The 111562-nt window shown below is 66.5% G+C and carries 103 protein-coding genes, 1 tRNA gene and 2 pseudogenes (1 of these 106 only partly in view); 54 read left to right on the forward strand and 52 right to left on the reverse strand.

The window, feature by feature from the left end:
* Positions 1-18 precede the first annotated feature (18 nt).
* The 4 genes from pflA to E5K04_RS07495 all read right to left on the reverse strand — a co-directional run bounded on the left by pflA (position 19) and on the right by E5K04_RS07495 (position 5994).
* Complete coding sequence (gene pflA, locus E5K04_RS07480; RefSeq protein ID WP_136552574.1) at positions 19-777, reverse strand: pyruvate formate-lyase-activating protein; 759 nt, start codon at positions 775-777, stop codon at positions 19-21.
* Positions 778-829: 52 nt separating this feature from the next.
* Positions 830-3064: a formate C-acetyltransferase gene (pflB, locus tag E5K04_RS07485; RefSeq protein ID WP_168929187.1), complete on the reverse strand. Its 2235-nt coding sequence runs from the start codon at positions 3062-3064 to the stop codon at positions 830-832.
* Between the two features lie 278 nt (positions 3065-3342).
* Positions 3343-4167 (reverse strand): MIP/aquaporin family protein, encoded by an 825-nt coding sequence (locus tag E5K04_RS07490; RefSeq protein ID WP_136552578.1) that lies wholly within the window; start codon positions 4165-4167, stop codon positions 3343-3345.
* A gap of 75 nt (positions 4168-4242) precedes the next feature.
* On the reverse strand, positions 4243-5994 hold the full coding sequence (locus E5K04_RS07495) for a solute:sodium symporter family transporter (RefSeq protein WP_136552580.1): 1752 nt from the start codon (positions 5992-5994) through the stop codon (positions 4243-4245).
* A 465-nt stretch (positions 5995-6459) separates the two neighbouring features.
* Between E5K04_RS07495 and E5K04_RS07505 the strand changes: the two genes are divergently transcribed.
* Both E5K04_RS07505 and E5K04_RS07510 read left to right on the forward strand, forming a co-directional pair.
* Positions 6460-7881: a glycoside-pentoside-hexuronide (GPH):cation symporter gene (locus E5K04_RS07505; RefSeq protein WP_205700318.1), complete on the forward strand. Its 1422-nt coding sequence runs from the start codon at positions 6460-6462 to the stop codon at positions 7879-7881.
* 100 nt (positions 7882-7981) lie between these two features.
* Positions 7982-8530 (forward strand): GNAT family N-acetyltransferase, encoded by a 549-nt coding sequence (locus E5K04_RS07510; RefSeq protein WP_168929181.1) that lies wholly within the window; start codon positions 7982-7984, stop codon positions 8528-8530.
* 253 nt (positions 8531-8783) lie between these two features.
* Here the strand turns inward: E5K04_RS07510 and E5K04_RS07515 are convergent, their stop codons facing one another.
* From E5K04_RS07515 to E5K04_RS07555, 9 genes are all read right to left on the reverse strand, one after another.
* Positions 8784-9857, reverse strand: coding sequence for a LacI family DNA-binding transcriptional regulator (locus tag E5K04_RS07515; RefSeq protein WP_136552586.1), 1074 nt, complete (start codon positions 9855-9857; stop codon positions 8784-8786).
* A 158-nt stretch (positions 9858-10015) separates the two neighbouring features.
* Positions 10016-10801, reverse strand: coding sequence for an SDR family NAD(P)-dependent oxidoreductase (locus E5K04_RS07520; RefSeq protein WP_136552588.1), 786 nt, complete (start codon positions 10799-10801; stop codon positions 10016-10018).
* 207 nt (positions 10802-11008) lie between these two features.
* Positions 11009-13021, reverse strand: coding sequence for an alpha-glucosidase (locus E5K04_RS07525; protein ID WP_136552590.1), 2013 nt, complete (start codon positions 13019-13021; stop codon positions 11009-11011).
* Positions 13022-13069: 48 nt separating this feature from the next.
* Entirely contained in the window at positions 13070-13933 is an 864-nt protein-coding gene (locus E5K04_RS07530; protein ID WP_136552593.1) for an NAD(P)-dependent oxidoreductase, read from the reverse strand.
* Positions 13934-13989: 56 nt separating this feature from the next.
* The gene (locus tag E5K04_RS07535; protein ID WP_136552595.1) at positions 13990-14868 is read right to left on the reverse strand and encodes an SMP-30/gluconolactonase/LRE family protein; all 879 of its coding nucleotides are present in this window, start codon (positions 14866-14868) and stop codon (positions 13990-13992) included.
* Complete coding sequence (locus E5K04_RS07540; RefSeq protein ID WP_136552597.1) at positions 14865-15758, reverse strand: aldose 1-epimerase; 894 nt, start codon at positions 15756-15758, stop codon at positions 14865-14867. Before E5K04_RS07540 ends, E5K04_RS07535 begins: the two co-directional genes overlap by 4 nt.
* 4 nt (positions 15759-15762) lie before the next feature.
* Complete coding sequence (locus E5K04_RS07545; protein WP_136552599.1) at positions 15763-16584, reverse strand: HpcH/HpaI aldolase family protein; 822 nt, start codon at positions 16582-16584, stop codon at positions 15763-15765.
* A 14-nt stretch (positions 16585-16598) separates the two neighbouring features.
* Positions 16599-18335 carry an L-arabinonate dehydratase gene (araD, locus tag E5K04_RS07550; RefSeq protein WP_136552602.1) on the reverse strand — a complete coding sequence of 579 codons (1737 nt, stop codon included), beginning with the start codon at positions 18333-18335 and terminating at the stop codon, positions 16599-16601.
* 194 nt (positions 18336-18529) lie between these two features.
* Positions 18530-19228 carry an oligogalacturonate-specific porin KdgM family protein gene (locus E5K04_RS07555; RefSeq protein WP_136552604.1) on the reverse strand — a complete coding sequence of 233 codons (699 nt, stop codon included), beginning with the start codon at positions 19226-19228 and terminating at the stop codon, positions 18530-18532.
* A gap of 176 nt (positions 19229-19404) precedes the next feature.
* On the opposite strand from E5K04_RS07555, the gene E5K04_RS07560 reads away from it, so the two are divergent.
* Complete coding sequence (locus E5K04_RS07560) at positions 19405-20151, forward strand: sulfite exporter TauE/SafE family protein (RefSeq protein ID WP_168929182.1); 747 nt, start codon at positions 19405-19407, stop codon at positions 20149-20151.
* Between the two features lie 4 nt (positions 20152-20155).
* Here the strand turns inward: E5K04_RS07560 and E5K04_RS07565 are convergent, their stop codons facing one another.
* Entirely contained in the window at positions 20156-20554 is a 399-nt protein-coding gene (locus E5K04_RS07565) for a DUF2721 domain-containing protein (protein WP_136552608.1), read from the reverse strand.
* 255 nt (positions 20555-20809) lie between these two features.
* Between E5K04_RS07565 and E5K04_RS07570 the strand changes: the two genes are divergently transcribed.
* The 9 genes from E5K04_RS07570 (at position 20810) to E5K04_RS07610 (ending at position 29518) form a co-directional block, all read left to right on the forward strand.
* On the forward strand, positions 20810-23458 hold the full coding sequence (locus E5K04_RS07570; RefSeq protein WP_136552610.1) for a PAS domain-containing hybrid sensor histidine kinase/response regulator: 2649 nt from the start codon (positions 20810-20812) through the stop codon (positions 23456-23458).
* Entirely contained in the window at positions 23455-24516 is a 1062-nt protein-coding gene (locus E5K04_RS07575) for an HD-GYP domain-containing protein (protein ID WP_136552612.1), read from the forward strand. Before E5K04_RS07570 ends, E5K04_RS07575 begins: the two co-directional genes overlap by 4 nt.
* A 132-nt stretch (positions 24517-24648) precedes the next feature.
* Positions 24649-25077 carry a PPC domain-containing DNA-binding protein gene (locus E5K04_RS07580; RefSeq protein WP_136552614.1) on the forward strand — a complete coding sequence of 143 codons (429 nt, stop codon included), beginning with the start codon at positions 24649-24651 and terminating at the stop codon, positions 25075-25077.
* Entirely contained in the window at positions 25074-25649 is a 576-nt protein-coding gene (locus tag E5K04_RS07585; RefSeq protein ID WP_136552616.1) for an ECF transporter S component, read from the forward strand. The genes E5K04_RS07580 and E5K04_RS07585 overlap by 4 nt, the downstream gene beginning before the upstream one ends.
* Positions 25649-26359: an energy-coupling factor transporter transmembrane component T gene (locus E5K04_RS07590; protein ID WP_136552618.1), complete on the forward strand. Its 711-nt coding sequence runs from the start codon at positions 25649-25651 to the stop codon at positions 26357-26359. The genes E5K04_RS07585 and E5K04_RS07590 overlap by 1 nt, the downstream gene beginning before the upstream one ends.
* Complete coding sequence (locus tag E5K04_RS07595) at positions 26350-27186, forward strand: energy-coupling factor ABC transporter ATP-binding protein (RefSeq protein WP_136552620.1); 837 nt, start codon at positions 26350-26352, stop codon at positions 27184-27186. The genes E5K04_RS07590 and E5K04_RS07595 overlap by 10 nt, the downstream gene beginning before the upstream one ends.
* Positions 27179-28009: an energy-coupling factor ABC transporter ATP-binding protein gene (locus tag E5K04_RS07600; RefSeq protein ID WP_136552622.1), complete on the forward strand. Its 831-nt coding sequence runs from the start codon at positions 27179-27181 to the stop codon at positions 28007-28009. Before E5K04_RS07595 ends, E5K04_RS07600 begins: the two co-directional genes overlap by 8 nt.
* Positions 28009-28362 (forward strand): DsrE/DsrF/TusD sulfur relay family protein, encoded by a 354-nt coding sequence (locus E5K04_RS07605; protein ID WP_136552624.1) that lies wholly within the window; start codon positions 28009-28011, stop codon positions 28360-28362. The genes E5K04_RS07600 and E5K04_RS07605 overlap by 1 nt, the downstream gene beginning before the upstream one ends.
* Before the next feature lie 121 nt (positions 28363-28483).
* Positions 28484-29518, forward strand: coding sequence for a L,D-transpeptidase family protein (locus E5K04_RS07610; protein WP_136552626.1), 1035 nt, complete (start codon positions 28484-28486; stop codon positions 29516-29518).
* A gap of 65 nt (positions 29519-29583) precedes the next feature.
* On the opposite strand, the gene E5K04_RS07615 is transcribed toward E5K04_RS07610, so the two are convergent.
* From E5K04_RS07615 to hemF, 6 genes are all read right to left on the reverse strand, one after another.
* A complete protein-coding gene (locus tag E5K04_RS07615) occupies positions 29584-29832 on the reverse strand; it encodes an alanine-zipper protein (RefSeq protein ID WP_136552628.1) in 249 nt (82 codons plus the stop codon).
* Between the two features lie 185 nt (positions 29833-30017).
* Positions 30018-30473: a CopM family metallochaperone gene (gene copM / locus E5K04_RS07620; RefSeq protein WP_235844305.1), complete on the reverse strand. Its 456-nt coding sequence runs from the start codon at positions 30471-30473 to the stop codon at positions 30018-30020.
* Positions 30474-30487: 14 nt separating this feature from the next.
* Positions 30488-30919, reverse strand: a complete 432-nt coding sequence (locus tag E5K04_RS07625; RefSeq protein ID WP_136552630.1) for a DUF411 domain-containing protein — start codon at positions 30917-30919, stop codon at positions 30488-30490.
* 58 nt (positions 30920-30977) lie between these two features.
* Positions 30978-31298: a hypothetical protein gene (locus E5K04_RS07630; protein WP_136552632.1), complete on the reverse strand. Its 321-nt coding sequence runs from the start codon at positions 31296-31298 to the stop codon at positions 30978-30980.
* A gap of 58 nt (positions 31299-31356) precedes the next feature.
* The gene (locus E5K04_RS07635; protein WP_136552634.1) at positions 31357-32142 is read right to left on the reverse strand and encodes an MOSC domain-containing protein; all 786 of its coding nucleotides are present in this window, start codon (positions 32140-32142) and stop codon (positions 31357-31359) included.
* A gap of 29 nt (positions 32143-32171) precedes the next feature.
* Complete coding sequence (gene hemF, locus E5K04_RS07640) at positions 32172-33080, reverse strand: oxygen-dependent coproporphyrinogen oxidase (protein ID WP_136552636.1); 909 nt, start codon at positions 33078-33080, stop codon at positions 32172-32174.
* A gap of 122 nt (positions 33081-33202) precedes the next feature.
* On the opposite strand from hemF, the gene E5K04_RS07645 reads away from it, so the two are divergent.
* The gene (locus E5K04_RS07645) at positions 33203-35461 is read left to right on the forward strand and encodes a putative bifunctional diguanylate cyclase/phosphodiesterase (protein ID WP_136552638.1); all 2259 of its coding nucleotides are present in this window, start codon (positions 33203-33205) and stop codon (positions 35459-35461) included.
* Between the two features lie 5 nt (positions 35462-35466).
* On the opposite strand, the gene E5K04_RS07650 is transcribed toward E5K04_RS07645, so the two are convergent.
* Both E5K04_RS07650 and E5K04_RS07655 read right to left on the reverse strand, forming a co-directional pair.
* Positions 35467-36507 carry a YeiH family putative sulfate export transporter gene (locus E5K04_RS07650; RefSeq protein ID WP_136552640.1) on the reverse strand — a complete coding sequence of 347 codons (1041 nt, stop codon included), beginning with the start codon at positions 36505-36507 and terminating at the stop codon, positions 35467-35469.
* A gap of 67 nt (positions 36508-36574) precedes the next feature.
* The gene (locus E5K04_RS07655) at positions 36575-37510 is read right to left on the reverse strand and encodes a YeiH family protein (protein WP_136552642.1); all 936 of its coding nucleotides are present in this window, start codon (positions 37508-37510) and stop codon (positions 36575-36577) included.
* A gap of 130 nt (positions 37511-37640) precedes the next feature.
* Here E5K04_RS07655 and E5K04_RS07660 point away from each other — a divergent pair, with 130 nt between their 5' ends.
* Positions 37641-38501 carry a LysR family transcriptional regulator gene (locus E5K04_RS07660; RefSeq protein WP_136552644.1) on the forward strand — a complete coding sequence of 287 codons (861 nt, stop codon included), beginning with the start codon at positions 37641-37643 and terminating at the stop codon, positions 38499-38501.
* A gap of 54 nt (positions 38502-38555) precedes the next feature.
* The gene (locus tag E5K04_RS07665; protein ID WP_136552646.1) at positions 38556-40094 is read left to right on the forward strand and encodes a sensor domain-containing diguanylate cyclase; all 1539 of its coding nucleotides are present in this window, start codon (positions 38556-38558) and stop codon (positions 40092-40094) included.
* A 7-nt stretch (positions 40095-40101) separates the two neighbouring features.
* On the opposite strand, the gene thrB is transcribed toward E5K04_RS07665, so the two are convergent.
* From thrB to E5K04_RS07680, 3 genes are read right to left on the reverse strand one after another with little or no spacing between them, the layout of a single operon-like run.
* Positions 40102-41040 (reverse strand): homoserine kinase, encoded by a 939-nt coding sequence (gene thrB / locus E5K04_RS07670; RefSeq protein WP_136552648.1) that lies wholly within the window; start codon positions 41038-41040, stop codon positions 40102-40104.
* Between the two features lie 8 nt (positions 41041-41048).
* Positions 41049-41375 carry a DUF2782 domain-containing protein gene (locus tag E5K04_RS07675; protein ID WP_136552651.1) on the reverse strand — a complete coding sequence of 109 codons (327 nt, stop codon included), beginning with the start codon at positions 41373-41375 and terminating at the stop codon, positions 41049-41051.
* A 14-nt stretch (positions 41376-41389) separates the two neighbouring features.
* On the reverse strand, positions 41390-42118 hold the full coding sequence (locus E5K04_RS07680) for an LOG family protein (RefSeq protein ID WP_136552653.1): 729 nt from the start codon (positions 42116-42118) through the stop codon (positions 41390-41392).
* Between the two features lie 13 nt (positions 42119-42131).
* On the opposite strand from E5K04_RS07680, the gene polA reads away from it, so the two are divergent.
* The 17 genes from polA (at position 42132) to E5K04_RS07765 (ending at position 61097) form a co-directional block, all read left to right on the forward strand.
* Positions 42132-44891, forward strand: a complete 2760-nt coding sequence (gene polA / locus E5K04_RS07685; protein ID WP_136552655.1) for a DNA polymerase I — start codon at positions 42132-42134, stop codon at positions 44889-44891.
* Between the two features lie 91 nt (positions 44892-44982).
* A complete protein-coding gene (locus tag E5K04_RS07690; RefSeq protein WP_136552657.1) occupies positions 44983-46293 on the forward strand; it encodes an anaerobic C4-dicarboxylate transporter family protein in 1311 nt (436 codons plus the stop codon).
* Positions 46294-46402: 109 nt separating this feature from the next.
* Positions 46403-47797, forward strand: a complete 1395-nt coding sequence (gene cysG, locus E5K04_RS07695; RefSeq protein ID WP_136552660.1) for a siroheme synthase CysG — start codon at positions 46403-46405, stop codon at positions 47795-47797.
* 51 nt (positions 47798-47848) lie between these two features.
* A complete protein-coding gene (locus E5K04_RS07700; protein WP_136552662.1) occupies positions 47849-48253 on the forward strand; it encodes a PTS sugar transporter subunit IIA in 405 nt (134 codons plus the stop codon).
* A complete protein-coding gene (locus E5K04_RS07705) occupies positions 48250-48519 on the forward strand; it encodes an HPr family phosphocarrier protein (RefSeq protein ID WP_136552664.1) in 270 nt (89 codons plus the stop codon). Before E5K04_RS07700 ends, E5K04_RS07705 begins: the two co-directional genes overlap by 4 nt.
* A 20-nt stretch (positions 48520-48539) precedes the next feature.
* Complete coding sequence (gene ptsP, locus E5K04_RS07710) at positions 48540-50279, forward strand: phosphoenolpyruvate--protein phosphotransferase (RefSeq protein WP_136552667.1); 1740 nt, start codon at positions 48540-48542, stop codon at positions 50277-50279.
* A gap of 16 nt (positions 50280-50295) precedes the next feature.
* Positions 50296-51429 carry a putative lipopolysaccharide heptosyltransferase III gene (gene rfaQ / locus E5K04_RS07715; protein ID WP_136552670.1) on the forward strand — a complete coding sequence of 378 codons (1134 nt, stop codon included), beginning with the start codon at positions 50296-50298 and terminating at the stop codon, positions 51427-51429.
* 13 nt (positions 51430-51442) lie between these two features.
* Positions 51443-53200, forward strand: a complete 1758-nt coding sequence (gene msbA / locus E5K04_RS07720) for a lipid A export permease/ATP-binding protein MsbA (RefSeq protein WP_136552672.1) — start codon at positions 51443-51445, stop codon at positions 53198-53200.
* 9 nt (positions 53201-53209) lie between these two features.
* Positions 53210-53995, forward strand: coding sequence for a glycosyltransferase family 2 protein (locus tag E5K04_RS07725; RefSeq protein WP_136552674.1), 786 nt, complete (start codon positions 53210-53212; stop codon positions 53993-53995).
* A complete protein-coding gene (locus E5K04_RS07730) occupies positions 53992-54840 on the forward strand; it encodes a glycosyltransferase family 2 protein (protein WP_136552676.1) in 849 nt (282 codons plus the stop codon). The genes E5K04_RS07725 and E5K04_RS07730 overlap by 4 nt, the downstream gene beginning before the upstream one ends.
* The gene (locus E5K04_RS07735; protein WP_136552678.1) at positions 54837-55886 is read left to right on the forward strand and encodes a glycosyltransferase family 4 protein; all 1050 of its coding nucleotides are present in this window, start codon (positions 54837-54839) and stop codon (positions 55884-55886) included. Before E5K04_RS07730 ends, E5K04_RS07735 begins: the two co-directional genes overlap by 4 nt.
* A complete protein-coding gene (locus E5K04_RS07740) occupies positions 55879-56856 on the forward strand; it encodes a glycosyltransferase family 2 protein (protein ID WP_136552680.1) in 978 nt (325 codons plus the stop codon). The genes E5K04_RS07735 and E5K04_RS07740 overlap by 8 nt, the downstream gene beginning before the upstream one ends.
* Positions 56853-58103: an O-antigen ligase family protein gene (locus E5K04_RS07745; RefSeq protein WP_136552682.1), complete on the forward strand. Its 1251-nt coding sequence runs from the start codon at positions 56853-56855 to the stop codon at positions 58101-58103. The genes E5K04_RS07740 and E5K04_RS07745 overlap by 4 nt, the downstream gene beginning before the upstream one ends.
* 520 nt (positions 58104-58623) lie before the next feature.
* The gene (locus tag E5K04_RS07750; protein ID WP_136552818.1) at positions 58624-59124 is read left to right on the forward strand and encodes a GspH/FimT family pseudopilin; all 501 of its coding nucleotides are present in this window, start codon (positions 58624-58626) and stop codon (positions 59122-59124) included.
* A gap of 1 nt (position 59125) precedes the next feature.
* A complete protein-coding gene (locus E5K04_RS07755) occupies positions 59126-59776 on the forward strand; it encodes a prepilin-type N-terminal cleavage/methylation domain-containing protein (RefSeq protein ID WP_136552684.1) in 651 nt (216 codons plus the stop codon).
* Positions 59777-59779: 3 nt separating this feature from the next.
* Complete coding sequence (locus E5K04_RS07760) at positions 59780-60694, forward strand: hypothetical protein (RefSeq protein WP_136552686.1); 915 nt, start codon at positions 59780-59782, stop codon at positions 60692-60694.
* A gap of 1 nt (position 60695) precedes the next feature.
* The gene (locus tag E5K04_RS07765) at positions 60696-61097 is read left to right on the forward strand and encodes a prepilin-type N-terminal cleavage/methylation domain-containing protein (RefSeq protein WP_168929183.1); all 402 of its coding nucleotides are present in this window, start codon (positions 60696-60698) and stop codon (positions 61095-61097) included.
* A 9-nt stretch (positions 61098-61106) separates the two neighbouring features.
* On the opposite strand, the gene E5K04_RS07770 is transcribed toward E5K04_RS07765, so the two are convergent.
* The 8 genes from E5K04_RS07770 to E5K04_RS07805 all read right to left on the reverse strand — a co-directional run bounded on the left by E5K04_RS07770 (position 61107) and on the right by E5K04_RS07805 (position 68175).
* The gene (locus E5K04_RS07770; RefSeq protein WP_136552691.1) at positions 61107-61472 is read right to left on the reverse strand and encodes a type IV pilus assembly protein FimV; all 366 of its coding nucleotides are present in this window, start codon (positions 61470-61472) and stop codon (positions 61107-61109) included.
* Between the two features lie 67 nt (positions 61473-61539).
* Positions 61540-62637 carry a 3-dehydroquinate synthase gene (gene aroB / locus E5K04_RS07775; protein ID WP_136552693.1) on the reverse strand — a complete coding sequence of 366 codons (1098 nt, stop codon included), beginning with the start codon at positions 62635-62637 and terminating at the stop codon, positions 61540-61542.
* Positions 62634-63191, reverse strand: a complete 558-nt coding sequence (gene aroK, locus E5K04_RS07780; RefSeq protein ID WP_136552821.1) for a shikimate kinase AroK — start codon at positions 63189-63191, stop codon at positions 62634-62636. Before aroK ends, aroB begins: the two co-directional genes overlap by 4 nt.
* A gap of 29 nt (positions 63192-63220) precedes the next feature.
* Positions 63221-65329 (reverse strand): type IV pilus secretin family protein, encoded by a 2109-nt coding sequence (pilQ, locus tag E5K04_RS07785; protein WP_136552695.1) that lies wholly within the window; start codon positions 65327-65329, stop codon positions 63221-63223.
* Complete coding sequence (locus tag E5K04_RS07790; protein ID WP_136552697.1) at positions 65326-65853, reverse strand: pilus assembly protein PilP; 528 nt, start codon at positions 65851-65853, stop codon at positions 65326-65328. The genes pilQ and E5K04_RS07790 overlap by 4 nt, the downstream gene beginning before the upstream one ends.
* Entirely contained in the window at positions 65850-66476 is a 627-nt protein-coding gene (locus E5K04_RS07795) for a type IV pilus inner membrane component PilO (RefSeq protein ID WP_136552699.1), read from the reverse strand. Before E5K04_RS07795 ends, E5K04_RS07790 begins: the two co-directional genes overlap by 4 nt.
* Positions 66473-67060, reverse strand: a complete 588-nt coding sequence (locus E5K04_RS07800; protein WP_136552701.1) for a PilN domain-containing protein — start codon at positions 67058-67060, stop codon at positions 66473-66475. Before E5K04_RS07800 ends, E5K04_RS07795 begins: the two co-directional genes overlap by 4 nt.
* Complete coding sequence (locus E5K04_RS07805) at positions 67060-68175, reverse strand: pilus assembly protein PilM (protein ID WP_136552703.1); 1116 nt, start codon at positions 68173-68175, stop codon at positions 67060-67062. The genes E5K04_RS07800 and E5K04_RS07805 overlap by 1 nt, the downstream gene beginning before the upstream one ends.
* A 139-nt stretch (positions 68176-68314) precedes the next feature.
* Here E5K04_RS07805 and E5K04_RS07810 point away from each other — a divergent pair.
* A pseudogene (locus E5K04_RS07810) lies at positions 68315-70704 on the forward strand (penicillin-binding protein 1A); the annotation flags it as partial.
* A gap of 46 nt (positions 70705-70750) precedes the next feature.
* Here the strand turns inward: E5K04_RS07810 and arsC are convergent.
* From arsC to E5K04_RS07830, 4 genes are all read right to left on the reverse strand, one after another.
* On the reverse strand, positions 70751-71101 hold the full coding sequence (gene arsC / locus E5K04_RS07815; protein ID WP_136552707.1) for an arsenate reductase (glutaredoxin): 351 nt from the start codon (positions 71099-71101) through the stop codon (positions 70751-70753).
* Between the two features lie 93 nt (positions 71102-71194).
* Complete coding sequence (gene ybaK, locus E5K04_RS07820) at positions 71195-71677, reverse strand: Cys-tRNA(Pro) deacylase (RefSeq protein WP_136552709.1); 483 nt, start codon at positions 71675-71677, stop codon at positions 71195-71197.
* Between the two features lie 73 nt (positions 71678-71750).
* On the reverse strand, positions 71751-72671 hold the full coding sequence (locus tag E5K04_RS07825) for a TIGR01212 family radical SAM protein (RefSeq protein ID WP_136552711.1): 921 nt from the start codon (positions 72669-72671) through the stop codon (positions 71751-71753).
* Positions 72672-72744: 73 nt separating this feature from the next.
* Positions 72745-72927 (reverse strand): protein MIGRI, encoded by a 183-nt coding sequence (locus E5K04_RS07830; RefSeq protein ID WP_136552713.1) that lies wholly within the window; start codon positions 72925-72927, stop codon positions 72745-72747.
* Positions 72928-73077: 150 nt separating this feature from the next.
* Between E5K04_RS07830 and metX the strand changes: the two genes are divergently transcribed.
* The 5 genes from metX (at position 73078) to E5K04_RS07855 (ending at position 77948) form a co-directional block, all read left to right on the forward strand.
* A complete protein-coding gene (gene metX / locus E5K04_RS07835) occupies positions 73078-74220 on the forward strand; it encodes a homoserine O-succinyltransferase MetX (RefSeq protein WP_136552716.1) in 1143 nt (380 codons plus the stop codon).
* Positions 74217-74834 carry a methionine biosynthesis protein MetW gene (metW, locus tag E5K04_RS07840; RefSeq protein WP_136552718.1) on the forward strand — a complete coding sequence of 206 codons (618 nt, stop codon included), beginning with the start codon at positions 74217-74219 and terminating at the stop codon, positions 74832-74834. The genes metX and metW overlap by 4 nt, the downstream gene beginning before the upstream one ends.
* Before the next feature lie 44 nt (positions 74835-74878).
* Complete coding sequence (locus tag E5K04_RS07845; RefSeq protein ID WP_136552720.1) at positions 74879-76144, forward strand: AmpG family muropeptide MFS transporter; 1266 nt, start codon at positions 74879-74881, stop codon at positions 76142-76144.
* Positions 76141-76569, forward strand: coding sequence for an MliC family protein (locus E5K04_RS07850; protein ID WP_136552722.1), 429 nt, complete (start codon positions 76141-76143; stop codon positions 76567-76569). The genes E5K04_RS07845 and E5K04_RS07850 overlap by 4 nt, the downstream gene beginning before the upstream one ends.
* 107 nt (positions 76570-76676) lie before the next feature.
* A complete protein-coding gene (locus tag E5K04_RS07855; RefSeq protein ID WP_168929184.1) occupies positions 76677-77948 on the forward strand; it encodes a sigma-54 interaction domain-containing protein in 1272 nt (423 codons plus the stop codon).
* A gap of 16 nt (positions 77949-77964) precedes the next feature.
* Here E5K04_RS07855 and E5K04_RS07860 read toward each other — a convergent pair whose 3' ends face one another.
* The 5 genes from E5K04_RS07860 to hpdB form a co-directional block, all read right to left on the reverse strand.
* Positions 77965-79203, reverse strand: a complete 1239-nt coding sequence (locus E5K04_RS07860; protein WP_136552726.1) for an MFS transporter — start codon at positions 79201-79203, stop codon at positions 77965-77967.
* A 47-nt stretch (positions 79204-79250) separates the two neighbouring features.
* Positions 79251-80186 carry a glycyl-radical enzyme activating protein gene (locus E5K04_RS07865; protein ID WP_136552729.1) on the reverse strand — a complete coding sequence of 312 codons (936 nt, stop codon included), beginning with the start codon at positions 80184-80186 and terminating at the stop codon, positions 79251-79253.
* Between the two features lie 67 nt (positions 80187-80253).
* Positions 80254-81558, reverse strand: coding sequence for an MFS transporter (locus E5K04_RS07870; RefSeq protein WP_205700319.1), 1305 nt, complete (start codon positions 81556-81558; stop codon positions 80254-80256).
* A gap of 50 nt (positions 81559-81608) precedes the next feature.
* Positions 81609-81869, reverse strand: a complete 261-nt coding sequence (gene hpdC / locus E5K04_RS07875; RefSeq protein WP_136552731.1) for a 4-hydroxyphenylacetate decarboxylase small subunit — start codon at positions 81867-81869, stop codon at positions 81609-81611.
* Position 81870: 1 nt separating this feature from the next.
* Positions 81871-84585, reverse strand: a complete 2715-nt coding sequence (gene hpdB / locus E5K04_RS07880) for a 4-hydroxyphenylacetate decarboxylase large subunit (RefSeq protein ID WP_136552733.1) — start codon at positions 84583-84585, stop codon at positions 81871-81873.
* Positions 84586-85090: 505 nt separating this feature from the next.
* Here hpdB and E5K04_RS07885 point away from each other — a divergent pair.
* The 3 genes from E5K04_RS07885 to E5K04_RS07895 all read left to right on the forward strand — a co-directional run bounded on the left by E5K04_RS07885 (position 85091) and on the right by E5K04_RS07895 (position 89142).
* Complete coding sequence (locus E5K04_RS07885; protein WP_168929185.1) at positions 85091-86038, forward strand: sigma-70 family RNA polymerase sigma factor; 948 nt, start codon at positions 85091-85093, stop codon at positions 86036-86038.
* A gap of 113 nt (positions 86039-86151) precedes the next feature.
* Positions 86152-87645, forward strand: coding sequence for a winged helix-turn-helix domain-containing protein (locus E5K04_RS07890; protein ID WP_136552737.1), 1494 nt, complete (start codon positions 86152-86154; stop codon positions 87643-87645).
* 81 nt (positions 87646-87726) lie between these two features.
* Positions 87727-89142, forward strand: a complete 1416-nt coding sequence (locus tag E5K04_RS07895; protein ID WP_136552739.1) for a winged helix-turn-helix domain-containing protein — start codon at positions 87727-87729, stop codon at positions 89140-89142.
* Positions 89143-89150: 8 nt separating this feature from the next.
* Here E5K04_RS07895 and aguB read toward each other — a convergent pair whose 3' ends face one another.
* Positions 89151-90020, reverse strand: coding sequence for an N-carbamoylputrescine amidase (gene aguB / locus E5K04_RS07900; protein WP_136552741.1), 870 nt, complete (start codon positions 90018-90020; stop codon positions 89151-89153).
* 63 nt (positions 90021-90083) lie between these two features.
* On the reverse strand, positions 90084-90677 hold the full coding sequence (gene wrbA / locus E5K04_RS07905; protein WP_136552743.1) for an NAD(P)H:quinone oxidoreductase: 594 nt from the start codon (positions 90675-90677) through the stop codon (positions 90084-90086).
* Between the two features lie 52 nt (positions 90678-90729).
* On the opposite strand from wrbA, the pseudogene E5K04_RS16870 reads away from it, so the two are divergent.
* Positions 90730-91527, forward strand: a pseudogene (locus E5K04_RS16870) (YihY family inner membrane protein); the annotation flags it as partial.
* Positions 91528-91811: 284 nt separating this feature from the next.
* On the opposite strand, the gene E5K04_RS07915 reads toward E5K04_RS16870, so the two are convergent.
* The 5 genes from E5K04_RS07915 to ispB form a co-directional block, all read right to left on the reverse strand.
* A complete protein-coding gene (locus E5K04_RS07915) occupies positions 91812-92717 on the reverse strand; it encodes a DUF3025 domain-containing protein (protein ID WP_235844307.1) in 906 nt (301 codons plus the stop codon).
* 41 nt (positions 92718-92758) lie between these two features.
* Complete coding sequence (locus E5K04_RS07920) at positions 92759-93610, reverse strand: DUF4396 domain-containing protein (RefSeq protein ID WP_205700321.1); 852 nt, start codon at positions 93608-93610, stop codon at positions 92759-92761.
* 64 nt (positions 93611-93674) lie between these two features.
* Positions 93675-94979 (reverse strand): branched-chain amino acid transport system II carrier protein, encoded by a 1305-nt coding sequence (gene brnQ / locus E5K04_RS07925; protein ID WP_136552747.1) that lies wholly within the window; start codon positions 94977-94979, stop codon positions 93675-93677.
* Between the two features lie 547 nt (positions 94980-95526).
* A tRNA-Arg gene (locus E5K04_RS07930) sits at positions 95527-95601 on the reverse strand.
* Positions 95602-95612: 11 nt separating this feature from the next.
* The gene (gene ispB / locus E5K04_RS07935) at positions 95613-96581 is read right to left on the reverse strand and encodes an octaprenyl diphosphate synthase (protein ID WP_168929186.1); all 969 of its coding nucleotides are present in this window, start codon (positions 96579-96581) and stop codon (positions 95613-95615) included.
* 194 nt (positions 96582-96775) lie between these two features.
* Here ispB and rplU point away from each other — a divergent pair, with 194 nt between their 5' ends.
* The 3 genes from rplU (at position 96776) to obgE (ending at position 98657) form a co-directional block, all read left to right on the forward strand.
* A complete protein-coding gene (gene rplU, locus E5K04_RS07940) occupies positions 96776-97087 on the forward strand; it encodes a 50S ribosomal protein L21 (protein ID WP_136552752.1) in 312 nt (103 codons plus the stop codon).
* Between the two features lie 12 nt (positions 97088-97099).
* On the forward strand, positions 97100-97375 hold the full coding sequence (rpmA, locus tag E5K04_RS07945; RefSeq protein WP_136552754.1) for a 50S ribosomal protein L27: 276 nt from the start codon (positions 97100-97102) through the stop codon (positions 97373-97375).
* Positions 97376-97499: 124 nt separating this feature from the next.
* The gene (obgE, locus tag E5K04_RS07950) at positions 97500-98657 is read left to right on the forward strand and encodes a GTPase ObgE (protein WP_136552756.1); all 1158 of its coding nucleotides are present in this window, start codon (positions 97500-97502) and stop codon (positions 98655-98657) included.
* A 70-nt stretch (positions 98658-98727) separates the two neighbouring features.
* Here obgE and E5K04_RS07955 read toward each other — a convergent pair whose 3' ends face one another.
* The gene (locus E5K04_RS07955) at positions 98728-99051 is read right to left on the reverse strand and encodes a hypothetical protein (protein ID WP_136552758.1); all 324 of its coding nucleotides are present in this window, start codon (positions 99049-99051) and stop codon (positions 98728-98730) included.
* A 178-nt stretch (positions 99052-99229) separates the two neighbouring features.
* Between E5K04_RS07955 and E5K04_RS07960 the strand changes: the two genes are divergently transcribed.
* Genes E5K04_RS07960 through E5K04_RS07970 form a run of 3 tightly spaced genes read left to right on the forward strand, consistent with a single transcriptional unit; the run spans position 99230 to position 101981 of the window.
* On the forward strand, positions 99230-99469 hold the full coding sequence (locus E5K04_RS07960) for a FeoA family protein (RefSeq protein ID WP_136552761.1): 240 nt from the start codon (positions 99230-99232) through the stop codon (positions 99467-99469).
* Positions 99466-101739 carry a Fe(2+) transporter permease subunit FeoB gene (feoB, locus tag E5K04_RS07965; RefSeq protein WP_136552764.1) on the forward strand — a complete coding sequence of 758 codons (2274 nt, stop codon included), beginning with the start codon at positions 99466-99468 and terminating at the stop codon, positions 101737-101739. Before E5K04_RS07960 ends, feoB begins: the two co-directional genes overlap by 4 nt.
* Complete coding sequence (locus E5K04_RS07970; RefSeq protein ID WP_136552766.1) at positions 101712-101981, forward strand: FeoC-like transcriptional regulator; 270 nt, start codon at positions 101712-101714, stop codon at positions 101979-101981. Before feoB ends, E5K04_RS07970 begins: the two co-directional genes overlap by 28 nt.
* Before the next feature lie 6 nt (positions 101982-101987).
* Here E5K04_RS07970 and E5K04_RS07975 read toward each other — a convergent pair whose 3' ends face one another.
* Together E5K04_RS07975 and E5K04_RS07980 are read right to left on the reverse strand one after the other, a co-directional pair.
* Positions 101988-102323, reverse strand: a complete 336-nt coding sequence (locus tag E5K04_RS07975; protein WP_136552768.1) for a hypothetical protein — start codon at positions 102321-102323, stop codon at positions 101988-101990.
* Positions 102324-102349: 26 nt separating this feature from the next.
* Positions 102350-103600, reverse strand: coding sequence for a response regulator (locus tag E5K04_RS07980; protein ID WP_136552770.1), 1251 nt, complete (start codon positions 103598-103600; stop codon positions 102350-102352).
* Between the two features lie 168 nt (positions 103601-103768).
* Between E5K04_RS07980 and E5K04_RS07985 the strand changes: the two genes are divergently transcribed.
* The 6 genes from E5K04_RS07985 to E5K04_RS08010 form a co-directional block, all read left to right on the forward strand.
* Positions 103769-105040, forward strand: a complete 1272-nt coding sequence (locus E5K04_RS07985; protein WP_235844309.1) for a hypothetical protein — start codon at positions 103769-103771, stop codon at positions 105038-105040.
* Complete coding sequence (locus E5K04_RS07990; RefSeq protein WP_136552775.1) at positions 105030-105725, forward strand: hypothetical protein; 696 nt, start codon at positions 105030-105032, stop codon at positions 105723-105725. Before E5K04_RS07985 ends, E5K04_RS07990 begins: the two co-directional genes overlap by 11 nt.
* Complete coding sequence (locus E5K04_RS07995) at positions 105725-108523, forward strand: AAA family ATPase (RefSeq protein ID WP_136552777.1); 2799 nt, start codon at positions 105725-105727, stop codon at positions 108521-108523. The genes E5K04_RS07990 and E5K04_RS07995 overlap by 1 nt, the downstream gene beginning before the upstream one ends.
* A 10-nt stretch (positions 108524-108533) precedes the next feature.
* Positions 108534-109739, forward strand: coding sequence for a hypothetical protein (locus tag E5K04_RS08000; RefSeq protein ID WP_136552779.1), 1206 nt, complete (start codon positions 108534-108536; stop codon positions 109737-109739).
* A 77-nt stretch (positions 109740-109816) separates the two neighbouring features.
* A complete protein-coding gene (locus tag E5K04_RS08005; protein WP_136552781.1) occupies positions 109817-110656 on the forward strand; it encodes an MBL fold metallo-hydrolase in 840 nt (279 codons plus the stop codon).
* A gap of 239 nt (positions 110657-110895) precedes the next feature.
* A protein-coding gene (locus E5K04_RS08010) for a sodium:solute symporter family protein (RefSeq protein ID WP_136552783.1) crosses the window boundary here: on the forward strand, positions 110896-111562 show its 5' portion. 770 nt of this gene lie beyond the right edge of the window; the window shows 667 of its 1437 coding nt (coding positions 1-667); its start codon is at positions 110896-110898; its stop codon lies beyond the right edge, outside the window.

Raw genomic sequence — 111562 nt, forward strand, 5'->3', positions numbered from 1 at the left:
CAGTCAACAATGGGGTATTCAGTGGACGGTCAGCCCGCGGCTGCGGAACTGCCCGCGGGCGCGTTCGGTGAGTTCCGGCGGCGGTGCCGGGGTGTCGGCGAGGGTGTAGGGCATGCCAAGCTCGGCCCATTTGTGTTCGCCCAGTTTGTGGAAGGGCAGTACCTCGACACGTTCGACGGCGTCGCCGAGCGAGACGGCAAAGTCGGCCAGCCGCTCGATGTCGTCGAAGCCGTCGGTCAGCCCGGGCACCAGCACGTAGCGGATCCATAGCTTCTTGCCCAGCCGTACCAGGCGGCGGGCGAAGTCGAGCGTAGGCTGCAGGGGCTGTGCGGTGAGTGCCTGGTATTGCGCGGGGTCGCTGTGCTTGATGTCGAGCAGCACCAGGTCGACCTCGTCGAACCAGGCGTCGTCGACCTTGTCGTGCAGGAAGCCGTGGGTATCGAGCGCGGTATTCAGGCCCATCGCCTTGGCGCCGGCAAACAGGCCGTGCACGAAGTTGGGCTGCATCAAGGGTTCGCCGCCGGAGACGGTGACGCCGCCTGCGAAGCGCAGGAAGCCCGCGTAGGGCTTGAGCTCGGAGAGCGCCTGCTCGACGGTCAGCTCACGGCCGTGGTGCAGCTTCCAGGTGTCCGGATTGTGGCAGTACAGGCAGCGGAACTGGCAGCCGGATACGAAATAGACGAAGCGCACGCCGGGGCCGTCGACCGCGGCGCCGGTCTCGACCGAGTGCAGGTAGCCGATGGTGTCGGCAGCGGGGGCTTGGGCGGGCGTGTTCATTCGGGGGCTCCTGAAGCAGGCGGTGCCCCGCGAGGGGCGCCGCCCAGCCACATTACATGCGGCCGTGGAAGGTGCGGTTGATCACGTCAAGCTGCTGCTCGCGGGTGAGCTTGACGAAGTTCACCGCGTAACCGGACACGCGGATGGTCAACTGCGGGTACAGTTCCGGGTGCTCCATCGCGTCGATCAGTGTGTCGCGGTTGAACACGTTGACGTTGACGTGGAAGCCGCCGGCCGCCGCGAAGCCGTCCAGACAGTTGGCGAGGTTGCGGATGCGCTCTTCCTGCGAGTGGCCCAGCGCGTCCGGCGTCGCCGACGAAGTCCAGCTGATGCCGTCCAGCGCCGCGTCGTACGGCAGCTTGGCGACCGAAGCGCCCGAGGCGACGAAGCCCTTCACATCGCGGCCGTTCATCGGGTTGGCGCCCGGTGCGAACGGTTCGCCCGCGCGGCGGCCGCACGGCGTGTTGCCGGTCTTCTTGCCGTACACCACGTTGGAGGTGATGGTCAGCACCGACTGGGTCGGCGTCGCGTTACGGTAGAAGTAAGGCTGCGCCTTGATCTTCTCCATGAAGGTTTCGGTCAGCCACACCGCGATGCTGTCGGCGCGGTCGTCGTTGTTGCCGTAGGCCGGGTAGTCGCCTTCGATCTTGTAGTCGACGGCGAGGCCTTCTTCGTTACGGATCACGTGTACCTTGGCGTACTTGATCGCGGACAGCGAGTCGGCGGCCACCGACAGGCCGGCGATGCCGCAGGCCATGGTGCGCAGGATGTCGCGGTCGTGCAGCGCCATCTCGATGCGCTCGTACGAGTACTTGTCGTGCATGTAGTGGATGACGTTCAGCGCGTCGACGTAGGTCTTGGCGACCCAGTCCATCATCGGCAGGAACTTGGCCATCACTTCTTCGTAGTCGAGCACGTCGCCCTTGATCGGCTCGAAGCCGCGGGCCACCACGGCGCCGCTCTTCTCGTCCACGCCACCGTTGATCGCGTAGAGCAGGCCCTTGGCTAGGTTGGCGCGCGCGCCGAAGAACTGCATCTGTTTGCCGATCGCCATCGCCGACACGCAGCAGGCGATACCGTAGTCGTCGCCCCACTTCGGGCGCATCAGGTCGTCGTTCTCGTACTGGATCGCCGAGGTGTCGATCGACACTTTCGCGCAGAAGTCCTTGAAGCCACGCGGAAGCCCCGTCGACCACAGCACGGTCAGGTTCGGTTCCGGCGCCGGGCCCAGGTTGTAGAGGGTGTTCAGGAAGCGGAAGCTCGACTTGGTCACCAGTGTGCGGCCGTCGAGGCCCATGCCGCCGATCGACTCGGTCACCCAGGTCGGGTCGCCGGAGAACAGCGCGTCGTAGTCCGGGGTGCGCAGGAAGCGCACGATACGCAGCTTGATCACCAGGTCGTCGATCATCTCCTGCGCAGCTTCTTCAGTCAGCACGCCGGCCTTGAGGTCGCGTTCGACGTAGATGTCGATAAAGCTCGACACGCGGCCGAAGCTCATCGCCGCGCCGTTCTGTTCCTTCACGGCAGCCAGGTAGGCGAAGTAGGTCCACTGCACCGCTTCGCGGGCGTTGGTGGCCGGACGCGCGATGTCGAAGCCGTAGCTCGCCGCCATCGCCTTCAGTTCGCCCAGCGCGCGGTACTGCTCGGAGCACTCTTCGCGCAGGCGGATCACGTCGTCGGTCATCGGGCTCTTCAGCGCCATCCACTCGCGCTTGCGCTCGGCCATCAGGAAGTCGACGCCGTACAGCGCGACGCGGCGGTAGTCGCCGATGATGCGGCCGCGGCCGTAAGCGTCAGGCAGGCCAGTGATCACGCCTGACTTGCGCGCGGCGAGGATCTCGGGGGTGTAAGCGTCGAACACGCCCTGGTTGTGGCTCTTGCGGTACTTCTCCCAGATTTCCTTGACCATCGGGTCGATCTTGAAGCCGAAGGCTTCCAGACCGTTCTCGACCATGCGCAGGCCGCCGTTCGGCATGATGGCGCGCTTGAGCGGCGCGTCGGTCTGCAGGCCGACGATCACTTCGTTCTGCTCGTCGATGTAGCCCGGCGCGTGCGCGGTGATGCTGGAGCCGCGGTCGGCGGACACGTCGAGCACGCCACGGGCACGTTCTTCTTTCAGGAGGATGGAGAGCGTGTCCCAGATGCCGCGGGTGCGCGCGGTGGCGTCGGCGAGGAAGCTATCGTCGCCTTGGTATGGGGTGACGTTGCGCTGGATGAAGTCGCGCACGTCGACACGGCTTTGCCATTCGCCGACGGCAAAGTCGCGCCACGGGTCTGCCGACAGCATGTTCTGGGTGATCGCTTCCACGTTTGGCTCCTTGGGGATATGTAAATGTCTGCTTGGGTATTCGATCTGGTCGTTATGCAACATATCGAAGCGCTACGATTTTATATAAAGCACTGCCCAAGATCAATAAAAAACAAACGCGCGCCGTTTTGGCGAGCGTAAGTATTTGATAAAAAAGATGAGTTGTGCTGGGTGTGTGGCGTGCGGGCTTGTTCGCAAATGTTCGTAAGTGCAATAAACCGAACGGAAATGATCCTGGGCGCGCCATTTGGCGGCCATCAGGCCTCTTGCAGCGGCCTGGGCAGGTGGCGGGCAATCAGCTTGAGGTAGAGCAGGGCGCCCAGTTGTGCGCCGAGCAGGGGGCCGGCGACAGGCACCCACCAGTAGGCACTGTCTCGCCCGCCGGTGAGGGCGACGTCGCCCCAGCCCGCCAGCGTGAGGAAGACGCGCGGGGCGAGGTCGCGTGCCGGGTTCATGGCGAAGCCGGTCAGCGGCCCGAACGAGGCGCCGATCACGGCGACCAAGAGGCCAATCAGCAGGGCGCCGGCAAAGCCGCGCGCCGGGCCGTTGCGGTGGTCGGTCAGCGCCAGAATGCCGGTCATCAGCACGGCGGTGATCACGGTTTCCACCAGCAGCGCCTGCAGGTTGCTCAGTTGCGGGTGGGGGAAGGTCGTGAAGATGGCGGCGCTGCGCAGGCTCTCGGCGCTACCGCGCACCAGGTGCTGCGTGTACTCCCAGTTGGCGAGCAGCGGTTCGTACAGCGCGAACACCAGTGCTGCCGCGCAGAAGGCGCCGGCCATCTGGGCAGCGACATAGGGGAGGGCGCGGCGGCGGTCGAAGCCGGCCCAGACGGTCAGCGCCAGCGTGACGGCCGGGTTCAGATGCGCGCCCGACACGCCGGCCACGACGTAGACGGCCAGCGCGACGCCGAGGCCCCAGGTCAGCGAGATTTCCCACTGGCCGAAGCTCGCTCCGGACAGTTGCATGCCGGCGACGGCGCCGACACCGAACAGGATCAGCAAGGCGGTGCCGACAAACTCGGCGAAGCAGGCGCCGGGCAGGCTGGGAGTGGACAGGCGGGGTTGGGGTTTGACGTCAGGCATCGTGGTTTCCTGTGCAAAAAGAAAACCGCCGGCGTGTCCGTGACTTGCACGGGGCCGGCGGTTGGCAGGTTGGGGTCAGGCGCCGTTCAGGCAGGAGACGCCGGCGCGGACTTGCCTGCGCCGCTCGAAGCAGGCGTACAGCACGAAGGCGATCCAGATGGCGCTCATCAGCACGCCGTACAGCGGGGTCGGGCCACCCACCACCGCGAAGCCGATCGGCGAGAAGGTCAGGTACATCGAAACCAGCAGGCAGACCAGCATCACGCTGGTGAGGCGGGCGTAGCGCCACGGACGCAGGTGGGCGGGCTGCTCTTCACCGCTATTCATGCTGAAGTCGATGGTGCCTGCGCGGCTCTTGCGCGGCCAGCGCCAGCCGCAGAAGGCGAGGATGGCTGCGTGCAGCGCGAACATCATGCCCATGATGTGCACGAAGTTGATGCCGGTTTTCTTGTCGATACCGAAACCGATCACCAGCACGCCGTATAGCACCACGTGCAGGACCAGCACCAGGCGGGCGCTCCAGCCCGGTACGCGCGGCAGGAAGAAGCCGGCCAGCACGATGGCGATGATCGGGATGTTGTAAAAGCCGGTCACGCGGCGGATTAGCAGGTAGATGCCGTCCGGTGCGTACAGCATCAGCGGGGCGATGATCATCGAGATCACGGCAAAGCCGGTACCGACCCACTTGCCGACACGCACCAGTTCGGCGTCGGTGGCTTTGGGGCGGAAGGCGCGGTGCCAGTCCATCGCGAACAGGGTGGCCGTGCTGTTGACGATGGAGTTGAAGTGGCTGATCACGGTGCCGAAGAAGGCCGCGACGAAGAAGCCCAGCAGCCACCAAGGCATTACCAGCTTGATCAGCGCGGGGTAGGCGAGGTCAGGCTTCGGCAGCTTGTCGCCGATCAGGTGGAAGGCGATCACGCCCGGCACCAGCATCACCAGCGGCACCAGGATCTTGACGAAACCGGTCAGCAGCACACCCTTCTGGCCTTCGGCCAGGTCTTTGGCGGCCAGCGTGCGCTGGATGGTGGCCTGGTTGGTACACCAGTAGAACAGGTTGGCGAACACCATGCCGGTAAACAGCGTGCCGAACGGGATGCGGCTGGTCTCGTCGCCGACCGCGTTGAGCTTCTCGGGCTGGTTGATCACCAGATGGTCGATACCGGCGGAGAGCGAGCCGTCACCCAGCGCGATCAGGCCGAGGATGGGCACCGACAGGCTGGCGATCAGCAGCACCACGCCGTTGATAGTGTCGGAAATGGCGACGGCGCGCAGGCCGCCCAGTACCGCGTACGCGGCGCCCACGCCACCCATCACCCAGACCAGGATCCAGATCATGGCATCGTGGCCGACGCCAAGCGCTGCGTGGATGCCGAAAACTTCGTCCAGCGAGAGCGCACCCAGGTACAGCGCAACCGGGTTGGCGACCAGCGTGTAGCCGATGATGAACATCGCGCTGACGATGCGCCGCGTGGTGGCGTCGTAGCGGCTTTCCAGGTACTCGGGGAGGGTGGTGAAGCCGCCCTTCAGGTAACGCGGCAGGAAGAACATGGCCAGCATGATGGTCGCCAGCGCCGCGGTGCTCTCCCAGGCCATCGAGCTGAGGTTGTCCGCGTAGGACTGCCCGTTCAGCCCGACCAGCTGCTCGGCGGAGAGGTTGGTCAGCAGCATCGAGCCGCAGATGAACCAGCCGGTCAGGCCACGCCCGGCCATGAAGTAGCCGGCCGCGCCGCTGTCGTGCGCTTTCGAGGTGAGGCGCGAGGATACCCACGCTACACCTAGCGTGAAGAGCAGGAAGGTCGCTAGCGCAAACATGGATTCAGTCATGTGGTCTCCCGGTAGTCAGTCGGTGTGCCTTGAAATCGTAGCGCAATGATATGTGCGCACCCCCGTGCTGTCGATCAAATATTAAAGAAAACTGATTTTAATTGCGCCAAGTCAAATAACTTAGCCGATGGATAACGCCAACCGGCTCTCGTGTCTGATCTGCAAGGGTATTTGTCATTTGCAAGCGTGCAGGTGGTTGATGCGTATAGGTAATTACATATGTGTACAGAGTGTGGGGCAGTGACTTTTGCTTCTCATGCAGCATGATTTGCGCGAGTTTTCATGATCTTGATCAATAAATGCGCGGCCGTCTCTTGTTCGTCCTATCTCACAGCGCTACGATGCTCGCCACAGTGACGGCAGGACCGAGGCGATGTCGCCGATGACCCGGCTGTTCCAACCTTTTCTACAATCCCGACCGGGCTGTCGCGGTGCTGGCGCGCCGCAAAGCCTCTGGAGACCCGCATGAGTGCCCATGCAGCAACGATGGACGACAAGATGACCGCGCCCGCGGCCGAGAAGGCAGGCAACGGCCGCCTGCCTTTCAAGGAGAAGTTTGCCTACGGGGTGGGTGACTTCGGCTACAACTTCATTCTCGACATCACCACGCTCTACCTGCTCAAGTTCCTGACCGACGTCGCAGGCATCCACGCGGCTTGGGCTGGTGTGATCTTCCTGGTGGCCAAGGTGTTTACCGGTTTCACCGACCTGGGTACCGGCATGCTGCTCGACGCGCGCCACAAGTTCGGCCCGCGTGGCAAGTTCCGTCCCTTCCTGCTGTGGACGACCATTCCGCTCTTTATCCTGAACTGCCTGCTGTTCTGGAACTTCGAAGCGCTGGGCGCGACGGCGAAGACCATCCTCTTCATCGTCTGCTTCATGGGTTTCGGCCTGTTCTTCAGTCTGGGCAACGCGACCTACGGCGCGATGGTGCCGGCGATGACCACCAATGTGCAGGACCGTGCCGAGCTGGCCGCCTGGCGTCAGGGTGGTGCCAACACCGGTCTCTTGCTGTGCACGGTCGGCTTCATGCCGCTGGTGCTGATGTTCGATAGCCAGGCCACCGGCTACATCGTCGCCGCCATCGTGTACACCGGTATCGGTTGCCTGGCCGCGATCTACTGCTACAAGAACGTCAAGGAGCGCCACCTGGTCGCGCCGCCGGCACCGGTCGAGGGCAAGAGCCAGACCAAGGAAGGCATCCGCGCGGTCATGCAGAACAAGCCGTTGCTGGTGCTGGCGATCGCCAACCTGCTGACGCTGTCCGCATTCAACGTCAAGCTGTCGGTGCAGGTGTTCTACGCACAGTACGTGCTGGGCGACGTGTCGATGGTGTCCTACATGTCCTTCGTGTCGATGGGCTGTATCTACGTCGGCGTGCTGATGGTGCCGTCGATGGTGCGTCGCTTCGGCAAGAAGGCGGTTTACCTGACCGGCCTCGCGCTGTGGGCGGCGGGCGACATCTTCAACCTGTTCTTCGGCGGTAGCGTGATGAGCTACGTCGTGTTCACCTCGCTGGCCTTCTTCGGCTCCGCCTTCGTCAACAGCCTGAACTGGGCGTTCGTGTCCGACTGCGTCGAATACGGCGAGTGGAAGACCAACGTGCGTACCGAAGGCCTGGTCTACTGCGGCATGACCTTCTTCCGCAAGTGCTCGCAGGCGATCGCCGGCTTTATCCCGGGCTTCGCGCTGGCCATGGTCGGTTACATGCCCAACGTCGAGCAGACCGCCGAAGCTAAGGCAGGTATCACCGGCCTGATCTTCATCTACCCGGCTTCGCTCGCCATCGTGACTGCGCTGGTGATCGGCTTCTTCTTCACGCTGAACGACACCTTCTACAAGAAGATCGTCGCGGACCTGGAAGCGCGCCGCGCCGCCAAGGCCTGAAATAGCTGACAGGGGTACGGGCAGGCTGACCGGCTTGCCCGGATCCGGACACGACCCTGCCGGCCTCTGCCGGCAGGGTCTTTTACATGGAATGCACAAGATGGCGAAAATCGATTTCAGGCTGGCCACCGCGGCAGACGCGCACGTGCTGGCCGAACTGCACCTGGCGAGCTGGCGGGTCTGTTACGGCCACCTGCTCAACGCGCGCTACCTCGAGAGCCGCGCTGCGCTGGATGAGCGGCTGGCGTTCTGGCGACAGCAACTGGCCGACGTGGGCAAGCGCATCGAGGTCGGTGTCTGCGCCGGGCAGGTGGTGGCCATGTGCCACGCCGACGCGCAGGCCGACGCCACCGGCGAGGTCTTCATCGACAACCTGCACGTGTTGCCGGCCTTTCAGGGGCAGGGGCTGGGCCAACGGCTGATGGCCCGCCAACTGGACGCTGTCGAGCAGCAGGGCGGATGCAGCCGGGTCGCGCTGACGGTGGTGGAAGGCAACTTGCCGGCGCGCGGCTTCTACCGCGCCAAGGGCGGGGTCGAAGAGCCGCATGGCGAGCACCGCTACGGCGACGGCAGCGTGCTTCCCTTGCTGCGAGTGGTGTGGGACGACCCGGCGGCGATGCGCGCCAAGGTGGCCCGGGCCGCAGCCTGAAGCCGGCTGGCTGTCGTTTACAGGAAGGCGCCGTGCCCCCTTGCGGGAGACGGCGCTTTTGTATGTAGCCGGCGGCTATGGCTGGGTGAACGTGGGGCTCGCTTGCCGCTCAAGTGCGCTTGCGGTGCCGCGTACCGTCCGTCTGGGCAAGGAAAAGCCCGCTAGGTGCGGGCTTTTCCGGAAAGGCGATTGCGCGTCTGGCGACGGGGGGGCATGGCTGCCGGGGCACCCACGCCGGCCTCGCTGCCCCTTATTACATAATGCGGGTGGTCGCGCGGGGGATCAGCTCAAAGCCGACGTCGACGGCGTGGTCCGGCCACGCCTCCTGCGGGGCCTCGCAGCGCTCGATCAGTCCCTGCATCAGCTGGCTGCCGATCTGCCAGCGGTGCGGGCGGATGGTAGTCAGCGGCGGGTTGCTGCATTCCGCGAAGTCCAGGTCGCCGTAGCCGATGACCGACAGGCGCTCCGGCACGCGGATGCCGCGGCGTTGCGCCTCGAACAGGACGCCCAGCGCCAGCCAGTCGTTGGAGCAGATCACGCCGTCGATCGACTTGTTGGCCGCCAGGGCACTGGCGATCGCCGTGCCTGCGCCCTGCACCAGGTGCTCGGTGGTCGGCGGGATATTGATGACCAGGGGTGCGTGCAGGCCGGCGGCCTTGACCGCTTCGACATAAGCGTCCGCGCGCACGCGGGCTCGGTGGTCGCAGTTCAGGCGCACCCCCAGATAGACCACATGCTTGCAGCCGCCCTCGTACAGGTGTTCGAGGGCGCTCTGGCCGAGGTCCGTGTGGTCGAAACCGACCTGCAGGCCCAGATGCGGCGTGCCAAGTTCCCACATCTGTCCGACCGGGATACCGGCGGCCTTGAGCATGCCGATGGTGCGCTCGTTCTGGTGGCAACCGGTCAGCACCATCGCGGCCGGGGACCATTCCAGGAAGGTCCTGACCAGCTCTTCCTCGCGTTCGGGGTTGAAGTCGGAATTGCCAAGCAGCAGGTTGTAGCCGGCCTTTTCTGCCACTTCCTGCATGGCCTCGACCGAGCGTGCGAAAAAGCTGTTGGAAATCGTCGGGATGATCACGGCGATGGTGCGGCTCTTGGCGGCTGCCAGGCTGCCAGCCAGCCGGTTGGGGACGTAGTGCAGCGTTTCGATCGCCTGCCTGACCTTGTCGCGCAGTTTGTCAGAGACGGCTTCCGGCTTGCGCAGGTACAGCGATACGGTGCTGGGTGAGACGTCGGCCAGTTTGGCGACGTCCAGCATGGTGGTGCGTTGCGTACCCCGACGGCTGCGCTGGCGGGGTTTGATATTCGGAAATTCCACGGCGTTCATATCAAAAATTCGAATAATTGGGCGAGATTATAGCGCCAACGACCGGCAGTGTGCTGCCGGCCGTTGGCGCTTCCAAAAATGTGCAAAGGTGCGGTACACGCGCCTTGGGGGGATGCCTGGCGCACCGCGGTGACCGCCGTGCGCCTTGTCGCAACCGCTTACTGGAACATCAGGCCGGCATCGACCACGAAGTTCTGGCCGGTGCAACCGCGGCTCTCGTCGGAGGCGAGGAACAGCGCGAGGCGCGCGCAGTCGGACGCGTCGAGGCGGAACTTCAGCATCTGCTGGTCGATGAACAGCTGGCTGGCCTTCTCGAAGCCTTCCGGGTTACCGGCCCACATCGCGTCCTGGCGGGCGGTGCGGATCGCGCCGGGCACCAGCGAATTGACGCGGATGTTCTTCACGCCCAGTTCGCGTGCCATGGTGCGGGTCATGCCGTTGATCGCGGCTTTTGGCGTGGTGTAGCACACCATGCCCGGACGGCCGCGCATCCACGAGATCGAGCCCATGTTGATGATCACGCCGCCGCCGTTCTTTTCCATCACCGGCACCACGGCCTGCGCGGCGAAGAACTGGTGGCGCAGGTTGGTGTTGAAGCGCTCGTCCCAGTACTCGGGGGTGACGTCCATCATGTCGTGGCGGTCGTCGCGCGCGGCGTTGTTGAACAGCGCGTCGATGCGGCCCCACTTGTCGGCTACGTTCTTGATGCACGAGCGCAGCAGTTCGATGTCACGTACGTCGCAGAACTGGAAGAAGACGTTTTCGGTGTCGAGTTCGCGCACGAATTGCTCGGCGGTGTCGCGGTCGAAGTCGATGAAGGCGACCTTGGCACCCTGCTGCAGGAAGGCTTCGACGTAGGCCGCGCCGATGCCGGACGCGCCGCCGGAAATGAAGATCACCTTGTCCTTGAGCGAGGAGTACAGGGCCGTTTCGTAGGTTTTCATGCAGGTCTCCCGGCGGATCGAATCGTTCCGCGCATAATGGTTGAATGCGGCAATAATAGCGCTACGAACTTTGTTCTGCAATTGTTTTGGCGGTGCTTTGTGAGTATTTTTAATCATCAATAGCAGCGCTATCAGCACTTCTAATGCGCAAAAAAAGGCGCCCCGAAGGGCGCCAAAAAACTACTTGAATCCGGAAGGCGGGCGGAGTTACAGCGAGGTAAGACCGGCAAACAGCTCCTTCCAAGCACTGTCTGCACGGTAGAACACCGGCGGCTGGCCGATCGGTGCGGGCAGCGTGATGCGCTGGCCGCCGGTGATTTTCTGGCCGGTCCAGGCGTGCACCCAGTCGGTGCCGGCCGGCAGGTAAGTGGTCCACTCGTCGACGCCCGGCTTGTGCACCGGCGCCACCAGCATGTCGGCACCGTACAGGTACTGTTCCTGGTTGGCGTAGGTTTCCGGGTCGTGTTCGAAGTGCAGCATCATCGCGCGCTGGACCGGGTAGCCCTTGGCCGAAGCTTCTTCGACCAGCGACTTCAGGTACGGTACCAGGTGGGTGTACACGCGGGTCATGCGGGCGAAGTGGGCGAGGGTCGCGCCGTCCTGGTCGAACTGGAAGTTCTCGCCCGGGCGGTTGCCTTCGTGGGTGCGCATCACCGGGGTGAACGCGGCCATTTCCACCCAGCGGTCGAACAGTTCCTTGGTACGGCGGTTGCCGAACAGCGAGGTGTAACCGCCGATATCGCTGTGGTGGTAGGCGTTACCCAGCATGCCGGAGGACAGCGCGCCGGAGATCACGGTGACCAGGCCGTCGTGACGGGTAAAGTCCACGCTCTGGTCGCCGGCCCACAGCAGCGGGCAGTAGCGCTGCACGCCGGTGTAGCCTGCGCGCATGAAGAACAGCGCGTCGCCGGTCTGGCCGTTGGCTTCAACCGCTTCGGCGTTGCATTTGGCCCACAGGGTCGGCCACGCGTTGTGCATCAGCTTGGCGTCGACGCCGTTGGACAGGTAGACGTTCTCGGTCGGCAGGTATTCGCCGAAGTCGGCCATCCAGCCCTTGATGCCCATGTTGAGCATGTTTTCGCGGATCACCACGTCCTGGAACCACTTGGAGGCTTCCGGGTTGGTGAAGTCGACGATGCCGCAGTCGAATTCGCCGAAGTCGACCAGCGCGACGTTGCCGTCCTTGTCCAGCGCGAGGTAGCCCTTTTCCTTGGCGACCGGGAACAGCTGGCCGTCGTTGCACAGGTAGGGGTTCACGTAACCGAGGAACTCGATGCCGCGCTCGTTCAGCTCCTTGATCTTCTCCGGCAGGTTCGGGTAGCGGTCCTGGTGGTGTTTCCAGTCCCAGTCCCAGAACAGGCGGGCGCCGAAAGAGGTGACGCGCAGGCCGCACCAGTCTTCGCTCCATACGCCGGAGACCTTGATGCCGTGGTTCAGCGCGTTTTCCATACGGGTGAAGGTGTTCACCTCGCCGCCCTTCAGGCCGAGGATCGCGCCGTTGTACACCCATTCCGGCAGCTTCGGCTGGCGGCCGAACTGGGCGGACAGCTTCTCGACCAGGTCGAGGTAGGTCGCGCCGGTCTTGATCTGCAGCTCGGCCGGGATCGCCCACACTTGCAGTTCATGGAAGTTGTTGTGACGGAAGTCGAAGTCCGCGTAAGCGGTGGTTTCGATGTGCGCCGAGTACTTGCGCGACGACACGAAGGTCGGCTGCGGGTAGTTGGTGTGGTAGTAGTCGCCACCGGCCTTCATCGAGTCGGCCTTGAAGGTGATCTCGGTGCTCTTGTCGCGGCCGACGCCCGGCTCGGAGGTCCACAGCGGGAAGTTGCGGCCACGCAGGTCGAAGTAGGACATCTGTTCGCCGCAGCCCCAGATGTGTTCTTTCTTCTGCGCCGGCAGGCGGATCCAGCAGCGGTTCAGCGACGCGTCGTGCGCTTCGAAGGCGAACTTGAAGTCGTCGCCGTCGATGTGCAGGGTGGCGGTCAGCATCTCCGGCTGGCCAGCGGCGGCGGACAGGTGGATCTTGTCGCCGTCGATGCGGGCGTGGGTCAGCGCGACGCGCGACTCGAGGTAGTCTTCGATGTCGAAGTTGCCGCGGTAGATTTCCATCTTCTCTTCGCCGTGGCCGACGAAGAAGGCCGGCTGGGCGGCGGTGTGGGCAAACAGCAGGGTTTCGTTGTGGCGGATTTCAAAGCCGCCGTCGATGACGATCAGTTGCATTTCAATGCCTCGATAGGGTTGGGCAGCCGGGGCTGCCCGAATGGAAACTTAGTGTGCGCGCAGCTTGACGGACTTGATGGACGCGCAGAAGTCTTCGCGGCCCATGCCGTTATCGATGGCAAAGTTGTACACGCTCTGGCAGTTGAGCACGCCCGGCAGCTTCAGACCCTTGGGCTCGACCATGCGCACCATGCAGTCGATGTCCTTGCCCATGTTCTCCAGCGAGAACGCGGTGGTGTAGTCTTCGGCCTTCAGCGCGTTCAGCTTGCTGGTCAGGTAGAAGTTGCTGGCGCCGCCGTAGGACACTGCGGTCGCGAAGTCTTCGGTGCTGATGCCGAATTCGTGCGCGGCGGTCAGCATTTCGTTGACACCGTTCTGGATCTCGGCAACCAGCACGTTGTGTGCAAGCTTCATCACCAGACCGCGGCCGTTGGCACCGAGGTGGATGATGTTGCAGCCCATGCAGGCGAGAATGTCGCGCACGCGCTCGAAGGAGGCCGCGTCGCCGCCGACGTAGATGCCGAGGGTGCCGTCCTTGGCCGCCGGCACGCTCTTGACCACCGGTGCGTCCAGCATCACGGCGCCGGTCTTGGCGACCTGTTCGGACAGTTCGACCGACACCGCCACGTCGATAGTCGACATGTCGATCAGCACCTGGCCTGCGCGGGCGACCGGCAGCAGTTCGCGGTACACCGCCTGCACATGCTCGGATTTGGGCACCATCGAGACCACCACGTCGCAGGTCTCGCCCACTTCGCGGATCGACGCGGCAGCTTCGGCGCCGGCTTCAACCAGCAGGGCGACCTTGGCCGCGTCCAGGTCGAACACGCGCACCGGGTGGCCGGATTTCTTCACCAGGTTGAGGCTCATCGCCTCGCCCATCAGCCCAAGGCCAATAAAACCGATTTTCATTTGTCTGCTCCTCTATGTGTCCATGTGGACGGCGCCTGCGGCACCGTCCGAATTCATCAGCCGCGGAAAAGCGGTTCGGCACGGCCGGCGACGTTCACGCGGACCGCGAACAGGTTGCCGGACTCGGGGTACTGCGCCAGCTCTTCCTCGCTGCGGTTCTCGCGGCTGGAGGTGATGTAGAGCGTCTTGAGGTCGTCGCCACCGAAGGCGACCATGGTCGGCCAGCGTACCGGCAGGCGGATTTCGTCGACGATCTCGCCGTTTTCCGGGTTGATGCGCAGCACGCGGCCGCCGTCGAACATCGCCGTCCAGTAGTAGCCTTCGCTGTCGAAGGCCGCGCCGTCCGGGCGGCCGCCGGTGCCGCGCTCGAATTCGCGCAGCGTCTCGCGCTCCCCCGGGTTGCCCGCTTCGTCCAGCGGGTAGCGGTACAGGATGTGGTTGGGGGTGTCGGTGTGGAACATCCAGCGGCCGTCCGGGCTGAAGCCCAGGCCGTTGGAGACCAGCACGTCGCCGCCCATCACTTCGCTCTCACCGGTCGGCTTGACGCGGACCAGCTTGCCGCCCTTGTGGTCGCGCGGCTCCCAGATGGTGCCGGCCCAGAAGTTGCCGAGAAGGTCGACGTGGCCGTCGTTGAAGCGGCTCTTCGAGGTATCGGTCGGGTTGTCGCCGACCTGCTTTTCGATGTTGCCGTCGGCGTCGGTCAGGAAGATGCCGTTGCGCAGCGCGACGATGAAGCCGCCCTGTTCGCGCAGGCCGAAGCAGCCGATATGGGCGGGCATGGCCATCACGCGGTTTTCGCCGGTGGCCGGGTCGAATCGGTTGAGGGCCGGGGCCAGGATGTCGACCCAGTACAGGACCTGCTCGCGCGCCGACCAGATCGGGCATTCACCCAGGTGGGCCTGCGCGGCGAGGGCGGTTTGAACCTCGTAAGTCATCGGGTAATCCTTTCGATGCTCAGGTGCATCAGTACCTCGTAGCTTGCGCCGGGCGCCACGTGCTTGATGCCGTGTGCGCCGGGCGCTTGCATATTGATGGCGTTGTTGGCGTGGCTGACCGGCTCGACGGCGATGAAGTCGGCGTCCTGCGGGGTGAACACCACCAAGTGTTCCAGCGCCGGGCTTGCCTGCAGGCGCACGGCGAGTCCTTTGCCCGGCCACGCGATGCGCGCTTCGCGTTGCCAGCGGGCAAAGCAGTTGTCGAGGCCGGGTGCGCCAACCGGGCGCGCTGCGCGGTAGTCCCACGCCGCCGGAACCTCGACGCGCTCGCTGGGCAAGGCGCGTTCGTCCATCAGCCAGACTTCGGCAGCGCTGAAGGACAGCTCGGCGTCTTCATGGCGCGGGAAATACGGGTGCCAGCCCAGCCCCACCGGCACGCTCTCGTCCGAGAGATTGTGGTAGCTGAGGGTCACGGTCAGCCCTTCGGCTTCCAGCGCGAAGTGCTGGCGGGCGTCGAAGGCCCACGGCCAGTCGGCCGCGGCGGCGGCGTCGTCGACTCGGTGCTGCAACAGCAAGGTCGCCTCGTGCGCCGAATGATCGGCGACGGTCCACGCACGCTGCCAGCCCAGGCCGTGCAGCGGGTGCGGGTGGTCGCCGAAGTTGCGGCGCAGCGCCACATCGCGTCCGGCGTGGCCGAAGCGGCCGTCTGCGATGCGGTTGGAGTAGGGGACCAGCGGATAGCTGGCCATCTTGCGCACGGTCGCCTCGCCGTTCCACGGCCGCAACAGCGCCGTGCCGGCGCAGCTGAAACCGGCCAGCGCGCCGCCGAGCGACGGGCACAGGCTGGCTTCCAGCTCGCCGTGTTTGAGGTGGATCAGCTCGCTGGTCATGGACTTAGTACACGCCGCCTGCAGCTTGCTGGGCTGCGACGCCGCGCACGGCGGCGATCTGTTCCTTGGCGCGGGCGAGCATCATGCTCATGTCGGAGCCGATGGCGACAAAGTCGTAGCCCAGCTCGATCGCCCAACGCACCATTTCCGGGTTGCCCAGCACGATGCCGCACGGCTTGCCTGCCGCGTGCACGGCGTCGACACCGGCTTTCAGCGCGTGGCGCACGTCGTCGTTGGCGATGTTGCCCAGGTGGCCCATATTGGCCGACAGGTCGCCCGGGCCGATGAAGATGGCGTCAACGCCTTCGACCGCTGCGATCTCGGGGATGTTGGCCAGCGCTTCCGGCGTTTCGATCTGCATGATGGTGCACACGCTGTCGTTGGCCAGTTGCAGGTAGTTGCCGATCGCGCCGTAACGGCTGGCACGGTGCACGGCCGCGCAACCGCGGGTGCCGCCGTTGCCGTTGAGCGGGTAACGGGTCGAGGCGACCGCGCTCTTCGCTTCTTCGGCATTCTGGATGAACGGGAACATCAGGGTGGTGGCGCCGCCGTCGAGCACGCGCTTGACCAGCACCGCGTCGTTCCACGGCAGTCGGACCACGACCTGGCCGCCCTTGGTCGGCGTGCCTTCCAGCGCGCGCATGATGGTCACCGCGTCGGCCGAGTCAACCGGCACGTGCTCCATGTCCAGCACCAGGAAGTCGAAACCGACGAAGCCGAGCGCTTCGGAAACCTGAGCGCTGTGGGTCATCATCCAGGTGCCCAGCGGTACCGGCTTGCGGCGTGCCTGCATCCATTCCTTGAACGCGTTGTGCGGAAAAGTCATCTTGTTCTCCTGGATCAGAAAATGTCGGGTTCGCGCACGGCAACCGGCGACTGCAGGAAGTCGAAGTCGCAGCCTTCGTCGGCCTGGGTCACGTGCTGCTGGTAGAGCGCGGCGAACGAGCGTGCGTACTGGTGATGGACCGGCTTGAATTCGGCGCGGCGGCGTTCCAGCTCTTCGTCGTCGACGATCATGTTGAGCTTGCCTGCGGCGATATCCAGCTCGATCAGGTCACCGGTGCGCACCAGCGCCAGCGGGCCGCCGACGGCCGCTTCCGGCGTCACGTGCAGGATGCAGCTGCCGTAGTGGGTGCCGCTCATGCGTGCGTCGGTCATGCGCACCATGTCGCGCACGCCTTTTTCCAGCAGCTTCTTCGGGATCGGCAGGTTGCCCCACTCCGGCATGCCCGGCGCGCCGACCGGACCTGCGTTGCGCAGGATCACCACGGTGTCTTCAGTGACGTCGAGGTTCGGGTCGTCGATGCGGTCGGACAGCTCCTGATGGGTGTCAAAGACCAGTGCCGGGCCGACGTGCTTGCGGAATTTTGGGTTGGCGGCGGACGATTTCATCACGGCGCCGCGCGGGGCAAGGTTGCCGCGCAGCACGGCCAGCGTCGCGCCTTTTTCCAGCGGGACCACCGGGTTGTCCAGGCCGCGGATCGTTTCGTCGTCGTAGCACTCGGCGTTGGCCAGCAGTTCTTTCAGCGGCTTGCCAGAAACGCCGGCGCAGTCGGTGTGCAGGAATTGCTCGATCTTCTTCATCTGGGCGAGCAGGCCGCCACCGAAGAAGAAGTCTTCCATCAGCTTGTCGCCGGACGGGAACAGGTTGGCCAGCACCGGCACCTTGGTCGCCATGTCGGCCATGTCGTCCAGCGTCAGCTCGACGCCGGCGCGGCGGGCCATCGCGATCAGGTGGATGGCGGCGTTGGTCGAACCGCCGATCGCCATGTATACGGCGACGCCGTTCAGGAAGTGCTCGCGGGTCAGCCACTTGGACGGCTTGAGGTCTTCCCAAACCATCTCGACGATGCGGGTGCCGCAGGCGGAAGCCATTTGTGGGTGGCGGCTGTCGGCAGCCGGGATGCTGGACGCGCCCGGCAGCATGAAGCCGATCGCGTCGGCGATCGAGGTCATGGTCGACGCGGTGCCCATGGTGTTGCAGGTGCCGATCGAGCGGGTCATCGCACCTTCAAGGTCGATCCAGTCGTGCTGGGTGATGTTGCCCAGACGCAGCTCGTCCCAGTATTTCTTGGTGTGGGTGCCGGCACCGGTGGTGGTGCCGCGCCACTTGCCGTTGGACATCGGGCCGGCCGGGCAGAATAGCATCGGGATGTCCATGCTGATGGCGCCCATCAGCATGGCCGGGGTCGACTTGTCGCAGCCGCCGAGCAGCACCGCGCCGTCGATCGGGTGCGAGCGCAGCAACTCTTCGGTTTCCATCGCCAGGAAGTTGCGGTACAGCATGGTGGTCGGCTTGACCAGTACTTCGCCGACCGACAGCGCCGGCAGCTCGACCGGGTAGCCGCCGGCAGCCCACACCGCACGCTTGACGGCCTCGGCACGCTCGCGCAGGTGCGAGTGGCAAGGGGAGAGGTCGCTCCAGGTATTGATGATGCCGATCACCGGCTTGTTCATGAATTCTTCGCGGCGCATGCCCATCTGCTGGGTGCGCTGGCGGTGGGCAAACGCACGGATGCTGTTGGGGGCATACCAGCGCTGGCTGCGCAGTTCGCTCAGGGCCTTCTTTTCCGACATGGCAACAGTTCCTCGTGAATTTTTCGCAGCGTTGCGATTTGTCTGCGGATGTACGGATAATAGCGCTGCGAAGAATTGGCGGCAAGCTTTTCGTAGTGCAAACTCGCAATTTTGTCCGGCGGGTTCCGGGCAAAAAAACGGCAGCGGGAAACCCCGCTGCCCAATGCGCAACATCACGGATTACGGTCGGACGCTTACAGCGGGATCTTGACCCCGGCGCGCACCCAGACGCGGTTGACTTCCTGGCCATTCTTGTCGCCCTTGTCGACGTAGCGGACGTCGAAGTACGGCGTGAAGTGTTTGCTGACCGAAACGAAACGGCTCTGCAGGCCCAGTTCGAACATGTCGTCACCCGCGAACTTGTTGAAGTCGGGGCCCGACACGCGCTTGGTGTATTCGGGGTTGACCGAGAAATGCACGTGGTCGTTGGCTTTCCAGGTCGCCCACACCGAGAAGTTGTGCGCCTTGACCTTTTCGTTGGCCGAATTGGTGTCGATGTGCCCCTGCTGGTAGCGGTAGCGCGGGCTGACCGACAGCGTGTCGCTGAGCTGCCAGTTCAACTGCAGGTAGGGTCGGGTTTCCGAACCGTCGCGGTTCCAAACTTGCGCGACGCCAGGCACCAGTGCCAGTTTGTCGCTGAGCTTGTAGCTGTAGTAGACGGCGGCTTCGTTGTCGCCGGCCGTGAAGCTGTCCAGCCCTTCATCGGACTTGCTGCTGTTGCTCGAGGTCACCTCGAGCCAGCCGCCGACGCCGGAACTCCACTGGTGGCCGATCAGTGCGCGGGAGAACCACTTGTCCATGCCTGTGTCGTATCCGGTGCGCAGGTCGAGTTCGGCGGCGCCAGCGCCGGCGCAGGTAATGGTCAGCAAGGTGGCGATCAGGGTCTTCTGCATGCGATGTTCCTTCCTCTATTTGTGTATGCCTGAAAATAATAGCGCTATTATTATTTTGAAACGCAGCGCTAGCAATTGTTAATTTGCATTGCGCGGCGCAGAATTCCTCAATGCTTGATTTGCATCAATATTCTGCGTTGATTAAAAACTGTTTCCTTTAATGACTGGAGCCGCCTTTGCTTTCGCTTCCCTTACTGCCGTCCGCGCTGCTGACGCTGTCGGTCGCCGCGGCGGCTTACCTGCAGGCGCTGACCGGCTTCGCGTTCGGGCTGGTGCTGCTGGCGCTGTCGGTGCAACTGGGCGTGCTGCCGATCAGCGACGCGTCGCAACTGGTCAACTGCCTGACCCTGTTCGGCGCATTGGTGCTGCTCGGCAGGGGGCAGTTGACGCCGCACTGGCGCCTGCTGGCGTGGGGGCTATTGCCGGCGCTGCCGATGGTGCCGGTCGGCTTGTGGTTGCTGGGGGTGATGTCAGGGGACGCGGTGTACTGGCTGGGCAAGGTGCTGGGGGGGATCATCGTGCTTAGCAGCGCGCTGATGCTGTGGCCACCGCGGTTGTCTGTGCTGGCCGGGACCCGTTGGCTCAGAGTAAGCGCGGGTGCCTTGTCCGGGCTGATGGGCGGCATGTTCGCGACAGCCGGGCCGCCTCTGGTGCTGCTTTTCTACCAACTGGGGCTGCCAGCTGCCCGGGTGCGCGATACCTTGCTGCTGGTGTTTGCGGGCGCGGGCCTGCTGCGCTTGCTGGTCGCCGTGCCGACCGGCGCCTTCAACGCCGGCCTGTTGCCGGTGACCCTGATGATGCTGCCGGTTTACTGGCTGGCCAACCGGTTGGGGGCACGGACGGTTGCGCGTGTCGACACCGCATGGCTGCGCCGTCTGGTCGCCATGTTGCTGCTGGCCAGCGGTCTGGCGATGCTGGTTTGAGGGCTCAGTGGTGTGGGCCGATGCTGGAGAGGTCGGCCAACAGGATGTTCAGCGCGTTGGACGAGAGCTTGAGTTCAAGCAGTGAAAGCAACAAGGAGAGCAGCATCAGCGCGATGCTGCTGCCGAAGCTGTAGTAGCCGGCGAGCGGCCAGCCGAGCAGGATGCTGAACAAGGCCAGCACACAGCACACCAGTGCGGCCATGCAGCACAACTGCATGTGCTGGGTCAGCCGCAGCCGGCGGCGCAGGCAGCCGATCTGCAGCATCAGCTTCGGCTCCGGGTCCTGCCGGTAGTCCTTGCACAGGTTGCGGATCACGCCGGCCAGCGCGAGAAAGCGGTTGGTGTAGGCGAGCAGCAGCATGCACAGGGCGGGAAACAGCAGGCCGGGCGTGGCAAGTTCCATGGTGGGCGGGGAGCGTTCGTTTTCTGGAGGTTCTTGGGGTAGCGCCCGATTGTAGCGCTGCGATTTTGTCTTAGGAAGCGTTCCGCACGGTTTGTATGCTCAGTCTGCTGCTGCCTGCGTGGCTGACGGCAGGTGTAGCGCGATGTTGGCAGATGTTTGAGATTTGCGTATTGCAATGTAATATCTCCGCCTAAATAACCATGTCTAAGAAGTGGTATCCCGCGCCAGTGGGCCGCTTCTGTTGGAAGGCTTGCCATGGATTCCTTGCTGGCTTTATGGCGGGCGCTCGACGCGCATGCGATCGTCAGTGTGACCGACCTTGCGGGCAATATCCTCGAGGTCAACGACAAGTTCTGCGAAGTCAGCGGCTACCCGCGCGAGGCGCTGATCGGGCGCAACCACCGGCTGCTAAAGTCCGGCGTGCACGATGCGGCCTTCTATCAGGCGATGTGGGCAACCATCAGCGCCGGCGAGAGCTGGCAGGGCGAGGTGTGCAACCGCCGGCTCGACGGCTCGCTTTATTGGGTGCGCTCGACCATCACGCCGATTCCCGGTGCCGATGGCCTGCCCGAGCGCTATATCTCGATCCGGACCGATATCACCCCGCTTTACGAGGCCGAGCGCTCCGCGCGTCTTGCGGTAGAGCAGCTTTCGGCGACGCTGAGTGCGATTCCAGACACCCTGATCGAACTGGACGAGGACGGCCGTTTCCTGCGGATCGGCCATGGCGCCGAATGCCACGACGGACCGGTATTCTGTTGCCAGCTACTTGGCCGCAACATCGACGAGGCCTTCGATACGGTCTCGGCTGGCCAGCTACGCGTGGCGCTGGCCGAGGCGATCGGCAGCGGGCAGTGCAGTGACCTGCCGCTGTGGATTCGCGTCGACGGGCGGCAGCATTTTTTCGAGCTGTCCGGTTCTCGCTTGCCCGACGCGGACGGCAAGCGACGCTGCCTGCTGGTGGTCCACGACGCCACGCGGCGCAAGAACCTGGAAACGCACTTTGCCTTCGCCATCGACGGTGCGGGCGAAGGGGTATGGGACCTGAACCTGTCGAGCGGGCAAGTGCAGTTTTCCGGCCACTACGAAGCGATGCTGGGCTACGCGCAGGGCGAACTCGCGCCGAACCTCGACTCCTGGCTGGCGATGCTCCATCCCAACGACAGGCTGGGCACGCAAACGGCTTTCTTTAGCTATCTGGCCGGACAACAAAACACCTACTCTGTCGAATTCCGCCTGCAACACAAGGCTGGTCATTACATCTGGATCCACAGTCGTGGCACCATCGTCGAGTGCGGCGCGGATGGTGCACCTTTGCGCGTGATCGGCCTGCATGCCGATATCTCGGCCCGCAAGCGAACTGAGGAAGCGCTGCAGCTGTTCCGCCGTCTGGTCGAGGGTAGCGGTCAGGCGATCCGCGTGGCGGACGCCGCGCACCGCATTGTCTACGTCAACCCCGCGTACGAGCGCATGGTCGGCATGCGTGGTGAAGATGTGCTCGGCCGGCGTTTCGACTGTATCGCCACCTCGGAGGCATCGGCTACCGTATTTCCCCAGATTGTCGCCGCAGTCGAAGCTGGAGGCAGCTGGCAGGGGCTGGCTCCGTTGCGCCGCGCCGACGGCAGTACATTCTTTAGTCTGAGCAATGTCCAGCCTATCCGCGACGCACACGACGGTTCCTTGCTCTACAGCTTCAACACCTTTACCGACCACAGCGAGGAGCTCGCGCGCAGCCAGGAGTTGGAGGCCGCGCTGGAACAGGCCAACGCGGCCAACCTGGCCAAGTCGAACTTCCTCTCCAGCATGAGCCACGAGTTGCGCACGCCGCTGAATGCGGTGATCGGCTTCGCGCAGATGCTCGAATTTGACGAGGCACTCGACACCGACCAGCAGGACAACGTCGCCGAGATCCTCAAGGCTGGCCGTCACCTGCTCGCGCTGATCAACGAGGTGCTGGACCTTGCCAAGATCGAGGCGGGTCGCGTCGAGCTCTCCCCGGAACCGGTCGACGCGCGCGAACTCATCGACGAGTGCGTGCAACTGGTATTGCCGCTGGCGCACGCGCGCGGCATCACGCTGGCGCCCAGCGTGGTGTCCGGCGCCATGCAGGGCGACCGCGTCCGTCTCAAGCAGGTGCTGCTCAACCTGCTCTCCAACGCGATCAAGTACAACCGCGATGGAGGAAGCGTGCGGCTGGCGAGCCGGGTGCAAGACGGCCGGCTGACGCTGGAAGTGACCGACACCGGCCCGGGCATCCCGGCCGCCAAGTTGGGTGGCCTGTTCGAGCCCTTCAACCGGCTGGGCGCCGAAAACAGCGCGATCGAGGGCTCCGGTATCGGCCTGAGTATCTGCAAGCGGCTGGTCGAGCTGATGGGCGGCGAGATTGGCGCGAGCAGCGAAGAGGGGATCGGCAGTCGTTTCCATTTCAGCCTGCCGCTCGCCGACGCCGCTGGGGCCAGCCATGTGGCGGTCAGTGCCCAGCTGGGCGGGCAGGGGACGGCGCGTGTGCAGCAACGGGTGCTCTATGTCGACGACAACCCGGCCAACCTCAAGCTGGTCGGCCAACTGTTCGCGCGGCGGCGGCCGGTCGACTTTTCGAGCGCGCAAGATGCCCGGCAGGGGCTGGCGCTCGCGTTGGAGGTACGGCCAGACCTGATCCTGCTCGACGTCAACATGCCGCAGATGGATGGCTACCAGTTGCTGGACATCCTGCGCGCCGAGCGCTCGTTGCGGGGCGTGCCGGTAGTCGCCGTCACCGCCAACGCGATGCCGCGCGATATAGAGCGCGGGCTCGCCGCCGGTTTTGCCGCCTACCTGACCAAACCGCTCGATATCCCACTGTTCCTGGCGACCGTCGACCGCCTGCTCGCAGAGCCGGCTGGCAGAGTCGAGACCATCGCATGACCGGACCTAACCACCAGAGCGCCCGCATCCTCGCCATCGACGACGAGCCGGCCAACCTGAAACTGCTGTCCAAGATGCTCGCAGGCCAAGGCTACGAGGCCCCGCAACTGGTACAGGACGCGCGTGAGGTGCTCACCGCCTACCAGACGCAGCGGCCAGACCTGATCCTGCTCGATCTGAACATGCCGCATCTGGACGGCTTCGAGGTGATGGCCGCGCTACGCGCGCTGGACGACCCGCTGCTGCCGCCCATCGTGGTGCTGACCGCACAAAACGGGCGCGAGTGGCAGTTGAGGGCGCTTGCCGCCGGCGCACGTGACTTCATCTGCAAGCCGTTCGACCGCAGCGAACTGTTGATGCGCGTGCGCAACATGCTCGACGCGCAGCTTGCGCACCGGCTGCTGCACGAGCACCGGCAGCAACTGGAGGCGGAAGTCGCCGCGCGTACGCGCGAGCTAGCCCAGTCGCGCGTGCAGATCGTCCAGCGGCTCGGCCGCGCCGCCGAGTTCCGCGACAACGAGACCGGCCAGCATGTGCTGAGGATGAGCGAGGTTGCCACGATCATCGCCCGTTCGCTGGGCTGGAACGAGGCGCAGTGCGAGCTGATCCTGCACGCGAGCCCGATGCACGATATCGGCAAGATCGGCATTTCCGACCTGATCCTGCTTAAGCCCGGGCGACTGGACAACGAGGAGATGCGCGTGATGCGCACGCACTCGGCGATCGGCGCACAGATCCTCGAAGGCAGCTGCGACCCGCTGCTGCAGATGGCGTGCCGCATCGCGCGCTCGCACCACGAGAAGTGGGACGGCAGCGGCTACCCGGATGGGCTTGCCGGCGAGGCGATCCCGCTGGAGGCGCGCATCTGCGCGGTGGCCGACGTGTTCGACGCGCTGGTGTCGGTGCGTCCCTACAAGCGGGTGTGGCACATTGAGGAGGCGCTCGCGCTGATCGAGCGCGAGGCCGGCCATCACTTCGATCCGCAGGTGGTCGAGCATTTTCTCGCCAATCTCGACGCGATCCTCGAGGTTCACCGCCGTCACCGCGAGCCGGAATGACGGCCCGTCCGCTGCCTTGGCGAGCCGGTGGCAGCTCACTGCAGGCCTTCCCGTCTGCCGCAAGGATTGAGCGCGCGGCGCGGCCTGCGTAAAATCGCGCGCCTTAAGTCACTGTCGTCGCGAGGCCTCGCCATGTATCCCGCCCGTTTTGTCGTCGTTCGCCTGTTGCCGGGCGAGGAACTGCTCTCGGCGCTCGCCGGCCGTCTGGCCGGGCAGGGCGTGGCCGCCGGCTGGATCGCCGGCGTGGTCGGCAGTCTGAGCGTCGCCGCGCTGCGCTTCGCCGGGCGTCCGGACACCACCTGCCTCTGCGACGCGTTCGAGATCGTCTCGCTGTGCGGCACGCTCGACGCGGACGGCGGCCACCTGCACATGACCGTCGCCGACCCGCAAGGCACGGTGCTGGGCGGCCATGTGATGCCAGGCTCGGTGGTGCGCACCACCTGCGAGCTGGTGGTCGGCGTGCTCGAAGGCGTTGCCTTCGGCCGCGAACCTTGCCCGCTGTCGGGCTACGATGAACTCGTCATCCTCCCTCAACCAGACCGGAAAGACTCCGCGCAATGAACCCACTGTTCTCCACCCGCACGCTGACGCTGATGTCGGCGGGCATCGCCTTCAATATGGTGCTCGGCCAGCTCGCGTCCATGCTCAAGCTGCCGATCTTCCTCGACGCAATCGGCACCTTCGTCGTCGCGCTGTTGGCCGGCCCGCTGGCCGCGCTGGTGACCGGCGTCGCGACCAACCTGATCTGGGGCGTGCTCACCAGCCCGGTCGCCGCCGCGTTCGCGCCGGTGGCCGGCGTGATCGGCCTCGTCGCCGGCCTGTGCGCACGCGCCGGCGGCTTTCGCACGCTGCCGCGCGTGCTGTTGTCTGCCCTGCTGGTGACCGTCGCCGTGGTGGTGGTGGCGACACCGATCCGCGCCTACCTGTTCGGTGGCGCGACCGGCAGCGGTGCCGACTTCTTCGTCGCTTACCTGAACGCAGTCGGCAGCAAGCTGATCGAATCGGTCGCGCTGACCGTGTTCGGCGTCAACCTGGCCGACAAGGTGGTCAGCGCGCTGCTGGCGTGGACGCTGGTGCGCGCCTTGCCCGCCCGCCTGACCGCGACCTTCCCCGCCGCGGCCGCCGTGCGCTAATGCACCCGTTCACCGGCTTCGCGCTGCTGCCGCCCTTGCTGCTCCTGACGCTGCGGCTGGCCGACGCATGGGCGCTGGCCGCGCTGCTGGGCGTCCTGCTGGTGCTGGTGTGTATGGGCGGCGAGCGCGCTGTGCGCTTGCGCCGCTGGGCCCTGTTGATGCTGCCTTTGGCTGCCGGCTTGGTGCTGGTGCACGGGCGCTTCCTGGACAGCCTGATCTTCGGCGCCGACGTCAGCGACCGGATGGCGCGCCTTGATGCCGCCGCCCTGTTGTGGCTGCGTATCGGCTGCCTGATTGCCGGCGCACAAGTCGCGCTGCGTCTGGCGCCGCCGGCGCGCCTGACCCGCGCGCTGTTCGCCAGCCGCCTGCCGCCGAGCGTCGCCTATCTGCTGGCGAGCCCGCTGCTGCTGTCGGCGCAGTTGCGCCGGCGCCTCGCCGAAGTGACCGAGGCGCAGCGCGCGCGCGGGGTCGACCCGGCAGCGCCGTGGCACCAGCGCGCCCGCGCGCTCTTCGCGCTGGCCGGCCCTCTGGTGGTGTGGACGCTGTCGGATGTGGGCGAGCGGGCCAATGCGCTCGACGCGCGCGCGTTCCGCGCCACGGCGCGCCGCACCACGCTGGACGCGCCAGTTTTCACCGCGTGCGACCGCGCGCTGCTCGCCGCTGCGCTGGCGGCCTTCTTGCTGGTCGCCGGGAGCTGGCTATGGCACTGATCCGTTTCGAGCAGGCCAGCCTGACCCGCGCGGGTGCCGAGGCGCCGTGCCTGGCTGGCATCGACTTTGCGCTGACGGCCGGGCAGACGCTGGCAGTGGTCGGCGGCAGCGGCAGCGGCAAGAGCACGCTCGCCGGCTGGCTTGCCGGTTGGGTGCCGCACGCGTTGCCGGCCCGCGAAACCGGCATCGCCGAATTTGACGGAGCGCCGGTGTCGGGCGCGCTGCCGGCGCTGCGCGCGCGCGAGGTGCAACTGGTGCAGGGCAACCCTTACGCCGCGCTGACCGGTTGCGCGTTCACCGTGTACGACGAGGTCGCGTTCGGCCCGGAGAATCTCGGCCTGCCCGAGGAAGAAATCCGCGCGCGTTGCGGGGCGGCGCTTGAACTGTGCGAGGCCGAGGTGCTCGCGGCGCGTGCGCCGTCCACGCTGTCCGGCGGCGAGGCGCAGCGCGTCGCGCTCGCCTGCGCGCTGGCGATGGGGCCGCGGCTGTTGTTGCTCGACGAGGCGTTCAGCCGGCTGACCCCGGCCGCCGCCGACCGACTGCTGGCGCGGCTCCGTGCGCTGCCAATGCTCACGCTGGTGTTGTTCGAGAAGTCGTTTGAGCGCGCGGCCTGCGCGGAGCTCATGCTGTGGCTGGATGGCGGCGTGCAGCGCGGGTGCGGGGACGCCGGCGCGTTGTTCGACCGCTTGCTGCCCGCGCTTGCCGCGAGCGACGCGGTGCGCGCCGCGTGGCGCGCGCGTGCAGCGGATCTTTGGCGCAGCGGTGTCGCCGCGCCGTGCTCGGCCGCGGACGCGCTCACGCGTTTTACCGAGGTGGCCGATGGCTGACGCGAGCCTTTGTTTCGAGCAGGTCCGCTACGGCTGGGACGGCGCGCCGCCGCTGCTCAAGGAGTTGTCGCTGACGGTGGCCGCCGGCGAGTGTGTCGCGCTGGTCGGCGCCAACGGCGCCGGCAAGTCGACGCTGCTGCGGCTTGCCTGCGGCTTGCTGGCGCCATCGGAGGGCAGGGTGAGCGTGGGCGGGCTGGATACCCGCAACGCCCGCCCGCCGATGCTTGCCCGCGTCGCCGGCATGATGTTCCAGGAGGCCGAGCGCCAGCTGTGCCGCGGCCGCGTGCGCGAGGAAGTGGCGTTCGCGTCGCGCCTCGCCGGGCTGCCAGAGGCCGAAGTCGAGCGGCGTACCGCCGGGGCACTCGAGGTGACCTCGCTCACGGCGCACGCCGACGCGCACCCGTTCGACCTGAACGCCGGCGAGCGCCGGCTGTTGACACTCGCCGCGCTGATCGCGCAGGACGTGCCGCTGCTGCTGCTCGACGAGCCGACCCGCGACTTCGACGCCGCGCAACTGGCGCTGTTCGAAGGCTGGCTCGCGCGGGAAAAGTCCGCGGGACGTGCCATCCTGCTGATCAGCCACGATTACGATTTTGTCGCCCGCAACTGCCCGCGGGTGTTGCACCTGGCCGGCGGCGGCGTGGTCGCCGACGGCCCGCCCGAGCAGGTGCTGCACGACCCGGCGCTGCAGGGCGACAGCGCCGGCGCCGCGCCGACCCTGCCGGCGCTGTGCCGCGCGCTCGGCCTTGCGCCGACCACCGACGCGGCGTGTTTCGACGCGGCGTGGCGCGCCGTCTTGTCCAAGTCTCGAGGAGAAGCCTGATGCAGAACATCCTGTTTATCGTCAACGCGCCGCCGTACGGCAGCGAACGCGTGCTGTCGGCGTTGCGACTGGCTACCCAGCTCGCCGCCGAGGAGTTTCCGCCCGTGCTGCGGGTGTTCCTGTTGTCCGACGCGGTAGGCTGTGCACTGTCCGGCCAGCAGGCCGCCGCCGGCGTGCCGCTGGGGCAGATGCTCGCCGAGCTGATCGACGCTGGAGTCAAGGTCTACGCCTGCCGCACCTGCCTGGACGCGCGCGGCCTCAGCGCCGACCGGCTGCTTGCCGGTGTAGAGGTCGGTACCATGCCCATTCTTGCCCGGCTCACGCTGGACGCTGACAAGGTGCTCAGTTTCTGACGCCGCGCGGGTAAAGTGCGGCCGGCTGCCATGCCCTTGGCAGCGGGGTGCCAGTCGCACTGGCGCCGCTGCGGGCGGGCTGCTTGACTGAAGTCGTCACACCGCCTCAAGGGAGGCTGCCATGTCGATTTTTTTCAGGCTGCTGCTATTGGGTGCGCTGCTGTGCCCGCCGGTGCTGCGCGCCGAGGTGTTCGATGTGCCGGACAACGGCGACACCGTGGTCGGCGCGCCGCAACGCATCCGCGTCGAGTCCGAGGGCAATTCGCTGCTCGACCTCGCCCGTCACTTCAATACCGGGCTGATGGAGATCACGCTGGCCAACCCCGGCGTCAGCCTGTGGACGCCGCATGAGGCGCCGTCGCTGCTGATCCCCAGCCAGTACATCCTGCCGCCCAAACCGTGGCGCGGCGTCGTCGTCAATATCCCGCAGCGCCGGCTGTTCTATTTCCTGCCGGCTAAAAAGGGCGAACGCGCGCGGGTGGTTACCGTACCCTTGGGCATCGCGCGCGAAGGCTGGTCGACGCCGCTGGGCGAGACGCGGCTGGTGCAGGCCATCCGCGACCCGGGCTGGACGCCACCTGACAGCATCAAGGCCGAGCACCTCGAGCAGGGCGATGTGCTGCCCGACTACGTGCCGCCGGGCGAGGACAACCCGATGGGGATGATCGCGTTTCAGACCGGCTTCAAGAGCATCTTCATCCACGGCACCAACAAGCCGTGGGGGCTGGGTACCCGCGCGAGCCACGGCTGCCTGCACCTGTACCCGGAGAACGCCGCGGCGCTGCTGAAGATCCTGCCGCGCGGCACGCCGATCCGCATCGTCAACCAGCCGCTGGTCGCTGGCCTGCTGGACGGCCTGCCGGTGCTGGCGTCCTACCCGCTGGTTGGGGAATACGACGAGCCGGCGCCGACGCTGGACACCGCGCGCGAGCTGGTCGGCCAACTCGGGGAAAAGGCCGAAGCCGAGCTCGACCCCGCACGCGTCGATGCGGTGCTTGCGCAGCCGACGGTGTTGCCGACCTTCGTGTCGGCGGGCGCGCCGACCGACGCCGAGCGCGTCGACGCGCTGCCCGTCGAACCCTACACCCTGCCGCCCTATGGCGAGGACGCCAACCGCGCGCGGGTGCCCGAGCGGGTGCCGGCCGACGGTCGCTGACCCGGCTAGCTCCAAACGACAAGGCCCGGCGATGCCGGGCCTTGTCGTGAGCGGGGGAGCAATGCTTACTTGACCATGCCCTTGTTCATCATGCTGTTGAGCTGGGACGCGGTCTGGTTGGCGGTCTGTTGCGCCTGCTGCGCCATCTGTGCGGCGGCCTGCGCGTTGGCGTTGGCCTGGTTGGCGTTGGCGAGAGCCTGGTCGGCGGTCGACTGGGCCTTCGCTGCCATGTCGCGGGCGGTCTGGTCGGTCGTGGCGCAGGCGGCGAGCGACAGCGTGAGCGCGCCCATTGCAAGTGCGGAAAGCATTCTCATGGTGGATCTCCTTGCTCGATGCTGAAGATGGCTCTGCACGACAGGTTCGATTCCTGCTCGCGCGCCGTCTCCATGCGGAAAAACTAGACCCTGCCCGGCAAAAAGCAAGCCGCATGGCGGCGTCCGGCACGCGTAAAAAAGGCAGGCAGCCCGGGGCTGCCTGCCTGCGTGGTGCCTCTGCCGCCTTACTTCAGCGGGTGGGTCGCCAGCCAGTTTTGCATCTGCGCGATCTCCTTTTCCTGCGCGGCGATCACGTCTTGCGCCAGCTTGCGCACTTCCGGATCCTTGCCGTGCTGCAGCACAACCCGCGCCATTTCGACCGCGCCCTGGTGGTGCGGAATCATGCCGGCCATGAAGTCGCGGTCGGCGTCGCCGCTATACGCGATATTCATGCCTCGCATCATCTTGCCGTGCGCGGCGATATACGCGCGGGTCGACGCGCTGGCATCGGCCGGTGCGCCGTGCATCATCGGGTGCCCGCCGGGCATCATGTGGCTGCCGTGCGGCATCGTACCGGCCATCGGGCAGGCGTTTTGCGAGGCCATCGGGCAGGTCGGGGCAGGCGTGCCGGTAGGGGTAGGCGCGGCGGCGTAGGCGGTGCCGGCGGCGGCCAGGCAGGCGGCGATCAGCAGTTTTTTCATGGTGTTCTCCTCGTTCAGCGTTGAGCGTAGACGGTGGTGCGGCCCTGACGGTCGAAGGTCAGCACCTGATAGGGCTGGCGGGTCGGGCCTTCCATACCCGGGCTGCCCAGCGGCATGCCCGGGACGGCGAGGCCGGCAATTGCCGGCTTGTCGCGCAGCACCTTTATCACCAGGTCGGCCGGCACATGGCCTTCGAACAGGTAGTTGCCGATCTTCGCGGTGTGGCAGGAGCGCAGGCTGCCCGGCACGCCAAGCTTGTCCTTGGTTTGCGACATTTGCGCGTCGATCTTGCTGTCGATCTTGAAGCCGTTGTCCTGCATATGCTTGGCCCACGCGTCACAGCAGCCGCAGTGAGGGTCTTTGTACATGGTGCCGGAGGGGGCGGCGAACGCGGGCGCAGCAGTAAGCGCGGCGATCAACGCCACGGCGAAGGAGGTCTTTTTCATGAGTGATTCCGTGTATCGAGTTCAGGAAGACGCGGCAACGGCCGTGTCGTGGCTGGGCTCAGACGGAACGCGGGGGTTTGTGCGGCGGGGCGTGGCTGTGGGTGATCGCCGCCGGTTCAAGGTGCGGGTTATGCACCTGTGAAAATAGGGGGCCGGGCAGCGGTGCGCCGACACCGGCGGGCACCGCGGCGCTCGCCAGCGGGCAGCAGTGCGCGTCGGCGGCAGGTAGCGGGTGCGCCTTCGCCTGCGTGTCCTGGCAGTCGTTCGCGTCGCCAGCGCAGCACAGGTGGGTCTGCGCCATGTTCGCAGGCAGCGCGAAGCCCGCCAGCGGCAGCAGCGCGAGCGAGAACATTAGCAGGACCTGGCGGACAAGACGCATGGTATGGAGAAACCTTTTCAGACTGGTACCGATGCTAGCACGCAGCGGCAAGGCAGCGCTACGCGATGACCTCGACGCTGGCGCCGATTTCGAGTGTGCCTGCGTTTCGGGCGACCAGGTTGACGCCGAAATGCACGCCATCAGCGTGCCGCCGGGTTCGCGCGAGCGTTTTCAGCGGCTCGCCGTCGGTGCGCCGCCGCGCGGTGTCCGGGTCTATGGTGGTCAGCACGCAGCGCGTGCAGGGGCTGGCCACTTCAAACTCGACGTCGCCTATCCTCAGGCGGCGCCAGCCATCCTCCGCCCACGGCAGCGCGCAGTCGACGACCAGGTTCGGGCGCAAGGCACGCATCGGTACCGGCGGTTCGATCGCCGCGTTCAGCGCGGCGAGCGACGCGCGGTTGGCGAGCAGGTAAGGGTAGCCGTCGGCAAACGACAAGGGTTCGGCCAGCACCTCGCGCCGGCGCTGCGACGCTTCACCCAGCCACAGCAGGCGGCACGGCCGGCCGATGAGTTCGCTGAACCACTCGTCGACGCGCGCGTCACCGTGGCGGGCGTCGAACGCGTCACCCCACACCTGGGCGCGCGCGCGTCCGGTGTAGCGGGTGGCGAGCGCCGCGATGGGCGGGCGGCCTGGCGCGGAAAACAGCACCATTCCCGGCCACGGCTCGGCCACCACGCTTACCAGTTGCGGGTCGGAGCGGGCGGTGATGAACTCGCCCTCGGGGGTGGTCAGCAGCCACTCTCGGTCGTGCAGCAGGCCCGCCGTGGTCGCCAGCGCGCGGGCGGCAGCGTTGCCGCGGCAGGACTTGAGCGGGTAGACGTATAGTTCGGCCAGGGTCGGCATGCGGACTCCTCGGGGCGGGTAGTGTGCGGCTATACCCAGTCGCGGGCGGTCAGGTAGTGTTCGGTCAGGCGCGCCTCGGGCGAATCCGGTTCGTTTTGGTGGCCGTACTGCCAGCGCACCAGCGGCGGCATCGACATCAGGATCGATTCGGTGCGCCCGCCGCTTTGCAGGCCGAACAGGGTGCCGCGGTCCCAGACCAGGTTGAATTCGACGTAGCGGCCGCGCCGGTAGAGTTGGAACTGGCGTTCGCGCTCGCCCCACGCCATGCTTCGGCGGCGCTGGACAATCGGCAGGTAGGCCTCCAGATAGCCTTCGCCGACCGCACGCATGAAGGCGAAGCTCGCCTCGAAGCCCGGCGCGTTCAAGTCGTCGAAGAACAGCCCGCCGACGCCGCGCGGTTCGGCGCGGTGCTTGAGGTAGAAGTACTCGTCGCACCACGCCTTGTACTTCGGGTAGGTGTCGGCGCCGAACGGCGCGCACAGGTCGCGCGCGACGCTGTGCCAGTGCACGCAGTCCTCGTCGAAGCCGTAGTAGGGCGTGAGGTCGAAGCCGCCGCCGAACCACCAGATCGGCGCCTCGCCGTCTTTCTCCGCGACGAAGAAGCGCACGTTGGCGTGGCTGGTCGGTACGTAGGGGTTACGCGGGTGGACGACCAGCGACACGCCCATCGCCTCGAAGCGGCGGCCGGCGAGTTCGGGGCGGTGCGCGCTGGCCGACGCCGGCAACGCGTCGCCGGTGACATGCGAGAAATTGACGCCGGCCTGCTCGAACAGCGCGCCGTCGGCGAGCACCCGGCTGACCCCGCCACCACCCTGTTCACGTTGCCAGGCGTCTTCGGCAAAGGGGGCGCCGCCATCGGCCGTTTCCAACGCGATGCAGATGCGGGCTTGTAGGGATAGCAGGAAAGATTTGACCTTGTTTTTGTCTTGCTCGCTCATGATGGCTTTTGTCATTTTTGATGATGCGCATCTTAGCAGAGCAGGGTTGTGCCTTGCGTGCCAGTTCGTTTTACGGGCTCTTATATGATATAAATGCGGGCACAAGACAATGGTAATTGCATATGTCTGATTCAAAGCTGCCTGACCGACTTCAGCGCCAGTTGATCCGGCGTTTCAGCCTATTGATGTTGGGTTTGTCGTTCGCGCTGGTGGTCGGCTGTGTGTTCGTCGTGCGCGTACAGTTGCAGACGACGGCAGCGGTGTTGCAGGTGGCAGCAAGCGAGAAGGTCGGCTTGCTGCTCGACGCAGAAGCCAACCGCCTGTCGTCGCTCGCCCGCGACTACGGCCGCTGGGACGAGACCTACCGCTATGTCGAGCGGCCCGAGCCTGACTTCGTGTACGAGAATTTCGGCTCGAGCTATCAGGGCCTCGACATCGACGTCACCGCGATCCTCGACGCTGACGGCCGTGAACTCTTTCACAGCGGTTGGCCGCCGCGTGCGCGCCTGCCCTCCGGCTTGCGCCGCCAACTGGCCGAGCAGTTCTCCGAGGCGCAGCGCTCGCCTGCGAGCGAGCCAAGGCACTATCTGGTCCTGTTTGACGGTGTGCCCTTGCTGCTCACCGCGACCGCTGTCACCGACACTGAGGCCGAGCGCCCGGCCAACGGCCTCTTGCTGATGGGGCGCTTCTTCAATCAGGAATACCTTTCCCGCCTGTCCGGGCTCGCCGGTGGCGAGCTGCGCTTCGCCCCCGCCGACGCGGTGCGGCCGCCCGTATCGTGGACGCTGGCGCAGGCTGTCGTACCGCTGTCCGGAGACTTGGACGGCCGTGTGTTGCTACTGCAAACGCCGGTGCCGCTGGGCTGGCTGCCGACTGCGCTGTTGCTGTTCGCCGGCAGCCTGCTGTTGTGCATCGCCGTCAGCGCGTGGTGGATGCGCCGCTTCCTGTCCGAGCGGGTCGTCAGCCGGATCGGCCGCTTCGCCGAACTGGCCCGTCTGCGCAAGGCCGGTAACCTGAGTGCGTGGCCGGTCGACGGGAACGATGAGATCGACGCACTGGCGGTCGCCTACAACGCGCTGGGCGAGGAGGCGAGCGAGGCGAGGCAGGGGCTTGCGCGGCTGGAGGTGACCGATCCCTTGACTGGTGTCGGCAACCGCCGCGCGCTCGAGCAGGCGCTGGACGCCTTGTGCGCAGCGCAACCTGCAAAGGCCTGCTTGCTGCTGCTAAACCTCGACGGTTTCAAGCTGGTTAACGACAGCCTGGGGCATGGCGCAGGGGACCAGCTCTTGAAGGAGGCTGCGCAGCGTTTGTATCAGGTGCTGGAAGTGCCGGCTGCGCTGCACCGTCTGGGCAGCGACGAGTTTGCCGTCGTGTTGCCCACCTGCACGCCAATGGCGGCGCGGGCACTGGCACTGCGCCTGCAGGCGGTGCTCGGTGGTAAGTTTTCCTTTTCGGGACGTCAGTTGTCGCTCTCGGCGTCGGCCGGGGTTGCGGCATACCAGGCAGGCCTGTCCGGCGCAGACCTGTTGCGCCATGCCGACCTGGCCCTGGCCAGCGCCAAGGCACGCGGGCGCGGCGAGGTCGCGGCTTTCGAGCCGACGATGCACGACTCGGTTAGCGAACGCATTCGGCTCGAGCAGGGGCTGCGCGCGGCGATCGCTGCCGGCGCGATCACGCCGTATTTCCAGCCGGTGGTCGACGCCGGGACCCGGCGTCCGTACGCGCTAGAACTCCTGGCGCGCTGGCAGTTCGAGGGGAGGACGGTGGCGCCGCTGACCTTTATCCGGCTGGCTGAGGAACTCGGCCTGATCGGCCAGCTGACCGACGCGCTGCTCGCGCGCGCGCTGCCGCAGTTTGCCGCCTTGCGTGCCCGTACACCCGGCCTCAGGCTGCAATTCAACTTGTCGGCGCTGATGCTGAGCGACAGCGGTTTTGCCGACCGGCTGCTGGCGCTGCTCTTGGCCTGCGGCGTGCCGGCCGAGGCGGTGTCGGCCGAGGTGACAGAGACCGCCGCGCAGCAGGAGCAGGGCGACGAACTGCTCGGCCGTCTGGTTGGGGCCGGCATCGGTCTGCACCTCGACGACTTTGGCACCGGCTATTCGTCGATGACGCGGCTTTCCGAGTTGCCGTTCGATACCGTCAAGCTCGACCGCTCGTTCGTGGTGCTGCTGGGCGAGGGCAACGAGACGTTGGCGCGTGCGGTGCACGACATGGCCACCGGCATGGGCAAGGCGCTGATCGCCGAGGGGGTCGAGACCGAGGCGCAGTGTGCAGCGCTGTCCCGGCTGGGCTATTGTCGGATGCAGGGTTATTTGTTTGCCCGGCCGATGCCGGCCGACGCGCTCGAGCGCTGGCTCGCCGAGGGCGTCTGCCGGGTGTAGCGGGTTCAGGGCGCGCCCAGCAACAGGGTGCACAGCAAGGCGCCACCGCCGACCAGCCAGGCGAACAGGATCGCGGCGAGCGCGAGCGGCTTGACGCCCGCGCGGCGGATCGCCGAGACATGGGTGGTCAGCCCCAGCGCGCCCATCGCGGCGGCCAGCACCACATTGTCGAACACCACCACCTCGGCGACCCATTGCTGCGGCAGCAGCGCGAGCGAGTTGAAGCCGGCGACGGCCAGGAACAGCACGGCAAACCACGGGATCTGCACCTTGCCGCGCCCCTTGGCGCCGCCGCCGCGGTGGCGGCGGGCCAGCCACGCCGACAGGAAGATCAGGAAAGGCGCGAGCATCATCACGCGGATCATCTTGGTGATCACCGCGCTGGTTGCTGCGTCCTCGCCGATGGCCTTGCCGGCGGCGACCACCTGCGCGACTTCGTGGATGGTCGCGCCGCTGTATACCCCGTAGAAGAAGGTGTCGTTGTGCACCCAGCCCGCCGCGACCAGCGCGTGCCAGGCGGCGGGGTAGACGAACATGGCGAGGGTGCCGAACACCACCACGGTCGCGACCGCGACCGCCACCTTGTCCGCCTGCGCGCGCAGCACCGGCTCGGCCGCGAGCACCGCCGCCGCGCCGCAGATCGAGCTGCCGGCGCCGATCAGGATGGTGCTCTGCTCGTCGAGCTTGAACACATGCCGGCCGAGCACCCACGCGAGGTAAAAGGTCGACACGACGATCAGCGCGTCGATCACGATGCCCATCACACCGACCGCGGCGATGTCCTGGAAGGTCAGCTTGAAGCCGAACAGGATGATGCCCAGCCTGAGCAGCTTGGCCTTGGCAAAGTCGACGCCGTGATGGCAGCGGCCGGCGATGGCCGGGTAGACGGTGTTGCCGAGCAACATGCCGCCGACGATGGCGATGGTCAACGCGGAAAAGCCGAGCCGGCGCATCCCGTCCAGTTCGGCCAGCCACATCGAGGCCAGCGCCAGCGCGATGGCGAGCGCGAGCCCGGGCAACAGGGAGGTGAGGTGTTCTTTGTTCATGGCGGGCCTGCTGTTCTGTGGAGGCTACCCACAGATGATAGCCAGCGTGGCCCGCCTTGCCGCGCCGTTACAGCTTGAGGACGGCGAGGCTCGCGCTGCCGATGATCGCCCACAGCAGCACGCCCAAGAGCATCGGGCGCAGGCCGACCTGCCTGAGCACGTCGCGCGACAGCGCGGCGCCGATCAGGAACAGCGTCAGCACCAGTGCCTTCTTCGACACCCACACCACCGCATGGCTGAACGCCGCCGGGATCTCGACATAGGTGTTGGCGACCATTGCCAGCACAAAGAAGAAGATGAACCAGGGGATCTGGATCTTGGCGTCGCGGTCGCGGAACACCAGGGTGGTGACGAAGGCCAGCGGGATGATCCACAGCGCGCGGGTCAGCTTGACCGTGGTGGCGACCTTGAGCGCGGTCTCGCTGTACGCGGCGCCGGCGCCGACCACCGAACTGGTGTCGTGGATCGCCATCGCGGCCCAGATGCCGAACTGCTGGTCGGTCAGCCCGAAGTAGTGCCCGAGCGGCGGGAAGATGAACAGCGCGATCGCGTTGAGCACGAAGATGGTCGCCAGCGACACCGAGATCTCGCTCTCGCTGGAGCGGGTCAGCGGCGAGACGGCCGCGATCGCGCTGCCGCCGCAGATGGCGGTGCCGGCGGCGATCAGGTAGGCGGTGCCGTCGCTGAGCTTGAGGCGGCGGCCGATCACCCAGCCCAGCACCATGATCAGGCTGACCGAAACGATGGTGAACAGCATGCCGTCGCGGCCGGACGCCAGCGCTTCGTGCAGGTTCATGCCGAAACCGAGGCCGATCACCGAGTACTGCAGCAACTGCTTGGACAGTTTCTTGCTCAGCGCAGGCAAAGGGTTGCCGACCGACAGAGCGAAGGCGAGGCCGGCGAACAGGCCGATGGCCGGCGAGAACAGCGGGCTGACCAGCGCGAGCAGGGCAAAGGGCAGCAGGCGGGGGTCTTGCCCGCGCAGGAAGGTAGGAAGGTGCATCGTGTGATCCGGTTGCTGCCGGGTGGGATGTGGCCGGCATTCAATGGGAGCGGACGATACCTTTCTTGCGTAAATAAAAAAAATGGATATATTCCATTTTTGCCATCAGTAAATTTAATAAGGAGAGCAGGTGAGGATCACCCTGCGTGAACTCGAGGTGTTCGTCGCCATCGCCGTGCACGGCTCTGCGACCACGGCGGCGTCGCGCGTTGCCCTGACCCAGTCGGCGGCGAGCCAGGCGCTCGACAAGCTCGAAGTCAGCCTCGGCGTGCGCCTGTTCGACCGCGCCGGTAGGCGGCTGGTCCTCAACGAGAACGGGCGGCGCCTGCTGCCGCAGGCGCGCGCGCTCTTGGGTGACGCAGCCTTGCTCGAGCGCCTGTTCGAGACCGAGTTGCCGCTGTTCCGCCTGGGCGCGAGCACCACCATTGCCAACTACCTGCTGCCCGGCCCGCTGGCGGACTTCCGCCGGCGCCACCCCGGCGCGCAGCTGGAGCTTAGGGTCGCCAATACCCGCGACATCGTCGACGCGGTCGTCGACTTCTCGGTCGATTGCGGCCTGGTCGAGGGGCCATGCCAGCACCCGGCCCTGCAGGTCGAGGCCTGGCAAGAGGACGAGCTGGTGGTGTTCGCCGCCCCCGGCCACCCGCTGGCCGGGCGGGCGCTGACGGCCGAGGCACTCGCCGACGCGCCGTGGGTGTTGCGCGAGGCGGGCTCCGGCACGCGCGAGGAGGTCGAGCGGCTGCTGCTCGCGCACCTGCCCGGCTTGCGGCTGGAGCTGGAGCTGGGCGACTCGGAGGCGATCAAGCGCACGGTCGCCGCCGGTTTCGGCGTGTCCTGCCTGTCGCGGCGGGTGGTCGAAGACTGGCTCTCCGACGGCCGCCTGTGCACGCTGCAAGGCCCATTGCCTGTCCTCACCCGCACGCTGTGGCGGGTACGCCGGCGCGAGCGGGTGCCGGGGCGCGGCCTGCAGGCCTTCCTCGAGCTGCTTTGACCGGGAGGCGGGATTTGTTTAGGCTTGCTGAAACATGAAAATTAGATTTATCTGATGCGTAACGGCAAGCCTTCCCTGCACCGCTTGCTGGTGTCGGCCACGCTGTCGATGGCGTTGCTGACCTTGCTGCTGGCCGGCGCGCTGCTGGCGTCCGACCTGCAGTCCGCGCTCGAGCGGCGGCGCCAGGTCTACGACGCGCTGCTCGATACCTTTACTTCCGTCTATATGCAGGCGCAGCTTGACCGCGACCGCGCGCTGCTCGACGCCTTGTCCGGCCAGATTCCCCGGGCGCGGGTGAGGGCGGGCGAACCTGCGCTGTCGCCTGAGTGGGCGCCGCTGCTGGAGACGCTGAAGGCCGGTGGCGAGCATGTCTACTTCTACAACGTGCGCTCGGGGGACATCGACGCCTACCCCGCGTGGACCAAGCCGCCCGGTTTTGTCGCGGCCGATCGGCCGTGGGCGGCCTGGCTCGACCCGCAAACGCCGGGCGAGACGGCCTGGGTCGGCCCCTACCCGGAATTCAGCAGCCGCAAGCAGGTGACGACGACGGTACGCCGCGTGCGCGACGGCGACGGTACACTGCTCGGCCTGCTGATGGTCGACCTGGCGATTTCGCCGGTCGAACAGGCGCTCGAACGTGCGGTCGGCACGACCCCGACGGCGCTGATGATCTATGGACGCGACGGGCAACGCATCGCGGCCGCCAACCCGCAGCGCCTGCCGCTGAACGCCGGCCTGTTGCGGCAGGCGGATACCTCGGCCAATCTCGTGCAGGCTCTGCGGCACGGCATGGTGGTGTACCGGCAGTTGCCGCCGCCGGCCTGGGACATCGTGCTTTACACGCCGGCGGCGGAGGTCAGGCACGCGCTGCTCAAGGCCGCGCCGCGTTACCTGTTCGGGCTGTTCGGATTGCTTGCCCTGTGGCTGGTCGGCTTCTGGCTGTTCAGGCGCATCTTCGTGCGCGAGCAGGCGATGCTGTCGGCGGCGATGGCCGCGCTGACGCAGGGCGCATTGCCGCCGGAACCCCTGATACGGCGCAACCAGACCTGGTTTGTCGGCGAGCAGCTGGGGGTGATCCAGCGCGTCGCGCGCGAGCTGGACGACGCGAAGCGCGCGTCTCAGCAGGACGTGCTGACCGGCCTGGCCAACCGGCGCGCCTTCGACGCCGACTTCGCCCGCCGCTGGCAGGTCGGCGCGCCGTTCTGGCTGCTGGCGATCGACATCGACCATTTCAAGCAGCTGAACGACCGCTACGGCCACCTGTTCGGCGACACCGTGCTGCAGCGGCTGGGCGCGGCCCTGCAGGAGGGCGAGACGGCGTTGGCGCTCTACCGCACCGGTGGCGACGAGCTGATGGCGCTGGTGGACGGTGAGGCCGATGTCGCGGCATTGCTGGACAGGATGCTCGCGCGGGTGGGGGCCCTGCAGTGGCGGGAGCGCGGGCTGGTGGTCAGCGTCAGCATCGGCGCGGCCGCCTTGCCAGAAGCCGCTCACGCCGAGGCCTTGCTGCAGCTGGCCGACGAGCGCCTCTACCAGAGCAAGCACGCCGGCCGCGGCCGCGCGACCTGGCAGCCGGCCGCGCAGCCGGCCTGAGCGCGCCTTACAGCCAGAAGTCCCGGCGCTCGCGGTGGGCGAGCAACAGGTCGCGGAACGTGTTCGGTTCCTTGGTGAAGGTGAGCTCGCCCGCCTGCGGGAAGTGCAGGTCCAGAAGGCGCGACACCCAGAAGCGCAGCGCGCCGGCCCTGAGCATCACCGGCCAGTCGGCTTCTTCCTCGCCGGTCAGCGGCCTGACCTTGCGGTAGCCTTCCAAGAATGCACGCGCCAGTGCGTCGTCCATCGTGCCGTCTTCCCTGCGTGCCCAGTCGTTGACCGCGATCGCCACGTCGTAGAGCAGGATGTCGTTGCACGCATAGTAGAAGTCGATGAAGCCGGCGACCGCGTCGCCCTTGAGCAGTACGTTGTCGCGGAACAGGTCGGCGTGGATCACGCCCGAGGGCAGGTGGTCGAAGCGATGGCTGTCCTGCAGCTGGATCTCTTCCTTCAAGAGCGCGCGGTCCACGTTGGACAGCAGCGGGTACAGCCTGTTCGCGCTCTGGCTCCACCAGCGCGGCCCGCGCGGGTTCTTCATGCGCAGCGTGAAGGTGTCGCCCGCCTTGTGCAGCGCGGCCTGCATCGCGCCGACCGCGCGGCACTGCGCGGCGCTAGGGGTCGCGGTGTCGGCGCCGTCCAGGCAGCTGACCAGGCACGCCGGCTTGCCGGCGAGCATGGACGCGAAGCGGTCGCTGTTGTCGGCGACCGGCGTCGGGCAGGCGACGCCGTGGCGAGCGAGATGGCTCATCAGCGCGAGGTAGTAGGGTAGCTCTTCGAGCGTGAGCGCCTCGAACAGCGTCAGCACGTAGCGGCCCTGCGTGGTGGTGACGAAGTAGTTGGTATTGGTGATCCCGGCGGCGATGCCCTTGAGCCCGACCAGATTGCCCAGGCTGTAGCCGGCGAGCCAGTCTTCGAGTTGCCGCGGGTCGACGGTGGTATAGACCGACATGCTGTTCCTCAGAAGCGCATCAGGACCCACTGCGGGATCACGACGCGGCGGGTGGGATCGATCTGCTTGAGGTTGCCGCTGCCGTCCTCGTCGACCAGGTAGTAGGGCACGCCGATCGACGGGGTGACCTTGATCATGTAGAGCAGGCCGTTGATGCGGTATTCCTCGATCTTGTCGCTGCCCTTCTGGATGATGCGCACCTCCGGCTCGGGCGTACCCGGCTGGACGACGCCGTCGGCGATCGCCGGCGGGGGCGGCAGCGGCGCGGGGGCGGGCGGAGTGTCGGCCAGCGCGAGCGGGCTGGCGACGAGCAGGGCAAACAGGGTGCGGCGCATGGGGAGTCCTTTGCTCACAGGTTGAGCAGTTGTTCGCGTTCTTCGGGCGACGCCTCGAAGCCGCGGGTTTCGTAATGCTTGAAAATGGTGTCGACGATGGCCTGCGGCTCGTCGATCAGCTTGACGAGGTCCAGGTCGTCCGGGTGGATCATGCCGCCTTCGACCAGCTGCGCGCGCATCCAGTCGATCAGGCCGGACCAGAACTCGCGCCCGCACAGGATGATGGGGATGCGCCGGCTCTTGCCGGTCTGCACCAGCGTCAGCGCCTCGAACATTTCGTCGAGCGTGCCGAAGCCGCCGGGCATCACCACGTAGGCGATCGCGTGCTTGACGAACATCACCTTGCGGCTGAAGAAGTGGTTGAACTTCAGGCTGAGGTCCTGGTAGGGGTTCGGGTGCTGTTCGTGCGGCAGCACGATGTTGAGCGCGACCGACGGGCTCCGGCCGTAGAAGGCGCCCTTGTTGGCCGCCTCCATGATGCCGGGGCCGCCGCCGGAGATGATGGAGAAGCCGGCGTCCGACAGCAGGCGGGCAATCTCCTCGGCCAGCTTATAATGCCGGTGATCGCGCGCGGTGCGCGCGCTGCCGAAAATACTCACCGCCGGCGTGATACCCTGCAACTCTTCCGCCGACTCGACGAATTCCGACAGGATCTTCATCACGTGCCACGCCTCGCGCGCGCGGAAGCGCTGCATCATCGCGTAGCGGTCGCTGGTTTGCGGGATCTTGTCGGACAAGCTCATGGCCTCGCCTCTTATGAAAACACTGCTACTGATTGACGGCTCTTCTTATCTTTATCGCGCGTTCCACGCGATGCCCGACTTGCGCTCGCCGGATGGCCGGCCGGTCGGCGCGATCTACGGCATGGTCAACATGCTCAGGCGGCTGGAAAAAGAGGTTGCCTCCGATTATAGCGCCTGCATTTTCGATGCTAAAGGCAAGACATTCCGCGATGCATTGTACCCCGAGTACAAGGCGCACCGCCCGCCGATGCCCGACGACCTGCGCAGCCAGGTCGAGGGCGTGCACGCGGTGGTCGACGCGCTGGGCTGGCCGCGGCTGGTGGTCGACGGCGTCGAGGCCGACGACGTGATCGGCACGCTCGCGCGCATGGGCGAGGCGGCGGGCCTGAGGGTGGTCGTCTCCACCGGCGACAAGGATATCGCGCAACTGGTCACGCCGCAGGTGACGCTGGTCAACACCATGACCAACGAAGTGCTCGACGAGGCGGGCGTACAGGAGAAGTTCGGCGTGGCCCCCGCGCGCATCGTCGACTACCTCGCGCTGATCGGCGACAAGGTCGACAACGTGCCCGGCGTCGACGGCTGCGGCCCGAAGACCGCAGTCAAGTGGCTCGCCGAGTTCGGCAGTCTGGACGGCGTGATCGCGCGCGCCGACGAGGTGAAGGGCAAGATCGGCGACAAGTTGCGCGCATCGCTTGCCTGGCTGCCGACCGCGCGCGAGCTGGTGACCATCAAGTGCGACGTCGACCTCTCGCAGGACCTGCCGCACGCGCTGGCAGGCCTAGCGCCGTGCCAGCGCGACGCGGCGAGGCTCGCCGAGCTGTACCGCGAATTCGGCTTCCGCACCTTCCTGCGCGAACTGGAGGCCGCCGCGCCGGAGACGGCGGCGCCGGCGGCGGGCAGCATGGACGACTTGTTCGCCGACCCGGCAGGCACCTTGCCCGCCAGCCTGCCGGCAGCGCCCGCCGAGCGGCACTACGAGACGGTGTTGACCGACGCGCAACTGGATGGATGGCTCGCCAGGCTTGCCGCGGCGAAAGTGACCTCGGTCGACACCGAGACCGACAGCCTGGACCCGATGGCCGCGCGCATCGTCGGCGTCAGCGTGTCGGTGACGGCCGGCGAGGCCGCGTATATCCCGCTCACGCACCATTACGCGGGCGTGCCCGACCAGCTGGACCGCGACGCGGTGCTCGCGCGCCTCAAACCATGGCTGGAAGACGCGTCCCGTCCCAAGCTCGGGCAGAACCTCAAGTACGACCGCCACGTGTTTGCCAACCACGGCATCGCGCTTGCCGGCGTCGTCGACGACACCATGCTGCAAAGCTACGTCGTCGAGAGCCACGAGCGGCACAATATGGACGACCTCGCGCGCCGCCACCTGGGCGAGACGACCCTCTCCTACGAGGACGTGTGCGGCAAGGGCGCCAAGCAGATCGGCTTCGCCGAGGTCGACCTCGACACCGCGACCCGCTACGCGGCCGAAGACGCCGACATCACGCTGCGCCTCGCATCCGCGCTGGCGCCCATGCTGGAAGGGCGGCTGGAGACCGTGTACCGCGACATCGAGCTGCCGGTGGCCGATGTGCTGTTCCGCATGGAGCGGCACGGCGTGCTGATCGACCGTGAGCGGCTGCAGGCGCAGAGCCACGGCCTGGGGCTGCAGATGCTCGCGCTGGAAACCAGGATCCACGAGCTGGCCGGGCAAAGCTTCAACATCAATTCGCCCAAGCAGTTGCAGGAGATCCTGTTCGGTAAGCTCGGCATCCCGACCAAGGGCGTGAAGAAGACCGCCAGCGGCGGCTACTCGACCGACGAGTCGGTGCTCGAGCAACTGGCGCTCGACCACCCGCTGCCCAAGCAGATCCTCGAATACCGGGGGCTTGCCAAGCTCAAGTCGACCTATACCGACAAGCTGCCGCAACTGATCAATCCACAGACCTGCCGCGTGCACACCAGTTATTCACAGGCGGTCGCGGTGACTGGCCGCCTGTCCAGCTCCGACCCCAACCTGCAGAACATCCCGGTGCGCACCGCCGAGGGGCGGCGGGTGCGCGAGGCCTTCGTCGCGCCGCCGGGGCATGTGATCGTCTCCGCTGACTACTCGCAGATCGAACTTAGGATCATGGCGCACCTGTCGGGTGACGAGGGCCTGTGCGCGGCGTTCGCCGCCGGCGAGGACATCCACCGCGCTACTGCGGCCGAGGTATTCGGCGTGGCGCGCGACGAGGTCAGCAGCGAACAGCGGCGCGCGGCCAAGGCGATCAACTTCGGGCTGATCTACGGCATGGGCGAGTACGGCCTCGCCAGCCAGCTCGACATCAGCGCCGCCGCCGCCAAGGTGTACAAGGACAGTTACTTCCGCAAGTTCCCCGGCGTTGCCGACTACATGGCGCGCACCCGCGAGGAGGCGCGCGAGCAGGGCTACGTCGAGACCGCGTTCGGCCGCCGGCTCTACCTGCCGGAGATCCGTTCGTCCAACGGTGCGCGCCGCGCCGGCGCCGAGCGTGCCGCGATCAACGCGCCGATGCAGGGCACGGCCGCCGACCTGATCAAGCTCGCGATGATCGCCGTGCAGCGCTACCTGGACGAGGCGCAGCTTGGCAGCCGCCTGGTGATGCAGGTGCACGACGAACTAGTGCTCGAAGTACCCGAGGCCGAGCTTGAACTGATCCGCCACAAGCTGCCCGAGCTGATGGCCGGGGTCGCCCAGCTTAAGGTGCCGCTGCTGGCCGAGCTTGGCGCGGGCGAGAGCTGGGAGGCCGCGCACTGAGCCGAATCGGGCCGGGTTTGATCTGGCACATAAGAAGCTAGTACGTACTTTGCAATAATCCGGCCCCATCGATTTCCAGATGGGGTTTTTCATGTTTGCAATGCAACTCGCGGTGGTCGCGCTGGCGATCATCGTCGGCGCCCGCCTCTCCGGCGTCGGCCTCGGCATGATGGGCGGGCTTGGCCTGGCCGTGCTCACCTTCGTGTTCGGCCTGAAACCGACCGCGCCGCCGATCGACGTGATGCTGATGATCCTCGCGGTGATCACCGCGGCGGCGGCGATGCAGACCGCCGGCGGCCTCGACTACCTGGTGCGCATGGCCGAACGCATCCTGCGCCGCAATCCGTCGCGCGTCACCTTCCTCGGCCCGCTGGTCACCTACGTGTTCACGCTGTTCGCCGGCACCGGCCACGTCGCGTACTCGGTGCTGCCGGTGATCGCGCAGGTCGCCCGCGAGTCCGGCGTGCGCCCTGAGCGCCCGCTGTCGATCGCGGTGATCGCCTCGCAGCAGGCGATCGTCGCCAGCCCGATCTCGGCGGCGACCGTCGCCTTGCTCGGCATGCTGTCCGGCCAGGGCTTCGAGCTGATCGACATCCTGAAGATCTCGCTGCCGGCGACCTTCTGCGGCTGCCTGATCGGCGCTGCCGTGGTCAACCGCATGGGCCGCGAACTGGTCGACGACCCCGAATACCGCCGCCGCCTCGACGCCGGACTGGTCGCCGAGACGGGCGCGGCCGAGCAGGCCCGGCTGCCGGCCGGCGCGCGGCTGTCGGTGTGGATCTTCCTCGCCGCCGCGCTCGCGGTGGTGCTGGTCGGCACCTTCCCCGAACTGCGCCCGGCGTGGCCGACTGCCGAGGGCGGCAGCGACCGGCTGTCGATGGCGCTGGCGATCGAGATGATCATGCTGAGCGCGGCTGGCCTGATCGTGCTCGCGTGCCGGGTCGAAGTCGGCCGCGTCGCGCAGGGCTCGGTGTTCCAGGCCGGCGCCGCTGCGGTGATCGCGATCTTCGGCATCGCGTGGATGGGCGACACCTTCTTCCACGCGCACATGGACTACCTGTCCGCGTCGGTGCAGGGCCTGGTGACGCAGGCGCCGTGGCTGTTCGCGCTGGCGCTGTTCATGATGTCGGTGCTGCTCAACAGCCAGGCGGCGACCGTGCGCGCGTTGGTGCCGCTGGGCATGGGCCTCGGCCTGCCCGGCGCCAGCCTGATCGCGATGTTCCCGGCGGTGAACGGCTACTTCTTCATCCCGAACTACCCGCCCCTGATCGCCGCGATCAACTTCGACACCACCGGCACCACGCGCATCGGCCGCTGGCTGCTCAACCACAGCTTCATGGTCCCCGGGCTGGTCGCGACCTGGAGCGCAGTCGCCATCGGCTGGCTGCTGGTCATGCTGTAAGCCTTACCGTTCGGCCATGCCAAAGCCCCGCCATAGCGCGGGGCTTTTTGTCGCTGCCCGTCCGCATGCGGCTTGCGGTATGCTGTCCGCGTTACTGAAGGGGCTATCCGTGGATTACTTTCCGATCTTCGTCAAACTCGAAGGCGCGTCCTGCCTGCTGGTTGGCGGCGGCGAGGTCGCGCTGCGCAAGGCGCGGCTGTTGCTGGACGCCGGCGCCCGGCTGACCGTGGTCGCGCCTGAACTGGTGCCTGAACTGGCCGAGTTGGCCGGCGGCGGCCGTCTGCAGCACCTGCCGGCGCGGTTCGACCCCGCGCAGGTCGGTTCTCAGCGGCTGGTGGTCGCCGCCACCTGCGACGCGGCGGTCAACCGCGCGGTGTCGGAGGCCGCGCAGGCGGCCAATATCCCGGTCAACGTGGTCGACGCGCCGGCGCTCTCCACCTATATCACGCCGGCGATCATCGACCGCTCGCCGCTGGTGGTCGCGGTGTCGACCGGCGGCGCGGTGCCGGTGCTCGCCCGCCTCATCCGTGCACGGCTGGAGAGCATGATCCCGGCCGGCTTCGGGCGCCTGGCCCGCTTTGCCGGCGCGTGGCGCGAGCGGGTCAAGGCGCGCTTTACTGACGTCGACGAGCGGCGTGCGTTCTGGGAAGCCGCCCTGCAGGGGCCGCTCGCCGAGTCGGTGATGGCCGGCGCCGACGCGGACGCCGGGCGGCAGATGCAGGCGCTGATCGACCGGGACGCGCGCTGGCACGCCGGTTGCGTGTACCTGGTCGGCGCCGGCCCGGGCAACCCCGACCTGCTGACCTTCCGTGCGCTGCGTCTGATGCAGCAGGCCGATGTGGTGCTGTACGACAAGCTCATCGCACCGGAGCTGCTCGAACTGGTGCGCCGAGACGCCGAGCGGGTGTATGTCGGCAAGGCGCGCGCCGACCATACCTTGCCGCAGGACGACATCAATGCGCTGATGGTGCGCTTGGCCAAGGCAGGGCGGCGCGTGCTGCGCCTGAAGGGGGGCGACCCGTTCACCTTCGGCCGCGGCGGCGAGGAGATCGCTACGCTGGCAGCCGAGGGCATCCCGTTCGAGGTGGTGCCCGGCATCACCTCGGCGTCGGGCGCGGCGGCGTACGCGGGCATCCCGCTGACCCACCGCGACCACGCGCAATCGGTGGTGTTCGTCACCGGACACCTGAAGGACGGCAGCGTCGGCCTTGACTGGCCTGCGCTGGTGCGCCCGCAGCAGACGGTGGTCGTCTACATGGGTTTGTCGGGTATCAAGGAGTTGGCCGAAGGATTCATGCAGCATGGCAAGCCGGCGTCGACGCCGGCCGCGCTGATCGAGTCTGCGACCACCGAGCGGCAGCGGGTGTTCACCGGCACGCTGGAGACGCTCTCGGACCTTGCCCGGGCGCACGCGGTGAAGTCGCCGGCGCTGATCATTGTCGGCGAGGTGGTACAGCTCTCCGGGGCGCTCGCCTGGTTCAGGCGCAACGAGGGGGCGGGCTGATACAATGGCCGTCATCTGTGTCCGCCAAACTCCGTATCTGAAGGAAAAGCGATGGTCGGCATCTTGTTGATCACCCATTACAAGCTCGGCGAGAGCCTGCTCGAGTGCGCAAGCCATGTGCTGGGGCAGGCGCCGGCCAATATCGTCGCGCTACCCGTCGAGCGCGACGTCGACCCCGACGCGGCGCTGGAGGCGGCGCGCACCCTGCTTGCGCGCGTGGACGAGGGCGCTGGCGTGCTGGTGCTCTCCGACATGCTCGGCGGCACGCCGGCCAATATCGCGTCGCGCCTGGCGGTGGCGGGGCAGGTGGAAGTGGTGTTCGGCGTCAACCTGCCGATGCTGGTGCGTGCGGCGAGCTACGCGGCGTGCCTGCCGCTTGCCGAAGTGAAGGCCAAGGCGCTCAGCGGCGGCGGCGAAGGGGTGCAGGCGATCGACCAGGGACAAGGAAAAGCATGATCAAGCAACAGCTGGAAATCATCAACAAGCTCGGCCTGCACGCACGCGCGTCGAGCAAGTTCACGCAGACGGCGAGCCGCTTCAAGAGCGAGGTGTGGATCGCCCGCAATGGGCGCCGGGTCAACGGCAAGAGCATCATGGGGGTGATGATGCTGGCCGCCGGCAAGGGCGCGACCGTCGAGCTGGAGGTCAGCGGCGAGGACGAGACGGCGGCGATGGACGCCATCGTCACGCTGATCAACAACCGCTTCGACGAGGCGGAATAAGCGTCGCGAAGGGGACGGGCATGAGCATCATCCTGCACGGGGTCGCCGTCGGCGGCGGCATCGCGATCGGCCGCGCGCACCTGCTCGCGCAGAGCATGGCCGACGTGCCGCACGTGCAGCTGGACGAGGGCGAGGTCGCGCTCGAGCAGCTGCGCTTTGACGAGGCGATCCGCGCCACCCGCCGCGAACTCGAGATGCTGCGCGGCAGCATCCCGCAGAACGCGCCGGCCGAACTGGGCGCCTTCCTGTCGCTGCACATCATGCTGCTGGGCGACGTCACGCTGTCGCACGAGCCGCGCGAGATCATCGAGACGCAGCGCTGTAACGCCGAGTGGGCGCTGAAGAGCCAGTGCGACCGCCTGGTCGAGCAGTTCGACGCGATGGACGACGACTACCTGAAGGAGCGCAAGCACGACGTGCTGCAGGTGACCGAGCGCATCTTCAAGAACCTGCGCGGCCACGGCGGCGAGCTGCTCGCGCCCGACTTGCTGTCCGACGACACCATACTGGTCACCCACGACCTGTCGCCGGCCGACATGGTGTACTTCAAGGAGGCGAACATCGCTGCCTTCATCACCGACGTCGGCGGCGCGACCAGCCACACCGCCATCCTCGGCCGTGGCCTCGACCTGCCGTCGGTGATCGCGCTGCACCACGCGCGTGAGCTGATCCGCGAGGACGAGACGGTGATCGTCGATGGCGTGCAGGGGGTGGTGATCGTCGCGCCGGAGCCCTCGGTGCTGGCCGAGTACCGCCGCCGCGCGCGCGCCTGGCGCGAGAAGAAGCGCAAGCTCTCGCGCGTGCGCAAGGCGCTTCCCAATACGCAGGACGGTACCGATATCGAGCTGCTCGCCAATATCGAGCTGCCGTCCGACGTCGAGGACGTGCCCGGCAGCGGCGCGGTCGGCGTCGGCCTGTTCCGCAGCGAGTTTTTGTTCCTTGGCCGCGACACCCTGCCCAGCGAGGAAGAGCAGTACGCCGCGTACCGCCAGGTCGCCGAGGCGCTGAAGGGCGCGCCGGTGACCGTGCGCACCATGGACCTGGGCGTCGACAAGAACCCCAAGTGGCTGGGGCGCAGCAGCGCCGAAAACCCCGCGCTCGGGCTGACCGGCATCCGCCTGTGCCTGGCCGAGCCCTTGATGTTCCGCGAGCAGCTGCGCGCGCTGTTGCGCGCGTCTGCGCATGGCAAGATCCGCATCCTGTTCCCGATGGTCAACGCGCTGCCTGAACTGAAGCAGGCGCTTGCCCAGCTCGAGTACGCCAAGGCCGAGCTGCGCGAAGTCGGCTTCCCGTTCGCCGAGGATATCGAGGTCGGCGCGATGATCGAGATCCCGTCGGCCGCGCTGGTGGTCGGCAGCTTCCTCAAGCATGTGGACTTCCTCTCGATCGGCACCAACGACCTGATTCAGTACACGCTGGCGATCGACCGCAACGACGACGCGGTCAGCCACCTGTACGACCCGATCCACCCGGCGGTGCTCAAGCTGATCGCGCATACCATCAAGACCGCGACCCGCGCCGGCATCCCGGTGTCGGTATGCGGCGAGATGGCGGGCGACGCCAGGCTGACCCGGCTGCTGCTCGGCATGGGGCTGCGCCGCTTCTCGATGCACCCGGCGTGCGTGCTCGCGGTCAAGCAGGTGGTGCGCGACACGCACCTTGACCATATCGCACCAACCGTCGCGCGCATGCTCAGGAGCGAGGACCCTGATAGAATTGCCGATCTGCTACAACAACTGAACGCCGAGCCGGACGCCTGATCCGGCTTTTTTGCTTATGCTCAAAGACGCCATCGATATTGGTCAGGTGCGACGCGCGCTGGTCGTGAGGCTGATGTTTCACGGAGATGTCTTGCTGTCGACGCCGGTGATCAGCACGCTCAAGCGGATGGCACCGCATGTCGAGGTCGACGCGCTGGTTTACCACGAGACGCGGGACATGCTGGCTCTCCACCCCGATCTCGACCAGTTGTTCACCATCGACCGCAACTGGAAGAAGCGGAGCATCTTGTTTCAGTTGCAGCAGGAACTGCGACTGTTGTCAGCGCTGAAGGCGAGGCGCTACGACCTGATCGTCATCCTGAACGATAGCCATCGGGCAACCTGGCTGGTAAAGCTGCTGTCGCCGCGCTGGGCTGTCGGGCCGGACAACCCTGCGCGTGGACGCTTGTACCGCAAGACGGTGAAGCGGCGGTTCAAAACCGCGAGGCACCGCCATATGGTGGAGTTGCATCTTGATGCTTTGCGTTGTCTTGGGCTACCTGTCGACTCTTCCGCGCCCGAAGCGCGCCTGTCTATCGTACCCGGCGTGGCGGCAGAGGCTTGCGTGGCAAAACACTTGTCTGAGCATGGACTGCGGGGCGGTGACTTTGTGCTGGTCCACCCGGGGTCACGCGGGTTTTACAAATGCTGGCCCGAGCACAAGATGGCGCGCCTGATCAACCTCTTGCACCAGGAGGGGAAGACGGTAGTGCTTTCGGGCTCGCCTGCGCCAGATGAAATGGAAATGCTCGGGCGCATCAAGGCCCAGCTTAGGCGACCAGTCGTTGACTTGAGTGGCCAATTATCTCTCAAAGAACTGGCCGCGTTGGTCGCGCGTGCGTCCATGCTGGTCGGGGTTGACTCGCTGCCCGTGCACTTGGCGTCTGCCTTCCAGGTGCCGGTAGTCGCGCTGTTCGGTCCTTCGCTCGATCTGGTATGGGGGCCTTGGCGGACTCCCCACCGAGTGGTCGGTGCGGCTCTGGCTTGTCGTCCCTGTGGCTTTGCCGGCTGCGGAGAGAGCGGGCAAAGCGATTGCATGAGTGCATTGGGCGTACAGGAGGTGTTCGACGCCGTGAATTCGTTGAGCACCGAGACCGAAGGTTATGTGCCGAATTCGTGTCAGCACCGCTTCGCGATTGCAGGCGCCTGAATAAAGATTGGATATGTTCCCGAATCAAGACGTCACTAGCCTCGTGCTGTACAAGCGCGTGATGGGTTACTTGCGGCCGCATTGGAAAATTTTCCTTTTGTCCATCATCACGATGACGATTGCGGCTGCGACCGAGCCCCTGTTCGCGCGCCTGATGAAGCCGCTGATCGACGGCGGCTTCGTCGACCGCGACCCTGCGGCGATCATCTGGACCCCGCTGGCGATCGTCGGCCTGTTCCTGTTGCGCGGCGTGGCCAGCTTCATCAACGAGTACGCGTCGAGCTGGCTGTCCGGCAAGCTGGTGCAGCAATTGCGCGAAGAAATGTTCGATCGCATGCTGCGCCTGCCGGTGAACTACTACGACCAGCACCCGTCCGGACGCATCCTGTCGCGCATCGCCTTCGACGTGAGCCAGGTCAGCGAGGCCGGCTTCAACGTGATCACGGTCACCGTCAAGGACGGCGTCACCGTGATCGGCCTGCTTGCCCTGCTGCTCTACACCGACTGGAAGCTGACGCTGATCTGCCTGGCGGTGATGCCGGTGGTCGCCTGGTGCGTGCGCTTTGTCAGCCGCCGGCTGCGCGGGCTGTCCCGCAAGAACCAGCATGACATGGCGCAGCTGACCCAGGTACTGAACGAGAGTATCGACTGCCAGCGCATCGTGAAGATCTACGGCGGGCAGGGCTACGAGGCGGGCCGCTTCGCGACGAGCGCGGCGGCCATCCGCCACAACCTGATCAAGGAGCGCTCGACCAGCGCGGCCAGCACCGGCGTGACCCAGCTGATCATCGCCTGCTCGCTGGCGGTGATCCTCTACTACGCAGGCGTGCAGGCGCAGGCCGGCCACTTCTCCGCCGGCGACTTCATGTCCTTTCTGACCGCGATGCTGATGCTGTTCGCGCCGATCAAGCGCATCACGAGCATCAGCCAGACCATCCAGAAGGGTCTGGCCGCCGCCGAGAGCGTATTCGCCTTTCTCGACGAAACGAGCGAGAACGATACCGGGCAGCGCCAGCTTGGCCGCCCGCAAGGCGCGCTGGTGTTCGAGCAGGTGTCGTTCGGCTATCCCGGCGCTGAGCGCATCGCGCTGGACGACATCAACCTGTCGGTCGCCGCCGGCGAGACGGTGGCGTTGGTCGGCTCGAGCGGCAGCGGCAAGACCACGCTGACCAGCCTGATCCCGCGCTTCTATGACCCGGACGGCGGACGCATCCTGATTGACGGCGTCGACCTGCGCGAATTCTCGCTCGCTAGCCTGCGCTCGCAGATCGCGCTGGTCAGCCAGGAGGTCGTGCTGTTCAACGACACGGTCGCCGCCAATATCGCGTACGGCCGCATCGGCGAAGTCTCGCCGGAAGAAATCCGCGAGGCCGCGCGCGCGGCCAACGCGCTGGAGTTCATCGAGGCGATGCCGCAAGGCTTCGACACGCTGATCGGCGAGAACGGCACCCGCCTCTCCGGCGGCCAGCGCCAGCGGCTGGCGATCGCGCGCGCCATCCTGAAAAATGCGCCGATCCTGATCCTCGACGAGGCGACCAGCGCGCTCGATACCCAGTCCGAACGGCTGGTGCAATCCGCGCTCGAGCAACTGATGAAGAACCGCACCACGCTGGTGGTCGCCCACCGGCTGTCGACGATCGAGAACGCCGACCGCATCGTGGTGATGCACCAAGGGCGGATCGCCGAAATCGGCCGTCACCAGGAACTGCTGGCCGGCAGCGGCATTTACAGCACGCTGCACCGCCTGCAGTACCAGGCCGGCAGCGAGTAAGGGCAAGTGATGGACGTTGTGAAGCAAGGCGTGCCGACCCTCGGCGTCGCCATCATTACCAAGGACGCGGCCGCGCACCTCGACGCCTGTCTGGCGGCGCTGACAGGTCTGGCGGACGAGGTGGTGGTCGTCGACTCGGGCAGCCGCGACGATACGCTGGCCATCGCCCGCGCGCATGGCGCCGCCATCCACGAAAACCTGGACTGGCCCGGCTTCGGCCGGCAGAAGAACCTGGCGATCGGCTACCTGGGCACCGACTGGGTGCTGTCGCTGGACGCGGACGAAGTGGTGAGCCCGGAACTGGCCGCCGCGATCCGTGCGGCGATCCGGGCTCCCGCGGCCGACGTGTACACCCTGTCGCGACTGTCCAATTTCTGCGGGCGCTGGATGCGGCACAGCGGCTGGCGGCCCGACCATATCCCGCGCCTGTTCCGTCGCGGCCACGCCGGCTACTCCGACGACCTCGTCCACGAGCGCTTGCTGTTCAGTGGCACGGCGCCGCTGCTCGCCGGTGAGCTGCTGCATTACTCGTTCGATAACCTCGACCAGGTCGTCGACAAGATGAACCGCTATTCGGGCGCCGGGGCACTGCAGCGCCTGCAGCGAGGCAAGCGCAGCGGCGGCATGCCCTCCGTGCTTGCCAAGACGCTGTGGTCCTTCCTGCGTACCTACGTGTTGCGCCGCGGCTTTCTGGATGGCCGCGAGGGTTTCATCCTGGCGGTCGCCAACGCGGAAGGCACGTACTACCGGCAGCTGAAGTTGATGTATCTGGCAGAAAAGAAGGATATGCAGTGAAGGTTTCAGTGATCGTCAGTACCTATAACCGTCCCGATGCCCTGCAGGCTGTCCTGGAAGGTTTCTGTCATCAGCAGGTGGGTACCCGTGAGTGGGAGGTGATCATCGCCGATGATGGCTCGGACGAGGCGACCGCACGCGTGGTCGAGGCGTTCCGCGAGCGTATGGCGGGACGCTTCAAGCATGTCTGGCACGCGGACCAGGGCTTCCGGTTGGCGGAGATCCGCAACCGGGCAGCCATGCAGGCTTCTGGCGACTATCTGGTCTTTCTCGATGGAGACTGCATACCGCTGCCGGACTTCATCGCGCAGCAAGCGATCCTGGCCGAAGCGGGCTGGGTGGTGGCTGGTAACCGCATCCTGCTTGGACAGGCCTTCACGGAGTCGTACCTGAGTGGGCGCGATAAGCCGGTCTTTGCATGGACTTGGCTTGACTGGGGCATCCGCCGCCTGCATGGCAGCATCAACAATGCGCTGGGTTGGCTGCGTTTGCCTTTGCCCAAGTGGCGCCAGAAACGGGCGCAGGACTGGCGGTTGTTGCGCGGCTGCAATATTGGTGTGTGGAAGCAGGACTTCCTGGCCGTGGACGGTTTCGATGCGACCTTCTCCGGCTGGGGATATGAGGACTCGGATTTTGCCGTACGCCTGCTGCGCCATGGTGCACGCCTCAAGAATGGCCGTTTTGCGGTGCCGGTCATGCATCTGTGGCACCGCGAGAATGATCGTTCGCAAAGCGGTGAAAACTGGGCGCGTTTCGAAGCCTCCCTGCATGGAAGCCATGTGCGGGCTGTGAGCGGTCTGTCCGGGCTATTGGCGGAACATGAACACGAGGGGAGGACGGAATGAGTCAGCCTGAAGGCATCAACCTGGTCTTTCACTCGATACGGGCCGGTGGCGGCATGGAGCGCTATGTGCTCGACGTGATCGGCGAGTTGGCGCGGCGCGGGATCCGGGTGCGTGGCATCGCCAGGAAGGTGAACTGGCCCGGCGAGATGCCTGCCGGGGTCGAGTTGCTGCAGGTACGCGACCGTACGCCGTTTTCCCGCTTGAACAACTACCTGTTCGAACGGCATGCGCTGGCGCATTGCCAAGCCGGCTGGCCGACGATAGGAATCTCGCGAGTAGAGGGCCGGGTTGACTTGGCCATCGTCGGCGGCACGCATATCGGCCATCTCAAGGACAAGGGCAAGCAGCGCTGGGGGCTGTTCGACCGGTTGACGGTCAGGCACGAGCGGGTGCTGTATTCCAACGCGGGGCATATCGTGTCGCACTCCGCGCGGGTGCGCGATGAAATCATCGGCTACTACGAGATGCCGCCAGGCAAGGTTACTACCTTGTATCCACCGGTTGATACCAACAAGTTCAATCTTGGGGCACGTGCTTCCCGCTCGCGGGTCAGGCAGGAACTCGGTATCCGGGACGAGCAGTTCATGCTGCTGTTTCCGTCCAACAACCACAAACTCAAGGGCGCCGACCTGATCCTCGAGGCCATCGCAGGCTATGGTGACCGCGTCGTACTGGCCGTGGCCGGCAAGGCGCCGCTGGATGCGCCGGGTGTGCTCAATCTCGGCCTGCGGCAAGACATGCCTGAACTCTACGCGGCGGCGGATGCGACGATCCTGGCTTCCAAGTACGAAGCCTTTGGCCTAGTTGGGCCGGAGTCCATTCTGTGTGGGACTCCTGTTCTGCTTGCCAAGTCAGTCGGTGCAGTAGAGGTTCTTGATAGAGATGCCTGCTATGCGTTCGAGCGTACAGTCGTAGCTTTGAGGGACGCGTTGAATAATGCAATGGGCCGTAAGTCTATTGATATTGGCGGCAGTTCAATTTGCTATGCCTACGAGATTTCTACTCATGTAAATGAGCTGCTAAATTTATGGATCAGTAATGAATAACCCTAAAGTCAGTTTTCTTATAATTACTTACAATCAAGAACACCTAGTCGAGGATGCTCTGCGTGGGGCTGTTTCTCAGGACTATGATAATCTTGAAATTATTGTTTCTGATGACTGCTCATCTGATGCTACCTTTGAAAAGATAAAGGCTTTTTTTGATAATTATGATGGGCCTCATCAGGTAGTAGTTAATCGAAATGAAACAAACAAGGGTATTGGGTCAAATCTCAACGTCGCAGTTTCTCTTTCTTCTGGTGATTTGATTTTTGTATCTGCAGGCGATGATGTTTCATTGCCAAATCGGGTCTCAAGTGTGGTCCGGTTTTGGGCGGAAGAGGGTGGTAGGCATGATTTGATTGCATCATTTTTGTATGACATGAGTTATTGTGGCGCCGTTCTTGGTGTTATTGGGGTTGATGATCTCTCAAAATATAAGAGTGTTGATGATTGGTTATCCCTTGGGCATCCTAAGTTAATTGGTGCTGCACATACATGGACTCGCTCTTTTTTTATTAATTACGGAGGAGTCCCTGATGGTGTGGTAGCTGAGGATATGGTCATGGCTTTTAGGGCGATTGCCAATGCCAAGGCTGTTACAATAAAAATACCGCTGGTTAATTATAGAAGAGGTGGTACCACAGGAAAAAAACGTCGTGGGTCTGTTGCGGATGTGAAAAAAAGCTTTGTGAATAAGGTTCGCAATACGAAAATAGAACTCCTTGACATGCTTAAAACTGCAGCATCATGCTCTCCTTCTCCTGAGTTGTTGATTTATCTCGCTGGTTTATATCAGCGCGAGTGTTATGTGGAGCGTATTTATTCGAATTCGTATTCTGAGCTGCAGAAACTGCGGTTATTGATGTCCTCAAGAAATATTAAAATTTGGTTCAGAATTAGAGTGTTTTTTTATGCTGTGTATCCTTGGCTGTTTAAGCCTTTCTTCTGGATTAAGTCGAAGGTTGTCAAATGAATGGTTTGTTAAACATTAAAAAATCAGATTTTATTGTTAAATGGGTTGTTTTTTCTATTCTTGCCTTGGGATTTTCTGTTAGGAAATCTGCAACGGCTCTCCCCATGTTGTTGGTGATTGCTGGATTGTATTTGCTTTGGAAGAGGCATGATTTCCGTGTTCTGGCGATCGAGTTTTTTAATGAGCAGTGGAGGGTTGTTGTTTCGCTGGCTGTACTGCCATTGCTGATTTTTATAAGGGAGCTGGTTCAATTTTCGCCAGAATTTAAATATGTTGACGCAGCTTCTCGGTTTTTGTTTTTCATGCCAATTTGCGTTCTGCTAATTTATAGCAGGATTAGGCTTGAAGATGTGAGGTGGGGTTTTTTTTGGGGCGTTGCTTTTATGTTCGCTTCCGGTTTTCTTTATGTGTACATGACTGGCGGTTTTTGTTCTGATTCAAACTATGCAATAAGACCAAGGTCTTACTTTACAAACACAATCCCTTTTTCTGCGTTCTGTTTAGCCTTAGCCATTGCGTTTTCTATTTGGTCGATTGGGCGGTCAACGATAGACACCATCTGCTCAGTTGTTTCGATTTTGTTGGCAGTTTTGGTTTTGTATTTTTCACAGTCGAGAGGCGTTTGGATTGGGTTTTTGTTTTCGATTCTTTCGATTGTTTTGATGTATTCAAAAAATCGCGTGCGTGATTCTTCATTGTTTTTCGTTTTTTCATTTGTTGTTCTTGTGCTTTTGTATTGCTTTAGTGAAATGTTTGCTATTCGTGTTGATATGGCGATGGCAGAAGTGTTGGATTTTATGCATGGCAAGAAGGATGGCTCTGTTAGTATGAGGCTAGATATGGCTATGGCTTCATTTTATATCCTTCAAGAAAACCCAATCTTTGGAGCTGGGAGAAATCTTATTCCTGCATTGCAGGACTTGTATCATAGGGGGATTATTGGTGCTGCAATATCGGATGCAGCAGATACGCATGGTGAACTATTCTATAATTCGGCAAGCTTGGGTATGCTAGGAATCTTTGCTTGGTTTGTTTTTTATTATTTTATAGTCAAGTTATTTCTGCCGTCTGCTCTAGGTTTTTATGATTCTGATGTCAAGAGGATTGGTGTTATTGGTGTCTCTGTTTCTGTATTGTTCTTTTTTGTTGGTTTTACACATATTACATTTGGACTTTCCATGTACGCATCGTACTTTGTGATTTTTCTATCTGTTCTTTCTTCAAGCTTGAAGTTGTATTCACATTGATCGATGATCGTTTGAAGTTTGAAGTGCATTTCATTTGAATTCGTCGCTAGTGGCGATATTTCTTTTGCCTCCTGCGGAAATGTGTCATGAGTGTTCGTGTGGTTGAAAAAATCAAGAATAAAATAAAATTAAGAGCAATTAAAAAACTGCCTAGGTGGCAGCAGGGGCAAAAAAATTTGAGCTCCAGTACAAAGGGAGATACTCATATGGAGTGGCGACTTATGGGATTCCAATCGTCGATGGAAATCCTGCGCGTCTTGTAAAGTTTAGATTTTTCCAAGATGTGATTGAAAAGTTATTGTAAATTAAATGGTGGTGCTGGCCGGTAGAAAAGGTGGTTGAGTTTTCGCCACTTCTTTGTGATGTTTGTTTTGAGGGTCTGGATCAGCTTCTTCGTGAGCGTGAGTTACAGGAGAAAACCAAAAATAACTTGCGTTGACGGCATCAGGGTCTAGTCTGCTGGCAGACCGCACCAAGCGGCATCCATTCGGGTGCCGCTTTTTTCATGGAGGGCGGGTGAATGCCTGGGTGGCGCCGGACAGATGCGGAGGGATTCAGCCTGCTGGAGCTGGTGGTGGTGCTGGCCATCCTTGGCGTCTTGCTGGGCATGGCGTGGCCGGCGCTGTCCGGTTGGCTCGAGCGGCGGCGTTTGCTGGCGGCCGCCGACGCATTGCAGGACGTGTTGAGTGTCACCCAGCAGCAGGCGCTGGCGGGGGACGCCCGCCTGTATCTGGCCTTCGTCCCGCTGGCGGCCGGCGGCTGGCAGGTGTTGCGCTCCAACCTGGCCGCGTGCCGCAGTGCGGCTTGCGGCACGCAAGTGCTGGGCGACGACGACTATCCGGGCATCCGCCTCGTCTCAACGACCTTCAGCGGCAACCAGACCGAGTTCGACCCGGTGCGCGGGCTGGCCGACAACGGCAAGGTGGTGCTGGAGAGCCGTGACGGCTTGCGTGCCGGCGTGGTGCTCAGCAGCGTCGGGCGGATCCGCCGTTGCGGCGAGGGCGCACGCGAGGCGTGCTGAAATGCGCAGTGCAGGCGGTTTTTCCCTGATCGAACTTATGGTCGCCATGGCGATCGCGCTCACGGTGCTGGGCGCCGCGTCCTTTGTGCTCACGCACCAGTTGAGCCATGGCCAGCGGCTGCTGGCCGAGACCCGCCTGCACGCGCAGGCGAGTGCGCTGCTCGAGCGGATGGCGCGGGACCTGCGGCGTGCCGGCTACCGCGAGCACGAGCAGGCGTCGGCCGACTTTGACCTGCGGCTGCCGGCGACAGGCTGCTTGCTGTACAGCTACGACCGCTACGCCGATGGCGTGGCGTCGGCCAACGAACGTTTCGGCTTCAAGTGGCAGCGTGTCGACGGTGTAGGGGTGCTCAGGATGCGCAAGAGCAGCGCGGGGCTGGCCGATTGCGCAGAGGGTAGTTGGGAGACGCTGTCGGACCCGGCATCGCTCGAGGTCACCTCGCTCGAGTTTGTCGCGCTGGATCAAGCCTGTTACGACATGGCGAGCGCAACCAGACGTCCGTGCCCGCCACGTGCCGGCGCCGGTGAGCGACTGCGCGTGCTGCGCGAGCTCGAAATCAGGCTGCAGGCGCAGGACAGGGCGCGAAGCCTGCCGCCGGTCGCGCTGACGGCGCGTGTGGCGTTGCCCGTTGCGCCGCTTCTGCCGGAGTAGACCATGCACAGCGCTCAACGCGGGCTGGCTCTCTTCTTCGTGGTGATGATGTTGCTGGTACTGGGGCTGCTCGGCGTCCATCTGGTGTCGGCCGTGGATGCTTACCGGCGGCAGGTCGCGCTGCAGGTGCAGGCGAGGCAGGTCGAGGAAGCCGCCCGCGCCGGCCTGTTGCACGGTGTCGCGCGTTACCTCGCGCGTGGGGTGGACACCGACGGCGACGGCATGGCCGAGGCGCCATGGCGTGGCGAACTGGGCGTCTACCGTTGGCAGGTGGGGTATTGCGCGGCCGCACAGGTCAGCTCCACCTGCGCAGTGCCAACCGCGTCGGTGCCGCTTCGCCTGCTCGCGCAGGCGGCGTCGGCGGACGGGCAGATCAGGCGGCTGGTGACGGTGCGGGTGTCCAGCGGCCCGCTGTTGCCCTGGGTACCGGTGGCCGCGATCGTCATCGAGCGCAGTGCCGGCTTGCCGCAAGGCGGCCCGCTGGAGACGGTCGCCGACTTTGAAACCGCCCTGCGCGCGGTGAGCGGCCGTACCTTGTCCGGCTGGCTGGCGATGGACGCGGGCGAGGGCGTGTTTGACGAGGCCGGTCAGGCTTTGCTGATGCGGGCATACCCGCCGTCGGCCGACGGTGCGGCAACGCCCGTAACGGCGGCGGATGCCGGCTCGGCCGCCGCGCCGGTGTTGCTGGTGTCCGGGCAGACGCTGGCGGTTCCGGCCGGGGTGACGGTCCACGGCCTGCTGGTCGCGCCGCGCATCGAGTTGGCCGCCGGCAGTCGGGTGGTCGGGGCGCTGCTGGCGCAGATGCTGGTGGCCGACGCGCAGGCGCGGGTCGACCATGCGCCGTTGCTGCTGGAGGCGCTTGCAGGCCGGCGCTTGCGGCATGTCGTGCCGCATAGCTGGCGCAACTGGCAGGACTAGCATGTTGCGGCGACCGGCACCGGGGTTCAGCCTGCTCGAAGTGCTGGTCGCGCTCGCCCTGCTGGTACTGGCGGCCTTGCTCGGTGAGCAGTTGTTGTGGATAGGCCGGCAGAGTCTGGTAGACGCGCGGCAGCGAGCTCAGGCCTTGCAACTGGCAGAGCAGGAACTGGAGCGTTTGCGCGGGCGATACGGTGTCGTTCAGCCTCCCTGCCGGGAAAAAGGTGTGGAGCAGGGAACGCGTGACGAGCGCATCGGCGCTGCGGACTACCGGATAAGCTGGCAGGTGGATAGCCGCTGTTCGCCCGCGCGCCACCGGCTGACGGTCACCGTCGACTGGCCGGGCACGGGCGCACGGCAAAGCCTGCGCCTCTTCGCGGAAAGCGGCGATGCAGGCTGGCGCTAAGGCGGATGCTTACTGGTAGAGCGGGTTGTGTGGATCGATCGCCTGGCCGTTCTTGCGCACGGTGTTCCACACCGGGTAGGTGTGCAGTTCTTCGCGCAGTTGTTTGGCCAGTTGCGAGTAGCCGTCGGCGTTGCGTTGCAGCGAGTAGGCGCGCAGCAGCGCGATCTTGGCGGCGGTGTTGCCGGCGTCGCGCTTGAGCGCGTCGCGCAGCACCAGCACCGCGTCGTCGAGCCGGCCGTAGTGCAGGAACACCTCGGCTTCACCGACGGGGTCGATGCCGCGCTTGTGCGGGGGAACGAAATTCAACTGACGCCATAGCTTGCGCGCCGTATTGGCGCTGGCCTGTCCGGCAAGACTCGCGATCGCACTGAACATGACACCCCCCCGAATGTGGTAGCGGAGAAAAGATTACCAGCGTCCGGCGGGTGGCTCAATCGAAAAGCTACACTTTCAACGAGTGTTGTATAAATTTCCCGCAAAGTATGCTGTTTACAATATCAGTGGGCGCATTTGCCACAACAGCGTAGCCGATCTCCTTCAATAAAACATAGCGAACGCTTCCATTCTCAGCCTTTTTGTCGTGCGACATCAAGGACATCCAGCGCTCGGCACCCAGGTCCGGTGCTCGGGTCGGCAGGCCCGCCGCGGCGAGCAGGGTCTCGGTGCGAACGACATCGTCATTGCTGATCCAGCCCAGCGCACGCGAGGTGTCGGCGGCGAGCAGCATGCCGGCGGCGACCGCCTCGCCGTGTAGCCATACGCCGAAACCGAGCCCCGCTTCGATCGCATGGCCGAAGGTATGGCCGAGGTTGAGCAGCGCGCGCACGCCCTGTTCCTTCTCGTCCTGGCCGACGATGTCGGCCTTCATCCGGCAGCAGTGTTCGACCGCGTACGCGAGCGCCTGCTTGTCGCGCGCGCGCAAGAGGGCCATGTTGTCTTCCAGCCAGCCAAAGAACGCCGCGTCGCCGAGCAGGCCGTACTTGACTACTTCGGCGAGGCCGGCCGACAGTTCGCGGTCGGGTAGGGTGTCGAGCAGGTCCATGTCGGCGATCACCGCGCGTGGCTGGTAGAAGGCGCCGATCATGTTCTTGCCCTGCGGGTGGTTGATCGCCGTCTTGCCGCCGACCGACGAGTCGACCTGCGCGAGCAGGGTGGTCGGTACCTGCACGAAGGGGACGCCACGCTGGTAGCAGGCGGCGGCGAAACCCGTCATGTCGCCGACCACGCCGCCGCCCAGCGCGATGAGCGCGGTCTTGCGTTCGCAGCCGGCCTTGAGCAGCGCGTCGAAAATGCGGTTGAGCGTCGCCCAGTCCTTGTAGTCCTCGCCGTCCGGCAACACGACGGTGAGCGTTTCCACCCCCTCGCGCGCAAGCGCGGCGCGCAGGCGTTCGAGGTAGAGCGGCGCGACCGTCTCGTTGCTGACGATCATCGCCTTCTGCTGCGGCAGCACGCGGGCGATCAGCCCGCCTTGGTCGAGCAGGCCCTGGCCGATATGGATGGGGTAGCGGGTATCCGGCAGGACAAGGTCGAGCGTTCTCATGCTTGGTCGGGCTCCGTGGGCGGCTTGGGGGGCTGGCCGAGGCGTTCTTCCAGCTGGCTGATCAGCAGGTTGACGTTCTGCTGGGTGGTGTCGATCACCAGGTCGGCGATCTCGCGGTACAGCGGGTCGCGCTCGGCGAACAGTTGCTCGAGCTTGCCGCGCGGATCGGCCGTCTGCAGCAGCGGACGGTTGGTGCAGTGCTGGGTGCGGGTCAGGATGTCGTCGATGCTGGCGCGCAGGTAGATCACCGTGCCATGCGCGGCGAGCTGGCGCCGGTTCTCCGGGTTGAGTACCGCGCCGCCGCCGGTCGCCAGCACGATGTTCTTGCGCTGGGCCAGTTCGGCGATCATTTGCCGCTCGCGTTCACGAAAACGCGCCTCGCCCTCGATGTCGAAGATGGTCGCGATGCGCACGCCGGTACGCGCCTCGATCTCGTGGTCCGAGTCGAAGAAGGTCTTGCCGTGGCGGCGCGCCAGCGCCCGGCCGACCGTCGTCTTGCCGGAGCCCATCAGGCCGACCAGAAAAAAATTGCCTGCCAGTTTCATGGCAGGCATTGTACCGGATGTCATGAGACGGTGTCGCCTCAGCGGACCAGCGCTTCGCTCTCGATGATGCGCGGGGTCAGGAAGACCAGCATCTCGCGCCGCTCGCTCTTCTTGCCGTTGCTGCGGAACAGGTGGCCGAGCACCGGGATGTCGCCCAGCAGCGGTACCTTGGTGACAGTGTCGCTCTGGTCCTGCACATAGATGCCGCCGATCACCACGGTGCCGCCGTTCTCGATGCGTACCTGCGTCTTCACCTCGCGCTTGTCGATCGCGGGTTCGCTCAGGTTGTCGAGGAACTTCGGCGCGTCCTTGTTGATCTGGATGTCGAGGATCAGCTCTTCTTCCGGCGTGATCTGCGGGGTGACCTCGAGCACCAGCGCGGCTTCCTTGAACTGGGTCTCGGTGCCGTTGTCGCTGACCGTCTTGTACGGGATCTCGGTGCCTTCCTTGATGATCGCCTTGGTGCGGTCGGCGGTCAGCACGCGCGGGCTGGAGATGATCTTCGAGTTGCCCTGCTGCTGCGACGCCTGCAGCTCCAAGCCGATGATCGAGCTTGCGCCCTTGTAGATCACGCCCAAGCTGCCGGTGGCACCGGTGATCGGCAGGTTGACGTTGGGCGGTGTCGGCAGGGTGGCGCCCCCCCCGCCCGGCTGGGTGATGTTGCCCGAGCCGATGCCGGAGCCGACCGAGGTGTCGCCGCCGACCTTGGCGAAGCCCAGCTTGACGCCGAGGTCGCGCTGGAAGGTGTCGCGCGCCTCGACGATGCGCGCCTCGATCAGCACCTGCTTGGACGGCTTGTCGATGATGCGCAGCACGTCGCGGATCTCTGAGAGCACTTGCGGCTTGTCGCGCACGATCAGCTGGTTGGTCTTGGCGTCCGCGTACGCCGACGCGGCCTGTGCGCCCTGGCTGCTTGCCTGTGGCTTGTCCTTGTCGCCGCCGCCGATCGGCACCAGGCCGCGCACCGCGGCCATCACGTCCTCGACCGAGCGGTACTTGATCTTGAAGATCTCGGTGACCAGCGGCTCCTGCAGCGTGGTTGCCGCACGTACTTCGGCGGCCTGCTTGGCCATCTCGATCATTTCCGCCTGCGGGGCGACGCGGATCACGTTGCCGACCTGGCGCTTGGCGAGCCCTTTTTGCTGCAGCACGAGTTCCAGCGCCTGGTCCCACGGCACGTTCTTCAGCACCAGCGTCACGTTGCCGCTGACCGAGTCGCCGGTGACCAGGTTGAAGCCGGCGAATTCGGCCAGCGTCTGCAGCACGACGCGCACGTCGACGTTCTGGAAGTTCAGCGACAGCTTGTCGCCCTTGTAGGCGGGCTTGTCCTGCGCGGCGAGCGCGGCGTTCGCCTGCTCGCGGCTGAGCTTGCGCACTTCGACGACCAGCTGGCGGTCGGTCTGATAAGAGGAATAGTCCCATTCGCCGTTGTTCTGCAGCACGATGCGGCTGCCACGGCCGGCGGCGGCCGCGTCGACGCGCTGCACCGGCGTCGCGAAGTCGGCCACGTCCAGGTTGCGCGCGAGGCGGGCCGGCAGCGGCGCGCCGACGCTGACCGTCAGCGCGCGGCCGCTGCGGTTGATGTCGGTACTGGCGCCGGCGGGCAGGTCGACGACGAGCTTGCCCGCGCCGTCTGCGCCGCGCCGGAAGTCGATCTGGCCAACCTCGTAGCCGCTGGCTGCACGGGTGTTCAGCGGGGCGATGGTCGGTGCCGGCATCGGCGCGGCCGCAGGGGCGGGCGCGGTGACGCTCGCCGGCGCCTGCGCGCCGCCCAGGCTGACCAGCACGCGGTTGCCGTCGGTACGGGTGCGGTAGGGGGCCGCCTGCGTCAGCGACAGGACCACGCGGCTGCGGCCGCCGGCTTCGACGACGGTGGCGCCGGAGAGCAGCGGGCCGGGCAGCGGCTGGCTCTGCTTGAGGGTGCTTGCGGTGCCCGCGAAGTCGAAGGCGATGCGCGGCGGGTTGCTCAGCGCGAAGCTCTGCGGCAGGGCGGCCGGGCCGGTCAGGGTGATCGCCAGCTCCTGGGCGCCGCCCTGGTTGCGCAGCACCTCGATGCCGGTGATGGTGTTGCCGGCGGCCCACAGGAGTTGCGAGGCGCCCAGCAGGGCCAGCGAGCCGGCCAGGGTCGTCAGTTGCGTGCTTTTCATTTGGTTTGCCCTTGTCCTTGTTCCTGGGTCAGCAGCAGTTCCGTGTCGCGGCGGACCCACTCGCCGTTGGCGTCTTCGACGGTCTCGCTCAGGCGCAGGGCGTCCGGCGTGATGTCGGTGACGCGGCCGAAGTTGCTGCCGATGAAGCTGCCGGCGCGGACCGTGTAGACGACGCCGTCGGGTGCCTGGATCAGCGCGTGGCGGACGCCCTTGATTTGCAGGCTGCCGATCATCTTCAGGCGTTCGAGGTCGTAGTTTTCCAGCGCGTCACGCGGCCGGCTCAGGTCGGGCGCATTGGCGGCGTTGCGCCCGGCCAGCTTGAGGCGAGCCGCGTCGAACGGCGAGGGCAGGCCGTAGGCGGTGAATTCGGCGCTTTGCGCCTGCGGCAGCGCCGGGATCGGCTCGACCTGTCCCTTGATGTCGCGGTCCTGCGCCTGCATCCACTGGTCCAGGTCGTCCGGGCCGGCCGAACAGCCGGTGATCAGGGCGGCGGCGGCCGTGCAGAGGAAGAAGCGGGTGTTCATGGCTTGGCCCCCTGGCTCTGCGCCTGCTGTTGCGCCATCTTCTCTTCGGGCTCCAGTGTGCGGTAGGTCTTGGCGATCGCCTGCATGGTGAGCCGCCCGTCCTTGCCGCCCGGCGTCAGCGTGATGTTGTTAAGCGTGACGATGCGCGGCATCTTGGAGAGGTCGGACACGAAGGTGGCGAGGTCGCTGTAGCTGCCGGTCAGGCGGATCTCGATCGGCAGTTCGGCAAGCTCGGGGCCGGCGACTTCCTGGCCGGGGCGGAACAGTTCGAACTGCAGGCCGCGGCCGACGCCGGCCTGGTTGATCTCGGCGAGCACCGACGCCATTTCCGCCTTGGTCGGCAGCTGGCGCAGCAGGCTGCCGTAGCTCTTCTCGATCTCGGCGAGCTGCGCCTGCAGCACTTCGAGGTTGGCGAGCTGGCGGCGCTTGTCGGTGTAGCTGGTTTTCAGCTCGGCCTCGCGCGCCTCGGCGGCGGCGATCTCGTCGCGCTGCGGGCCCAACAGCAGGAACCAGGCGGCGACGAGCAGCGCCGCCACCATCACCGCGAGCAGGCCGAACTGGCGTGCGCGCGGCCAGTCGGGCGCGGTCTTGAGGTCGAGGTTGCGCAATTCGTCGAGCGTCATGGCTTGGCTCCTTGTGCCGGTGCGGCAGGCGTGGCCTGCACGTCACGCGCCTTCAGGCTGACCGTCAGGCTGAACTCGCTGGTGCGCAGGTTGCCCTGCGGCGCCGCCTTGACCTCGATCAGCACCGGGTTGGCGAACACGGCAGAGTTGCCCAGCTGGCTCATGTAGTTGGAGACGCGGGCACCGGAGAGCGCGAAGCCGCTGATCGCGACGGAGCGGTCGGTCTGCTTGAAGTCCTTCAGGTAGACGCCCTCGGGCAGGTCGCGCACCAGCGCGTCGAACAGCAGCACCGCCTCGACGCGTCCCTCCTGCAGGCGCATCGCCATGTCCTTGCGTGCCAGGAGCGCGGCCTTCTGTGCTCGCAGCGTCTCGACCTTGCCCAGCCGCGCCGTCATCATGGCTATCGCGTCGTCGAGGCGCTGGTTGCGGGCGAGCTGCGCGTCGAGGCTTGCGCCCTGCCACAGGTAGGCGCCGGCGATCAGCACGCCGGCGAGGCCGAGCGCACCGGCCAGATAAAGCTGGAAGGTCTTGCGGTGCGCCGCTTTTCTCAGTTCGCGGTAGGGGAGCAGGTTGATGCGGATCATCAGTCGAACCTCCTCAGCGCGAGTCCGCTGGCGACCAGCAGCGAGGGTGCGTCGAGCAGCAGCTCGCGCAGCGCGATGCCCGGTGCCTGCGTCATCGAAGTGAACGGGTTGGCGATCATCGTGCTGATCTGGGTGCGCAGCGCGACGGCGTCGTCCAGCCCGGTCAGCATGCTCGAGCCGCCGGCGAGCAGGATGTAGTCGACGCGCAGGTACTGCGACACGCTGACCGTGGTGTAGAAGAACTGCAGCGCGCGCTGGATTTCCTGCGCGAGCGAGTCGACGAAGGGCTGCAAAAGCTCGGACTCGTAGCCTTCGGGCAGTAGCATCGAGCGTTTGCCCTTCTCGGCCTCTTCCTGGGTGAGGCCGTAGCGGCGTTGCACTTCGCGGGTCAGCTGCATGCCGCCGAACGCCTGTTCGCGGAAGTAGAGCTGTTGGCCGTTGCGAACCACCAAACAGTGGATCTTGGTCGCGCCGATGTCGAACAGCGCGAAGGTCTGGTTGAAGCCCTGGTCGGGCAGTTGCTGCTGCAACTGCTCGAACGCGGTGAGCATCGCGAACGCCTCGACGTCCATCACCGCGACTTCGAAACCGGCCATCTCGGCGACCGCGACGCGCTCCTCGACCTTCTCCTTGCGCGACGCGCAGATCAGCACGTCCAGGTCGTCCGCCTGGGTGGCGGACGGCCCCAGCACCTGGAAGTCGAGGTTCACCTCGTCAAGCGGGAAGGGGATGTACTGGCCGGCCTCGCTCTCGACCTGGAACTCGAGGTCGTTGCGGTCCTGCGTCGCCGGGATCAGGATCTTCTTGTAGATCGCCATCGTCGTCGGCAGCGCCAGCGCGACGCGCCGGCTCGGGCTGCCCAGGCGCGCGCGGGCGCGGCGCAGCGTGTCGGCGACAGCGTCCACGTCGCCGATGTTGCCTTCGCTGACCGCGTCGCGCGGCAGCGGCTCGATGACGTAGCGCTCGAGCTGCAGCGTCCTGCCGACGCGGCCGATCTCGACCATCTTCACGGCCGTCGCGCTGATGTCTACGCCGATCAGTCCGTCGGCGCGGGGGGCAAAGCGGCCGAGCAGCCGGCCGATCGCCTGCGGAAATTCCAGTTTTCCACGGGGCATGCGTTGTTTTCAGCCCCCTTGTGACCGCGGGGGTCTGCCTCCCTTGTAATGAATCCGCCAATCGCCGCAGCCGGGAACTTTGCCCTGCCGCTGACGTGAAACCGGTATAATCAGCCTTCGATTTTTATTGCCAAACACCATGTTGCAGAGAATTCTCAAGGTCATCCTCGGCGTCGTGATCGGCGTTTCCACCCTGGCGGCCGGTGTGCTGGCCGTGGCTGTCCTCGTGACCTGGCCCCGGCTGCCCAGCCTCGACGTGCTCACCGACTACCGCCCGAAGGTGCCGCTGCGCGTTTACGCGGCCGGCGGCGAGCTGATCGGGGAATTCGGCGAAGAACGACGCTCTTTCACCAGAATTCACGACATTCCACCGCTGATGAAGAATGCGTTGTTGTCCGCTGAGGACGAACGCTTTTACCAGCATGGCGGCGTAGATTATGTCGGTGTTCTTAGGGCGGCCTTGGGCAACATAGTATCTGGATATAGCCGGTCGGGTGCAAGCACGATCACCATGCAGGTTGCTAAAAACTTTTTCCTATCCAGTGAAAAGACGTTTACCCGCAAATTCAATGAAGCGCTGCTTGCGTTCAAGATCGAGCACACGCTCAGCAAGGACCAGATCCTCGAGCTTTACCTGAACCAGATCTATCTCGGCCAGCGCGCGTACGGTTTTGCCGCCGCCTCGCAGGCCTATTTCGGCAAGCCGCTGAAAGACTTGAACATTTCGCAGTACGCGATGCTGGCCGGCCTGCCCAAGGCGCCGTCCTCGTACAACCCTGTGGTCAATCCGCAACGCGCCCGTCTGCGCCAACTATACGTGCTGCGCCGCATGCACGAGTTGGGCTATATCAATACCGCGCAATATGAGGCGGCCAAGCAGGCGCCGCTCGAACTGGCGTCGCCCGGACGCGACACCGGCGTGCCGGCGCAGTTCGTCGCCGAGCTGGTCCGCCAGGCGATGTACGACAAGTACAAGGACGCCGCGTATACCGAAGGCTTCCGCGTCTACACCACCATCGACGCGGCCAACCAGCGCTGGGCGTTCGACAGCCTGCGCGCCGGCCTGATGGACTACGACCGCAAGCTTGGCTACCGCGGCCCGGAATCCTTCGTCGACCTGGGCGCGCTGACCGAGGACCGCGACGAGGCGCTCGACGAGGCGCTGTCGTCGATCCGCGACAGTGGCCAGCTCGAGCCGGGTGTCGTGCTCGAGGCGTCGCCGTCCGAGGTCAAGGTCTACCTGCGCGGCGGGCGCTTCGCCCGCGTCAAGGGCGAGGGTCTCGCCTTCGCGCGGCGCGCGCTCTCCAGCAAGCTGACCCCGGCCCAGCAGATCCGCCCGGGCGCGGTGGTGCGCATCCAGCCCAACAGCAAGGGGCAATGGGAAATCACGCAGATGCCCGAGGTCGAGGGCGCGTTCGTGTCGATGGATCCGCATAACGGCGCGATCCGCTCGCTGGTCGGCGGCTTCGACTTCAACCGCCGCAGCTTCAACCATGTGACGCAGGCGTGGCGCCAGCCCGGTTCGACCTTCAAGCCCTTCATCTACTCGGCGGGGCTGGACCGCGGCTTCACCGCGTCGACCTTCATCAACGACGCGCCCCTGTCGATCGACCCGGCCAGCATCGGTGGCCAGCGCTGGGAGCCGAAGAACGACGACAACCGCTACGCGGGGATGATCACCATGCGCCGCGCGCTCGCGCTGTCGAAGAACATGGTGTCGATCCGCATCCTGCAGGGCATCGGCACCGACTACGGCCAGCAGTACGCGTCGCGCTTCGGTTTCGCGGCGAAGAACAACCCGGCTTATCTCACGATGGCGCTGGGCGCCGGCATGGTCACTCCGCTGCAGATGGCCGAGGCGTATTCGGTGCTCGCCAACGGCGGCTACCGCACCCGCGCCTACTTCATCGACCGCATCGAGGACATCGACGGCCGGGTGATCGCGCGCACCTCGCCGCAGGTTGCAGGCCAGGGCGCGCCGCAGGTGATCGACCCGCGCAACGCCTTCATCATGACCAGCATGCTGCGCGACGTGATCCGCTTCGGCACCGCCAACCGCGCGATGAGCCTCGGCCGCACCGACCTCGCCGGCAAGACCGGCACCACCAACGACTTCCGCGACGCGTGGTTCGCCGGCTACAACCCGAACCTGGTCGCGGTGACCTGGGTTGGCTACGACCAGCCGCGCAGCCTCGGCCGTTACGGTTACGGCGGCACCGCCGCGCTGCCGATCTGGACCAACTACATGGCCAACGCGCTCAAGGGCCAGCCGGAAGTCGACCTGCCGCCGCCGGAAGGCATCGTGGTCAAGCCGGGCGCCGGCCTGCGCGGCGGCGACGAGTACTACCTCGAGGAATTCCAGCGCACCAACCCCGAACTGCGCCTGAACAACCAGGGCGTGGTGCCCGGTGCGGCGCGCACCGAGGAAGAGGGGACGGCGGCGCCGGCGCCGGACGCCGCGCAGGACGCGGTCGAGAACGTCAAGGAACTGCTGTTCTAGCGGCAGGCGGCGTCAGCCGCCACCAACAGGAAGGGACGCCGAGGCGTCCCTTTTTTTGTCTGCGCTTCGCGGCGTTTAGTGCGCGAGCAGCTCGAGCACGCGCTCGGGCGGCCGGCCGATCACCGCCTTGTCGGTGCCCACCGCGATCGGCCGCTCGATCAGGCGCGGGTTGTCGTGCATGGCGGCGATCAGGTGGCGGTCTTCCAGCGTGATGTCGTCAAGGTAGAGTTCCTTGTACTCCTCCTCGTGCTTGCGCATTAGCGCGCGCGGTTCGAGCCCGAGCAGCCCGAGCAGGCGGGTGATCTCTTCGGGGGAGGGTGGCGTCTTCTGGTAGTCGATCACCTCGACTTCGGCGCCTGCGTCCTGCAGCAGCTGCAGGGCTTCCCTTGACTTGGAACAGCGTGGGTTGTGGTAAAAGCGGATCATGCCCGTCTCCTTGTTTTGGCAAGCGCCGGCTGGGCGCTTTCGCGCGGCCGGCAAGCCCAAGGATGCCACCTTCCGGCGTCGCGTGCCACGGGCTTAGCCGGCGGCGTCGACGAGTATCGGCTTGAGCACGCGGATCAGCTCGGACGGGGCGAGCCCGACCAGGAAGCCGCGCTTGCCGCCGTTGATCCAGATGCGCGGCAATTCGGCGACCGACGCCTGCAGGTAGACCGGCATCGGGTGGCGGGTGCCGAACGGGCTGGTGCCGCCGACCTGGTAGCCGCTGTGGCGGTCGGCGGTCTTCGGGTCGCACGGCGTCACCTTCTTGGCGCCGATCTGGCGCGCGAGCAGGCCGGTCGCCACTTCGCGGTCGCCGTGCATCAGCACGATCAGCGGCTGGTGCGCGTCGTCTTCCATGATCAGCGTCTTGATACACGCGTGCTCGTCTATGCCGAGCTCACGCGACGACACGCGGGTGCCGCCCTTGTCCTCGTACTTGTACAGGTGTCCGCTGAAGTCGACCTGATGTTCGCGCAGCATGCGCACCGCCTGGGTGACCGGCAGTTTGTCCTTCGCCATCGTTGCCCTCCCAAAAGCGCAAGGGTAGGCGCTCGCGCGCAGCGGGTAAAGCGCCGGCGGGTGGGCGGTGTGCTTACGCCGGCTGCCAGGGACGGCCGAGCGCCGCGCCCTGCGCGCCGCGGTCGGCGAGGTCGGCGGCGATCGCCTGGATCGCGCTCCAGCGCGGGCCGCACCAGTCGGGCGCGATCAGCGTCGGCTGCTGCGCGGTCGCCGACACCCGGTGGTAGACCACCTCGGGCGGCGTCGCACGGATCAGGTCGGCGGCGAGCGCCGCGTAGTCGGCCAGCGGCATCGGCGCGACCTCGCCGCGGCGGTACTGCGCGGCCATCCGGCTGCCCCGCACGATCATCAGCGGGTGCAGTTTCAGCCCCTCGACGCCGATGTCGAGCACGGTCTGAAGCGTCTGGTGGATCTGCGGCACGCTCTCGCCGGGCAGGCCGGCGATCAGGTGGGTGCACACCTGCAGGCCGCGCGCATGCGCGCGGCGCACCGCGTCCCGGTAGTCGGCCAGCGTGTGGCCGCGGCGGATCAGGGTTTGCGTCGCGTCGTGCGCGCTTTGCAGGCCGAGTTCCAGCCACACTTCCAGGCCTGCGTCGCGGTAGCCGGCCATCAGGTCGAGCGCGGCGTCGGGCACGCAGTCCGGCCGGGTGCCGACGCACAGGCCGACGATGTCGCTCTGTGCGGCCGCCTCGTCGTACAGCGCCTTCAGCGTCTCGACCTCGGCGTAGGTGCTGGTGTACGCCTGGAAGTAGGCGAGGTAGCGGCGGGCACGGTCGGTCTTCGCCTTCTCGCGGGCGATCTGTTCGGTGATGGAGAGGGCGCCCGCGTCGCGGCCGAAACTTCTGACGTTGCAGAAGGTGCAGCCGCCGCGGCCCAGCGTGCCGTCGCGGTTCGGGCAGGTGAAGTCGCCGGAGAGCGACAGCTTGTGCACCCGCTCGCCGAAACGGCGCTTCAGGTGCTGGCCGAAAGTGTGGACGAGGTGGTCGAGTTGCATGGCGGCCGGCAAAAGGTCGCAAGTATAACAGTGTTTGCTGATGTGTCGTGGCGGATCAATGACTTGCGTGCGCCTACAGCCTGTGCAGGCCGAAGAAGTAGAGCACGCCGAAGATCACCGAGCTGATCAACAGTGCCTGCGCGAGGATCTCGGCCCATTCGCGCAGCGTCTTCTTCTGCCCGCGGTCGAACAGCCAGCGCCACGCCGCCCACAGCAGCAGGCAAAACACGAAGAGCTTGAACAGGCGTCCGAACATGGGAGAAGCCGCAGGGTGAGGTGGCGCATTATCTCTTCGGGTTTTATGCGCGCGCAACCTTATGTCGAGGATATAATTAGACGGCCTATCATTCGTCGAACGAATGTACCGGTGGCGCCCGTGCCGCCGGTACCCGCCCGGGTTTTTGCAATGACCGATTCTTCATCTTCCGTCGGCCTCGTGCGCGACGAACGCGCGGCGTTTGTGACGCCGCTGACGCTTTGTAGCGGCAGCGTGCTCGCTGCGTACGAGCTGGTGTTCGAGACCTACGGCACGCTCAACGCCGACGCGAGCAACGCGATCCTGATCTGCCACGCGCTCTCCGGCCACCACCATGTCGCCGGCCGCTACGCCGAAACCGACAAGGCAGCCGGCTGGTGGGACAATATGGTCGGCCCGGGCAAGCCGATCGACACCGACCGCTTCTTCGTGGTCGGCGTCAACAACCTGGGCGGCTGCCACGGCAGCACCGGCCCCTCGTCGGCCAACCCGGACACCGGGCAGCCTTGGGGCTCGGCCTTCCCGCTGGTGACGGTCGCCGACTGGGTGTGCGCGCAGGCGCGGCTGGCCGACAGGCTCGGCATCGAGTGCTGGGCGGCGGTGATCGGCGGCAGCCTGGGCGGCATGCAGGCGCTCGAATGGTCGGTCCGCTACCCGGACCGCGTACGCCACGCGCTGGTGATCGCGTCCGCGCCCAAGCTCTCGGCGCAGAACATCGCGTTTAACGACGTCGCCCGCCAGGCGATCCTGACCGACCCCGAGTTCCACGGCGGCGACTTCTACGCGCACGGCGTGCTGCCGCGGCGTGGCCTGCGCCTGGCGCGCATGCTCGGCCACATCACCTACCTGTCCGACGACGGCATGGGCGAGAAATTCGGCCGCATGCTGCGCTCGGGCGAGTACAAGTTCGGCTACGACGTCGAATTCGAGATCGAGTCCTACCTGCGCTACCAGGGCGACAAGTTCTCCGACCGCTTCGACGCCAACACCTATCTGTTGATGACCAAGGCGCTCGACTACTTCGACCCGGCCGCCGCCCACGCGGGCGACCTGGCCGCCGCGCTCGCGCCGGCCAGGGCCGAATTCCTGGTCGCCAGCTTCACCAGCGACTGGCGTTTCTCGCCGGCGCGCTCGCGCGAGACGGTCAAGGCGCTGATCGCTGCCGGCAAGCGCGTCAGCTACGCCGAGATCGAGTCGGCGCACGGCCACGACGCCTTCCTGATGACCGACCCCCCGTACGTCGCGCTGATGCGCGCCTATCTTGACCGAGTCGCCCAGGAGGCCGGCGCATGAAACCGCATACCCCCTTGCGCGCGGACCTCGCGCTGATCGCCGGCTGGATCGCCCCCGGCAGCCGTGTGCTCGACTTGGGCTGCGGCCGGGGCGAGCTGCTCGCCCACCTGCAGGCCGAACGGCGGGTGACGGGCTACGGCGTCGACTTCGACGTCGACAACATCGTCGCCTGCGTCGGCGGCGGCGTGAACGCGGTGCAGGCCGACCTCGAGAGCGGGCTTGCCGAATTCGGCGACGCGAGCTTCGACGTGGTGGTGCTCTCGCAGACCATCCAGGCGATGCGCCACACCGAGGCCATCCTGGTCGAGATGCTGCGCGTCGGCCGCGAGGCGATCGTGTCCTTCCCCAACTTCGGCTACTGGCGCAACCGCTGGCAGATCATCGGCGGGCGGATGCCGGTATCCGACGCGATGCCCTACCAGTGGTACGACACGCCGAACATCCACTGGTGCATGCTGGGCGACTTCGAGGCGCTGTGCGCGAAGAACGGCATCTCGGTGCTGGAGCGGGTGGTGATGACCGGCGAGCGCCGCGTCAGCCTGTGGCCGAACCTGATGGGCAGCCTCGCCTTCTACCGCGTCAGCCGCCCGGGGCGCGCCGCCGGCGTACAATAGCGGTTTTGCCGCCGCCCGGCGGCCCACCCCGACAAGGCCCTTACATGTCCGACACCCCGTCCACCTGGCAGCAGGTCTTCTCGCGGCGGATGCTGATTTGCGTGTTTACCGGTTTCAGCTCCGGCCTGCCGCTGTACCTGCTGATCAACCTGCTGCCGGCGTGGCTGCGTGGCGAGGGGGTCGACCTCAAGGCGATCGGCCTGTTCGCGCTGATCCAGCTGCCGTTCACCTGGAAGTTCCTGTGGGCGCCGCTGATGGACCGCTACGTGCTGCCGATCCTGGGGCGCCGCCGCGGCTGGATGCTGGCCTCCCAGCTTGCGCTATTGGGGTCGATGACCGCGTTCGGCCTCTACACGCCGCAGCAGAACCTGGCGTCGATCGCGGCGCTCAGCTTCGCCGTCGCCTTCTTCTCGGCGAGCCAGGACGTGGTGATCGACGCGTTCCGCCGCGAGATCCTGCCCGACAGCGAACTGGGCCTGGGCAACACCATCCACATCAACGCCTACCGCCTCTCCAGCCTGATCCCGGGTTCGCTCGCGCTGATCCTGGCCGACCACCTGCCGTGGGCGCAGGTGTTCCTGATCACCGCGCTTTTCATGCTGCCCGGCATCGCGATGACGCTTGTGGTGAAGGAGCCCGCGCTGGCGGCGGCGACGCCGAAGACGCTGCGCGAGGCGGTGGTCGAGCCCTTCCACGAGTTCCTGACCCGCAACGGCGTCAGGGGTGCGTTGTGGGTGCTCGGCTTCATCTTCCTCTACAAGCTGGGCGACAGCATGGCCACCGCGCTGGCGACGCCGTTCTACCTCGACATGGGCTTCTCCAAGTCCGAGATCGGCCTGGTCGCCAAGCACGCCGGGCTGTGGCCGGCGGTGATCGGCGGGCTGATCGGCGGCGCGTGGATGCTCAAGCTCGGCATCAACCGCGCGCTGTGGGCGTTCGGCGTGGTGCAGGTCGCGTCCATCGTCGGTTTCGCCTGGCTTGCGCAGCAGGGGCCGTTTGCCGAAGTCGGCGCGCGCGAGCTGACCTATCTTGCACTGGTGATCGGCTTCGAGGCGCTCGGCGTCGGCCTCGGCACCGCCGCCTTCGTCGCCTTTATCGCGCGCACCACCCACCCCGCGTATACGGCGACGCAGTTCGCGCTGTTTACCAGCCTGGCCGCCGTGCCGCGCACGCTGGCCAACGCCGGCACCGGCTACCTGGTCGAGGGTCTGGGCTGGGCGCCCTTTTTCTGGCTATGCACCGCGATCGCGCTGCCCGGCATGGTCCTGCTCCTGAAGGTGGCGCCGTGGAAAGGAGAAGCAAATCCATGACATCCATCCGCATCCCCGTACTGGCCGTTCTGTTCGCGTCGGCCGCGGGCGCTTGGGCGCAGGACGCGTCCGCCCCGCAGGGCGTGCCGCTGGCCGCGTCGGCGCCATTGGCGGCTTCCGCGCCGCCGGCCCCCGTGGCGGTGCCGTCGCCCGTGGCCGTGCCCGAGCCGGCCGACACCCCGCGCCCGGTGCGCTACCGCTGCGAGGGCGACGTGACCATCGAGGCGGTCTACCCGCCGCTTTCCCGCGCTGACGGCCCGGTGACCATCCACTGGCTCGGTGGCCGGGAGACGCTGAAGATCGCACGTAGCGGCAGCGGCGCGCGCTACGTGAACCGCAGCTATGTGTGGTGGACCAAGGGCGACACCGCCTTCCTGAGCACCCGCGGCGGCCGCATGCTGGTGCGCAACTGCAACGCGCAGTAGCTGGGCATGTTGAGCCTTTGACAAGGGTCAATTGCCGGTTGCTTTAGCATGACCCGTCTGCGATAGCCTTGCTAAGATATTGCACGCTATCCAAGATGGGGGCAGGTATGGCTGATCAGGTTGCGATGAAGGTGGGCGTTGGCGACGGCGCGCTGATGGTCGACCACGAGGGCCGGATATCCTTCATGAGCGAGAGCTGCGCGCTGCTGCGCGGCGTGCCGATGGCCGACGCCCTCGGCGAGCGGGTCGACGACGTGTTTCCGGCCACCTTGCTGCACCAGACGCTGGAAACCGGCCAGCTCGAGCGGCACACGCCGTGGAGCGACGGCCGCGCGCTCGAACTACTGGTGTCGCGGGTGCCGGTGATGGCGAACGGGCGGGTGTGCGGCGTGCTCGGCTACGTCGACAAGGTGTTGCGCACGGCGCCGGGCAAGACGCCGTGTTTCGACAACCTGCCCAGGCTGTCGCCGCTGGCGCGGCTGGTGCGCGACCAGCTCAAGCATGTCGCCGCCTTCGACACCACGGTGCTGCTGACCGGCGAGAGCGGCGCGGGCAAGGAGATGTTCGCCCGCGCGATCCACGAGCGCAGCCGGCGCGCGGCGCGCCCCTTCATCAAGCTCAACTGCGCGGCGATCAACGACGCGCTCGCCGAGAGCGAACTGTTCGGCTACGACAAGGGCGCGTTCACCGGCGCCTCGCGCGACGGCCACAAGGGCAAGTTCGAGTTGGCCGACCAGGGCACCCTGTTCCTCGACGAGATCGGCGAGCTGCCGCCCGGGCAGCAGGCGAAGCTGTTGCGCGCGCTGCAGGAAGGGCAGGTCGACCGCGTCGGCGCCGAGCGCAGCCGCCACGTCGACGTGCGGGTGATCGCCGCGACCAACCGCGACCTCGCGCAGATGGTGCGCGAGGGCACTTTCCGCGAAGACCTCTACTATCGGCTCAACGTCGTCCACCTGCGCGTGCCGGCGCTGCGCGAGCAGGTGTCCGACATCCCGGTGCTGGTCGAGCGCTTGTGGGGCGAGCTGTGCAGCCGGCACCACCATTACAGCCAGCTGTCGCAGTCGGCCGTCGCGCTGCTCGCCGAGCAGGCGTGGCCGGGCAATATCCGCGAACTCAAGCACACGCTGGAGCGTGCGCTGGTGTTGCTGCCGCAAGGGGTGATCGGCCCGGACGAGATCCGTTCCCTGTTCGACGCGGCGCTGAGCCAGGCGCTGCCGGTGCAGTTCTCGCCGGTACTCGACGCCGACTGCCTGCTGCGCACGCTGGCCGCGTGCGGCAACAACCGCAGCGAAGCGGCTCGGCGGCTGGGCATCTCGCGCGCGCTGCTCTACAAGAAGCTGCACCAGTTCGGGCTGTGGGAGCTGGCCGGCGGCGCCTGACGGCGCTGCGCGGCGTTCAGCAGGCCGGCCGGGCCGGAGGCTGGCTGGCGGGTGCGGGGGCCGGCGCGGCCGCTGGCCGGCGGGCGAACACGCCGGTGCGGTACAGGTGGTTGAGCGTGAAGATCTGCAGCAGCGCACCCAGCCCCATCGCCCAGAAGCTGGCGGTGAAGGTGCCGGTCACCTCGCGCAGCCAGCCGAACACCTGCGGCCCGATCAGGAAACCCAGGTTCTCGCCGACGATCACGATGGCCATCGCCACGCCTATGCCCTGCGGGCGGCGCGCCAGCAGCGGCGCCGACGCGAACACGATGGGCGGGATCACGCCCGAGATCAGCGAGAACACGCCGATGGTCACGCAGAACACCGTGAGGTCGGGGATTGCGAACAGCGGCCACAACAGCAGCAGCAGGGTCGGCGGCAGCACGAACATCGCCCGGCGATGGCCGAACTTGTGCAGCAGCACCCCGCCGTACAGGTCGCTCGCGATGGACGCGACCGCGTAGATCAGCGTGCCGCTCACCGCCAGCACCAGCGGCAGCCCCATCACCTCGTTCAGGTAGGTCGCGCTCCAGGTGGTCAGCGAGAAGATGCCGAAGGTGAACGCGGCGAAGGTCAGCGCGGCCGCCCACACGTCGGTGTTCTTCAGCTCGTCGAGCAGCACCGCGCGCTCGGGCAGCATGCGCGCCGAACGGTCGCGCGGCGGGTTGGGGATCACCAGCGCGAACAGCAGGATGCCCGGCACCATCGACGCGATCAGCAGCATCCAGTAGGCCTCGATCGACAGCGAGGCGAGCACGCGCGGCGCGGCAAAGAACACGATCAGGTTGCCGACCGGGATCCAGGTCGACCAGATGCCCATCGCCACCGGCATCCTGTCGGCGGGCAGGAACTGCCCGATCGCCGTCGGTGCCGAGACGGCGACCAGCCCGAAGCCGACCCCCTGGACGGCACGCCCGGCGACGAACTGCAGGAAGTTGCCGGCGAACAGCGTGCAGGCGAGGCCGGCCATGATCAGCAGCAGGCCGGCCAGGCCGACGTTGCGCACCCCGTAGCGCTGGATGATGAAGCCGCACGGCGTCGCGAACAGCAAGGTGGCGATGGCGAACATCGACATCAGCAGCCCGGCCTCGGTATACGAGATGCCGTAGCGCTCGAACAGTGCCGGCATGACCGGCGGCACGGCGAACTGGGCGAAGGTGGCCAGCACGCCGCACAGGAAGGCGACCCACAGGATCAGCCAGTGTTTGCCCTGCATGACAATTCTCCCGGGAAAAGGGGTTGGCAGCCCGACGCGGGCCGCGCCTAGAACGGTGTCTCGTGGCCGACGAAGCAGTAGATGCCCTCGTCCAGCGCGGCGCGCTGCAAGGCGCGCATATGCGCGTCTTGTGGCGGCTTCATCTCGGCGAACGGGTAACACTGGTCGAGCTGGCGGTATTTGGATTCGCCCAGCCGGTGGAAGGGCAGCAGGTTCAGCGCGTCCATGCCGATGCCGCGGATGAAGCGCGCGGTCGCGCGGATGTTCTCTTCGCTGTCGTTGTAACCGGTGATCACCGGCACCCGTACCACCAGCACGCCGTTCCAGTCTTCCTTCTTCGCCAGCGCCTCGATATTGGCGAGGATGCGCGCATTGTCGACGCCGGTACGCGCCTTGTGCGCGTCCGGGTCCATATGCTTGATGTCGGTGAACACCCAGTCGACGTACTGCATCACGTCCAGGTAGAAGTCCGGCTGGACGTGCGAGGTGGTCTCGATGCAGGTGTGGATCATCGCCTCCTTGCAGCGGCGCAGCACTTCGCGGATGAAGTGCCGCTGCAGCAGGGGCTCGCCGCCGGAGAAGCTGGCACCGCCCTTGCCGCCCCAGAACTGGCGGTCGCGCTGGAAGATCTGCATCAGCTCGTCGACGGTGTAGTACTTGCCGGTCAGGCACTTGCCTTCGTGGTAGCAGGCCGCCACGCATTCGTGGCTGTCGCAGTGCGCGCACTTCTCGCGGTCGTGGCGGGCGAGTCCGTCCACCACCGAGATCGCGCCGTGCGGGCACGCGTCTATGCAGTGGCCGCAGCGCACGCAGCGGCTCTCGTAGTACAGCATCTCGGGGTAGCGGTGGATGCCCTCAGGGTTGCAGCACCAGTCGCATTTGAGCGGGCAGCCCTTGAGGAACACGGTGGTGCGGGTGCCCGGGCCGTCGTGCAGCGAATGGCCCTGGATGTCGAAGATGAGGCCCTTGAGCGGCTCGTCCATGGTGTGCTCCTGATCGTGATGGTTGGGACAAGCCCCGGGCGAGGGCCCGGGGCGCGGTGGGGGGGGCTCAGGCGTGGGCGTGGTGGCTGATGTCGTCCTCCTTCTTCACCGGCGCGTGCACCATGCGCGGCAGCGAGGCGGCGAGCAGGATGGAGCCGAAGAAGCTGCCGATCGCGTAGTAGATCGAGTAGGTGTAGCTACCGGAGACGTCCTTCAGGTAGCCGCCGATGAACGAGCCGGCGAACGGGCCGATCCCCATCACGATCAGCGTGCACATCCCCCAGATCTTGCCGAGCGTCTTGGCGCCGAACACCGAGCCGGTGTAGCCGACCACCCCGCCGGGGACGATCGCCCAGTACACGGCGAAGATCACGCAGGAGACGTAGGCGATGGTCATGCTCTGCCCGGACATCAGCAGCAGCACGCAGGCGACGACGCCGGTGCTGGGGCCGAGGATCAGCATGAACTTGCGCCCGACGGTCTCGTTGCCGGTCTTCTCGACCACCCAGTCGGACACCTTGCCCATGATCGGCATCGAGAAGATGCCGACTAGGCCGATGATCGAGTACGCGCAGATCGCCGTGTCGCTGGTCCAGCCCAGGTCGGCGACCCAGAACGACACCACCTGCGTCCAGATCAGGAACTCGGCCATCATGCTGGTGAGGAACATCAGGATCACCGCCCACACCGCGTACTGGCCGAACGCCTCCTTCACCGTCCACTCGTACTGCGCGCGGGCCGGGCCGCCCGGCGGCGTGCCGTTGGCCTTGACGCCGTAGGCTTCGGGGCCCTTGCGCGCCATCACCACCGCCAGCGCCAGCGCGACGAACATGATGCCGCCCAGCAGCATCATGGTGCCGCGCCAGGCGTCGGCGCCGCCGTCAGCCAGCGACGCCTTGGTCACGTAGGCGAGCGAGAACTGCGCGAGCGGCGCGCCGGCGAAGGCCAGCCCCCACATCGCGCCGTAGGTCTTGCCTACGTACCACTTGCGCACCGACACCGTCGAGGTCACCCACAGCATGCCGGTGGCGACGCCGCCGACCACGCCGAAGGTGAACAGGTAGGCGAAGTGGCTGCTGACCATCGAGGTGAGCACGAAGCCCAGCGCGCCGAACACGGTGGCGATCGCGTACACCGGGCGGGTGCCCCACTTGTCGAGGATCATGCCGCTGAAGTAGGCGGTCACCGCGTAGATCGCCATCATCAAGGAGTAGCCGAGGGTGACTTCGGACTGGGTCCAGCCCAGGTCCTCGCTCATCGGGATCTTGAGGATGGCGAAGGTGGCGCGGTAACCGAACAGGCAGAACACCGCGAGCCACGACGCGGCGACGGTCATCAGCCCGTAGCGGCGGGAGAGTTGCTCTTCGTTCATACAAAGCTCCTGTCAAAAAAGGCCCGCCGTGTGGCGGGCCTTGTCTGCGCTTAATGCACCGCCGTGAAGTCCTCGCAGGTGATGGCGATCATGTCGCCGTACGCCGCGAAGGTCGGTGATGCCGCCGTGCAGCAGCCGTTGTTGGCGTCCTCGGCCTGGTAGTGCTTGCAGAACTTGCACTTGGCGAGGCGTTCGTAGCCCTTGGGCGCCTCGGCGTCGGCGTGCACCAGCTTGCCGGTGCGGTGGTCGATGCCCTTGTCCACGTCGATGGCCACATAGTCACGGGTGTCGCGGAAGGTCAGTTGTGTCATGTCAGAAGCCCTCGTATTCAGTACGTGCGATCAGTTCGTCCTGCACCGACTTGCCGATTTCGACCCAGTACTGGGTGAAGCCGGCAACGCGGACCATCAGGTCGCGGTAGTTTTCCGGATGTGCCTGCGCGTCGCGCAGCACCTTGGTGTCGACCACGTTGAACTGGATGTGGAAGCCGCCCTTGCGCATGTAGGCGCGGATCAGGTCGAGCAGTTTCTTGCTGCCTTCCGGCCCGCGGATCGCGGTCGGGTGGATCTTCACGTTCATCTGCGAGTTCTGGCTCATCGAGTGGTCCCAGACGGTCGCCGAACTGAGCAGCGCGAACGGTCCGTTGCGGTCGGTGCCCGGGTACGCCGACATCGACGCGTCGGCGTAGGTGGTGCCGGCCAGGCGGCCGTCCGGTGTCGCGCAGGTGGCCGAACCTTGGGCGCCGTGCGTCGACACCGAGATCTGGCACGCGTACATCGGCTTGGCGTACAGCGACTGGTAGTTCGCGCAGTCGTCGCAGAACCAGTTTTCCCACTCGAGCAGGACCTCGTCGGCCGCCTTGTCGTCGTTGCCGTACTTCGGTGCCTGCAACAGCGCGAAGTGCAGGCGGTTGAAGCGGCCGTCGTCGTCCTCGCGTTTTTGCTGGTCGGAGATCGAGAACGAGTTGACCTCGTGCGCGGTCTTGAAGCCGAAGTTCTTGACCATCGCCTCGCGCACCTCGTCGAGCGTGAACTGCTTCTCCTCGAACACCAGTTTCTTCAGCGCCGCCATCGAGTTGACCCAGGTCACCGTGCCGCAGCTCTCGACGTTGTACGTCGCGTTGAAGCGGTAACCGAGTTCGTTGATCAGGTGGCCGCTATCGAGGCACCCCGGCTTGAGCATGGAGTTGAACACCGCCATGTTGTTCTTGCGCCAGATGTCGTGCTGCAGGTTGTTGCACAGCTCGAGCACCTTGCACGAGAGCTGCCAGTACAGCTTGAACTGGTCCCACACTTCCTCGTAGCTCTCGAGCTTGCGGTTGTGCGGCGGGTAGACCTGCGCCTTGGTGCGCTGGTCGACGCCGTTGAACAAGGTCAGCTCGAGGATCTTCGGCATCGCCAGGAAGTGGATGCCGACCGAGGTCGGCTGGCAGGCGCCGCCGGGCACCTCGTAGGCCTTGCCGTTCAGGTGGATGGTCTTCCACACGCCCGGCTGGCTCTCCAGGCAGCCGCCGATCGACCAGGCGCGCGCCTCTTCCAGCGTGATGTTCTCGCACGCGTAGTGCTGCATGAAGAACTGCTCGGCGACGTCGTTGTTCATGAACGCCGGGTAGCCGGCGCCGGACTTGATCACGTCCATCGCCAGGAGCAGGAAGTCTTCCGGCAGGCGCTCGTCGTAGTGTAGCGCGATGGTCGACTGCGGCATCGCGTTGCGCACGCCGGCTTCGAGGATCAGGTACTCGAGGCGGTTGACCGCCGACTCGCCGCGGCGGTTGACGCCGCCGACCGACAGGGTGTTGAACGAGTTGCCGGAGAGCACGCCGCCGACCACGCCGGTCGACGCGAACGGGTCGATCGAGGTCTTCAGGATGCGGTCCTGCTCGAGCAGTTCGAGCACCTCGTCCTCGCTGATGCGTCCGGCGGCGATGTCCTGCTCGAACCACGGGTACAGCACCTGGCCCAGGCGGCCGACCGACATGCCGGAGATCGCGTCCTCGTTGACGACGGCGATGTGCAGCGTCTCGACCATCTGCAGCGCCTCGATGAAGGTGCGCGGCTGGTGGTGCGCGATATGGTGCAGGCGGTCGGCCATCGCCGCGTACTCGGTCGCCTGCTGCTTGTCCGGGGTGACGCCGGCGAGTCGGCGCGCCTCGGCCGCGTAGTTCTCGATCCACGCCTGCACGCCCTCGATCACCAGCTTGACCGCGTAGTAGTTGTACAGGCGGTTGGTGCCGACCATGCCGTCGCCGCCGGCGTCGCCGGCGCACTCGGCCATCTTCTCCTCGCACATGCGCACGATGCCGTCAAAGCCGTACTCGAGCGGGTAGTAGTAGTTGATCACCTCGCGGCCCTGCGGCAGCGTGAAGCCGGAGTCGAACATGCACACCAGGGAGCGCATCACCTGCTCCTTGATGTCGTAGCCCGGCACCATACGTTCGTAGCGGTTGGAGATCTGCTCGACCGACTTGTCCTGCCACATGTGCGCGAGCTTGACCAGGATGCCGACTTCTTCCTGGCGCACGCCGAACTTGCCGGCGACCGACACCACGTTGCCGAAGGACTGGGTGACGTTGCCGCCGCCCGCGCCGAACTTGGAGTGCTCGCCGGCGGAGGCCGAGCCGCTCTTCATCGCCGCCTGGTAGAGCGCGTCGCCCTGCGCGAGGAAGAAGGAGTTGGTCAGCCACGGCATCGCGAACGAACCGCGGACGAACGGCCCCTTGCGCATGGTCAGCAGCTCTTTCGGGTAGATCGCCGGGGTCAGGTGGCTGAAGCCCGCCTTCAGCGCGAGCGCGCGGCGTACCACCGGCAGCTCGAGGTCGTTGCGCATGTACTCGCGGGTGTACCAGTACGGGAACTCGTTGTTGATCGAGGAGAGCGCTTCCATATAGCGCTCCTTCAGGTACTTCACACGCTCGTGCGGCTCGCGCTGGATCTCGCGGTCGGTGAGCGCGGCGGGTGCCTTGCCGCCGGCTTCAAAGTCCATCGAGATGCCGGCTTCGCTGAGCACTTCCTTGAATGTCCGTGCCATGACTTACCTCCAAAGTTGTGAAAGTTGGATTGCTGAAGCTCGCAAGATAGATAGCAATCGCTGTGCCAACTTCTGGGTGCACGGCTGGATGCGGCCTAGAGCGGGACGGGCCGCGCTTTCGGGTGTCACCGCCTGTCACCGCGCCCTGCGGCGGTGACACCCCCACCGGCTGCCGGTCCCCCCGCAAACCCTTGCCGTGCAGGCGTTGCGGGTGGGTGTCAGCCGGGTGACAGGGGTGACAGTGCAGGCGTGGCGGCAGTGGATGCGGCCGGGCAGGGCAAGGTTGTTGGTGGTTTTTTTGGATGGGCGGACGCTACCGAGCGGCGGGAAAGTCCTTTTGTAACAATGGCTTGATATTTTCCTGATATGGCGGGGCGATAACTGACCGCCGGGTGAGGACACGACAGGCATGCGGCATTAACTTTGCCGCCATCGGCTCCCCCCGTTCCGGAGAACCCGGCGGGAAGGAGCGTGTCCAGTCATGAAATGGAAGCAGGAGAGCGCCATGTTTGCGGTTGCGGGTGTCCACGTTGTAGACGAATCTTTCGATGATCAACCGAGCGATGGCGAGGCCGCCGTCGCGGTGGCGGCCGAAGAAGCGGCCGCTGCCTTGTGGCAGGCCGAAGCCGCCACCCTGACCAACGTCTACCTGAACGAGATCGGACGCAAGCCGATCCTGAGCCAGCAGGAGGAGCAGCGGCTGTCCCGGCGCATGAAGGCCGGCGACGAGCTGGCGCGGCGCGAGATGATCGAGCGCAACCTGAGGCTGGTGGTGTCGGTGGCCAAGCGTTACCTGAACCGCGGCGTCGACTTCCTGGACCTGATCGAGGAGGGCAACCTCGGCCTGATGCACGCGCTCGACAAGTTCGAGCCCGAGCTGGGCTACCGCTTCTCAACCTACGCGATCTGGTGGATCCGCCAGAACGTCGAGCGCGCGCTGCTCAACCAGTCGCGCACCGTGCGCCTGCCGGTACACATCGGCAAGCAGCTCTCCAAGCTGCAGCGTACCCAGCGCACGCTGGAGGCAAATAGCGGCCGCGAGCCGTCGCTCGCCGACGTCGCGCGTCACCTGGATTGCCCGCGCGCCGAGCTGGAAGGCTTGCTCGAACTGCAGGCCGGTTGCGTGTCGTTCGAGACCCCGCTGGGCGGCGAGACCGACCTCACGCTGGCCGACGCGCTGGCCGACGAGCAGCAGGTGTCGCCCGACCTGATCCTGCACCGCGAGCAACTGGAAGGCGGGCTGCAGGGCTGGCTGGACGAGCTCCCGCCCAGGCAGCGCACCGTGATCGAGCTGCGTTACGGCCTGTCGGGCGAAGAGCCGCTGACGCTGGAGGCGACCGGCCGCCAGCTGGGCGTCAGCCGCGAGCGGGTACGCCAGACCCAGCTCGAGGCGCTGGAGATCCTGCGCAAGATCCTGCGTCGCGACGGGATCGACGAGGCCGACGCCAGCTGATTGCCGTGCGGCATTCTTGCAGGATTGTCCCGCTAGCGTGCTGCTTGCTCACGTGTGGCATCATTTATTGGTGATAGGCTTATATGTAAATTTCAAATAACTCTCGGGCACGGATGCGGGAAGAATATTATCGGGTGGGGGACTGGCTGTTCCTGAGCGGACAGGGCTTGCTACGCAGCGAGGGGGGCGGCGTCGAGGTGATGCTGACGCCGCGCGCTGCGCAGCTCTTGGCCTGTCTGGTCGGGCGTGCCGGCGAAGTGCTGGGGCGGGACGAGCTGATCGACGGCGCATGGGCGCGCGCTGAAGTGACCGACCACGCGCTGACCCAGGCCATCTTCGAACTGCGTCAGGCCCTGCGCGGGGAACGGGAGGATGCGCCCTGCTATATCCAGACCGTGCCTAAACGCGGTTACCGACTGGCCGTGCCTGTCGAGCACTGCACCGGGCCGCTGCCTGTTGCCGGCTTGCCGGATGTCGTGCGGACGGACGAAGAGGCGGTAGCCGCCGTTTCCGCCATCGACCGCGCGTTTGGACGGCGGCATCCTGCCTTGCTGGCGAGCGTGCTGTTACTAGTGGCCCTGTCGTTCGCGGCCGTCTTTCTGTGGCACGCACGGTCGTCTGTACCAGCGCAGGATTCCCTGCCCAATACCCGGCGCATCGTCATCCATCTCGAGTCGACAGATGACGAGCGGCTGGCCGCCTTGCAGTATGGATTGGGCGGATTTGCCGCTCATATCCTGACCGTGCGCACGCCTTACGAGATGGTCCAGATCATGAAGTCCGGCGAGGGTCCCCATTGCCGCTGTCAGAGCAGCGCACGGGTGCTCGGGCTGAGCGTCGAACGCGTCGGTGGGGGAGACTTCCTGCGGGCCCGCTTCGAACACCGGCTGCGAGGGCAGTTGCTGTTCGACAAGCGCTACCCCTTGTACCCGCTGGACGAAACGATGTCGGCTTTAGGTGCGGACCTGTTGGTGGCGCTGCATTATCCGAAGCCAGCCCGTCCATTGGCCGAGCCTTATGCTGATTGTGTACCGGACATTGAAAGCTTTTTCCGGGCGTATTACCGGATGTCCATGGGCGATGCAGCGTCCTTGCGCATGGCGCACGCGACGCTTGTCCAGCTGACTGCCCGTCCCATGCCCAGATCCGATTTGTTGGCGCTACGCGGCATCGTCGAGCTCGCCTTGAGCAATCTGGATACGGGCGAGGGGGGGCGCTGGCTAGAGACGGCGGACGCGACTTTCGACATCCTGGACCGGCAGGAGGGGGCGCCGGAGTTTGCCTACCCGATAGTGTTGGAGGCGAGTGCGATGCACGCCCTGTATCAGGGGCGTCAGGCCGAGGGTGTGGCGCTGATCGAACAGTCGCTGCGGCAGAGCGAAACCTGGCATGCGCAGATTGTGCGCGGCAAGCTCGCCGAACTGGCGGGGCGGCTGGACGAGGCGGCCGACGCCTACAGCCGGGCCTACCTGCTCAAGCCGGACCCGGGTACGCTCGACTGGATTGTCCGTGTGGGCTACGACACCGATCTTGCCGAAGTCTGTCCGTTGCTTGCAACGCGCATGGCCGGCATGGCGGACATTCAGATGTCTGGAGTGGAAGATTAGATTAATTTATGTTTAAAACTAGATAAATTTTATTAGATACAAGTGTAAAATAACGTCGTCGTTTCCCACTGCAGGTATCTCATGACCGGACCTGATATCCGTATCGGCGACTGGACTTTCCTGCCTCCGCTCGGGCAGTTGCGTGATGAGCGGCGTGGCCGTGCGGTGACGCTGACGCCGCGCGCGGCCCGGCTGCTCGCCTGTCTGGCCGCTCAGCCTGACGTGGTGCTCGGGCAGGCCGAGTTGGCGGCGGCGTGCGGCGTCGACCCGGCCGGCCACGCGCTGACCCAGGCCGTGTCAGAATTGCGCCAGGCCTTGCGCGACGGGCGGGAAGACGCACCCTGCTATATCCAGACTATTCCCAAGCGCGGTTACAGGCTGAGCGTGCTGGCAGATGTCGGGATGCCCGGGGCGGTCGCGGTGCAGCACTTGGGTGCGCGCTGGCTGCTGTTTGGCGTGCTGTCGGCGTGTTTCATCGCGGTGCTGGCGATGCTGTGGCCCTTGCATATGGCAAACGCCAGCGCTCCCCGCTCGCTGGCGCTGCCCAACGCGCGACGCATCGCGGTCGTTTTTGAGCTGGTGGCTGACGAGCGACTGGAGACCCGGCTGGTCGGTTTGGGAGCGTTCGCCGCGCATACCATCGCCACGTATACCCCATACGAGGTGGTGCAGATGCCTAATCGCGGTCGCGCCTCTGCGCGGCCCAACAGCGGCCGCCGCCTGGTCCTGCGCGTGGTGGAGGTCGGCCGGCAGCCGTACCTGCACGCGCGGCTGAGCCACCGGCTGCGCGAGCAGGTGCTGCTCGACAAGCACTACCCGCTGCAGTTGCAGGCCGCGACCATGACCGCGCTGTCGGCCGACCTGCTGTGTGCGCTGCACCAGCCCCTGCCGGCGCGCCTGCCCGGCGCAGATGCCCTCGACGACCTTTCTGCGACCGAGCAGTTCTTCAGTGGACATTACTACCTTTACCGAGCCGATGCCGCTTCGCTACGCGAGGCAGTGAACCTGCTGGAAACGGTGCGTGAGCGCTACCCGACGCGGCCGGAGGTGCTCGCCATGCTCGCCATCAGCCTGCTGGCGCTCAGTGATTTGGCGGGCGGGGAACAGGCGGAGGCCGGCGGCGAGACGGTGCAATGGCGCGCGAGGGCGGATGCGGCGATGTCGACGCTGGTCGGGTTGTCAGCGTCGCCCTATTTCAGCCATCCGCTGATCGGCGAGGCGCAGGCGCTGTATTCCCTATCGCGAGGCCGGCCGCGACAGGGGCAAGAGATGATAGAGAAAGTCCTGCGCACACGGGAAACCTGGCGCGCGCAGGTGATCCACGGCAAGCTGCACGAAATTTCCGGCGAGCTTGACCTCGCTGCCGATGCCTACGCCCGCGCCTGGCTGCTCAGGCCGGAGCCCACCACGCTCGCCTGGATCAGGCAGCTGGCGTTCGCGACCGACTTGGCCGCCATCGCGCCGGGGCTGGACGTCCCGTCGGCGCGGGGGGCGTAGGCCAGGGCTCAGCCGCGTCCGTCCAGCGTGCAGATCGCGCGGTAGTGTTCGGGGCGGCGGTCGCGGAACACGCCCCACGCGCGGCGTTTGGCGGCTAGCGCGTCCAGCTCGAAGGTCGCGGTCAGCACCGCGCGGCTCACCGCGCCGGCCTCGGCCACCAGCTCGCCTTCGGCGCCGGCGATGAAGCTTCTGCCGTGGAAGGTGTCGCTCCAGTGCTTCCCCCATTCGGTGCCGACCCGGTTGCTCGCGACCAGCGGCATCAGGTTGGCCGCCGCGTGGCCGCGCTGGCAGATTTGCCAGTGGTCGGCCGACTGGATGCCCGCGTCGTGCGGCTCGCTACCGATCGCGGTCGGGTAGAATAAGAGCTCGGCGCCGTTCAGCGCCAGGCAGCGTGCCGCCTCGGGGAACCACTGGTCCCAGCAGATGGCAACGCCGATCTTCGCGTAGCGGGTCTGCCATACCGGGAAGCCCTTGTCGCCGGGCGAGAAGTAGAACTTCTCGGTGTAGCCCGGGCCGTCCGGGATATGCATCTTGCGGTAGGTGCCCAGCACGCTGCCGTCGGCGTCGATCACCGCCACGCTGTTGAACTGGGTCTGCCCGGCGCGCTCGAAGAAGCTCACCGGCAGCACCACCGCAAGCTCGGCGGCCAGCGCCTGGAAGCGCGGCAGCCACGGGTGGTTTTCCAGCGCATGGGCGCGCTCGTTGTAGCTGGCGTCCTGGTCGATGCAGAAGTAGGGCCCCTCGAACAATTCCTGCAGCAGGATGACCTGCGCGCCGGCCGCGGCGGCCTCGCGCACCAGCGCCTCGGCGTTGGCGAGGTTGGTTTCCAGGTCGTTCGAGCACGCCATCTGGGTGGCGGCGACGGTGACGTTACGCATGCTTGTCCTCCGGTTTAGGTTTCGCGCGCATTCTAGACGAGACGCCGCCGCCTTGCAGGTGCGTCAGGTCGCCAGCTTCCTGGCGACCTCGGCGAGCCGCCTGCCCTGTGCGATCGCCAGCCGGCGCTCGGCCTCGCTGATCGGGTGCTCGTTTTTCAGCCCGGAGACGTGGCTTGCGCCGTACGGGGTGCCGCCGCCCTGGGTCGCGGCGAGGTCGGGTTCGCTGTACGGCAGGCCGACGATCAGCATGCCGTGGTGCAGCAGCGGGGTCATCATCGAGATCAGCGTGGTCTCCTGGCCGCCGTGCATCGACGCGGTGCTGGTGAACACGCAGGCGGGCTTGCCGGCGAGGGTGCCGGAGAGCCATTCGGCGCTGGTGCCGTCGATGAAGTACTTCATCGGCGCGGCCATATTGCCGAAGCGGGTCGGGCTGCCCAGCGCGAGGCCGGCGCACTCGGCAAGGTCGGCGCGCTCGACGTAGGGTGCGCCTTCGTCGGGGATTGCCGGCGCGGTCGCCTCGCACACGGTCGACACCTTGGGCACGGTCCTCAGGCGGGCGCGGCAGCCTTCCACAGAGTCGACGCCGCGCGCGATCAGCCGCGCGAGTTCGCGCGTCGCGCCGTGCTGGCTGTAATAAAGGACCAGGATCTCCTGCATGCTTGCTCCGTAGGCGTTACCATTTATGGCAACATCTTACCATCGAGCCGCCATGCCCCTGTCCCTCCTGCAGCGTCTCGCAGGCTTCGCCCGCTTCGTCCTCGCGCGCATGGTCCGTTTGCGGCTGATCCAGGTCGCCGGCAGCCTCACCTACACCAGCCTGCTGTCGCTGGTGCCGCTGCTCACCATCGCGCTGACGGTGTTCGCCGCGTTCCCGGCCTTTTCCGAGTACAGCAACCGCTTCAAGGTGCTGCTGCTGACCACGCTGGTGCCGGAGTTCGCCGGCAAGGTGATCACCGTCTACATGCGCGAATTCACCGAGAACGCCGCCGGGCTCACGCTGTTCGGCGTGCTGTTCCTCGCGCTGACCGCGGTGATGCTGATGGCGACCATCGAGCGCACCTTCAACGCGATCTGGAGCGTGAACAAGCCGCGCCCCCTGCTGCACCAGGCGCTGGTGTACTGGCTGGTGTTGTCGCTGGGGCCGGTGGTGCTCGGCGGCGGCCTGCTTGCGTGGCGCTGGCTGTTCAAGGTCACCGCCTTCGAGCGCATCTCGTCGCTGTTGGACACGGCGGTGCAAACCGGCGGTTCGGTGCTGCTGACCACGCTGGTGCTCGCGTGCTTCCTGCGCATCGTCCCCAACCGCTTTGTGCCGCTGCGCGACGCGCTGGTCGGCGGTGCGCTGACCGCGGTGCTGCTCGAGGCGGTGCGCGCGCTGTTTGGCCTGTATATCGGGCAGATGGGCTCGTACCAGACCATCTACGGCGCCTTCGCCAGCATCCCGATCTTCCTGCTGTGGGTGTTCCTGCTGTGGATGGTGCTGCTCGGCGGCGCGAGCTTCACCGCCTCGCTCGCGTACTGGGAGGGCGACGCCTGGCGCCGCCGCAACGAGCCGAGGCGGCGTTTCCTCGACGCGATCGAAGTGCTGCTGCTGCTCGACGCCGCGCAGGAGACAGGCGGCGCCATGAGTGCGCGCGCGCTGCGTGCCGAGGTGGCGGTCGGTTTCGACGAACTGGGCTGGGTGCTCGACCGCCTGTCGGCAGGCGCCCTGGTCGATCGCACGCAAGCGGGCGACTGGGTGCTGGCGCGCCGCCTGTCGACGGTGACGCTGGCCGAGTTGTTCGAGCGCTTCGTCTACCGCGGCGGCGAGGCCGACGACGAGGTCGCGCGCGAGGTCGAGGCGGTGTTCGCGCCGTTCTCTACGACGCTTTCCAGCATCACGCTGGCCGACTTCGCGCGCCGCGTGCGGCAGAAGTAAGCCGTATCGTCGTAGTAGGCGGCGTCGCGGTTGGCGTCGTCCCAACCGGGGATGCCCAGCAGCGGCAGCGGCGGCAACTCGCGCGGCCGGGTCAGCCATGCGTCGTCGCCGAGCGCGGCGGCAAGCGCGGCGTCGAGCCGCGCGGTGCGCTGCGCGTCGGTCAGCGCGAAGTAGCCGGCGTCGACCGTCACCGGCAGCGCCTTCGCGCACCATAGCCGGTGAGGGGTCAGCCCTTGCTCGAACACCGCGTGGCCCAGTACCCGCACCTCGATCTCCTTCCCCCACGCCTCGCGCGCGTCGACGAACAGCGCGCGCCAGTCCATCCCGCTTAGCGCGTCGAGCAGTTCGGGCCGGCTCGTGGCGACCAGCACGCCGCATTCGTCAAGCAGCGTCGCCGCGTCGCGCAGCGGGCCGCGCTGCACCTCGCCGCGCCCGATCGCGCGCACATGGCGCGCGTTGAGTTCGACCTTGGTCTGGGGCCAGGCCAGCCAGGAGAGCGCGCCGAACCAGTCGTGCCAGTTGCGGCTGCGTGTCGGTACTTCGCCGGTCGCGCCGATATGGCTTTCGTAATAGGCGGCCGGCTCGAGGTCGCTGACGAAGCGCAAGCTGCCCGGCAGCTGGATGCCCGCCGCGCGCGCGCGCGCAAGCAGCGCGTCGTAGCCGGCCTGGTCCGGCCAGCCGGACAGGCCGTCCAGCAGGGGCGCGAGTGGGCGCAGCGTAGCGTAGAAGGATTGCGCGGGCAGCGCGCAGAAGGGAAAAAGGTCGGGGCTTGGTGCGCTCATGCGTGCATTGTCGCCGCAAACCCAGTTTGGGTCATCCGCCGCTACATCGCGTGCTTGATACCTGTCTTGACCAGCAGCCAGTTCATCGGATAGGCGGTGACGAAGCCGCACGCCATCGCCAATTGCATCATCAGCCAGAACGCAGGCTCGGTAGGGTGCAGCGGGCCGAACACGCCGAAGATCGCGAAGCCCATCCAGCCATACATGCCGACCTGCCACGCGGACAGCGAGAAGAAGTCGACCTTCAGCGCGCGCCACACCAGGGCGGCGCCGGTCTCCGGCACCATGCCGATCAGCCCGCCGTACTGGAAGCCGACGCCGATCACCAGCGCGAGCAGGTAGGCCAGCGTCCATTCGCCAAAAACCGGGCTGCCCAGCACCAGGAAGGGCGCGGCAGCGAACAGCCACGGCGTGGCGAGGTCGGCCAGCGTGCAGCCGGCGCCGCAGTGCAGGGTACCGGCGACGATGCTCTGCCAGAACGGGCGCCTGGGCATGCCGTGCTGCATGCCCGTCATGGCGTGCCCAGCCATATTGCCCATGCCGTGGCCGGGCATATCGGCCATGTCGTGGTGCATGGCACCCATGTCGTGGCCTGCCATATCCCCCATGTCGTGCTTGGCCATCTTGGACATGTCGTGTGGCATGCCGGCCATCCCGCCCGGAGCCTGCGCCGGCACACCGGCAGCAATGCGCGGCTTGCCGCCGTTGCCGATCACGCGGTACGCCCAGATCGCCAGCGGGCCGGCCCACAGCGCGTTCACCGGCCACACCCACAGCATGATCTTCATCATCGGCGGCGGGCGGTGGCGCTGGTCGAGCGCGATATACAGGCAGCAGATCACGCCGATAGTGATGGTCAGCCAGGCGAGCGGGGCAAGGGATTCGACAGTCATGGGGCTCTCCGCCATTCCGATCCGGCCGTTATAGCCGGCGCCGGTGTCGATTGCCCGCCCCCGCTTACGCCCGCGCCATCCGCCTTGCCAGCGGCAGCACGGCAGACAGCGCCAGCGCGAGGGCGCTGGGTAGCAGCCAGCCCAGGCCTTGCGCGAACAGCGGCAACTGGCGGCAGACGGCCAGCAGCCCCCCGCCCAGCAGCCCCGCCGCGTTGAGCGCGTCGGCCAGGCCCAGCAGCGTCGCCACCGGCAGCGTCAGCGCGGCGGAGAAGGCTGGCGCGCTCAGCCGGCTTTTCAGCGCGTGTAGCACCACCAGCGCGATGGCCGGCGGGTAGATCAGGAACAGCACCGGCACGGTGACGCGGATCAGCTGGTCGAGGCCGAAGTTGGCGACGACCACGGTCGCCAGCATGCACGCGGCGAGCGCGCGCGGATACGAAAGTGCCGGGAAGGTGCGCGCGAAGTAGGCGGCGCTCGCGCTGGTGACGCCGACCAGCGTGGTCAGGCAGGCGAGCAGGATGATGCCGGCCATCAGCACGCTACCGGCCGGGCCGAACAGCGCGTCCACGTAACGGGCGAGGATCTGCCCGCCGTTGGGGGTACCCTCGGCGAGCGTGCCGGCCGTCGCGCCCAGGTAGAACAGGCACAGGTAGAGCAGGGCGAGCAACGCGGCCGAGATGAGGCCGGCCTTGGCGGTGACGCGGGCGACGTCGCGGCTGCGGGTGATGCCCTTGAGCGAGAGCATCTGCGCGACCAGCGCACCGAACGCCATCGCGCCTAACACGTCCATCGTCTGGTAGCCGCTGACCAGCCCGTCGGCAGCGGCCGTGAACGCGTCGCTTGCACCCGTCGGCGCAACCGGCGAGACCGGCGCGACCAGCACGCCGGCGGCGACCGCGGCGAGCAGCAGCAACAGCGCCGGCGTCATCACCCGGCCGATATGGTTGATCAGCGACCCTGGGCGCAGCATGAACCACAGCCCGCCTGCGCCGAACGCGCAGGCGAACACCAGTCGGGTCGCGTCGTGCGCGGGCAGGCCCAGCGGCAGCGCGCCCAGTTCGTACGCGACGTTGACCACCCGCGGCATCGCGAAGGTCGGCCCGATCACCAGGTAGAGCGCGCACCAGAACAGCGTGGCGGCCCACGCCGGCAAACCGCGCGATAGTGCCTCGCCGTTGCCGGCGGCGGCGACCACCAGCAGGGTGACGAAGGGCAGGCCGACGCCGGTGACGATGAAGCCGAGCGCGGCGGCCAGCCAGTGGCTGCCGGCCTGGTAGCCGGCCATCGGCGGGAAGATCACGTTGCCCGCGCCGAGGAACAGCGCGAAAACCATCATGCCGAGTACGGCGGTGTCCTTGTTGCCCAACATACAGTCTCCAGTAACTGTGATGCCGGCCTGTCCGGGGAGGGGAGCGATGCGTTGCCGACCGGACCCCTGGGCCCAGGGGTCGGCGGTGTGAGGCCTTTATCCCTGGACGCTGTGCGCCAGGATAATAATGAGGCCGGAAAAGGACGCGCGCGCCACGGCGCGGCACGCGGTCGGCGTGCCGGCGGTGTGGAGCGGGAACAGGGTGTTCATGCGGCGTCCTTGTGGGTTGACCCTGCCATCAAACCAAAAGGCCGCCGGCCTGCGCAACGGGGCAGCGCCGCGATTAGCACGAAGTTTGCGCCAGATCAGCAGAGGACGCGGGCGGCACCCGCTTACGGCACCCGTGGCGGGCTGGACAGCCGTTTTTGCATGAACACGCTCAAGGGATCGTCGCGGTAGGCGCCGAACGGGTCGCGGTGTGGGGTGTCGGCTAGCAGGAAAGTTGCCGCAACGGGGCGTCACCGTAGCCGGAAGAGCTACAAAAAACCCGCAGGGCTGCGGCCGTGCGGGTTTCGTGGACTTGTCCGAACTGTCGCGGACGTGTTGTTGGTGCCCCCGGGTGGAATCGAACCACCAACTGCCCCTTAGGAGGGGGCCGTTATATCCATTTAACTACGGAGACGGATCAAGCGGTCAGGCCTGGCGGTCGACGGCCTGGTGCGCGAGGTCGACCAGCGCACGCTTGGCGTCGGAGTCCGGCAGTACGGCGATCGCGGTGATCGCCGCGTCGGCGGCCTTTTCGGCCTCGCTGCGTGCGTAATCGAGTGCGCCGCATGATTGTACCGCAGCGAGCACTTCCGGGAAAAGCGCGCGGTCGGCGTTTTCGATTGCCCGGCGTACCAGCGCCGCGGCGTCGGCGCCGCCCTGGCGCATGGTGTAGATCAGCGGCAGCGTCGGCTTGCCCTCGGCCAGGTCGTCGCCGAGGCTCTTGCCGATGGTCTCGGCGTCGCCCGAGTAGTCGAGCACGTCGTCGATGATCTGGAAGGCGGTGCCCAGGTGCATGCCGAAGGCGGCGAGCGCGTCGGCGTGTGCGGCGCCGGCGTCCGAGATCAGCGCGCCGACGCGGGCGGCGGCCTCGAACAGCTTGGCGGTCTTGTAGCGGATCACCGTCAGGTACGCGTCTTCCGAGACGTCGGTCTCGCCGATGTTCAGGAGCTGCAGCACCTCGCCCTCGGCGATGATGTTGGTCGCCTCGGCCATCACTTCGAGCACCTGCATGCTGCCGCTTTGCACCATCATCTGGAACGCGCGGGTATATAGGAAGTCGCCGACCAGGACGCTGGCGGCATTGCCGAACAGCGCGTTGGCGGTCTGCCGGCCGCGGCGCATGCCGGACTCGTCGACGACGTCGTCGTGCAGCAGGGTCGAGGTGTGGATGAACTCGATCATCGCTGCCAGCCGGTGCAGGTGTTCGCTCTGGCAGCCGCAGGCGCGGCCGGCGAGCAGCACTAGAGCCGGGCGCATGCGTTTGCCGCCGGCGCCGATGATGTACTCGGCCATCTGGCGGATCAGAACGACGTCGGAGTGCAGGCTTGCGCGGATGACTTGGTCGACCGCCTGCATGTCTTCGGCGATCAGGGTACGGTAGAGATGCTGGGTCACGGTACTGGCTTCGGGGTGACGGTTGGCCGGTCGGTTCAGGCTGACGATGTTAACAGAAAGACCATGCCCTCGCCATGCTCCCCGCATCAAGGGGGCTGCGGGCGGAAAAATTGACAGGATTCAGTCACTTGCGTATAGTCTCGTGCTCTCTCCGTGCCGCTTCGGTACGGGAGCCAGAATCAGGAGCTTATCGAATGTATGCGGTCGTAAAAACCGGTGGCAAGCAGTACAAAGTTGCTGTCGGCGAAAAACTCAAAGTAGAACAGATACCTGCAGACATCGACAGCCAAATCGTACTTGAAGAAGTGCTGATGGTCGCTGACGGTGAACAGGTTGTTGTCGGTACCCCGCGCGTGGCTGGTGCCACCGTACAGGCCACCGTCGTTGCCCATGGTCGTGGCGAAAAGATCCGCATCTTCAAGATGCGTCGTCGTAAGCACTACCAGAAGCATCAGGGTCACCGTCAGAACTACACCGAAATCCGCATCGACGCGATTTCGAAGTAAGGAGCATAAGTCATGGCACACAAGAAAGCTGGCGGTAGTTCCCGCAACGGTCGTGACTCCGAAGCCAAACGCCTGGGCGTGAAGGTTTACGGTAGCGAGCTGATCCCGGCAGGTTCGATCATCGTGCGTCAGCGCGGTACCCGCTTCCACGCCGGCGAAAACGTCGGTCAGGGCAAGGACCACACCCTGTTCGCCAAGGTTGACGGCTACGTGCAGTTCACCACCAAGGGTGCACTGAAGCGCAAGACCGTTTGCGTTGTCCCGTACACCGGTGTAGACGCCGAGTAATTCCGGCATCTGTCCGAGAAGCCCTATCCTGCGATAGGGCTTTTCTTTTTTGTTCGAGGCGCAAGGCGCGAGCCGCTGCCTACGCGGCGCTTCACCCCTGACGCCTTAAGCGCGAGGAGTACACATGAAATTCATCGACGAAGCCCGCATCGAAGTCATCGCGGGCAAGGGCGGCAATGGCGCCGCCAGCTTCCGCCGCGAGAAATACGTGCCGTTCGGCGGCCCGGACGGCGGCGACGGCGGCAAGGGCGGCAGCGTCTACGCGCTGGCCGACGAGAACGTGAACACGCTGGTCGAGTACCGCTTCGTCAAGAAGTACCTGGCACAGCACGGCGAGCGCGGCCGCGGTGCCGACTGCTACGGCAAGGGCGGCGACGACATCGAACTGCGCATGCCGGTGGGTACGGTGATCGCCGACGCCGACACCGGCGAGCTGGTCGCCGACCTGACCCACCACGGCCAGCGCGTGATGATCGCGCGCGGCGGCAAGGGCGGCCTCGGCAACATCCACTTCAAGAGCTCGACCAACCGTGCGCCGCGCCAGTGCACGCCGGGCGAAGAGGGCGAGGCTCGCATGCTCAAGCTGGAGCTGAAGGTGCTCGCCGACGTCGGCCTGTTGGGCATGCCCAACGCCGGCAAGTCGACCTTCATCCGCTCGGTGTCGGCGGCCAAGCCCAAGGTGGCCGACTATCCGTTCACCACCTTGCACCCGAACCTGGGTGTGGTGCGCATGCCGGACACCAAGAGCTTCGTGATCGCCGACATCCCGGGTCTGATCGAGGGCGCGGCCGACGGCGCCGGCCTCGGCCACCGCTTCCTCAAGCACCTGCAGCGCACCGGCCTCTTGCTGCATATCGTCGACATCGCGCCGTTCGACCCGGACGTCGACCCGGTGCGCGAGGCGCGCGCGATCCTCGAGGAGCTGAAGAAGTACGACGAGGAACTGTTCGCGAAGCCGCGCTGGCTGGTGCTCAACAAGCTGGACATGCTGCCGGAAGAAGAGCGCGAGCTGACGGTGTCGGCCTTCCTCGAGGCTTACGGCTGGAAGTGGGGCAAGCCGGACGACAGCCTCGGCTTCGACGCGGACACGCCGCGCGTGTTCGCGATCTCGGCGCTGACCGGCGAGGGTACCCGCGAGCTGACCCGCGCGATCATGGACTACCTGAACGTGCGCCGCGAGCGCGAGCGTGCCGAACGCGAGGCCGAGGAGCGTGCAGCCGCCGAGGCGAAGGCGGCGGCCAAGGCGGCCCGCGCCAGCATCCTCAAGCCGGCGGCCGAATAAGCCGGTTTCAGGCAGGACAAAGCCCCCGCAGGTTCACGGACCTGCGGGGGCTTTTGCATGGTGGGGCCGCTTACCAGCCGCGGTAGTACTCGCGGCGGATCTCGCGGCGCGCCTCGCGCTTTTCCTTCTGTACGTCGAAGTAGGCCTTGGTCTTGGCCTGGCGCACTTCGCGGATGCCCTCGCGGATGGCCTGGCGCTTTTCCCACGGCGTGTCGGCGCGGTAGTAGTCACGGGCGGCCTCGCGCTTCTCGGCGATCACCTCGCGTGCCCCTTCGCGCTTGGCCTTGCCCACTTCGTGGATACCCTCACGGATTTCGTGGCGCACGCCACCCCAGCCAGCCAACACGCTACCGGCACAGGTGGCGAACAGCAGGGAGATCAGTAGTTTCTTCATGGAGGGCGCTCCGTATTTGTTTTCGATGCGCCAATATTGGTAGCAAATGATTTCTAAGTGAACGGAGTGTGAACAACTTCACAGCTAAGCCCTTCATCCCTCTGTGGAAAATAGTTGGCAGCTATCGAACCATAGGCGCATAATGCGAATCATTGTTATTTGCCCTTTGGGATAAATCATGCAGCAGACGCATCTGGGGAATCTGGCGCCGGGACAGAAGGCAGTAGTGCGCGCGTTGACGCAGGCCGCGGCGCCGTTCAGGCGCAAGTTGCTGGCGATGGGGTTGACGCCTGGTTGTGCGCTCGAGGTGGTGCGCGTCGCGCCGCTGGGCGACCCGCTGGAGCTGTCGCTGCGCGGTTTCTCCCTCTGCCTGCGCCGGGCCGAAGCGGCCGCCATCGAAGTCGAGGTGCGCGCATGAACAGCGTCTGCCTGATCGGCAACCCCAACTGCGGCAAGACCACGCTGTTTAACGCGCTGACCGGCTCGCGCCAGAAGGTCGGCAACTGGCCGGGCGTCACCGTCGAGCGCAAGAGCGGCCGCCTGAAGGGCGGCAGCGTCGAGGTGGTCGACCTGCCCGGCACCTACTCGATCGAGGCGGGCGAAGTCGGCGTGTCCGAGGACGAGCGCATCGCGCGCGACTACCTGCTTGCCGGTAACGACGCGCTGATCGTCAACGTGGTCGACGCGGCCAACCTGCAGCGCAACCTGTACCTGACCTACCAGCTGCTTGACCTGGGCCGGCCGATGCTGGTGGTGCTCAACATGATCGACGCGCTGGAAGAGGGCGGCCACACGGTCGACCTGGAAGCCTTGCAGGCGGCGCTTGGCTGCCCGGTGCTGGCGGTGTCCGCCAGCCGCGGCCGCGGCGTCGACGCGGTGGCCGAGGCAATCGAAGCGGGCGCCGCCGCGCCTCAATTACCCACTCCGCAGCCGACGCTCGCAGGCGCGCTGGAGCACTGGGTCGCTGCCCGTCAGGCGGCCGAGCCCGGCGTCAGCCGCGCCGGGCTGTGCGCAAGATTGCTCGCCGGTGAGGCGCCGGACGCGCCGCTGCCGGCGGGCGAAGACGCCGACATCATGCTCGCCAGCAGCCGTTACGACGCGATCGACGCGCTGTGCGCGCGGGCGCTCGAGCGCGCGCATGTAGCGAGCAAGACGCTGACCGCGAAGATCGACCGCTGGGCGCTCGGCCGGGTCAGCGGCGTGCCGCTGTTCCTCGGCGCGATGTACCTGATGTTCCTGTTGGCGATCAACCTGGGCGCGGTGTTCATCGACTTCTTCGATATCGCGACCGGCACCTTGCTGGTCGACGGCAGCGCCCACCTGCTCGAGGGCGCCGGCGCGCCGGCGTGGCTCGTCGCGCTGGTGTCGAACGGCATCGGCGGCGGCATCCAGACGGTGTCGACCTTCATCCCGGTGGTCGCCGCGATGTTCCTGTGTCTTTCGTTCATGGAAGATTCGGGCTACCTCGCGCGCGCGGCGGTGGTGGTCGACCGCGCGATGCGCGCGATCGGCCTGCCGGGCAAGGCCTTCGTGCCGATGCTGGTCGGCTTCGGCTGCAACGTGCCGGCGATCATGGGCACCCGCACGCTCGACTCGTCGCGCGACCGGCTCACCGCGATCATGATGATGCCGTTCATGTCGTGCGGCGCGCGCTTGCCGGTTTACGTGATGTTTGCCGCGGTGTTCTTCCCGCAGGACGGGCAGAACGTGGTGTTCGCGCTCTACCTGCTCGGCATCGCGGTCGCGGTGCTGACCGGCTTCGCGATGAAGCACAGCGTGCTTGCCGGCGAGGCCTCGCCCTTCGTGATGGAGTTGCCGCCTTACCGGCTGCCGACCCTGCGCGGCATGCTCACGCACAGCTGGCACCGCCTGCACGGCTTCATCGTGCGCGCCGGCAAGACCATCGTGCTGGTGGTGATGGTGCTCTCGCTGTTCAACTCGCTGGGTACCGACGGCAGCTTCGGCAACGAGGACAGCGAGGCGTCGGTGCTCTCCGCCACCGGCCGCGTGCTGACGCCGGCGTTCTCGCCGATGGGGGTGGGCGCCGACAACTGGCCGGCGACGGTCGGCCTGTTTACCGGCATCTTCGCCAAGGAGGCGGTGGTCGGCACGCTCGACTCGCTGTACGGCAGCCTCGCCCGTGCCCAGGCCGGCGACGAAGCCAAGGATGGCGGCTACGACCCGCTCCCGGGCATGACCGAAGCGGTGGCGAGCGTGCGCGACAACTTCCTGGGCCTCGCCTCGGCGGTGACCGACCCGCTCGGCCTGTCGGTCGGCGATCTCACCGACCGTGCGGCCGTCGCCGAGGAGCAGGGGGTCGACGCGACCACCTTCGGCCAGATGCAGATGCGCTTCGGCAGCGCTTCGGCCGCGCTCGCCTATATGGTGTTCATCCTGCTCTATACGCCGTGCGTGGCCGCGCTGGGTGCGGTGGTGCGCGAGGCGGGCGGGCGCTGGGCGCTGGCGGTCGGCGTGTGGTGCTTCGCGATCGCGTGGAGCGCGGCGACCATCACCTACCAGGCGTCGCGCCTCACCAGCGCACCGGCCGCGGCGGCAGGCTGGATAGGCGGGGTGCTTGCGCTGCTCGCGCTGGGCTTCTGGCTGCTGCGCCGCTTCGGCGAGCGCGGCGTCGCGGCGGGCATGCCGGTGGCCGAAGGCAGTTGCTGCTCGAAAGGCTGCTCGTGCTGACCCGGCTGCGCGAACTGATGCGCACGCGGCCGGCGTTGACGCTGGCCGAGGCGGCGGCGCTGATGGGGCTGCCCGCGTCGGCCGTCGAGCCGATGCTGGAAACTTGGGTGCGCAAGGGCAAGGTGGCGGTCAGCGGCGCGTCGTGCGGCGGCGGCTGCAGCGGCTGCGCCAGCGACGACTGCCGCGTCTACCGCTGGCAGGAGACGCCCGCGCGGGCGGTCATCCCCTTGCGCGTGGTGTAGCAAGGCTCAGTATTCGAAACTGAAACGGCCGCCGACCACCTGGCGGCCATCGACGACGACCCGCCAGCGGTAGTGGCCGGGCGCCGCGTATTCGGCGCCCTGGCCGAAGTCGCGCGGGAAGGTCAGGTAGCCGAACTCGCCGGCCTTCACGCGCAGGTCCTTGGCCAGCTTCAGGCCGTTCGGCCCGGTCACCTCGAAGCGGGCGGTGTAGTCGCCCAGTTCACCGTATTTGTCGCGTACCCCAAGCTCGATCACCGGCGTGCTCATCGACGACTGCCAGCTCGGCGCGGCCTGCGCGACAAGCGGCAGCGCGAGGGCTAGCACACAGCAGATGCGTTTCATGGAAGGCTCCTGACGCAGAAAAGCGCTCAGCCTGCGACCGCCGCGTCCGCCCCGTCAAGCGAGACGACCCGGTTGCGCCCCCCGGCTTTCGCGCGGTACAGCCGCTCGTCCGCCTGCGCAAGCTTGCCGCCGATGCCGTCCGCGCCGGCATCCGACACGCCGACGCTGACGGTGACCCTCAGCGGCCGTCCCCGCACGTTCAGCACCTGGGCTGCCAGCGCCATGCGGAAGGCGTCCAGCCGCGCATGGACCGCCCGGATGTCGGCTGACGCGAAGATCACGGCAAACTCCTCGCCGCCCAGCCGGGCGCAGGTCTCGCCCGGGAAGTGTTCGTACAACTGTTCGGCCAGCAGCGTCAGCGCGCGGTCGCCGCCGTCGTGGCCGTAGCGGTCGTTGACCGACTTGAAGTGGTCGACGTCGAGCATTGCGACGCAATAGGGCTGGCCGACCTGTTCGCTGGCGGCGAAGAAGGCGCGCCGGTTGGGCAGGCCGGTCAGCGGGTCGTGGTTCGCCGCGCGTACCAGCGCCTCCATGTTCTCGAGGAACTCGACGTTGTGGGTGATCCGGCAGTGGAACTCTTCGGCGTTGAACGGCTTTTTCAGGAAGTCATCGGCGCCGGCCTTGATGAAGCGCGCGGTCGTCGTGCTGTCGGACGCGCCGGAGATGCCGATGATCGCCAGCCGGTCGCGACCGTACGCGCGGCGGATGCGGTGGGTCAGCGCGATGCCGTCCATGCCCGGCATGTCCTGGTCGACCAGCACCAGGCGGATCGCGGGTTCGGCGGCGAGCGCGCGGATCGCCTCGTCGGCGTCGCCGGCGAGCAGCACGCGGAACTGGTAGCGCTCCAGCAACTGTTTGAGGTGCTGGCGCACGGTGCGCGAGTCGTCGATTACCAGCGCGAAGAGCGCGCGGTTGCGGTCGAGGCGGCGCAGCAGCATCGCGACGTATTCGAGCGCGCCGGGCATGTCCTTGGGCACGTAGTCGACCACCGGCTGCGCCATCACCCGCTCGCGGGTCGCCGCGTCGTTGCGCGCGGTCAGCACCAGCGTCGGGATACCGGCCGCGATCAGGTCGGCGAGCGCCTCGCCTTCCGGCGCATCGGGCAGGCAGTAGTCGAGCACGGCGGCCAGCGGGCGCAGACCGGCGGCCAGCCTCGCCTGCAGCGCGGCCCGACTCTCGGCGGTATGCGCGCGGTAGCCGCCTTGTTCGACCACGCGCGTCAGCGGGCGCAGCACGCTCGGGCTGTCTTCGATCAGCAGGATGTCGGCGGCGGGCATCTTGGTTGCCTTGGTGTGGACATGGCCACCAGTTTAACTTTTATGTCATTTAAGGCCTAGGACTAGGGGTTTTTCCCACATCGGCGCAAGCCGTTTTCCGCGCCGCGTTGACGCTGCCACCCGCCGCCTTGGAAAATGGCGGTTTTGCCCGCGACACGGATGCCCGCCTTGCTTGCGCTTTCTGAATTTTTCCGCGAAGACGTCGACCCTGCCGCGTTGCCGCTGGTGTCCCGGCTGTCCGGCGCGTGGCCGATGCTGTCGGTGTTCGTCACCCTGTTCCGCGGCGGCGACGAGGAGGTGCTGGTGCGCCTGCTGGTGCTGCGCGAACTGGGCGCGCGCGCCGACGCGCCGCGCTGGAGCCCGCAGGAGATCGCGCAGCGCTTCGCCTACCTGAACGACACCAAGCTCTCCACCGTACTCGCCCGCCTGAAGGACGGCGACCTGTTGCTGTGGGACGGCGACGCCGGCCTGTGGCAGCTGTCCGAGGGCGCGCGCGTCGCGCTGTCGGCCTTGTCGACCATGGTCGACTTTGCCGGCGACGACGTCGAGCTGGGCTACCTCACCAGCCAGGTCGCCGCCGGGCAGGCCGTCGGCCAGTTGTCGGACGACGCGCTTGCCCACCTGCTGGCCCGCCTGAACGAGCTGACCTGCGAATTCGAGGACGCGCTCGAGTCGCAGTCCGAATTTCGCATCCGCGCGGCACAGCACCGGCTGGAGGCCGTGTGGCGCTGGGTCGCCAAGAGTACCGAGGTGGTACGCGGCCTGACCGCCGACGAGACGCTGACGCTCGCGCAGCTGGCGCAGGCGCAGGCGGTCGCGCTCGCGCAAAGCCGCATGCTCGCGCTGGCCGGTACCTTCGAGCGGCGCCTCGCGCAACTGGCCGCGCAGCGTGTGCACCTGGGGATCTCCGGGCTCACCTCGACCGATATCGCCGACTGGCTGCGCCACCGCCAGCAGGGCCAGCTGGGCAAGCTTGCCGCCGGGGCACTCTCGTTCGCGCCGGAGCCGGCCTTCCTGTCGACGCCGGAGCTGGCCGACGTCGCCGAGTACGAGCTGATCGCGCGCGAACGCGCGCGCGCGGGCGACGCGGTGCTGCCAGGCAGTACCAGCGCGCCGGTGAGCGGCGTGCCCGAGATCGAGCGCCTGTTGGAAGCCGAGGCGATGTACGACACGCTGACGACGCTCGGCATGGCCGGCGAGACCGGCTTCCCGATCGACCGCGCGGTGCTCGCCGGCAGCTACGACGAGACCGCGTACCGGCTGTCGCTGTTGTCGCTATTGGGCGACCCCGACATGCGCGGCGACGACAGCATCGTCGCCCAGCTCGCCCGCCTGCCGCTTCGGCTGACCGGCGGCCTGGGCGTGACCGAGCCCGAACACCCCGAGGTGGCCTGCCTCTCCGACGCCACCCTTAGCCGGATCCCGCAAGATGGACACTGAACTCAAGACCCTGTGCGCGCGCCTGTTGGCCCAGCGCGTGCTGCCGCGCGCCGACCCCTTGGTGCGCCGCGCGCTGATGGACGAGGCGTTCCGCGCCGAACTGGACGAGCGTCTGGCCGGCACCGGCCTGCGCCTCGTCGAAAACCCTTACGCCGAGCATGTCGCGCTCGCGCTCGCGCCCGAGATGGGCGAGCCGGTGTTCGGTGCCGGCGAGACCTGGCAGAACAACACGCTCGGCCTGCCGCGCGACGGCGTCGCGTTGCTGGTCGTGCTGTGGGCGCTGATCATCCTGCCCAAGCGCGAGCGGCAGATCGCCCGCGTCGAGGCCGGCCGCGAGGGGCAGTCCGACATGTTCGGCGCGCTGAAGCCGCTCGCCACCGGCGAGGCGGTGTCGTGCGGCGTGTCCGAGGATGCGCTGTACGCCGACTTCGGCCGGAAACTGGGCGGGCGCACCCGCTTTTCGGCCAACCTGGGCCGTCTGGCCAACCTCGGTTTCGTCACCCGCCGCAACAAGTGGATCGAGGAGGGGCCGCTGCTCGACGTACTGATCGACTACAGCCAGCTCGCGCCGCGCATCATCGAGGGGGCGCTCTCCGACCTGCTCTCGCAGCGGCGCGGCCAGCCGGCCGAGGCGGCTGCGGCCGAGCCTGAACCCACGCCCGCCGGGCAAACGGAGGAAGCCTGATGTTCCAGATGAAATCGGTCGAGATGGTGCACTGGGACTACTGGCAGCGGCTGACGGTGCCGCTGGACGCGCAGATCGTCACCATCATCGGCCCGAACGGCTCGGGCAAGACTACCTTGCTCGACGCCCTGCGCACGCTGCTGGCGATCAAGTGTTCGGGCAAGCGCGACTACAAGCGCTACGTGCGCAACAACCGCGAACCGTTCGCCTACCTGCGCGGCGTGGTCGACAACCCGCGCCGGCTGGACGGCGGCCTCTACCCGACGCCGTTCTTCCCGCTGACCGCGCCGGAAGTCACGCTGGTGTGCCGCATCAAGAAGCAGGGCGGCGACTGGGTGCGCCACTACGCGGTGCTCGAGGGCGACGCCCCGCTCGAGGCGCTGGAAGCGTCCGCGCAGTGGCTGGGCGTGCACGAGTACCGGCGGCGCCTGGAGGCGGCCGGGCTGACCGCGGCGGTCGGCGAGGTGCTGGCGCTTGAGCAGGGCGACACCGACAAGCTGACCGAATACTCGCCGCGCCAGTTGCTCGACCTGGTGTTCCAGGTGTTCGGCGACAAGGACGTGCTGGTCAACTACCAGCGTGCGGGCGAGGAGCAGAAGGCGACCGAGTCCGAGTTGTCGGCTTTGTCCGCGCAGCTCGAGCAGCAGTCGGTGCGCGTCGAGGCGATGCGCCTGCGCGCCGACCGCCACCTCGAGTGGCGGCGCCTGCAGGATTCGATCCGCGTGCTGCAGGACGAGGCGTTGCCGGTGCTCGCCTGGCTGGACACCCGCGGCGAGCTTGCCGAGCGCTGGCAGGGTTACCGCGTGTCGCTGTCGGCGCTTGGCAAGGCGCGTGACGAACAGCGCGGCACGCTCGCGCTGATGGCGACACTGAATGAAGCCGAGCGCAGTGCGCAGGCGGCGCGCGACAGCGCCGAGGCGCGCCGCGGCGCCGTGCAGCAGGCGTTCATGGCCGCGCGCGACGCGGTGAAGGAAGTCGAGGGGCGGCTGAAGGAACGCGACCGCCTGCAGGCGCTGGCCGACAGCGCGTACGGCGACGACGCCGCCGCGCTGGCCGGCAAGCTCTCCACTCTGCGCGCCGACGCCGCAGCGCTGCGCGACGCGCTGCGCGACAGGCAAGAGAGGCGGCGCACGCTTGGCGAGCGCTTGTCGGCGCTGGAGGCCGGCCGTGCGCGCGCGCCGGAAGACGTGCGCACGATGCGCGCCGCGCTTGACGAGGCGGGCATCCGCCACGCGATGCTGTCGGACCTCGTCGAGGTGACCGACCCGGCGTGGCAAGGCGCGGTCGAGGCGCTACTGCGCCCCTCGCGCCACGTGGTGCTGCTGGGCGACGCGGCCGACCGCCGCGCGGCGTGGGCGATCGGCGAGAAGCTGCGCTACCGCCACTTCATCGTGCCCGACTGCGAGGACGCGCCGCGCGCGCGCGCGGGCAGTCTCGCCGAGGTGGTGCGCTTCGCGGGGCCGGTGCCGGCGTGGCTCAGCCAGCAGCTGAACCGGGTGGCCCGCGTCGAGGACGCGCGCGAGGGCGCCGGCGTCGACGGCGACTGGATCACCCGCGACGGCTACTACCGCGAGCGGCGCGGCGCGCGCCATATCGGCGTGCCGGCGCACGACTACGCGTTCGGCGAGGCGGCGCGCCAGGCGAGCCAGACAGCGCTGTCGCAGCAGCTCACCGTGCTCAACCGCGAAATCCTGGACGCCGAGGCGCGCCACGCCGAACTGCAGCGCGAGGCGGCGTCGCTCGCCGAGTATCTGGGCGGGATGGACGCGATCCGCATGCTCGACGCACGCGCCGAGGAATTCGCCGCGCTCGACGCGCAACTGGCGGGCCTGCGTGAAGAAGCCGCGCGTCAGGGTGCGCTGCTCGCCGAAGCCGGCGCCGACAAGGACGCCGCCGAGGCACGCTTCGCCGACGCGCGCCTCGCGCACGACCGCGTCTGCCAGCGCGAGCACGAGAGCCTTACGCGCATCGACCAGCGTGGCGCCGAAGTGGCGCTCGCGCGCCGGCAGATCCGCCGCCTGACCGCCGATGCGCGGCAGTGGCAGGGCAAGCTGCCGGAAGGGGCATGCACGCCGGAGCGGGTGGCCGAGCTCGAGGAGCGTTTCGAGTCGGCCGCCGAGGCGCGCCACGAGATCGCCTACCTGGAAGAGCGGCTCGCCGCCGGCGACTGGGAGACCGACCCGACCGTGCTCGAACTCAGGAACAAGCTCGCCGACGACATGGCGCAGCTGGAGGGCGAGCGCAGCCGGCGCGAGGGGGAACTGGTGCGGGCGTCGACCCTGACCGACGACGCGCGCGGCGCGTACATCAACAAGTTGAAGGCGACCGTGCGCGCGTACGGGCGCAACGTCAAACGGTTGGGGGAGCTGGCCGGCATCGGCGTCGAGGTCGAGTTGCCGCAGCTGTCGAACGACGACACCGTGCTCGCGCAGGCCGGGCTGGTGTTGCGCTTCGACTTCGACCACAAGGGCATGACCGGCATGAACGACGGCGAGGGCTCCGGCGGCCAGCAGGTGATGAAGTCGCTGATCCTCTTGATCGGCCTGATGATGGACGAGGCGAACCCGTCGGGCTTCGTGTTCATCGACGAGCCGTTCGCCCACCTCGACATCTTCAACATCGACCGCGTCGCGGGCTTTTTGAAGGCGACCGAGGCGCAGTACCTGATCACCACGCCGAACACCCACAACATCAACATCTTCGCGCCGTCCGACCTGACGCTGGCGACGCGCAAGAAACGGCCGGGCGAAACCTGGGCGCCGCCCATCCTGCAGGCCCGCCGCAGGCTGGACGCGTAAGGGGGTGGACATGACAGGCTGGCTTGCCCGCATCGACAAGCGGCGCGTCGCGCAGAGCCCACTGGGCGTGCGCGGGCGCAACCTCGCGCTCGACCCCTTGCTCGCGCCGCAGCCCCTGGCGCTGTCGGACGCCGAGCGGGTGCGCCTCGCGTGCTGGCTGCAGGCGCGCGGCAGCCGGGTACGCTGGCCCTCGCTTGCCGAGGGCGCCGCGGACGAAGCCTTGCTCGCGCGCCTGTTGGAGGCGGGCTGGTGCCGGGTCGAGCTGCAGCTGTCGGCGGAGGGCAACCACGCCGGCCGGTTCGAGCCGTGCTGGGTCGAGTGGCTGGACAGCTACGGCCTGCGCGCGCAATGCGGCATCGCGGCGGACAGCCCGGCGGACGAGGAGGTGGTCGAGCTGTGGCGCGGCTGGCAGCCGCGTGCGGCGGCGCTGGCGCCGCTGGCGGCGACCCTGTTGCAGGGCCTGCCGTCGACCACGCTTGAGCGGCGGCTTGCCATCGCACGTGCGCTAGACGACTGGCTGGCGGACGGGCGCTGGGGCAGCGAGCGCGACTTCTCGCGCCACGCGCTCGGGCGCAGCCGCGCCTTCGGCGACGCCGACCGCGCGTGGCTGGCCGAGGCCGGCGTCGACCTGGCCGCGTGCGGGGTCGGCCCGCACGGCCCGCACCTGTTTGTCGCCGGGCCCCTCTCCCTGTGGGACGGCGCCGAATGCCTGTCGTCGCGGCGGCTGCTCGCGCCCGGCGCGGCGCTCGCGCCGGAACTGCTCGCGGCCGTCACCCGTGCCGACGGGCGTGTCGACGCGATCCGCGTCGTCCAGCAGCTTGCGGTCTTCGGACGGCTGGGTGCAGAGGACGGCGCGGTGCTGACGCTGTGCGTGCCGGCGGCACCGCCGCCGGCCTGGCGACGCGCGCTCGCCGCGCTGTTCGGCGCCTTGCGGGTGCCGGTACAGGTCGGCTGCGACCTGTCGCCTACCGGCATGGCGCTCGCGCTCGACATCGGCGCGCTCGCCGGCGCGGCAGGGTGCCCGTGGCAGCCGTGGCAGATGGCCGTGCCGACCGTCGTGCTGCAGCAGGCCGGGCAGCCGCTGGACGAAGCCTCCCGCGCCGCGCTCGCGCGCCTCGCCGCGCGGCCGCTGCCGGCGGCGCTGGCGACGCTCGCCGCGCAGCTGGACGAGGCCGGCTGCTGGCTCGGCCAGGACATCCTGTTCGAGGCGGGGTGACCGCCTGCATTGCTGTTTGCATATCCGGTGGCGGTGCCGATAATGGGGTCTTTGCCCTGACTGCGAAGGAACCCTGGATGAAGCTGACCGCCCTGACCGGCAACTCGCAACGCCTGGACGGCGGCGCGATGTTCGGCAACGCCCCGCGCGCGCTGTGGTCGCGCTACCTGACGCCGGACGACGCGCACCGGGTGCCGCTCGCCTGCCGCTGCCTGCTGGCCGAGACCGGCGACGGCCGCCGCATCCTGCTCGAGACCGGCACCGGCGCGTTCTTCTCGCCCGAACTACGCGAACGCTTCGGTGTGGTCGAGCCGGCGCATGTGCTGCTGGATGCGCTCGCCGCGCACGGTCTCACCGACGCCGACATCGACGTGGTGGTGATCTCGCACCTGCATTTCGACCACGCCGGTGGCCTGCTCGCCGCGTGGGACGGTGGCCCGGCCCGCCTGCTGTTCCCGAACGCCAAGGTGGTGGTCTCGCGCGAGGCGTGGGCGCGGGCGAACGCGCCGCACCCGCGCGACCGCGCGTCGTTCATCCCCGAACTGAACGCGCTGCTGGCGTCGAGTGGCCGCCTAGTGCTGACCGACGGCGAGACGCCGGACTGCCTGCCGGACAACTGGCGCTTCCATGTCTCGCACGGCCACACGCCGGGCATGCTGCTGGCCGAACTGCCGTCCGCTGCGGGCCCGCTGGTGTTCGCCTCCGACCTGATCCCCGGCGTGCCCTGGGTGCACGTGCCGATCACCATGGGTTACGACCGCTACCCCGAACAGCTGATCGACGAGAAGCAGGCCTTGCTCGACGACCTGCGCGCGCGCGAGGGTTCGCTCTTCTTCACGCACGACCCCGCCGTGGCCACCGGGCGCCTATGCCGCGACAGCAAGGGGCGTTACGGCGTCGAGCCGGCTACGCTGTAGGCGTAGATACGGGCAGTGTTGTATTTGTTTAACATATTTGACGGGCGTTAAATATTTGAACAATTAATCCTTTTGCATGCGCAAGCCTTGTCAGACAAGGCGCAGGCGGCGGCCCGTCGAACCGTGCAGGCGGCTGAGCCGGCGCCGGGCCGATTTTTTTTTGCCTTGCCGCTTTGGCCAGCCCCCCGTATGGCGGATAATCGGCCGCCTTACAAAAAAACGGGTGGAGACCCCGCGCCATGCTGATCGGCTTCGTCGTACTCTATCTTCTGCTGACCGTGGGTGTGGGCGTGTACGCGTCCACCCGGGTCAAGGATTCCAAGGACTTTGCCACCGCCGGTTCGAGCATGCCGCTGCCGGTGGTGACCGCGATGGTGTTCGCCACCTGGTTCGGCTCCGAGGCCATCCTCGGCATCCCGTCGACCTTCCTCGCGGAGGGCTTCGGCGGCATCGTCGAGGACCCGTTCGGCTCGTTCGCCTGCCTGATGCTGGTCGGCGTGTTCTTCGCGCGCCGGCTGTACCGGATGAACCTGCTGACCATCGGCGACTTCTTCCGCAAGCGTTACGGCCCGCTGGTCGAGGCGCTGACCAGCATCGTCATCATCCTGTCTTACCTTGGCTGGATCGCCGCGCAGATGACCGCGCTGGGCGTGGTATTCAACGTGCTCTCCGACGGCGCGATCAGCACCACCCAGGGCACGCTGATCGGTGCCGGCATCGTGCTGGTGTATACGCTGATGGGCGGCATGCTGTCGGTCGCCTTCACCGACTTCCTGCAGATGTCGATCATCGTGATCGGCCTCTTGTACCTGGTGTGGCTGATCGGCGGCATGGCCGGCGGCCCGGTCGCGGTGGTTTCGCATGCGGCAAGCGCGGGCAAGCTGACCTTCCTGCACGACACCGAAC

Source organism: Crenobacter intestini (assembly GCF_004919095.1).
Classification (GTDB): Bacteria; Pseudomonadota; Gammaproteobacteria; order Burkholderiales; family Chromobacteriaceae; genus Craterilacuibacter; species Craterilacuibacter intestini.

Bases quoted from the DNA above. Each gene is read 5' to 3' on its own strand.
- rpmA (WP_136552754.1), top strand. From the start codon at position 97,100: ATGGCACACAAGAAAGCTGGCGGTAGTTCCCGCAACGGTCGTGACTCC.
- E5K04_RS07490 (WP_136552578.1), bottom strand. From the start codon at position 4,167: ATGCCTGACGTCAAACCCCAACCCCGCCTGTCCACTCCCAGCCTGCCC.
- E5K04_RS07590 (WP_136552618.1), top strand. From the start codon at position 25,649: ATGCACCCGTTCACCGGCTTCGCGCTGCTGCCGCCCTTGCTGCTCCTG.
- E5K04_RS07860 (WP_136552726.1), bottom strand. From the start codon at position 79,203: ATGCAGGGCAAACACTGGCTGATCCTGTGGGTCGCCTTCCTGTGCGGC.
- E5K04_RS07615 (WP_136552628.1), bottom strand. From the start codon at position 29,832: ATGAGAATGCTTTCCGCACTTGCAATGGGCGCGCTCACGCTGTCGCTC.
- E5K04_RS07595 (WP_136552620.1), top strand. From the start codon at position 26,350: ATGGCACTGATCCGTTTCGAGCAGGCCAGCCTGACCCGCGCGGGTGCC.
- msbA (WP_136552672.1), top strand. From the start codon at position 51,443: ATGTTCCCGAATCAAGACGTCACTAGCCTCGTGCTGTACAAGCGCGTG.
- E5K04_RS07830 (WP_136552713.1), bottom strand. From the start codon at position 72,927: ATGTTCGGACGCCTGTTCAAGCTCTTCGTGTTTTGCCTGCTGCTGTGG.
- E5K04_RS07975 (WP_136552768.1), bottom strand. From the start codon at position 102,323: ATGAAACGCATCTGCTGTGTGCTAGCCCTCGCGCTGCCGCTTGTCGCG.
- E5K04_RS07580 (WP_136552614.1), top strand. From the start codon at position 24,649: ATGTATCCCGCCCGTTTTGTCGTCGTTCGCCTGTTGCCGGGCGAGGAA.
- E5K04_RS07825 (WP_136552711.1), bottom strand. From the start codon at position 72,671: ATGCAACTCGACCACCTCGTCCACACTTTCGGCCAGCACCTGAAGCGC.
- E5K04_RS07675 (WP_136552651.1), bottom strand. From the start codon at position 41,375: ATGCGCCGCACCCTGTTTGCCCTGCTCGTCGCCAGCCCGCTCGCGCTG.
- E5K04_RS07545 (WP_136552599.1), bottom strand. From the start codon at position 16,584: ATGACTTTTCCGCACAACGCGTTCAAGGAATGGATGCAGGCACGCCGC.
- E5K04_RS07920 (WP_205700321.1), bottom strand. From the start codon at position 93,610: ATGACTGTCGAATCCCTTGCCCCGCTCGCCTGGCTGACCATCACTATC.
- E5K04_RS07505 (WP_205700318.1), top strand. From the start codon at position 6,460: ATGAGTGCCCATGCAGCAACGATGGACGACAAGATGACCGCGCCCGCG.
- E5K04_RS07605 (WP_136552624.1), top strand. From the start codon at position 28,009: ATGCAGAACATCCTGTTTATCGTCAACGCGCCGCCGTACGGCAGCGAA.
- E5K04_RS07865 (WP_136552729.1), bottom strand. From the start codon at position 80,186: ATGGACGAGCCGCTCAAGGGCCTCATCTTCGACATCCAGGGCCATTCG.
- E5K04_RS07885 (WP_168929185.1), top strand. From the start codon at position 85,091: ATGTTTGCGGTTGCGGGTGTCCACGTTGTAGACGAATCTTTCGATGAT.
- E5K04_RS07980 (WP_136552770.1), bottom strand. From the start codon at position 103,600: ATGCCCGCCGCCGACATCCTGCTGATCGAAGACAGCCCGAGCGTGCTG.
- E5K04_RS07990 (WP_136552775.1), top strand. From the start codon at position 105,030: ATGGACACTGAACTCAAGACCCTGTGCGCGCGCCTGTTGGCCCAGCGC.
- E5K04_RS07515 (WP_136552586.1), bottom strand. From the start codon at position 9,857: ATGAACGCCGTGGAATTTCCGAATATCAAACCCCGCCAGCGCAGCCGT.
- araD (WP_136552602.1), bottom strand. From the start codon at position 18,335: ATGTCGGAAAAGAAGGCCCTGAGCGAACTGCGCAGCCAGCGCTGGTAT.
- E5K04_RS07895 (WP_136552739.1), top strand. From the start codon at position 87,727: ATGACCGGACCTGATATCCGTATCGGCGACTGGACTTTCCTGCCTCCG.
- copM (WP_235844305.1), bottom strand. From the start codon at position 30,473: ATGAAAAAACTGCTGATCGCCGCCTGCCTGGCCGCCGCCGGCACCGCC.
- E5K04_RS07995 (WP_136552777.1), top strand. From the start codon at position 105,725: ATGTTCCAGATGAAATCGGTCGAGATGGTGCACTGGGACTACTGGCAG.
- E5K04_RS07955 (WP_136552758.1), bottom strand. From the start codon at position 99,051: ATGAAGAAACTACTGATCTCCCTGCTGTTCGCCACCTGTGCCGGTAGC.
- E5K04_RS07845 (WP_136552720.1), top strand. From the start codon at position 74,879: ATGTCCGACACCCCGTCCACCTGGCAGCAGGTCTTCTCGCGGCGGATG.
- E5K04_RS07765 (WP_168929183.1), top strand. From the start codon at position 60,696: ATGTTGCGGCGACCGGCACCGGGGTTCAGCCTGCTCGAAGTGCTGGTC.
- E5K04_RS07960 (WP_136552761.1), top strand. From the start codon at position 99,230: ATGCAGCAGACGCATCTGGGGAATCTGGCGCCGGGACAGAAGGCAGTA.
- E5K04_RS07520 (WP_136552588.1), bottom strand. From the start codon at position 10,801: ATGAAAACCTACGAAACGGCCCTGTACTCCTCGCTCAAGGACAAGGTG.
- pflA (WP_136552574.1), bottom strand. From the start codon at position 777: ATGAACACGCCCGCCCAAGCCCCCGCTGCCGACACCATCGGCTACCTG.
- E5K04_RS07525 (WP_136552590.1), bottom strand. From the start codon at position 13,021: ATGCAACTGATCGTCATCGACGGCGGCTTTGAAATCCGCCACAACGAA.
- rplU (WP_136552752.1), top strand. From the start codon at position 96,776: ATGTATGCGGTCGTAAAAACCGGTGGCAAGCAGTACAAAGTTGCTGTC.
- E5K04_RS07610 (WP_136552626.1), top strand. From the start codon at position 28,484: ATGTCGATTTTTTTCAGGCTGCTGCTATTGGGTGCGCTGCTGTGCCCG.
- E5K04_RS07790 (WP_136552697.1), bottom strand. From the start codon at position 65,853: ATGAACACCCGCTTCTTCCTCTGCACGGCCGCCGCCGCCCTGATCACC.
- E5K04_RS07870 (WP_205700319.1), bottom strand. From the start codon at position 81,558: ATGAACGAAGAGCAACTCTCCCGCCGCTACGGGCTGATGACCGTCGCC.
- E5K04_RS07535 (WP_136552595.1), bottom strand. From the start codon at position 14,868: ATGACTTACGAGGTTCAAACCGCCCTCGCCGCGCAGGCCCACCTGGGT.
- E5K04_RS07760 (WP_136552686.1), top strand. From the start codon at position 59,780: ATGCACAGCGCTCAACGCGGGCTGGCTCTCTTCTTCGTGGTGATGATG.
- E5K04_RS07540 (WP_136552597.1), bottom strand. From the start codon at position 15,758: ATGACCAGCGAGCTGATCCACCTCAAACACGGCGAGCTGGAAGCCAGC.
- E5K04_RS07575 (WP_136552612.1), top strand. From the start codon at position 23,455: ATGACCGGACCTAACCACCAGAGCGCCCGCATCCTCGCCATCGACGAC.
- hpdB (WP_136552733.1), bottom strand. From the start codon at position 84,585: ATGGCACGGACATTCAAGGAAGTGCTCAGCGAAGCCGGCATCTCGATG.
- E5K04_RS07570 (WP_136552610.1), top strand. From the start codon at position 20,810: ATGGATTCCTTGCTGGCTTTATGGCGGGCGCTCGACGCGCATGCGATC.
- E5K04_RS07665 (WP_136552646.1), top strand. From the start codon at position 38,556: ATGCGTAACGGCAAGCCTTCCCTGCACCGCTTGCTGGTGTCGGCCACG.
- arsC (WP_136552707.1), bottom strand. From the start codon at position 71,101: ATGATCCGCTTTTACCACAACCCACGCTGTTCCAAGTCAAGGGAAGCC.
- E5K04_RS07735 (WP_136552678.1), top strand. From the start codon at position 54,837: ATGAGTCAGCCTGAAGGCATCAACCTGGTCTTTCACTCGATACGGGCC.
- rfaQ (WP_136552670.1), top strand. From the start codon at position 50,296: ATGCTCAAAGACGCCATCGATATTGGTCAGGTGCGACGCGCGCTGGTC.
- E5K04_RS07740 (WP_136552680.1), top strand. From the start codon at position 55,879: ATGAATAACCCTAAAGTCAGTTTTCTTATAATTACTTACAATCAAGAA.
- aguB (WP_136552741.1), bottom strand. From the start codon at position 90,020: ATGCGTAACGTCACCGTCGCCGCCACCCAGATGGCGTGCTCGAACGAC.
- E5K04_RS07625 (WP_136552630.1), bottom strand. From the start codon at position 30,919: ATGAAAAAGACCTCCTTCGCCGTGGCGTTGATCGCCGCGCTTACTGCT.
- obgE (WP_136552756.1), top strand. From the start codon at position 97,500: ATGAAATTCATCGACGAAGCCCGCATCGAAGTCATCGCGGGCAAGGGC.
- E5K04_RS07510 (WP_168929181.1), top strand. From the start codon at position 7,982: ATGGCGAAAATCGATTTCAGGCTGGCCACCGCGGCAGACGCGCACGTG.
- pflB (WP_168929187.1), bottom strand. From the start codon at position 3,064: ATGCTGTCGGCAGACCCGTGGCGCGACTTTGCCGTCGGCGAATGGCAA.
- metW (WP_136552718.1), top strand. From the start codon at position 74,217: ATGAAACCGCATACCCCCTTGCGCGCGGACCTCGCGCTGATCGCCGGC.
- pilQ (WP_136552695.1), bottom strand. From the start codon at position 65,329: ATGAAAAGCACGCAACTGACGACCCTGGCCGGCTCGCTGGCCCTGCTG.
- E5K04_RS07495 (WP_136552580.1), bottom strand. From the start codon at position 5,994: ATGACTGAATCCATGTTTGCGCTAGCGACCTTCCTGCTCTTCACGCTA.
- E5K04_RS07690 (WP_136552657.1), top strand. From the start codon at position 44,983: ATGTTTGCAATGCAACTCGCGGTGGTCGCGCTGGCGATCATCGTCGGC.
- aroK (WP_136552821.1), bottom strand. From the start codon at position 63,191: ATGCCTGCCATGAAACTGGCAGGCAATTTTTTTCTGGTCGGCCTGATG.
- polA (WP_136552655.1), top strand. From the start codon at position 42,132: ATGAAAACACTGCTACTGATTGACGGCTCTTCTTATCTTTATCGCGCG.
- E5K04_RS07565 (WP_136552608.1), bottom strand. From the start codon at position 20,554: ATGGAACTTGCCACGCCCGGCCTGCTGTTTCCCGCCCTGTGCATGCTG.
- feoB (WP_136552764.1), top strand. From the start codon at position 99,466: ATGAACAGCGTCTGCCTGATCGGCAACCCCAACTGCGGCAAGACCACG.
- E5K04_RS07915 (WP_235844307.1), bottom strand. From the start codon at position 92,717: ATGAGCGCACCAAGCCCCGACCTTTTTCCCTTCTGCGCGCTGCCCGCG.
- E5K04_RS07770 (WP_136552691.1), bottom strand. From the start codon at position 61,472: ATGTTCAGTGCGATCGCGAGTCTTGCCGGACAGGCCAGCGCCAATACG.
- E5K04_RS07855 (WP_168929184.1), top strand. From the start codon at position 76,677: ATGGCTGATCAGGTTGCGATGAAGGTGGGCGTTGGCGACGGCGCGCTG.
- E5K04_RS07635 (WP_136552634.1), bottom strand. From the start codon at position 32,142: ATGCCGACCCTGGCCGAACTATACGTCTACCCGCTCAAGTCCTGCCGC.
- thrB (WP_136552648.1), bottom strand. From the start codon at position 41,040: ATGTCGGTCTATACCACCGTCGACCCGCGGCAACTCGAAGACTGGCTC.
- E5K04_RS07655 (WP_136552642.1), bottom strand. From the start codon at position 37,510: ATGCACCTTCCTACCTTCCTGCGCGGGCAAGACCCCCGCCTGCTGCCC.
- E5K04_RS08005 (WP_136552781.1), top strand. From the start codon at position 109,817: ATGAAGCTGACCGCCCTGACCGGCAACTCGCAACGCCTGGACGGCGGC.
- E5K04_RS07805 (WP_136552703.1), bottom strand. From the start codon at position 68,175: ATGCCCCGTGGAAAACTGGAATTTCCGCAGGCGATCGGCCGGCTGCTC.
- E5K04_RS07725 (WP_136552674.1), top strand. From the start codon at position 53,210: ATGGACGTTGTGAAGCAAGGCGTGCCGACCCTCGGCGTCGCCATCATT.
- E5K04_RS07700 (WP_136552662.1), top strand. From the start codon at position 47,849: ATGGTCGGCATCTTGTTGATCACCCATTACAAGCTCGGCGAGAGCCTG.
- E5K04_RS07755 (WP_136552684.1), top strand. From the start codon at position 59,126: ATGCGCAGTGCAGGCGGTTTTTCCCTGATCGAACTTATGGTCGCCATG.
- E5K04_RS07705 (WP_136552664.1), top strand. From the start codon at position 48,250: ATGATCAAGCAACAGCTGGAAATCATCAACAAGCTCGGCCTGCACGCA.
- E5K04_RS07745 (WP_136552682.1), top strand. From the start codon at position 56,853: ATGAATGGTTTGTTAAACATTAAAAAATCAGATTTTATTGTTAAATGG.
- metX (WP_136552716.1), top strand. From the start codon at position 73,078: ATGACCGATTCTTCATCTTCCGTCGGCCTCGTGCGCGACGAACGCGCG.
- E5K04_RS07630 (WP_136552632.1), bottom strand. From the start codon at position 31,298: ATGCGTCTTGTCCGCCAGGTCCTGCTAATGTTCTCGCTCGCGCTGCTG.
- E5K04_RS07530 (WP_136552593.1), bottom strand. From the start codon at position 13,933: ATGAAAATCGGTTTTATTGGCCTTGGGCTGATGGGCGAGGCGATGAGC.
- E5K04_RS07585 (WP_136552616.1), top strand. From the start codon at position 25,074: ATGAACCCACTGTTCTCCACCCGCACGCTGACGCTGATGTCGGCGGGC.
- E5K04_RS07680 (WP_136552653.1), bottom strand. From the start codon at position 42,118: ATGAGCTTGTCCGACAAGATCCCGCAAACCAGCGACCGCTACGCGATG.
- E5K04_RS07850 (WP_136552722.1), top strand. From the start codon at position 76,141: ATGACATCCATCCGCATCCCCGTACTGGCCGTTCTGTTCGCGTCGGCC.
- aroB (WP_136552693.1), bottom strand. From the start codon at position 62,637: ATGAGAACGCTCGACCTTGTCCTGCCGGATACCCGCTACCCCATCCAT.
- wrbA (WP_136552743.1), bottom strand. From the start codon at position 90,677: ATGCAGGAGATCCTGGTCCTTTATTACAGCCAGCACGGCGCGACGCGC.
- E5K04_RS07600 (WP_136552622.1), top strand. From the start codon at position 27,179: ATGGCTGACGCGAGCCTTTGTTTCGAGCAGGTCCGCTACGGCTGGGAC.
- E5K04_RS07555 (WP_136552604.1), bottom strand. From the start codon at position 19,228: ATGCAGAAGACCCTGATCGCCACCTTGCTGACCATTACCTGCGCCGGC.
- E5K04_RS07645 (WP_136552638.1), top strand. From the start codon at position 33,203: ATGTCTGATTCAAAGCTGCCTGACCGACTTCAGCGCCAGTTGATCCGG.
- E5K04_RS08000 (WP_136552779.1), top strand. From the start codon at position 108,534: ATGACAGGCTGGCTTGCCCGCATCGACAAGCGGCGCGTCGCGCAGAGC.
- ptsP (WP_136552667.1), top strand. From the start codon at position 48,540: ATGAGCATCATCCTGCACGGGGTCGCCGTCGGCGGCGGCATCGCGATC.
- hpdC (WP_136552731.1), bottom strand. From the start codon at position 81,869: ATGACACAACTGACCTTCCGCGACACCCGTGACTATGTGGCCATCGAC.
- hemF (WP_136552636.1), bottom strand. From the start codon at position 33,080: ATGAGCGAGCAAGACAAAAACAAGGTCAAATCTTTCCTGCTATCCCTA.
- ybaK (WP_136552709.1), bottom strand. From the start codon at position 71,677: ATGGCGAAGGACAAACTGCCGGTCACCCAGGCGGTGCGCATGCTGCGC.
- E5K04_RS07800 (WP_136552701.1), bottom strand. From the start codon at position 67,060: ATGATCCGCATCAACCTGCTCCCCTACCGCGAACTGAGAAAAGCGGCG.
- E5K04_RS07795 (WP_136552699.1), bottom strand. From the start codon at position 66,476: ATGACGCTCGACGAATTGCGCAACCTCGACCTCAAGACCGCGCCCGAC.
- E5K04_RS07650 (WP_136552640.1), bottom strand. From the start codon at position 36,507: ATGAACAAAGAACACCTCACCTCCCTGTTGCCCGGGCTCGCGCTCGCC.
- brnQ (WP_136552747.1), bottom strand. From the start codon at position 94,979: ATGTTGGGCAACAAGGACACCGCCGTACTCGGCATGATGGTTTTCGCG.
- E5K04_RS07890 (WP_136552737.1), top strand. From the start codon at position 86,152: ATGCGGGAAGAATATTATCGGGTGGGGGACTGGCTGTTCCTGAGCGGA.
- E5K04_RS07750 (WP_136552818.1), top strand. From the start codon at position 58,624: ATGCCTGGGTGGCGCCGGACAGATGCGGAGGGATTCAGCCTGCTGGAG.